Genomic DNA, 103,342 nt, shown 5'->3' on the forward strand with positions numbered 1-103,342 from the left:
GGTATGAGTTGTTATAGTTTTGACGACCCTCAAGTGGTCGGATGAGATAAATCTAGCCGTTGTCGGCGTACTTGGGAAACGCGGATGTGCTGAATGTGATAGACCTCATGTTTGTCATCGGGACAAGAGATCGGCTAACATCTGCTCGCTTTATCCCTTTTCCTCTGCGGAGTCATTACCTAAAATGAACAACCACACCTGCTGATATCTGGGCCCTATACCGAGCACGCCCGTGCCGTATGGGGATGCTTTGATTTCATTCAGGAGTGCTTATGGCTCATTTTGCGCAGTCCCCCTATTTCGTTTTACATCAATTAACCTGTCAGTTTGCCAATGGCGAAACCCTATTTGGCCCGCTTAATCTGGCCTCTTCGCAGGCGATTGACCCATCGTTTTTCCTGGTCGGCAGCGGGTTGGTACTTTCAGGCAATGTAAGCCCGCCTGAGGGGCCAAGCTGGAGAGTTTTTGGTATACTTAAGGTCATTTTGTGAGGTTTCGAGACAATGACTATGACTCCAGTGGCAACAGCAGCCGAGGTAATTTATTACAACGGCACTATCTTCACCGCAGATGCGGAAAATCGTGTTTGTAGTGCGTTGGCGATAGGGCAGGGATACATTCTTGCGGTAGGGACTGATGAGCAGGTGCTTGCGCTGGCGACACCCACCACCGAACGTATCGATCTGCACGGTAAAATGATGATGCCGGGCCTGATCGACAGCCATATGCACCCGTTTTGGGGTGGCAAGCAGCTCAAGGGTTGCAGCTTGCACTATGCAGCGCTGACGGCAGAGCAAACCTTGCAACATATTCAAGCGCATCTGGATAAGTATCCGGTTGGCGATGACGAATGGCTGACGGTACGTGCCTGGCAGCGTCAGGCGATGATACCGGTTGGCGCGGACATGAGCCGTAGTTTGCTGGACACCCTCAACACTCGCCGCCCGGTGGCGCTGTTCTCTAACGATTGCCACACGTTGGCGGCCAACAGCCGTGCGCTGGAGATGCTGGGCATTGATGAAAATACCCCGGTACCGCCAGACGGCAAGATCGCCCGTGATGCCAATGGTCAACTGACCGGGATCCTGGAAGATGCTCCGGCCATGCGCGCCTTTGACAGCATTCCTTCCGGCACGGCGGAACAGAACGTGCAGGTGGCGGCTCATGTGCAGCAGGTGCTGCATGCGCAAGGCGTGACCACGGTGATGGATACCCGCGTGTTTGCGGAGCAACTGGAGGCTTTTGCCGCATTACGCGATCGCGGTGAGCTGACCTTACGCGTGCTGGGGGCCAAAGAAGTCACGCCAGACAGCGTGCAGGGGCCGGAAGACGCTGCCCGTGCGGTGCAGGAAGTCGTCGACTTTGCCGAACGGTGGAGCAGCCAGCCTTGGACGCCGCAGGCCGGGATCTCCGTTGGTCATCTCAAGCTGTTCGTCGACGGTGTGTTACAGCCACCGACCATGACTGCGGCGCTGTTGGAGCCTTATCGTGAACATCATGGTGCAGCCAAGAGCGAGCGTTATGGCGATCTCTACTTCACCACGCCGGTGCTGAATGCGCTGATCGTCGAGTGCGGCCGCGCTGGCCTGCATCCGCATACCCATACGGTAGGCGATGGCGCAATTGAGCAGGTGCTGGATGCGGTTGAGCTGATGCGTGCGGCCTGCCCAGGCAAGGATATCCGCCCAGGGTTGGCCCATAACGAGCTGGTTGCGCCCCATCAGTATGCACGCTTTGCCTCTTTGGCTGCGACGGCGGTGCTTTCGTTCCAGTGGGCCGGTTTACCGGGCGTGCTGATCGATGAGGAACGCGAGATGTTGGGTGAGGCGCGTTTCCCTCATCTGGAGCCAGCGGCTCGCTTCCTGGATGCAGGTGCGCGGTTGGCTTATGGCAGTGACTGGCCGATCGATCGCCTGGATGAGTGGTATAACCTGCAGGTGGGTATGACCCGCCGCGCCTGGGATAGCGAAGGCAATCCAGCCGGGCCACGCCTGGACAACGATCGCGATCTGACCCTGATCGAGACGCTGCGTGCGGCCACCATCGATGCGGCCTACATGATCGCCAAAGAGCAGTACATTGGCTCGCTGGAAGTGGGCAAATTTGCCGATGCGATCGTCCTGCACCATAATCTGTTTGAGCAACCGGCAGAAAAAATGTACCAGACCCGCATTGAGCGGACGTTGGTTGGTGGGCAGATTAGCTACCAGTCCTGATCGCTAATCTGAACGAAAGCGGTAATTTTTTTACCGCTTTTCCTCATCCTGCATACAATAAATCAACGGGTTGTGCCTCAGTTCTTTACCTATTGCCGCCTGGTTTTCTGAAAGCGGATTGTTAGCTTCCCCGGCAGCCTAACTTATGCCAGAATCCGTCCCCTTGTTTTTACCGCAGCGAATCAAATAGCCTATTGGGATTGGCCCTAAATAGCGCTGAGCTGCGCCAGGAGATGATACGGTAATGCCGCAAAACATTCGGTTGCAACGAGTTCTTAAAACCCCCGCCCTGGTTGCGTTTGGCCTTGCCTATATGGTGCCACTGGGCGTGTTTACCACTTACGGTCAGGTTACCGTGTTAAGCCAGGGCCACTTACCCGTCGCTTATCTGGTTACCATCGTGACCATCCTGTTTACCGCCCTGAGCTATTGCCGGATGACCAACGCCATGCCGCTGGCAGGTTCGGCCTATTCCTACGTACAGCGTAGTTTTGGTGGTAAAACCGGTTTCCTGGTAGGTTGGGCGCAGATCCTCGATTATCTGTTCCTGCCGATGCTTAACTATCTGGTTTTAGGTATCTTCTTGCACGAGGCATTCCCGTCGATCCCTGCTTACGTGTTTATTCTTGGTTCCATCGCCAGCGTCAGCGCGTTGAATATTCTGGGCGTGCGCCTGCTTAGCTCGGTGAACTTCACGCTGATTGCCTTGCAGATGGTGTTTATCGTGCTGTTTATCGTGCTGGCGTTCAGCGAGGCCGATCTCAGCCCGGCCTCATTGATGAAGCCGCTGCTGGTGGATGCTGGTGATTTCTCTGGTCTGATCGCCGGGGCTGCGGTGCTGTGCCTGGCCTTCCTGGGTTTTGATGCCATTGCCACTATGGCTGAAGAGGCCGCCGACGCCAAACGCACGCTGCCGCGCGCGATCTTGATCACCGTGATCTGTGCTGGTGGCATCTTTGTTGCTGTTTCCTACGCCGCGCATCTGGCCTATCCCGACTGGCAGGCGCTGATCCCGCATCAGGACACCGCCAGTCTGATTATTTCGGAGCACGTGGGCGGCAAGTGGATGTACAACTTCTTTATGGCCACTTATCTCACCGGGGTGTATGCCTCTTCCATGTCCGCACAAACCGGTGTCTCACGTATTTTCTACGCCATGGGGCGTGAAGGTGTGCTGCCGCGCAAAGTGTTCTACCACCTCCATCCTCGTTTCCGCACCCCGTGGCGCGCGATTGTGTTTGTAGCCATCATTTCCCTGTTGGCGCTGTGGATGGATTTGAGCATGGTGGTGTCGATGATCAGCTTTGGCGCACTGGGGGCGTTCACCTTCGTTAACCTTAGCGTGATCAAACACTTCCTGATTAACCAAAAACGCCGTGGGCTGAACGCGATGTTCAAATACGGCCTGCTGCCGCTGATTGGCTTCGGCATGTCGGTGTGGCTGTGGGTCAACCTGGATCCCGAAGCGCTGAAAGTGGGCTTCACCTGGTTGTTTGCTGGCTTCCTTTATCTGCTTTGGCTGACCAAGGGGATGCGGCAGGATCCTCCGTCCACTCAGGATGATATCAACCATCTGCTGGATTGATGGATTAGCCCCTCACTCTAACCCATAGGGTTAGAGTGAGGGGCTTGTTTTAGGCTCCTTCCGGCAGAGAAATACACTCCAACAACACGTCAAACGCCGCCGCCATTTGTTCTTCTGGCACACAGGCAAAGCCCATTAGCAGGCCGCGCCGCGCGTTTGGCAGCATGTAATACCGTGACAACGCCCTTACCAGTACCCCACGTTCATTGGCCGCCGCAGCGATGGCGACATCGTCGGCATCATCCGGCAGGTTGAGCACCAGATGCAGCCCGGCGTTGCTGTTGAACTCGCTTAACGCCTGCTTACCCAGGTGCTGTTCAATCAATGCGGTGAGGAACCCACGGCGTTTGGCATACAGCAACCGCATACGGCGGATATGCGCTGTGTAGTGGCCTTCCTGAATAAACTGCGCCAGCGCCGCCTGGATGATCAGATGACCGCCACGATAAAGCTCGGCGTGAGCCGTCTTTAACTCGTCCATCAGTGGCTTAGGTAGCACCACATAGCCTAGCCGCAGGGCCGGATAGAGCGTTTTGCTGAAGGTGCCGATGTAGATCACCGGCGCATCGGCCTCCAGCCCTTGCAAGGCGGGGATCGGCTGGCCGGAGAAGCGGAATTCGCTGTCATAATCATCCTCCACGATCCAGCCGCCAGCCGCACGGGCCAAAGCTAGCAGCCGTTGCCGACGTGCCAGGCTCATCACCGATCCCAACGGGTATTGGTGCGAAGGGGTGACAAAAATCAGCCGTGGCAAGGCCGCTGGTTGTTCTGGTGGCACCATCCCAGCCTCGTCCACCGCCCAGGGGCAGATATTGACGCCGTTGATGCGCAGGATATTGCGGATCCCCCAATAGCCTGGCTCTTCGATCCAGGCGTCATCTCCCGGATTACACAGCATGCGAGTAACCAGATCGATCGCCTGATGAATGCCTTCGGTGATCAGGATTTGTTCCGGCGAACAGCGCACTGAACGTGAAACCCGTAGATAGTCCACCAGAGCATGTCGTAACTCTGGGCTACCGCCCTGGTTGCTGTAGGTTAAGCGTTGCGATGTCGGGCGGCGGCTGATGCGTGCCTGGAGTTTGCTGAAGATGTGATGCGGGAATGCATTCACGTCGGGGACGCCGGGGATAAAGGCTCCCCACTGTTTCGGACTGGCACTGGCGTGTTGCAGTAGCGTGGTGCCACGTTGTGACAGCTCGGCCCGACGTTGCTCACCGTTGCCGCTTATCGGCTGGCTGGCGGTGGATAAACAGCTGTCGGGTACCGTTTCTGCGACGAAGGTTCCACTTCCCTGGCGCGAAAACACATATCCTTCCGCCAGCAATTGTTCATAAACGGTTAAAACCGTATTACGTGAGAGACCCAGCTCGTGTGCCAGATCGCGTGACGCCAGCAGGCGACTGGAAGGGGGCAGGCTGCCGTCCAGAATACTGGTACGAATGGCATTGTATAACCGCTTGTGCAGTTTATCATCGGGCTGCTCGCCGAGGCGTTGCAACAGCAGGTCACCACTCAATGAGCGCAATTGGATCCCTCAATTAATCGTAACTGGCACTCGATTATAGGGCCACATCAGGTGTAAATAAACGCAATGTTTCACGTTTGTGAACAAAACCGATAACTGGTCCCGCCCGGAGAGAACAGCATGAAAAACGCAGAACTGAATCAACGTCGTCTGGCCGCTACCCCAAGAGGGATTGGCGTGATGTGTGGTTTTTACGCCGAGCGTGCAGAAAATGCCACCCTGTGGGATGTGGAAGGCAATGAGGTGATCGATTTTGCCTCGGGCATTGCCGTGTTGAATACTGGCCACCGTCATCCCAAGGTGATCGCCGCCATTGAAAAACAGCTCCAGGCGTTTACCCATACGGCCTACCAGATTGTTCCTTATGAAAGCTATATTTCGCTGGCAGAGCGTATCAACCAGCGCGCTCCAATCGAAGGCACCTGTAAAACCGCCTTCTTCACCACTGGCGCAGAAGCGGTAGAAAACGCGGTGAAGATCGCCCGCGCTTACACCGGGCGCCCTGGTTTGATCACCTTCGGCGGCGGATTCCATGGCCGTACCTATATGACCATGGCGCTGACGGGTAAAGTGGCCCCTTACAAGCTGGGCTTTGGCCCGTTCCCTGGCTCGGTGTTCCACGGCCAGTATCCGAATGCGCTGTATGGCGTCAGCACCGACGACGCCATGAACAGCCTGGAGCGCATCTTTAAGGCTGATATCGATCCCAAACAGGTTGCTGCAATCGTGCTGGAGCCGGTGCAGGGTGAAGGGGGCTTTAACGTGGCTCCGGCAGAATTCATGCAGGCGCTGCGTACGCTGTGCGACCAACACGGTATCCTGCTGATCGCCGATGAGGTACAGACCGGCTTTGCCCGTACCGGCAAGCTGTTTGCGATGGACCACTATGCGGTGAAACCGGATCTGATCACTATGGCGAAGAGCCTTGCTGGTGGTATGCCGTTGTCTGCCGTGGCGGGCCGTGCCGAAGTGATGGATGCCCCAGCCCCCGGTGGCCTTGGCGGTACCTACGCCGGTAACCCATTAGCCGTTGCTGCCGCGCTGGCGGTATTGGACGTGATTGAAGAAGAGCAGTTGTGCCAACGCTCCCAGCGTTTGGGGCAACATTTGGTAGAAGTGCTGCAACAGGCACGCAGCCACTGCCCGGCGATTGTGGATATCCGCGCGCTGGGTTCCATGGTGGCAGTAGAGTTCAACGACCCGGCAACGGGTAAACCGTCGCCGGAGTTTACCCGTCAGGTACAGCAAAAAGCCCAGGAAGAAGGACTGTTGCTACTCAGCTGTGGAGTGAACGGTAACGTGATCCGTTTCCTATACCCACTGACCATTCCTGATGCCCAGTTTAACCAGGCGCTGGCAATCCTTTCCCGCGCGCTGGCCCAATAAGGAGCAATAGCCATGAAACTGCAAAATCCCGATCTGCTACGTAGCCAATGCCTGATTAACGGCGAGTGGTGCGATGCACGCAGCGGCAAACGTGAAGCCGTGATCAACCCGGCCAACGGTGTGGAGCTGACAACGGTGCCTCTGGTGAGTGCAGAGGAAACTCAGCAGGCAATTAACGCCGCGCAGCAGGCACAAATCGGCTGGAAGCAACAGACCGCCAAGCAGCGCTCCGTATTATTGCTGGCCTGGGCCGATAAAATCATGGCGGCTCAGGAAGATCTGGCGCAACTGATGACCGCAGAGCAGGGGAAATCGCTGGCGGAAGCGCGTGGTGAAGTAGCCTATGCCGCCTCGTTTATTACCTGGTTCGCTGAAGAAGCCAAACGTGTTGATGGTGCCGTGTTACAGGCTCCCCAGGCTTCGCAACGTCTGGTGGTGGTGAAACAGCCGATCGGTGTCTGCGCGGCGATCACGCCGTGGAACTTCCCGGCGGCGATGATCACCCGTAAGGCTGCCCCTGCGCTGGCTGCAGGCTGCACGATGATCGTCAAACCGGCCGAGCAGACGCCTCTGACCGCATTGGCACTGGCCAAATTGGCGCAGGATGCCGGTATTCCCGCTGGCGTGCTGCAAGTGGTAACTGGCGAAGCGGCACAGGTGGGTAAAGTGCTGTGCGATAGCCCGGTAGTGCGCAAGCTGAGCTTTACCGGATCGACCGAAGTAGGGCGTATCCTGATGGCCCAATGTGCGCCAACCATTAAAAAGCTTTCGCTGGAACTGGGCGGCAACGCACCGGTGATCGTGTTTGACGATGCTAATCTGGACGTGGCGGTTGCCGGGATTATGGCTTCCAAATTCCGCAACAGCGGGCAGACCTGCGTTTGTGCCAACCGCATCTACGTACAGGACGGTATCTACGATCGCCTGGTGGATAAGCTGGTGGCCGCAGTTGAGCAACTGAAAGTCGGTGATGGTACACAGGAAGGGACGACGCAGGGGCCGCTGATCGATGAGGCAGCGATAGAGAAAGTGCAGAGCCACATTGATGATGCGCTGATCAAAGGGGCGCAGATCGCCACCGGTGGGCAGCCGCATGCGCTAGGCCGTACCTTCTTCCAACCGACGGTGGTTACCGGTGTGACCCAGCAGATGCGCTTTGCCAAAGAAGAAACCTTTGGCCCGGTTGCGCCGCTGTTCCGTTTCCATGACGAAGCGGAAGCCATCGCGATGGCTAACGATACCGAATTTGGTCTGGCTGCTTACCTGTTTACGCAAAACGCCGCCCGTCAATGGCGGGTGCCAGAGGCGTTGGAATACGGCATGGTGGGCATCAATACCGGTTTGATCTCCAACGAGGTGGCACCTTTCGGCGGTGTCAAACAGTCGGGGCTGGGGCGTGAAGGTTCTCGCTACGGCATTGAAGAGTATCTGGAACTCAAATATCTGTGTATTGACGTGAGCTGTTAATTCTCAAGACTTGAACGCTCCTTGGTGGCCTACGCTGGGGAGCGCTTCCTCCGAGCAAGAAGTGATGTTTCTCACCGTTGAGAACGGCGGCGTCGTGGCCGCCGGTTTTTTTAGCTTCGCATTTTCTCTGGTAACGCCAACCACGCCTGCACCGATGGGCGCTGCCACTGTTTTTGTGCATAGTGGCGAAGATTATCCGGTACTTGATCGCCATGCATTACCAGCCGGTTGAGCATCAGGGCCAGATCGGTATCGGCGATGCACCATTCGTGGAATAGATGATCCTGGCCATGGCTCAGCAACTTTTCCGCCGCAGTCAGCAGTTTTTTGGCTGCCCGTTGGGCATCCGCACTCAATGGGGCAAATTTGACCCCGCTGAAAATCACCTCGGTTGGGCGTTCGGCCCGCAGCGGCAACAAATCGCTACGCAACCATGCCTGGATCTCACGGGCTTTGGCGCGCTGTTTGATGTCACGTGGGTAGAGCGGATGAGCGGGGTGGAGTTCTTCCAAATATTCCTCAATGGCGGAAGACTCGGAAAGCTGGAAGCTGCCCATCACTAACGTCGGCACTCGCAGCGTTAACGACAGGCTACCATACGCTTGGCTTTGTTGTTCCCCCAGTGAGAGATCCACCGGCTTGACGGTAAACGGTATGCCTTTCTCCGTGAGGGCCACAAAGGTCGACATGGCATAGGGGCTGAAAAAGTCGCTATCAGTGTAGAGAACAGTGGCCGATGGGTTCATACGGATCCTTGGGGATGGGAAGGGTATCTGGGATCATTGGCGAACGGTGCAATAAAATCAAGGCGATGGCCGATGATTAATCGTAATGGCGTATTAGGCACTGTGATGGCGGCTGGCAATCAGGAGTCACTGACCAGGATTATCCCCAGCCGATCGATTAACCCAACGACCTGATGGCTATCCAATTGCACTCCCTCCAAATCCACTTGGCGGATATCCATCTCCCCCAGCTCTGCGCCGGTCAGATTGCAGTGGTTGAAGGTGGCGGCCCGCCAGTCAAACTGGTTGAACTCCCCGCCGGACAGATCGGAACCAATAAAGCTGGCACCGAGCACGTTAGCGCCACTCCAGCGGTTTTCCCACAGCTCACATTTTTCCAGCACCACCTTGGAGAAGTTGCTGTAGCTCAGATTGCTTTTGATGATGAAGGCGCTGCAAAAAAAGCTGCGCTGCGAAATCATATTCATAAAGCTTGCGCCACGAAAATCGGCCCCCTGTGCCTTGCATTCGCGGATCTCTAGGCCAAGCGCCTGGGTATTTCTGAAATCGGCCAGCGAGAGATCGCAGCTTTTAAAGCTGGCATCTTTCAACACCGCGCGGCTGAAGTTGCAGCCGAGCTGGGTCTCTTCGTCATAGAAAACGCAGCCGATAAACTGGGTATCGGTGAGATCGGTGCCGGAGAAATCACAGTTCAGAAACTTGCCGTTGGTGACGGTTTCACCACGGAATTGATCGTGGGTAATCTTGACGGATTGCAGTAGTAAGGGTTGCATGTTGTTACCTGTTTTTTTATACAGCTTATGGAGATACTACCTGAGGTTAACGGTGAAGGGAAATAGTGTCTAAAGCAGTCAGCTTGCTTGATGGCCTTGGGTTTTAAATAGGGTTCTGTGCTCTCTCCACCTTAACTCTTTCTTAAGCTTAAATCGCTACACTGCTCATTATCAGTCAAAGAGGCGCGATTATGAGTATGCATATCCAGGCACCGTACCAGCTGTTGTTTGCTGAGAACCATGAGCATAGGGCCTTATTACAGGCTTATATACAGCACGAATATGGTCGGCAGTTTAATGCGCTCATTCCTCACTTCCTGCCTTATCTGTTAGGCATGTACCGCGCTGACGGCGTTCTGGTTGGTGCCTGTGGTCTGAACCGTGCTGACAACGCGCCGCTGTACCTTGAGCGTTATCTGGATGCGCCGATTGAAGAGGTGGTTACCGCTCAGACGGGAACCATCTTGCCACGTAACCGCCTGGTTGAAATAGGAAACTTTGCCTGCTCTGAATCCGGAAATGCCCGGATCATGTTTGCGGCAATTTGCCGGCTACTCTACGAAAACCAACTCGACTATGTGTCATTTACCGGGACCAAAAAGTTGAGAAATATCTTCCACCGGTTGCACTTAACCCCTCTGGAGCTGGCCCCTGCCTTGCCGGATCGCATGGGTGAGGATGCCCAGGCCTGGGGAGAATATTATCAGGGGCAGCCCTGTGTCATGGTTGGCGATCTTAAACAAGGCCGCCAAATTCTGAGTGAAACCAGTTTATTGCTTTCATTGTTTGGCCCCATGCCGGATATCTTTCCGGTGCAAATGAGCGTGCAGCTATGATCCTTTTTGAGCGTATTGAACACATTGCGGCCACAGATGGCTCTCGCCCTGCGTTATGTGATAGTCAGCAGAGCATCAGCTACGCCGATTTATTGCGGCAAACCACCTCTCTGGCCGAGCAACTCAGTAATGAGAAAATATCGCGGCTGGCCCTGTTTTTGAATAATGGCCTGGAGTGGGCCAGGATCGATCTGGCTTGCCTGTTAGCCAATATTGTCATCATACCGGTACCCGTTTTTTTTAGTGCTGAACAACAAGACTGGTTGCTGGAAAGTAGCGGTGCCGATGCTTTGATTGGGCCTGCACGGCAAGGGTGGATTACGACCCCCTTCCTTGATTACCCTTTGCAACGTCGGCAGCCACTATCTGTTGCTGAACTGCCTGCCAATACGGCCAAGATCACCTATACATCAGGGACAACCGGGCATCCCAAAGGGGTATGTTTGAGTCAGGAGCACTTGATGCAAGTCAGCCTGGCGCTTGCCGAGCGGGTTGCTGCGGCAAACATACAGCAGCATCTGACATTGCTGCCACTGTCGACCTTGCTTGAAAATATTACCGGGCTGTATGTTCCGTTGCTCAGTGGCGCATGTAGCCGTATCCCCTCGCTGGCTGAAGTGGGATTGACAGGATCTAGCCAGTTCTCTGCTCAGATCCTTGCCCAAGCTATTACACAATGGCGGCCGCACAGTCTGGTATTGGTGCCTGAATTGCTGCGCCTATTCGTCATGTTGTGCACCCACAACCCAGGGTTGGCGGAGAGCCTGCGTTTTGTCGCCGTCGGTGGGGGAAAGGTTGCTGCGGATTTAGTGGTTAAATCGCATCAGTTGGGTTTGCCGGTTTTTGAAGGGTATGGCTTATCAGAATGCGGCTCGGTGGTTGCTCTCAATGCGCCAGGGCATGCATTGCCTGGCTCGGCGGGTGAACCGTTACCGCACTGCCAGATAACCATCGCGCCGGATGGGGAGATCTTGGTTTCTGGCGCGACAATGCTGGGATATCTGGGGGAACCAGCTGCAAGCTCCCCGGTGGCAACCGGCGATCTCGGTCATTTTGATGCCCAAGGCTTCCTTCATATCACCGGCCGCAAAAAGAATATTCAGATCACCGCCTTTGGCCGAAATTTTTCACCGGAATGGATCGAGGCGGAAGCTCAGCTTTTTCCGGCAATATCACGCATGGTCATCTTTGGTGATGGGTTACCCGCAAATGTTGCGCTGATCCAGGTGACACCCGGTTATGAAAGTAGCCTTGCCGATCAGCTATCTCAACTTAATGGACGGTTACCTGACTATGCACGGATCCATCATTATTTTTTGGCACAGTTAACGGTTGAAAACGGTTTATTAACCACTAATGGGCGCCCGAAAAGACAGCAGATTTTTTCCATCTATCACACACGTATTCATCAGTTAATCACGGGAGATATCCTATGAGTTTTTATCAATTGTTACAGCGAGAGACGGCGGTGGACAGAGAGAAGCTCCTTTCCGCCCCGGTCATAGAAGCTTGCCGCTGCGGAAATATTAACGCCGAAATGTATATCGCCTTTTTGACACAGGCTTTTTATCATGTCAGCCATACCGTGCCTTTATTGATGACTGCGGGTGGCCGGATGAACTCAGAATATGAATGGGTTCGCGGAGCCATTGCCGAATACATTGATGAAGAGTATGGCCATCAGGAATGGATATTAAATGATATCAGGACGTGTGGCGGGGATGCCGAAGCGGTTCGTCATGGCCAGCCGGTATTGGCAATCGAGTTGATGATTGCGTTCCTCTACGATCACGTCTCTCGCCTCAACCCTATGGGTATTTTCGGTATGGTGCATGTCCTTGAGGGCACCAGCGTCGCCATTGCTACTACCGTTGCCGAACAGCTTAAACAGGGCTTGGGATTACCGGAAAAAGCCATGAGTTATCTCAGCTCGCATGGTGAACTGGACAAAGAGCATCTGGCCTTTTTTGCATCATTAATGGACCAGGTGGAAAAAAGCGAGGATCGTGCCGCGATTATCCATACTGCTAAAGTGGTCTACCAACTTTATGGCGATATGCTGCGTGGCCTGATGGAGCCAGTGCAATGAGGCTCAACAACAGCCGTATTTTGCTTACCGGTGCCAGCGGTGGTATTGGTCAGGCACTGGCGCACGCCTTGGCAAAGCAGGGGGCTTGTCTGATATTACATGGGCGTAATGAAACGTCGCTCACCGCGCAGCTTAACACATTGCCCCACCCGGAAAATCATCAGGTTTGGATCGCCGATCTTGGCGATTTCACGCAATTGACAAAGCAAGTTGAGCTGCTTTGCCAACAACAGCATATTGATATCCTGATCAACAATGCCGGGGCCAATCATTTTGCCTGGCTTGAGGATCAAAGCGAGCAACAAATAATACAGCAGTTAGCCGTAAATATTCAGGCTCCAATATTACTGACCCGGGCTTTGCTGCCTTATATAGACCGACCCGGCATCATTATGAATATCGGTTCCAGCTTTGGCAGCATTGGTTATGCCGGATATAGCGTTTATTGCGCGAGCAAGTTTGCTTTGCGTGGCTTCAGTGAAGCCCTCGGCAGGGAACTTGCTGGTTCATCGATTAACGTGCTCTATTTTGCCCCCCGGGCGACACAAACCACGCTTAACTCTGCGGCGGTGAATGCCATGAATGCCGAATTAGGCACCAAAAGTGACAGTGCTGAATGGGTTGCTGATGAGGTGATTGTTGCTCTAAACAAACAGATAAAACGACGATGGCTGGGTTGGCCAGAGCGGTTCTTTGTCAAACTGAATGCACTGTTCCCCGCAGTGGTCGATAAAGCGCTGGCTAAACAGCGGCATATTATTGCCCGCCATGCCAAAGCTGCTCTTGAGAAGAAGGACTCACGATGAAAAAGTTATTGTTGGTGTTGACGCTCTTTGGTAGTACAACCGCTTTTGCCCAGAGTGATTTGGCCGATATTCAGAACCAATGGGCGGTTTGCCAGTATCAGGTTGCGGCGAAACAGAAAGAAAGCTGTCTGGAGCAACTCAGCGCCGTTGCGGATAAAGCCAGTTCAGCTAACGGTTCACGCGCAGACCTGTTGATCTGGTCTGCGATCATCAAGAGTAGCTGGGCCGGTGAGAAGGGGGGGCTGGGGGCTTTGGAACTGGCCAAAGAGGCGAAAATGAAGTTGGAACTGGCAATAAAGTTGGATGACAAGGCGCTGGATGGCTCCGCCTATACCAGTCTCGGTGCCCTCTATTATCAGGTTCCTGGCTGGCCGATTGGCTTTGGTGATGACAAGCAGGCTGAACGGTTGTTGAAACAGGCTTTACAGATTAATCCAACGGGTATCGATCCAAACTATTTCTACGGTGACTTTCTGATAGATCAAGGGCGTAAGGCACAGGGAAAACTTTATCTACAGAAAGCACTGGCGGCTCCGGCCCGCCCAGGCAGAGAATTAGCTGATAAAGGACGCCATCAGGACATTCAACAACGACTCGATAAACTTTGATACTACGGGTCAATAAAGGGAAACAAGATGCACCGAGAACGACACTGCATGGAAAAAATTGGCTGGCTGCTGTTCTCGGTGCTAATGACGGGATAATTTCTACCGCCAGTCTGCTGTTGGGCGTAGCGTCGGCTACGGGGTAAGTGTTAAGCCAATAGCACGATGTTTTTCTCTGAGTCGCAGTCTTCCTTTGCAACGTATAGTGAGAAGAAAACGCTTGCAGAGTAAGCGTTGATAAACCATCATTTGAAACGACGTTTCACTTCCTTGCTACAGGTCAACCTTGAACTTACACGGGCTACTGCGCCAGCGCGTTGCCAAGACGCATTGGTATGCCAAGCGAAAAAGCTATCGGGTGCTTTTTTGGCGCGAGATCACGCCTTTGGCGGTACCGATCTTTCTGGAAAACACCTGCGTACTGCTGATGGGGGTGCTCAGCACCTTCCTGGTGAGCTGGCTCGGCAAAGAGTCGATGGCAGGCGTTGGCTTGGCAGACAGTTTCAACATGGTCATCATGGCCTTTTTCGCGGCGGTGGATCTGGGTACCACGGTGGTGGTGGCTTTTAGCCTTGGCACCCTTGATCGCAAACGGGCGCGGGCGGCGGCACGTCAGTCACTGGTGTTAATGACCGTGTTGGCGCTGCTGCTGGCGATTGGGATCCATTTGGCCGGGGAGCAGATCATTAACGTGATCGCCGGTGAAGCCACGCCTGAAGTTAAAGTGCTGGCGCTCTCTTATCTGCAAACCACCGTCTGGAGCTACCCGGCAGCCGCCATCGCCCTGATTGGTAGCGGTGCCCTGCGTGGGGCTGGCAACACCAAGATCCCGCTGCTGATCAATGGCGGCATGAATATCCTCAATATCCTCATCAGCAGTACGCTGATTTATGGGGTATTTAGCTGGCAAGGGCTGGGTTTTGTTGGCGCGGGGCTAGGGTTGACCATTGCCCGCTATATTGGCGCGATAGCCATTATTGCTGTTCTGGCGGTGGGCTTTAATCCGGCGCTGCGTATTACGCTCAAAAGCTATTTTACGCCACTCAACAGCAGCATCCTGCGTGAGGTGTTGGGGATTGGTATTCCCGCCAGTATCGAATCGGTGCTGTTCAACGCTGGCAAACTGCTGACACAAATGTTTGTCGCCGGGATGGGGACCAACGTCATCGCTGGTAACTTTATCGCTTTCTCTATCGCGGCACTGATTAACCTGCCGGGGAATGCTTTGGGATCTGCTTCGACCATTATCGTCGGCAGGCGTCTGGGGAAAGGGCAAATTGCTCAGGCCGAACGGCAGATGAAGCACGTCTTTTGGCTGGCGACGATTGGTCTGACGGTGATTGCCTGGGGAACTGCTCCTTTTGCCGGGCTGTTTGCCTCATTTTATACCCAGGAAGACGATGTTAAAGAGGTGGTCAAAATCCTAATTTGGCTCAATGCTGCGTTTATGCCGATTTGGGCTGCATCCTGGGTGTTACCCGCTGGGTTGAAGGGCGCGCGTGATGTCCGGTTTGCCATGTGGGTGACGATGTTGGGCATGTGGGGCTGCCGGGTGGTCGCCGGTTATATCTTGGGCATCGTGCTGGGCATGGGCGTAGTGGGTGTCTGGCTGGGGATGTTCTTGGACTGGGCCGTTCGCGGAGTCTTCTTCTATTGGCGTATGGTCAGCGGGCGCTGGCTATGGAAATATCCACGGCTCAGAAAAAACCAGCCTGAATCAGCCGAAGAACAGCCGCCAAGCTAACGGTATTTTATTAGCCTGAGGCCGGGTTGGCAGTATCAATCCATTGTCGGCGGTTGTGTTTTGGTGTAAGACTGATGCCACGATAAATGATCTAAAGGTGCACCATGGAAGGATTGATATTTATCGCTGGTTTAGCGTTGTTCCTGTGCCTGGTGGTATTACCCATTTCAGTGGTGGTATCGCTCGGCCGTGGCAACCGCAACCAGCGGGAAATTGCCCAACTGACGCTGACCATCACCCAGTTGCAAAAACAGGTGGATGATCTCCGCTTCGAGGAAACCGGGAGATTGCGGCCAACGCCAACGCCCGTTTCTCAGGCGCAACCTGTGGCTGCGAAGACAACGCATGACTTTGCGGCGCACGCGGCACAACAGTCTGCCGTTAAACCCACAGCTGACATGGCCGTTACCCCTCCGGTTATATCACCATGGGAGTCAGCAGCTCCAAAACCATCTGCACCAGTAACAACCCTTCCTCACCCACCTATTGCTGATAAACCCGCCATTGATAAACCCGCCATTGATAAACCGCAGCAACCGAAAAACGACCTGCTCAGCGGGCTGGTGGGCTGGTTTATGCAAGGCAACCCGTTGGCGAAGCTGGGAGTCTTGCTGCTGTTCTTAGGCTTGGCCTACCTGATGAAATACACCGTTGAACGCGACATGTTGCCTATTGAGTTCAGGTTAATGGGCGCGGCGGTGGCGAGCGGCGTTTTACTGTGGTTTGGCTGGCGTCTGCGTGTTAAGCAAACGATGTATGCCCTGATCCTGCAAGGGGGCGCGGTTGGCGCGCTCTATATCACCGTATTTGGTGCCTTCCGGCTTTATCAACTGCTGCCACATATGCTGGCATTTGGCCTGATGTTGGTGATCTGCGCTGCCAGCGTAGGCTTGGCCGTATTGCAACGCGCCCTCAGCCTGGCGATGCTTGCCAGCATTGGCGGCTATCTTTCACCGTTGCTGCTATCCAGCGGTGGTGGCAGTTACGTCGCGTTATTCTCCTATTACCTGCTGCTCTCGCTGGGCATTTTGGCGATCAGCGTCTGGCAGCCGTGGCGGCCACTTAACCTGTTGGGCTTTGTTTTTTCCTTTGGCGTCGCCGGGCTTTGGGGAGTAAACAATTACCTGCCGGAATACTACCTGGGCTGCCAGCTGTTTCTGATTGCCAATATCGTGATTTTTGGCGTGCTATGCCTGGCTTTGACTCTACGCGCACAGTTGCCTGGTGAGAAGATTATCGATGGCGCGCTGCTGTTTGGCCCGCCGTTAATCGGTTTTGGCATACAGTATCTGATCGTTCGCCAGTGGGAGTTTGGCCCGGCGTTCTCGGCGCTGGGCTTCGGTTTGGCTTACCTGTTACTGGCCTGGGCCGCATTGAAGCGTTATCCATCTCTGGGCCGAATGTTGGCGGTTTCTGGTTTGGCGCTGGGCGGGGTGTTCACTACGCTGGCGATCCCATTGGCACTGTCCGCTGAGTGGACATCCATGGCTTGGGCGCTGGAAGGGGTGGGTATTCTGTGGCTTGGTCGTGAGCAAAAGCAAATCCGCATGAGCCTCAGTGGTTCTGGTCTATTGGTGCTGGCCTTGGCTTCTGCCTTGGTCGCGTTTGGCGCGGGCATGACTACGCTTTCCTTCACGCTTGTGTTCGCCGTATTGGCATTAACCTGGCTCGTGGCAGCATTCCTCTGGCGCGATCTGGGGGCCGATGTCGCCTTCAATCAGGTTGTCAGCCTTTCCTTCCTGGTTGGCGGGATCCTGCTCTGGTTGGTCTGCCTACTCGGTTTTGTCGGGCGATTGCTGCTTAGCTATGGCTACGGGGCTTTCCTGGCGTTGGCCTTGTTGACGCTATCCGTGTTGCTGTGGCGTTGGTTGGCACAAAGGCTGGTCTGGCGCGAACTGCGTTATAGCATTTGGCTGCTGTGGCCAGGCATGTTGGCCATGCTGATGTTCCAACTGGTCGGCCTGGATTCATTATTGTCCTTTGGTTGGCCGAATCTGGTCTGGCTGCTGGCCTCGCCTGTGGCGTACTGGTTGCTGAAGCGCGAAGCGGGCACCTTGCCGATACTGCGCCTGCAGCAAGGATTACACCTGTCGCTGTTCTGGATGGTGGTGTTCGCGCTGGGTTATGAAGTCTTTTGGCGCACGATGCGCTTGCCGTGGGGCATGGATGAGTGGCGGCTGGGCCTGCAAATGGGCTTTATCTCCCTGATCATTCTGGCTACACATGGTGCGCTGCGCAAAAGGTGCTGGCCGTTTGCCGAACACCGCCAGCTATATGGTGCGATTGCCTTGGCCCCATTGGCGGCGTTGGCTCTGCTGCTCTTACTTGTAGGCAACGTGTTTGATGGGGTCAGTTTAGGCTGGCGTTATTTGCCATTGTTGAACCCGTTGGAAGAGGGCGCTGGTTTTGCACTCTTGGCGTTGGTGACTCTGGGGCTGTTTGTCCGGCGGGAATACCCGCAATTTGCCGCATTGCTGAAACAGGCGCTGCCGCTGTTTACTATCGCGGTGCTGTTCTGGTGGGGCAATGGGGCGGTCCTGCGTGCGCTGGCCTATTACGCCGATATTGCCTGGCGGGCCGATTCGCTATGGGGCTCCCGCCTGGTGCAGACCACCTTCGCTTTGCTGTGGATGCTGATAGCGTTGATTGTCATGGTGCTATCAACCCGCCGTGGACAACGTGAGGTCTGGTTTGGCGGTGCGGCGTTGCTTGGTATCGTCATTGTTAAATTGATGCTGGTTGATAGCGCTCGAGGCGGTGGATTGGCTCGCGCCATCTCGTTTATCGGCGTGGCGATACTGGTACTGATCGTGGGGTATTTTTCCCCATTGCCACCCAAAGCGGTGCGCAGTAAGGAGCCAAATGTGGCAAGCGAACGAGGGAATGCATGAAAGTAAAACTGAATAACTGGTTGCTGCTGGGGTCGCTTTGTCTGGCTGGTGCAGCTAATGCGGAGCCGATGGCTGAAAAACCACAAGATTTCGCCTATGGCATATCGCTAACCACTGAAGGCCGCGCGCCGTTTTTCCGTATTGAACTGCCAGAGGCGGTGTATACCGAAAGCGTATGGCCTGATATGCGCGATGTGCGGGTGTTCAACTATCAGGGGCAGGCCGTTCCCTTTGCCCTGACCGCGAACGTCACCACTCAGGAAAATAGCCAGACTTTCCCTCTGCGCCTGTTCCCGATGAAGGGCAAAAGGGTCACCGATCAGGAACAACAGATCATTTCGCTTAAATCCGCTGGTGGTGTCGAAGTCACCATGCCACTGTATAACGACAAGCCAATGGGAAGTACCTATCTGCTGGAGGTCCCACGGCATGAGGGTGGCTATCCCCATTTAACTCAGTTGAAACTGGCTTGGGAGCGTCTACCCGAGAACTGGCAGACCCGCGTTAACGTCTTCTATAGCAGCGATCTCAAAGACTGGTCGCGTAGCGCTGTAGATGTGCCGTTGATGGATCTGCTTTCCGGCAGTGACCGGTTGCTGTTGGATACCATTGATTTGGAGGGCTATGACAACCCTCGCTATCTGTTACTGGTGTTCAAAGAAACTAAAGACGTTCCTAATTTGAAGATCCAGTCTGCGCAGGGGATTGTCACCTCCAGCCACACCGAGCAGCAAAGGATTAACCTGCCGCTCGAACAGAAAGCCATTTCCGCCAGTGAAGCTGAATATACCTGGTCGAAACCTCAGCCGTTGGACAACATCAGTATCCGCCCAACGCAAGGTAATACGGTATTACCGCTGGAGATAGAATATCGGGGGGCCGCGAGCGAAGGCTGGCTCCCGCTGGCTAAACAGGTGGTTTATTCGATTAACGGGCGTACAGCGGAAGCAATCCCGCTGAAAGGTTTGCTGGTGCAAGGCCTTCGCCTGAAGGGCATCAACCAGCAATGGGGCGATTCGCTGCCAGAGGTCAAGGCGGAACGCGATAGGCAGACCCTGATTTTCAATGCCCAGGGGACCTCGCCATTCTTGCTGACGTGGGGAAATAAAGCGGCCCGGCCTCAGGCGATCCCTCTCGACGGTCTGATCCCGGCAGAGCTGCGTAAAGCGGTGGATGCCGATGCGTTGCCAGAAGCCGGGTTGCAATCTCAAGTGACTCTGGGCGGCACCGAGCGTTTGAGCGCGGTGGATGCCACAGAAGAGGCCAGCATGTGGAAGAAAGGTTTGCTCTGGCTCCTGCTTGTTTTGGGCGCGGGGGGATTGGTGGTGCTGGCGCTGAAACTGTGGAAAGAGGTTCAGCAGAAGCCGCAATAGGGCGGGTGATTGTTGGCCGGTGGGATGGAAACAAGGGGTGGTGCGGTTGGCGTTGCCCCTTGATCGTTCTATGGGCAGTAAAGGTACGCTATAACTAATTGAATGCCTCTAAAGCGACTGCGGACCCTATAGGCTATCAAGTCCCAGTAGATAATATTGTCTATCGCTGAGATTAATAGCCTGAATATATTGTTATGTTATCAATGCAAGATAATACTTGCGATTTCTTAATTACTTAAAATAATGGTAGCGAAAGTAGATTGTTATTCCATTTACCATCAGCATAAGTTCTGAGGTACTTTGGGCCATTTGTAGGTGTGACAACACCAATGTATCTGGATGTGGCGCAGGGCGGCAACATATCTTGACTTTCCGCTGGAGAAAATATTCCTGAGTAATATCCGCCGAACGGCTCATTGTTTAGGTGCAGATATGTTCATCAATTTTCACACGCTGCAGGAGAGTGTTGAATTCCATGACGGTGATAAAGTGCTGATGGTTTCCACAGGGGTGGGTGGGGTATTTGGCGCTGCGTTATTTCAATATTAATGCATTATTTTATGAGGGCATGACAATGACTGGTGAAATCAACCAGGTGGCCACTTACGGGCTAACCATACTGACGATTTTAAAATTATTTACGCTGGCATGGTTATTGAGTGAGGTAATTATTATCACATTGTTATTTACCGTTAGAACTCGAAAAGTAATGCGGATTTCGTTTCCCGGTAGCGTCAATGTTGATAACGCTAGCCGAACGGGATCGTTAATCGTATTATCTCTCTTTTCACTGCTTGCTGCGGCAGGACTGGCGCTGTGCCTGATAGTGGGGCAGTGGTTACTGACATTATTCACTTCGATTGATGTCAGTTTTTATCTGTAAGCATTTTATTTTCAGTGACGTCACTGATATTTAAATTAATTTAAGGGTAAGTTATGACTCAGAGCCACAACGACACATCATTAAGCCTTTCCCGGCAAATGGCTGAAAAATTTATTATTGAGAATGACTGTCTGACCATTGGTGGTATTCCAATTTCCCGTCTGGCACAACAGATTGGACAAACGCCTTTTTTTGCCTATTCTCGTGAGCTTATTGACCGTCAGGTGAATTTATTAAGAACTCATACTCCAGAGAAAATCAGTATTCACTATGCTATTAAAGCAAATCCGTTTGTTCCCGTCATTCATCACCTGTCGCGACTGGTAGAAGGGTTTGATGTGGCCTCAGCGAATGAAATGGCGCTGGCATTAAACAGTGGTGTTTCGCCGGAAGATATCAGTTTTGCCGGACCAGGGAAGACGGTGGAAGAGCTGCAACGCGCTGTGGCAGCACAGGTATTACTGAATGTCGAATCAGTCACCGAGTTGCATCGGATTAAAGCTATTGCAGCGGAATATGGTATCGCAGCGCGTGTCTCACTCCGTATCAATCCTGATTACAACCTCAATTCGTCCGGTATGAAAATGGGCGGTGGGCCGCGCCAGTTTGGCATGGATGTGTCCTGTGTGCAGGAAGCTATGATGGTGATCCGTGACAATTCTGAACAACTGCATTTCGAAGGATTTCAGATCTTCCCCGGTTCACAAAACTTACGGGCTGATTTCCTGATCGAAGCACAGAGTAAGGCGTTGGATCTGGTGATTGAGCTGGCGAAAATCGCACCTGGCCCAGTACGCCGTTTTAATCTCGGTGGTGGATTTGGAGTGCCTTACTTCCAGGGGGATAAAGAGCTGGATGTGGCATCCGTAGGCGAAGCCATGCATGTCTTGGTTGCTAAAGCAGAACAGTATCTGCCGGAGGCGGAAATCATTCTGGAACTAGGGCGTTTTCTCGTTGCCCCAGGGGGTATCTATGTAGCGAAAATTATTGACCGCAAGGTCTCGCATGGCGTGACCTATCTGGTCGCTGATGGTGGCATGAACCATCATCTTGCCGCTTCGGGCAACATAGGCCAGCTTATCCGCCGCAACTATCCTGCTGTCATAGGTAACAAAGTACAGGGGCAACAGCGCGAAGTAGCCAACGTGGTCGGCCCACTATGCACACCGCTGGATATTCTGTTGAATCAGGGGGATGTCGCTGTAGCAGAGCCGGGGGATTATATTGTCATTTTCCAGTCCGGAGCTTACGGTCTGACCGCCAGCCCGAACGGTTTTCTCAGCCAGAAAAGCGCGGCAGAAGTGTTAGTCTGAATCAGGACAAATTTGATTGAATAAAAGGTGATGATTTCAATGAGTAAGTTACTCAGCGGTGTACTTCAGTTTATTCGCCATATCGCACTATATACCCTCTGTTCGGGCTGTCTGGTTTCTGCATGGGCCCAACCCGCTGATGAAGCGGGTTTCCGGCGGTTAGTAGTGATAGATCCTGTTGCGCGGAAGCCAATGGAAGCAGTCTATTTCTACCCTAGCAACATGGTGGGCAATACGCTGAGCAGGTTTGGCCCCTACCATGTTTCAGCACGCAATGCAGTGAAAATTGAGCCGGGACGCTATCCGCTGATAGTAATTTCGCATGGCAACGCGGGCAGTCTGTGGAGTCACCATGATCTGGCAACCTCACTTGCACGTCAGGGTAATATCGTGATCACCCTCAGTCATCCCGGTGATAATTACAAGGATCAGTCAGGCGCGGGCGCTGCCAGCACCATATACGGTCGCCCCCTGCAAATATCTGCCACCATCACGGCAGCGCTGAATAACCCGGATCTTAGCCAGCATATTGACGCTGACAAAATTGCTTTTATCGGCTTCTCATCTGGTGGCGAAACTGGATTACTGCTGGCTGGCGGCAGGATTGATCCGTCGCGCTACGTCATTTACTGCGAAAATCATCAGGTAGAAGCCATGTGCTTGGCAAAGGGGCATATCAAAAACGACAGGCCCGCTCTAGCACCTCAATCAGATCCACGCATTAAAGCGTGGGTGCTGATGGCACCGGTGAGCGCGCCTTTCTCTCCTGAGTCCCTTAAAATGCTCACTAAACCGACGCTAATCTTCACCGGTGACAAAGATGAAGAGCTTTCCTGGCAGCAGAATGCTGGCGAGCTGGCGAGCACACTGCCTTCAAAACCGCAGCTGAGAGTTATTCCGGGTGCTGGCCATTTTGTCTTCCTTGCTCCCTGCTCATCTGAACTGCGGGCAGCTACGCCGGCACTGTGCGTGGATTCTGCAGGTGTTGATCGAACGGCTGTGCACAGCATGATAGGTGAGGATATCTCCCATTTTCTTAACGGAGTCTGGCAGGACAATGGAGCTTAAGAATGTATCGTTCAGGCTGACGTACACCTTTTGGGCTGGCGAAAGATGTCGGCTGGCAGTACTAATGACAGAGTGAGAATGGGCCGATCGTTACGCTGTGAAGCTGAACGAAAGTGTGAACGGGTTTTACATACTGTGTAGCGGAATTGATACCGGGTTTGACAGTGACGGCAGGCTACGTATCCACTGAAGGCCCGCATCACCGGCAACCAGCCAGATACGGGTGGGATCACCAGGACCTCCCTGGTTGCTGGAGAAACAGCTCTGGTGACGGATTTTCCAGCGTCATTTTACCGTAGCGGTGTTTAACACAGCAGGTAGCATCGCTGGTGATGTTGAAGATCCCACTATTGCCGGAAGGCGGCGTGATACCCGACCTTCATTATTCCAGAGCCGTAGCCATTTGAAGATAACATTGTCGTTGATGCCGTTTTCACGGGCAATCTGAGCGAGGCAGGCACCGCGGGAAGCAAGTTCAACCATACGTAGCTTGAAGTCGTTCGAATAATTTTTACGGGGTTCTTTTCGCCAGGATTGAGATTCCATACTCAGACGCCCGTCTGTAACAGGTGGACGTCTAAGTTACCAGTACGGGCTTAATGGCTACATAAGGTCCTGGGGTGATGCTTACCTTTAAACGGCGTCAGCTCGAAACATTATGATCGTTATGATTACCTGACAGAAAAGCGCAGGGCGCTAGAGGTCTGGGGGGATCGGGTCAATAACTATCAAAGAGAGCAGGAAAACAACGTTGTGAACTTGTTTGGGCGGAGGTAAGTGCTTGTCAAAATATGAGCTGAATTCAGCAGAAGAGCGGTATCAGCCTGGCTCTGGAGATTTAGTACTGGCTAATAAGCTGGGGATCATTGATGAAGAGGAAATGGAGGCGCTGGAATCGGGCCTACTGCTGATGCTTTATGAACAGTTATTTATCGAAGGCCAGCCGCCTGCTGCGCTGGCTTTTGAACAGATCAGCGGCTGGCATCGTCAATGGCTGGGGAATGTGTACGACTGGGCGGGGAGGTTGCGTAATGCCAACTTAACTAAGGACGGCTTTCAGTTTGCCGCTGCCGACAGGATTCCACTTCTTCTCGATGGCTTCGAGAAGAAGTTTCTCTCCAGGTCTGGTGAACTGAAATCCTTGGCTCGCCTGGAGTTGGTCAGTTATCTGGCTGAATGCCACGTGGAGTTTATTTTGATCCACCCATTCAGAGAAGGTAACGGGCGTCTGTCGAGGCTACTTTGCGATGTGCTGTCGGTTATGGCGGGGAAGGGCTTACTGGATTACAGCTTATGGGATAAGCACAAGGCATTTTACTTCAAGGCAATACAGGCAGGCGTATCAGGTAACTACAGCCCTATGATGCAACTGATAAGCGATATCTTGCCAGATTAACGGGCGAGGCCAACGGCCTTAGCTTGTGCCTGATTTTGTTTGAGTTGCTGCTCAATTTTTTGTACAGAAACACCGGTTTCTATCGCGGTTGAGCTGGCGACGGCACGGTAGATTTGAGTTTTAGTGATGTGGCTATGTGCTGTTTTATTTGTCATGCTGAAAGCCTCGTGGTTTAAGCATTGATTCTAGTTCGGATAGAGGCGGCCTGCAACAAGGCTCTCGTCAATTGTGGTTCGTTGATATTCTGGCTTGATGAGTCGGTCATCCAGGCCTGGTACAACGAGCCAAAAACGTCTTCACAAGGGTGTCCACAACGTTATTCTACGTTAGTTATTTCCATCGTACTGATGCACAAACGCGTCTTTCGCCTCACGCTACGTGCCGCTCAGGGATTCATTGATTCCATTTTTACGTTAATGAAGCTCCCGCTTCGTTGCTCGGATTATTCCTGCGTCAGCAGGTGAGCCAAGTCCGTGAGCATCCCTTTCAAGAACCTCACGCGCGGTGAAATTGCCCATCTGGTTATCGATTCCACCGGCTTAAAAGTCTTCGGTGAAGGCGAGTGGAAGGTGAAGAAGCACGGTCAGGAAAAGCGCGGCGTCTGGCGAAAACTGCACCTGGCTGTAGACGCCGATACTCACGAGGTTAGCGGCTGGGAAAACTACCTTGATTGCGGGTGTCCTAAAAATTCTGCTGCCATTTTGCTGCCACTGACTTGTTGATACAAAAAAGCCACCTCGCGAGAAGTGGCTTAATCATATGATTTTAAAGCTAAAATTTGGTGGCCCCTACTGGACTTGAACCAGTGACCAAGCGATTATGAGTCGCCTGCTCTAACCAACTGAGCTAAGGGGCCAGGCGGCGTGATTATACGGTAATCATGGGACGCAGGTCTACACTCATCAAACCATATGATGTTTTTATGCACAGTTCTAGCCTGTTGTAATTGCAGGTAGATTTTGCGATAACCGCTGTTAATCCCTTTTAACGGACTTGTGATACTCATGGAACTCTTGGCGCCAAACCTACAGGTGGTGTTCTGCGGCATCAATCCTGGCCTTTCCTCTGCCCATCAGGGCTATCCCTTTGCCAATGGCAGCAACCGTTTCTGGAAGGTGATCCATCAGGCGGGCTTTACTGATCGTCAGTTGGCGCCGGAACAGTGGCAACAGCTGCAAGATAACGGTTGTGGGATCACCGCTCTGGTCGCGCGTCCAACGGTGGCTGCCAGCGAACTTTCACGTGATGAACTGCGCGGTGGTGGAGAGGTGTTAAAAGAAAAAATTCTACGTTACCAGCCCCGTGCTTTGGCGATCTTGGGGAAACAGGCCTTCAGCAGTGCGTTTGGCGTGCGTAATACCGCCTGGGGACGTCAGGAGATGATGCTGGGTAAAACTGAGGTTTGGGTATTGCCTAATCCCAGCGGATTGAATCGTGCCACGCTGGAGCAGCTTACCGAGAGTTACCGCGAGCTATTCCTGGCGTTAAAATAAGGCATAAAAAAACCCCGGCGAGCCGGGGTTCTTACGAGGTCGTTAAACCTTAGTCATCCAGGAAGCTACGCAGCACTTCTGAACGGCTTGGGTGGCGCAGTTTACGCAACGCTTTGGCTTCGATCTGACGAATACGCTCACGGGTAACGTCGAACTGTTTGCCCACTTCTTCCAGCGTGTGGTCAGTGTTCATATCGATACCGAAACGCATACGCAGCACCTTCGCTTCACGTGCGGTCAGGCCCGCCAGAACGTCGTGCGTGGCAGAACGCAGGCTTTCAGAAGTGGCAGAATCCAGTGGTAGCTCGAGGGTGGTATCCTCGATGAAATCGCCCAGATGTGAATCTTCATCATCACCAATCGGCGTTTCCATGGAGATCGGCTCTTTGGCGATCTTCAACACCTTACGGATTTTGTCTTCTGGCATCAGCATACGCTCAGCCAGCTCTTCCGGCGTTGGCTCACGGCCCATCTCTTGCAGCATCTGGCGCGAAATACGGTTGAGCTTATTGATAGTCTCAATCATATGCACCGGAATACGGATGGTACGTGCCTGGTCGGCGATAGAGCGGGTGATAGCCTGACGGATCCACCAGGTGGCGTAAGTTGAGAACTTGTAGCCACGACGGTATTCAAACTTGTCTACCGCTTTCATCAAGCCGATGTTGCCTTCCTGGATCAGATCCAGGAACTGCAGGCCACGGTTGGTGTATTTCTTGGCGATAGAGATAACCAGACGCAAGTTGGCTTCAACCATCTCTTTCTTCGCGCGACGGGCTTTCGCTTCACCGATTGACATACGACGGTTGATGTCTTTCACCTGCTCGATGGTCAGGCCGGTTTCTTCTTCGATCTGACGCAGTTTTTGCAGGCTGCGCTGAACATCTTCATTCACATCTTTCAGCTTCTCTGACCATGGTTTACCCATTGCCAGCGCCGCTGCGAACCAGGAGTCGCTGGTTTCGTTGCCGGCGAACAGGGTGACGAAGTTTTTCTTCGGCATTTTGCACTGCTCAACGCACAGCTTCATGATGATACGTTCTTGCGTACGAACGCGATCCATCATGGTACGCATGCTGTTGACCAGGAAGTCGAACTGTTTTGGCACCAGGCGGAACTGCTTGAACACTTCAGACAGCTTCAAGATCTCTTCTGCTGCGCTGGCGTGGCTACGGCCGTTCTTTTTGATAACCAGACGAGTCACTTCGTACTGATCGCGCAGATCGGTAAACTTCTGGCGCGCCAGTTCCGGATCGATGCTGTTGTCGTCTTCAGCTTCGTCTTCTTCGTCTTCGTCTTTCTCGTCGTCGTCCTGCTCTTCGGTGGTTAATTCAGAACCGATGTGCGTAGCGGTAGGGGCGATGTCCTCTTCCGCGTTAGGATCGACGAAGCCGGTGATCAGATCGGACAGGCGTGCTTCGCCAGCCTCGACACGATCATACTGCTCCAGCAGATAGGTGATGGCCTCAGGGTACTCGGCAACCGAGCACTGCACCTGGTTGATGCCGTCTTCGATACGCTTGGCGATGTCGATTTCGCCTTCACGCGTCAGCAACTCAACGGTACCCATTTCGCGCATGTACATGCGCACCGGGTCAGTAGTGCGCCCGATTTCAGATTCTACGCTGGACAGCACCTGAGCGGCAGCTTCTTCCGCATCTTCGTCTGTGCTGTTGGTGTTTTCAGCCAGCAGCAGGTCATCGGCGTCCGGTGCTTCTTCCATCACCTGGATGCCCATGTCGTTAATCATCTGGATGATGTCTTCGATCTGATCGGAGTCGACGATATCTTCCGGCAGATGGTCATTGACCTCAGCATAGGTCAGATAGCCTTGCTCCTTACCACGTTGGACAAGAAGTTTAAGCTGTGACTGCGGGTTTTGCTCCATAAGACGGTATCCACACTTCAGAGTATTTGGGTTGGTGTCGGTCGGCGAAACCGCCAACAATAGCATTTGGGGCGTTTTTGTTGTTGCCGCGGCCCACTGTGGCGGCATATTGCAGGGCTCTGCCCTCGCATTTATCGGCACTTAAGCCGTTTGGTATTCAGTTTTTCTTTCCAGCTCTCGAGTCATTGATCATACGAACTTCCTCTCGTTCTGAAGGGGTTAAACCCTGTGTCCGGGAGAGTGCCAATAACTCTTCTAGCCGTTGTTCGAGTACTGAGTCGAACATATGATTCAAAGAGTCCAGAAACGTTTTTTCTGCAATCTCATTATCTGATATATCGTTCCAAGCAGACAAAGTTTCAAGGTTAGAGCTGAACTTTGTGTCTCGGTATTCCTCGAGGATCTGGCCTGTTGTTAATCCAGGCTGAGCCAGGCAAAGGTTTACTAGCTCTGTAAACAGTTGTAACCCTGGTAATTTTACCTGTTGTAACCCATCTAGCGAAGGTACAAGGGTCGCTAAATGCGGATTTTGCACTAGTAACCCTATCAGTATACGCATAGTTGTGCGTTTTAGCTGAGGTGGCTGATAAGGATTCGCATTTTCAGCCTGTTTACTCAGTAGCTTCTCTAGTTGGAATTCGTCTGGTATGCCTAATTTTTTGCCAAGTTCTTGACGCAAATATAGGCGCAATGCTTCACCCGGCACCTGAGTGATCAGCGGTAGTGCCAAAGTACTCAGTTTGGCACGGCCATCCGGGCTGCTCAGGTCGACCTGTGGCATCAACGTTTCGAACAGGAAAGTGGAAAGCGGCTGCGCCTGCTCCATTCGCTGTTCGAAGGCGTCTTTGCCTTCTTTACGGACTAGAGTGTCCGGGTCTTCGCCGTCTGGCAAAAACATAAACCGCAACTGACGTCCATCGTTCAGATAGGGCAGTGCGGTTTCCAACGCGCGCCAGGCAGCTTCACGGCCAGCTCTGTCGCCGTCGTAACAGCAGACAACGTTATCGGTGGCGCGGAACAGCAACTGAATATGTTCAGCCGTTGTCGAGGTTCCGAGTGAGGCAACGGCATAATCAATGCCATATTGCGCTAACGCCACCACGTCCATATAGCCTTCGACCACCAGCAAACGTTGCGGATTGGCGTGGCTCTGCTGTGCTTCATACAGGCCGTACAACTGACGGCCCTTGTGGAATACTTCGGTTTCCGGCGAGTTCAGGTACTTGGGCATACCGTCGCCCAGTACGCGTCCACCAAAGGCGATTACCCGCCCGCGTTTGTCGCGGATGGGGAACATCACCCGTTCGCGGAAGCGATCGTAAGTGCGCCCTTGATCGTTAGTCACCAACATTCCGGCATCGTTCAGTGCTGTCCGGCTGTCGGTATCACGCCCGAAACGCTTTAACGCATTATCCCAACCGGCAGGTGCAAAGCCGATGGCAAAATGGCGGATAACGTCGTCACTTAATCCGCGCTGTTGCAGGTAGTTACGCGCCTGCGTACCGTTGGATTGATGCAGTGACTGTTGATAGAACGCACTAAGCTGTTCCATCAGTTGATATAGGCTTTGACGCTGATGGCGTTCGATTGGCGTCGGTCCGGTGCCTGCCTCGTAAGGCACTTCCAGCCCGTGCATGGTGGCCAGTTCCTCGATGGTTTCGACAAACTCGAGTCTGTCGTAATTCATCAGGAAGTCGACGGCGTTACCGTGCGCTCCACAACCAAAACAGTGATAAAACTGTTTGTCGCCATTAACGGTGAATGAAGGCGTTTTTTCGTGGTGGAACGGACAGCACGCGTGATAGTTCTTGCCCTGCTTTTTAAGCTTTACCCGGGCGTCGATCAGATCGACGATGTCGGTGCGAGCCAGCAAGTCATTGATAAATACACGCGGAATTCGTCCAGCCATAAGCCCCTGTTACGATTGCCTATAAACGAGAACAAGCCGCGCATTCCTTTCGGAAAGCACGGCCTTCGTATGCAACTACTCGGTCTGCGTGTTCTTGAAAAAGAAAAAAATCACGCGGTGGGGTTACCCCCGAAGGATTAATACAGACGAGTGCGGCGTGCGTTTTCGCGAGCCAGTTTCTTCGCGTGGCGTTTTACTGCAGAAGCTTTAGCGCGTTTACGTTCGGTAGTCGGTTTTTCATAGAACTCACGACGACGAACTTCAGCTAAAACACCCGCTTTTTCGCAGGAACGCTTGAAACGACGCAGTGCAACGTCAAATGGCTCGTTTTCACGTACTTTAATTACCGGCATGTGCCTCTCACCTCAATAGAATTCGGTTTGCTGCTGGCCAAGCGCCAGCCTTTTCAAAATGGTGCGGAATTTTACTCCAATGGATGCTGCTTTGTAAAGCACCATAGCAAATTGAAACACGCCGCGTTCCGGCAAACTCGCGCAATTATGCATCGGCCGCAGATTATAGACTAATCAGAAAAAATTGCTCGTTTTTAATCACCCGGTAGGCAACCTTGTGAATCATCAACATAGCGCACCATGGCGGCCAGGGTGCTGCAGGCAGGCGGTAAATGGCGTTGATTGTGATAAACTGGCGGCCGCACGTGAATGATGGGAAATGTAATGCGCGTATTGGGTATAGAAACGTCCTGCGATGAGACCGGTATTGCAGTGTATGACGATCAAGCCGGTTTGTTAGCCAATCAACTCTACAGCCAGGTGAAACTTCATGCCGATTACGGTGGCGTGGTGCCGGAGCTGGCTTCCCGCGATCACGTGCGCAAGACCGTACCGCTGATCCAGGCCGCACTGAAAGAGGCGAACCTGAAGCCTACCGATATTGACGGCGTGGCGTATACCGCCGGGCCGGGTTTGGTGGGGGCCTTGCTGGTCGGGGCAACCATTGGCCGCGCGTTGGCGTTTGCCTGGGGCGTGCCTGCGGTGCCGGTGCATCATATGGAAGGCCACTTGCTGGCACCGATGCTGGAAGATAACCCTCCGGCGTTTCCGTTTGTGGCGCTGCTGGTGTCTGGCGGCCATACCCAACTGATCAGCGTGACCGGGATCGGTGAATATACCTTGTTGGGAGAGTCGGTTGACGACGCTGCTGGTGAAGCGTTCGACAAAACCGCCAAGCTGTTAGGGCTGGATTATCCGGGTGGGCCGATGCTGTCGAAAATGGCGCAACAGGGCACTGAAGGGCGTTTTACCTTCCCACGCCCAATGACTGATCGCCCAGGGCTAGATTTCAGTTTCTCCGGTCTGAAGACTTTTGCCGCCAACACCATCCGCTCTAACGGCAACGACGATCAAACCCGTGCCGACATCGCCCGTGCTTTTGAAGATGCGGTGGTGGATACGCTGGCGATCAAATGCAAACGCGCGCTGGAGCAGACCGGGTTTAAACGCCTGGTGATGGCCGGTGGTGTCAGCGCCAACCGCACGTTGCGCAGCAAGCTGGCGGAACTAATGAAAAAACGCGGTGGCGAAGTGTTCTATGCCCGCCCAGAATTCTGCACCGACAATGGGGCGATGATCGCCTATGCCGGGATGGTTCGGCTGAAAAACGGGGGTAACCCGGAGTTGGGCGTTACCGTACGCCCACGTTGGCCGTTGGCAGAACTGCCTGCGGTGTAAAAGCCAAGGGCCGGAATTCCGGCCCTTCAATCATTCTTCTTTGTGCTCTTCCGGCTCTAAAACACCGTCTTTCTTCTTGCGAAACTTACCCCAGATCTTCCCTTCCTGGCCGCGCCACAGGCGCTGGATATTGTCGTGATGGCGCATCAGGATCAGGCAGGAGAGCATCGCCACCGGGAAGGTAAACTGCGGTTTGAACCACCAGACGTAGAACGGCGCAATCAGCGCGCTGACGATTGCCCCGAGCGAAGAATAGCCGCTCAGCAGCACGGTTAACAGCCAGGTGCCGGTCATCAGGCCGGTGAGATCCCAGCCGATCGGCGCAATGGCACCGAACGCCGTCGCCACGCCCTTGCCCCCACGGAAGTGGAAGAACACCGGGTAGATATGCCCAAGACAGGCGGCGATCGCCGTCAGGCCCAGATACAACGGTGGAACGTTGAACGCATAGGCCAACCAGACTGGCAGCATCCCTTTTAGAATATCGAACACCAACACCGTAGCCGCCGCCAGGCGGCCACCGATACGCAGGACGTTGGTCGCCCCTGGATTTCCCGATCCATGTTCACGCGGATCCGGTAGCCTGGCGATCCGGCAAACCAGGATCGCGCTGGAAATTGAGCCACACAGATACGCGAAGATAATCATGCCAAGCGCGGTAGCACTCATAGCGCGGTTCCGTTTAATAATGGTCGTTTTACTCGCAACATCTATGGATAATACGCATATTCCGTCGGAAGTGGTATCCGGCAAGGCCAAAAACTGAGAATGACGTGATGGATATCGTATTTATTGAAGAGCTTACCGTGATCACCACCATTGGCGTTTATGATTGGGAACAAACCATTCAACAAAAGCTGGTGTTCGATATCGAAATGGCCTGGGACAACCGCCAGGCGGCCGCCAGCGATGATGTGAATGATTGCCTGAGCTATGCCGATATCAGCGATGCGGTCATTCAGCATGTGCAGCACAATCGTTTTGCGTTGGTGGAGCGTGTGGCAGAGGAGGTTTCCGAAATTTTGCTACGGCGCTTTAAATCTCCCTGGGTCCGTATTAAGGTCAGCAAGCCGGGTGCAGTCGCGCACGCCAGCCGGGTTGGGGTGATCATCGAACGCGGCCAGCGCCCAGCCTGACAAGTTGTCACCTTTATGCAACTAAAGACCGATATGCTGGTCTGTAACTAGAATTGTTTAAGCGGCAAGGTATTGAACATTGCCGCTTTTTTGTGCTTGTACCTTTAATAGCGTTAATTTTGAAATGGGGTAGTGGTCTGATGGCGGACATGCATTCATTGTTTGTGGCATTCGTGCTTGGGGTAGTTGAAGGGCTGACAGAGTTCCTGCCAGTTTCTTCGACTGGGCACATGATTATCGTTGGTGAGTTACTGGGGTTTACCGGCGATAAGGCGAAAACCTTCGAAGTTATTATTCAACTGGGTTCGATCCTGGCGGTAGTAGTGGTGTTCTGGCGCCGTTTGTTTGGCCTGATCGGCATTCACTTTGGCGGCAAACCGGTACCCCATGAAGGGCACACGGCAGGGCGGCTGAAGCTAGGCCATATCCTGCTGGCGATGATCCCGGCGGTTGTCCTGGGGCTGATCTTCCACGATGTGATCAAATCCCTGTTTGAACCGAGAAACGTGATGTATGCCTTGGTCGTTGGGGGGCTGTTGCTGTTGGCCGCCGAATGGCTGAAACCGAAAAAGCCGCGCGCGGTCGGGCTGGATGATATTACCTATCGGCAGGCATTTTTGATCGGTTGCTTCCAGTGTCTGGCGCTGTGGCCTGGTTTTTCTCGTTCCGGCTCTACCATTTCGGGCGGTATGCTGGTTGGCGTGAGCCGCTATGCGGCCTCTGAATTCTCTTTCATTCTGGCGGTGCCGATGATGCTCGGGGCCAGCGGCCTGGATCTGTACAAGAGCCTGCACTTCCTGACGCTCAGTGACCTGCCGATGTTTGCCGTCGGTTTCGCTACCGCGTTTGTGGTAGCGCTAATCGCCATCAAGACCTTCCTGCAGCTGATCAAGCGTATCTCGTTTGTGCCGTTTGCCATCTACCGCTTTGTCGTTGCGGCGGCGGTGTACATGGTCTTTATGTAATCTCACCATCTGGCCCGAACGTTTTTCATTTTCAATAGAATAGTGGGCTCTGCCCACTGAGAGTGCTGACAAACCTTCTACCGGGCTTACAACGGGGCGCTGCAATGCTGCGCCCGTTTAACTTAAGGCTGAGGCTCCTGCTGTTTCTTCCATTCTGCCAAGGCCTGCTGGCGGCGGCGTTTGACCTCGTCGCGGATCGCCAGCCCTTGCAGGCCACTTTCCACCACCTCTTTGACCGAAACCGCGTTGGCGACCTGATAGGCCTGACGCAGGTAATCGCCCTGAGGATAAGGGTTGTTTTCAAAACCGGTACGCCCACGGGCATCAGCTTCGCTGGTAAGGATCATCTGCTCTAGCCGCTGCGGTTTACGCCACACATCGATGGCATCAAACAGTTTTAACAGCGTTTCTGGCCGCAGTTTGTTGACCGTGTGGATCAGATCGTGATACTCCGCCACCAGCTTTGCCAGTTCACGTACTGGATTAGGCACTCGCAGCCGTTGGCAAAGTTTCTCAACCAGCCTGACGCCCGCAGGGCCATGGCCATAGTGATGCGGCCAGAGTTCTTGCGGCGTGATGCCTTTACCGAGATCGTGGCACAGCGCCGAGAAACGGATATCCACCTCGGGGCTGAGCTGTGTGGCAATCGCCAGCGTCATCAGCGTGTGTACGCCGGTATCAATTTCCGGGTGCCACTTCTCTGGTGCCGGCACGCCAAATAGGGCGTCGATTTCTGGGAACAAAACTTTCAACGCTCCGCAGTCGCGTAGTACCTGGAAATACACCTGTGGGCTCTGGCTCTGTAACGCCTTCTCGGTCTCTTTCCACACGCGTTCCGCCGTCAGGGAGGCCAGTTCACCACTCTCGGCCATCTGCTTCATCAGCGCGCTGGTTTCTGGGGCGACGGTAAAGCCCAAGGAAGCAAAGCGGGCAGCAAAACGCGCCACGCGTAACACTCGCAGCGGATCTTCGCCAAAAGCGTCGGAGACATGGCGCAACAGGCGGGCATCGAGATCGGCCTTGCCGTTATACGGGTCAACCAATTCACCATCATCACCCCGTGCCATGGCGTTGATGGTGAGATCGCGTCGTAGCAGATCTTCTTCCAGCGTCACGTCCGGTGCGGCGTAGCAGGTAAACCCGGTGTAACCCTGACCGGATTTGCGTTCGGTGCGGGCCAGCGCATATTCCTCATGAGTTTGCGGATTGAGGAATACCGGGAAGTCTTTGCCCACCTGCTGATAGCCAAGAGCCAACAGATCGGCAGGCGTTGCGCCGACCACCACCCAGTCGTGATCAAACACCGGTAAGTTGAGCAGGGTGTCACGGACGGCACCGCCGACCAGGTAAGTTTTCACGGTTTAACTCCTAAATGCGGTATACCCGTCGTCTTTCAAGCTGCAGCGTTGTTACCTGCGCTTGTCCACCCCAGTCACTTACAAAAGTAAGCTCCTGGGGATGAACAAGCTTGTCGTCTAGCTGTGCCGTACAGGGATGTACAAATGCCGCGAGCGCATGGACGCGCAAGAGCGGCCAACTTGAAATCCATAGGGTATATAGGTGGTTCGTTTGATCAGATTACATCAATTGGGCGGAGGATGCGCCAGGCAATAAAAAAGCGCCCGTAGGCGCTTAAACTGGCGGAACAGAACTCAGTTCATCCAGCGATTATTCTTACGGCGTGGGATCAGGTGTGGCAACACCAGACCGAGCAGCAAACCAACGCCGGCAACGCCGCCGCCGTACATGAACCATTGCAGAATAATGGTGCGCTGTTTGTCGTCAAGTTGCAGATTCACCGCATTCACCTTCTTCTGCGCCACAACCAGCTGATTTTTCAGATCCTGGTTTTCTTGCTGCAGGCCGCTGATGGTGCTGTCGCTGGCGGCTACCTTCTGCTGCATTTCGGCGGTGCGCTGGTTCCAGCTATTATCAATATTGGCCAGTTTGTCGGTCAGGGTTTTCACCTGTTGCTCCAGCTCTGGCACCTGGGTGCGCAGGCTTGGCGTCTGGCTAAGCTGATTCAGCGGGATCCAGACGCTGCGTCCTTTGGAATCGCGGATCTGGCCGTAGCTGGTGCTGTCATTGACGCTCAACAACGTGACTTCTTCACCAGCATTCAAGGTGCCGACGATACGGTATTGGTTACCTGGGCCGCTATGGACATAAGTATTTAATTCATCGGAGATATAGCGTTTATCTTCGGCATGTGCGCCCCAAGTGATGCTAAAACTTAGCACGGCAAGGCAAATCAGGCGTAATTTCTGCATTATGTCATCGTTTCTGCGTGGATTTATGGAACGATAGTAGAGTGTTCAGTCTGACGGCGCAACGCCAAAACCGGAATGGGAACTATCTTACTATGGTAAATCCCCTCAGTTGCGCAGCTTTCTATAACCTAACAGGTTTTTTCTGCAGTTGGCAGAGTCAAGTCAGGGGGAATCGCGGTAAGATACTCTCACTGTGCGTCGTCGGGCTGAGTGCGGCCGGCAGACTCCGCCGCCGTGAAGACTCACGCGAATGCCTAACCTATTGGTGTAAAAGAATTATGAGCGTTGAAATAGAACTGAAGTTTATTGTTTCCCCCGCGGCGATTGCCACCCTTCCGGAGCGGATTGCCGCCTGGCCCAATCAGCATTCTGCGCCACAGAAGCTGACCAATATCTACTATGAAACTGCCGACAACTTCCTGCGCAACCATGATATGGGCCTGCGTATTCGCGGTTTTGACGATAGCTATGAGATGACCATCAAAACCGCCGGTTCGGTGGTGGGTGGGCTGCACCAGCGGCCGGAATATAACGTCGCCATCGCCAAGCCCGTGCTGGCGCTAAAAAAATTCCCGGCGGATATCTGGCCGGAGGGCTGTAAATTGGCTCCGCTGCAAAAGGCGTTGCAGCCGCTGTTCCGCACCGACTTTGTGCGTGAAAAGTGGGTGGTCACTTACGGTGCAAGCGAGATTGAGATTGGCTTCGACCAGGGCGAAGTGCGTGCGGGTGAACTGGCCGAACCGTTATGCGAGCTGGAGCTGGAGCTGAAAAGCGGTGAGACTGCTGATTTGCTGGCATTGGCAGCCGCGTTAGCGGAACAAGGTGGTTTACGCCAGGGCAGCCTCAGCAAAGCGGCTCGGGGCTATCATCTGGCGCAGGGCAATGCCGAGCGTGAGCTACGTCCATTAAGTGTGCTGAAGCCGGCACCTAAATCCACGGTAGAACAGGGCATGGTGGCTGCTTTCGAGCTGGCGCTGAGCCATTGGCAGTATCACGAAGAGCTGTGGCTGCGTGGCGACAAGCAGGCACGTCGCGCGGTGATGGAAGCGATCGGTCTGATCCGCCAGGCGTTGGTGATCTTTGGCGGATTGGTTCCGCGCAAGGCAAGCACCGATCTGCGCGCTCGGCTGACGGCTTTGGAACCTTTGCTGGTGGATAAAACCACCCAGCCGCAGGAGCTGTGCTACGGCACGGAGTATCTGCAATGTAAGTTGGCACTCACATCGTGGTTGATCACCGGCGCATGGCGACCGTTTATCGATACCAAATCGCAGGCTAAGCTGGATGGTTCATTCAAGCGTTTTAGCGATATCATGCTGGGCCGTAGCGCTTCAGAACTGAAAGAAGCCTTTACGCGCACCCTGAATGAAGATGAATATCAAGAGCAGCTGCCACGCCTGACGCGCCAGGTGCTGGCGTTTATCCTGCTTTCTGGTGCCTATCCGGATAGCGAAACCGGGCCGTATATCGATAGCTGGCGTGAGCTGCAATCAGCCATTGCCGAGCGTCGACAGGGTTGGTATGAAGCCAGCCGCAAACAGGCATTATCCCATGCGCCATTCTGGTTAAACGGCGCGGTTCGTTAACTCCAGCGGGCCTGCCGGGCTGCAGGCCACAGAACGGGTCATTCATTATGTTGCCACTCTCTGCTGCGTTACAGCTTCAGGCACAGAACATCGTGCAGCGATTTCAGGAAACTCAGGGCGCGGAGTCGATGCTCAGCACCGTAGAACAAAGCGTTCTGGCGTCGAGTGATTTTGTCAGCGACATGTTGCTCGGCCATCCTGAATGGCTGGTAACGTTACGCCAGCAACCGCCGCTGGCCGATGAGTGGCAGCACTATGCCGCCTGGTTGCAGGATGAGCTTGAAGAGGTGCAGGACGAAGCGCAGCTAATGCGCGTATTGCGTCTGTTCCGTCGTGAGAGTCTGGTGCGTATTGCCTGGGCGCAGGCTCAGCAATTATGTACCACGCAAGAAACGCTACAACAGCTGAGTGTCCTGGCAGAAACGCTGATCGTCAGCGCCCGTGACTGGCTCTATCAAACCTGTTGCCGCGAGTGGGGTACGCCTTGCAATACCGATGGCGTGCCGCAGCCATTGCTGATCCTGGGGATGGGCAAACTCGGCGGCGGTGAACTGAATTTCTCCTCTGATATCGATCTGATCTTTGCCTATCCGGAAAACGGTCATACTCAGGGCGGGCGGCGTGAGTTGGATAACGCCCAATTCTTTACCCGTCTGGGGCAACGGCTGATCAAAGCGTTGGATCAGCAAACCATTGACGGCTTTGTCTACCGTGTCGATATGCGTCTGCGGCCATTTGGTGATAGCGGCCCGCTGGTGATGAGCTTTGCTGCGCTGGAGGATTATTACCAGGAGCAGGGGCGCGATTGGGAACGCTACGCGATGGTCAAGGCGCGCCTGATGGGGGGGCATGAAGATGCCTACAGCCAAGAGCTGCGCAAGACGCTGCGGCCATTCGTGTTCCGTCGCTATATCGATTTCAGCGTGATCCAGTCGCTGCGTAATATGAAAGGCATGATTGCCCGCGAGGTGCGGCGGCGGGGGCTGAAGGACAACATCAAGCTGGGTGCCGGTGGTATCCGCGAAATCGAATTTATCACTCAGGTCTTCCAACTGATCCGTGGCGGGCGTGAGCCTAGCTTGCAGGGGCGCTCATTGCTGCCGACGTTGCAGGCGGTTGGCGAACTGGGGTTGCTGACCGCGCAGCAGGTCGCTGAGCTGAGTAATGGCTATCTGTTCCTGCGGCGGCTGGAGAATCTGTTGCAGGCGATTGCCGACCAGCAGACGCAAACCTTGCCGCAGGACGAGTTGGATCAGGCGCGTCTGGCCTGGGGAATGGATCAGCCAGACTGGCCGTCGTTGATGACGGTGCTGGAAGAGCATATGCGCCAGGTCCGTGCGGTATTTGATGACCTGATCGGCGACGATAGCCCTGACGTAGGTGAAGATCCCAACTACCAGCATTATCACAGCCTGTGGCAGGATGCGCTGGACGAGAACGAGTTAGCGCCACTGACGCCCCATCTGGGCGAAGAGGCGCGGCGGCAAATGTTGCGTTCTATCGCCGACTTCCGCCACGACGTGGACAAACGCACCATTGGCCCGCGTGGCCGTGACGTGCTGGATCAACTGATGCCACGCTTGCTGGCAGAAGTGTGTTCGCGCGCTGATGCGGCCACGGCTCTGGCGCGTCTGACCCAGCTGTTGCTGAGCATCGTGACCCGAACTACCTACCTTGAGCTGCTGGTGGAATACCATGCCGCTCTCAGCCACCTGATCCGCCTTTGTGCCGCATCACCGATGGTGGCCAGCCAACTGGCGCGTTATCCGCTGTTGCTCGATGAGCTGTTGGATCCGGCCACGCTGTACCAACCGGTGGCCCCGGATGCCTATCGTAGCGAACTGCGCCAATACCGCCTGCGGGTGCCGGAAGACGATGAAGAGCAGCAGTTGGAAGCGTTGCGGCAGTTCAAACAGGCACAACACTTGCGCATTGCCGCTGCGGATATCGCCGAGGCGCTGCCGGTGATGAAAGTGAGCGATCACTTAACCTATCTGGCCGAGGCGATCATTGATGCGGTGGTGCAGCAGGCGTGGAAAGACATGGTCGCGCGCTACGGCCAGCCGACCCATCTGCATGAACGGGAGGGGTTAGGGTTCGCGGTGATCGGTTACGGTAAGCTGGGGGGCTGGGAGCTGGGCTACAGCTCGGATCTCGACCTGGTGTTCCTGCTGGATTGCCCACCAGATGTCATGACGGATGGCGATCGCTGCATCGATGGCCGCCAGTTCTATCTGCGCCTGGCACAGAGGGTGATGCATCTGTTCAGCACCCGCACCTCTTCCGGCATTCTCTATGAGGTGGATGCCCGTCTGCGTCCTTCTGGTGCTGCCGGGATGTTGGTCAGCACCGTCGAAGCCTTTGCCGATTATCAGCGTAACGAAGCCTGGACCTGGGAGCATCAGGCTCTGGTGCGTGCGCGCATTGTGTATGGCGATCCGGCGCTGCATCAGCAGTTCGATGCGATCCGCCGCGAAATTTTGTGCAAACCGCGTGAAGTGAACAAGCTGCAGCAGGAGGTGCGTGAAATGCGTGAGAAAATGCGCAACCATCTGGGCAGCAAACAGCGCGATCTGTTTGATATCAAAGCGGACGAAGGTGGGATCACCGATATCGAATTTATCGCCCAATATCTGGTCTTAGGTTATGCCGGAGGCGAACCGCGCTTGACGCGTTGGTCGGATAACGTGCGTATCTTTGAGCTGATGGCCAATTACGACATCATGCCGGAAGACGAAGCCAGGGCATTAACTCAGGCCTATGTCACCATGCGTGATGAGATCCACCACCTGGCGTTGCAGGAACACTCCAGCAAGGTTAGCAGCGAGCTGTTTGCTGCCGAGCGTGAGCAGGTGCGTATCAGCTGGAGCAAATGGCTGGGCTGAGGGAGACGTATCGTTTGCCGAAGCATTGCGCTGGTAGGCAGTTTTTACGGGTATTGCAGGCTATTATGCTAATATCTGCCGAATTTATTTTTATGACTTGTTTGGAGTTATCGGATGAAAGTGACACTACCTGATTTTCGCCGCGCCGGTGTGTTGGTGGTTGGTGACGTCATGTTGGATCGTTATTGGTATGGGCCGACCAGCCGTATTTCACCGGAAGCGCCGGTGCCGGTAGTCAAGGTTGAGACCATCGAAGAGCGTCCCGGTGGTGCGGCTAACGTCGCGATGAACATCGCCTCGCTGGGTGCCAATTCGCGCCTGGTGGGCCTGACGGGGATCGACGACGCGGCGCGTGCGCTGAGTGCCAAGCTCAATGAAGTCAATGTGCGCTGCGACTTTGTCTCGGTGCCTACACACCCGACCATCACCAAGCTACGCGTACTTTCCCGTAACCAACAGCTGATCCGCCTGGACTTCGAGGAAGGTTTCTCCAACGTCGATCCGCAGCCGATCATGGAGCGTATCCAGCAGGCATTACCGCAGATTGGCGCACTGGTGCTGTCGGATTACGCCAAGGGCGCGTTGAGCAAGGTGCAGGGCATGATCGCACTGGCGCGTGCTGCGAAGGTTCCGGTACTGATCGACCCGAAAGGCACCGATTTTGAACGTTACCGTGGTGCCACGCTGCTGACCCCAAACCTGTCCGAATTTGAGGCCGTGGTCGGTCACTGTGAAAGTGAAGAGGAACTGGTTAAGCGTGGGATGAAGCTGGTGGTGGACTTTGAACTGTCTGCACTGCTGATTACTCGTTCCGAGCAGGGGATGACGCTGCTGCAGCCGGGCCGTGAGCCGCTGCATCTGCCAACTCAGGCGCAGGAAGTGTTCGACGTGACCGGGGCCGGTGATACGGTGATCGGTGTACTGGCTGCCGCCTTGGCTGCGGGTAATACGCTGGAAGAGTCCTGCTTCCTGGCCAACGCCGCCGCCGGTGTGGTGGTAGGTAAGTTGGGCACCTCGACCGTCTCGCCAGTTGAACTGGAAAACGCCATTCGTGGCCGCGCCGAAACCGGCTTTGGTGTAATGACAGAAGCCGAGCTGAAAAAAGCGGTAGCGCAGGCGCGCCAACGCGGTGAGAAAGTGGTGATGACCAACGGCATCTTCGACATTCTGCACGCAGGCCATGTCTCGTACCTGGCGAATGCGCGCAAATTGGGCGACCGTCTGATCGTTGCAGTGAACAGCGATGCGTCAACCAAACGGCTGAAAGGGGAAACCCGCCCGGTTAACCTGTTGGAAAACCGTATGGTGGTATTGGGCGCGTTGGGAGCCGTGGATTGGGTAGTGCCGTTTGAAGAAGATACGCCGCAGCGCCTGATCGCCGAAGTTCTGCCGGATCTGCTGGTGAAGGGCGGTGACTACCAACCGCATGAGATTGCCGGCAGTGCCGAAGTCTGGGCCAACGGTGGCGATGTGCGGGTACTGAACTTTGAGGATGGGTTATCCACCACCAACATCATCAAGGCTATCAAGGATGGTCGTGGTTAACTTTATCTGTATATCTATACCCTATGGATTTCAAGTTGGCCGCTCTTGCGCGTCCATGCGCTCGCGGCATTTGTACATCCCTGTACGGCACAGCTAGGCGACAAGCTTACCCATCCTCAGGAGCTTACTTTTGTAAGTGACTGGGGTGGGTAAGCGCAGGTAACAACGCTGCAGCTTGAAAGACGACGGGTAAACAGGGTGGTTTGCAGTGAGTGGACTAAAGCAGGAGCTGAGTTTAGCGCAGGGCGTTGGGTTATTGTCCACTTCACTGCTGGGTACCGGGGTCTTTGCCGTTCCGGCATTGGCGGCGCAGGTGGCGGGAGGCGATAGCCTGTGGGCCTGGCCAATACTGATTGTGCTGGTGTTCCCAATCGCCATCGCTTTTGCGGCTTTGGGCCGTCATTTCCCCAGTGCCGGTGGTGCCGCGCATTTTGTCGGCCTGGCCTTTGGGCCACGCATGGCAAAGGTAACCGCTTGGCTGTTCCTCTCTGTGATCCCCGTGGGCTTGCCCGCCGCATTACAAATCGCCGCAGGGTTCTGGCAGGCTACCTTTGGTTGGGATGCCAACGGCCTGTTGCTGGTGCAAATTGTCACGCTGGTGGTGATTTGGCTGCTTGGCACACGCAGCGCTGGTTCCAGTGCCAATATTCAGACCTTGATTGCCATTCTGGTGATAGCTCTGGTTGGAGCGATCTGGTGGCAAGGCGGCATTACTCCTTCCCATATCCCATGGCCAGCGGTCAGCGATATTTCTCCTCCTAATATGTTCCACGCGTTGGCGGTGATGTTCTGGTGCTTTGTCGGGCTGGAGGCATTTGCTCATCTGGCGACCGAGTTTCGCCATCCAGAGCGGGACTTTCCACGTGCGTTAATGCTTGGGCTGTTGGTGGCGGGGGCGGTCTATTGGGGCTGTACCGTAGCGGTGCTGCACTTCCATGCTTACGGCGAAAATCAGGCGGCGGCCGCTTCGCTACCGGGGATCGTGGTGCAACTGTTTGGCGAACATGCGCTGTGGATTGCCTGCATCATCGGCTATCTGGCCTGTTTTGCCAGCGTGAATATCTACACCCAGAGCTTTGCCCGCCTGGTCTGGTCTCAGGCCCAGGAAAAGCCCGCGAGCGGGCTGGCTAAACTCTCTGCGGGTCAGGTGCCGGTCAATGCATTGAGCGCGGTGGTAGGTTGCTGTCTGCTGTTCACTTTGCTGATCTATACCCTGAAGCTGCCGCTAGATACGCTGCTGGTGTATGCCAATGGCATTTTCGTGCTGGTTTATCTGCTGTGTATGTTGGCGGGCTGGCGGATCTTACAGGGGCGCTCGCGGTTGATGGCGATCGTTGGCTCCGCGTTGTGTTTGTTATTGTTGGTGATTATCGGCTGGAAAAGCCTATATGCGCTGGCGATGTTGGTACTGATCTGGCTGGTGTTGCCGCGTAAAGCGCAGACGGTGGTCTCTAAGCACTAAGGGCGCACTGGTGCGCCCCTTACAACAACTTATTCGTCTGCTGGCTTGGTTGCTGGCGCGGTGTTCAGCTTGCCTTCCAGTTCGGTCAGACGTTGTTCCAGCAATGCCAGCTTCTCACGGGTGCGCAGCAGGACCTGAGTCTGCACGTCAAATTCTTCGCGGTTAACCAGATCCAGGCGGGTCAACTGCGCTTGCAGCACCTGACGGATTTTTTTCTCAACGTCTTCCCCGAATTCACGTACGCCTTTAGGCATCGACTCTTGGACCTGGCGTGCGATCTGTTCAATTTTTTTCGGGTCAATCATGGCGTTTCCCTTTCTGATATTTGGTGGCTGGATTTAGGCTGTGTCCCTCAATTGCACGTGAGCGCCGCTGGAGGTCATTTGGACGCGTGGCAAGGCACGAGCCGTGCAGTTTGGTGGTCCCAAATAAGCGGGGAGAAACGCAGATACGCGTTCAAATGACCCCAGCCCGAAGGGGCGCGCCCCAAAAGCCTGTACTCTGCGTTGTCGGGTTTGAGCTTAGACCCACTAGGCCCTGCACCCTTCGCCTTGATTACGGGCTTTTGTGTCTGCGACGGCGCCACGGTCAATTGAGGGACACAGCCTTAGTGTAATGCGAGTTGCTCGCCGGATAAACCATTACCGTGTTTGCTGCGCGATCCCTTATTACCTGACCGGATGGCTTGAAACACTAAAGCGATGGGGTTATAGTCGATATGCTTATTCTCAGGGCGGGGTGCAAGTCCCCACCGGCGGTAAATCACCATTCACGGTGAAAGCCCGCGAGCGCTCAACCTATCTCTCAGGAGTGGGTTAGAGGTCAGCAGATCCGGTGTAATTCCGGGGCCGACGGTTATAGTCCGGATGGGAGAGAGTAACGACACCTGTCGGGCGTATGCCCTGCTTGCGTTATTTTTTTGGCTATTGGCATAGCCACTCCTCAAGATCGCCCTGGTTCTGGTAATCCATAATTTTAATGAGGTTTTTTACCATGAATCAGACTCTACTTTCAGATTTCGGCACGCCGGTAGAACGCGTTGAACGCGCTCTTGATGCACTGCGCAACGGGCGCGGTGTGATGGTGCTTGATGATGAAAACCGTGAAAACGAAGGTGACATGATCTTCGCCGCAGAAACTATGACCGTTGAGCAGATGGCGCTGACCATTCGCCACGGCAGCGGCATTGTTTGCCTGTGTATCACCGAAGATCGTCGCCAGCAGCTTGAGCTGCCGATGATGGTCGCCAACAACTCCAGCCAGTTCCAGACCGCCTTTACCGTGACGATTGAAGCGGCGCAGGGCGTGACTACCGGCGTATCGGCAGGCGATCGCCTGACGACCATCCGTGCGGCCATTGCAGACGGTGCCAAGCCGAGCGATTTGAACCGCCCTGGCCACGTGTTCCCGCTGCGTGCTCAACCTGGTGGCGTATTGAACCGCCGTGGTCACACCGAAGCGACCATCGATCTGGTCTCAATGGCCGGTTTCAAACCCGCTGGCGTACTGTGCGAGCTGACTAACGATGATGGCAGCATGGCACATGCGCCGGAAGTGATCACCTTTGCCAAGCAGCATGACATGGTGGTGCTGACTATCGAAGATCTGGTGGCCTATCGCCAGTCGCACGAAAAGAAAGCCAGCTGAGTCGCTGACTGAAATGAAAAGCCGCTGATGAAGCGGCTTTTTTGTGCTTAAAATTGTTTAACCGATGCCGCCGCTTTGTAGCAACGTCAGGCTAAATCCCATCACCGCCATGCCGCACAGCACGCCGTAGCTTGGATTATTGTGTGGGTCGATCTCTTTGGCCAATGGCATTAATTCATCTACCGACAGCGCCACCATAATTCCGGCCACCGCAGCCATAATCGATGCCATCACCACCGGTGAAACCATCGGGCCGAGTACCAGGAAGGCCAGTACGCCACCCAGAATTTCTGCCATTCCGGAAATACCAGACCACAGCAGCGCTTTGGTTTTAGAGCCAGTTGCCGCATACACTGGCCCAGCGACCGCCAAGCCTTCAGGAATATTGTGGATGGCAACAGCCAGCGCAATGCCCATCCCCAGTTCCAGATCGGCGCTGGCGGTGACAAAGGTGGCAATCCCTTCTGGGAAGTTGTGCAGGCTGATGCCGAGCGTCAGCAGCATGGCGGTGCGTTTCAGGTTATGGGGCTTGATGGGCTTTTGCACCAGGTCTTGCGGGTGCTGGTGTGGCAGCATGCGATCCAGCGCAAAGTAACCTAACAGCCCGAACATAAACATGCCGTAGCCAAGCATTGGCGACATGCCGACAGTATGCAGCGCAGCTGGCAGCATTTCCATCAATGAAATTAACAGCATAATCCCTGCGGCAAAGCCGAGCGCAAACGCCAGCAGGCGGTTGGAGGGCTTCTGGCCAATAATGCCGAGCAGGGCACCGACAAAGGTAGCGCCTCCGGCTAACAAGGTCAGGATCAGCGGTACAGACATGCATTCTCCTTGTATGCTAATAAAAATACCCGTCGTCTTTCAAGCAGCAGCGTTGTTACCTGCGCTTACCCACCCCAGTCACTTACAATAGTAAGCTTCTGGGGATGGGTAAGCTTGTCGCCTAGCTGCAGCTTGAAATCCATAGGGTATGGCTTTGTGGATACTAACAGAGCCAAGGCATAAATCGAGTGGATTTGGCTGATGGTTTCAATCGTTCCAGCCATTCAAATTTCTTGAAGATCACCATCAGGGTTATCCGGCTGCCTTGGTAAGGCAAACAGCGTAATGTAGTCAGCAGAACACTTATCACGCTAACCAAGGATGTTTTATGACCACCTCTCGTATGCCTGCACTCTTTCTTGGTCACGGAAGCCCGATGAACGTGCTGGAAGATAACCGCTATACCCAGGTCTGGCGTGCGTTGGGTGAGCAATTGCCACGGCCAAAGGCGATCGTTGCTGTGTCTGCCCACTGGTACACTCGTGGGACGGCAGTGACGGCGATGGAACATCCAAAAACTATTCACGATTTTGGCGGTTTCCCGCAGGCGCTGTTTGATACGCAGTATCCGGCACCGGGCTCACCAGAGCTGGCGGCAGAGTTGCAAAGTTTGCTGGCCCCGGTTCAGGTGATTGCCGATACCAGCGAATGGGGTTTGGATCACGGTAGTTGGGGCGTGTTGATCAAGATGTACCCGCAAGCCGACATTCCGGTGGTGCAACTGAGCATCGATGGGACTCAGCCAGCGGAATACCATTTTGAGCTGGGTCGTAAACTGGCGGCGCTGCGTGATCGGGGCATTATGATCGTGGCCAGCGGTAACGTGGTGCATAACCTGCGCATGGTGAAATGGCTGGGTGACACCAGCCCGTATCCTTGGGCGGAGTCATTCAACCAGTACGTACGTGATCACCTGGATTATCAAGGCGAGCATCACCCGCTGGTGAATTTTATGCAGCACGAAGGTGCGGCATTGTCGAATCCGACGCCGGAGCATTACCTGCCATTGCTGTATGTCCTGGGTGGCTGGGATGGTAAAGAGCCAATCTCGGTGCCGATCGATGGGATTGAAATGGCCGCGCTGAGTATGCTTTCGGTGCAGATTGGTTGAATAAAAAAGGCGCGAAAGTTTCGCGCCTTTAGTGATTTCTGGTTTAACCGTTAGCCAAGAATAATATGCGGATAAAAGCGCGACAGATCCTGGGTGATCAACTCGCGATCTTCACGTAGACCGATGCCGCAAGGCTGATCGTTGACCAGCCAGCTGCCGATCAGCGTATAGCTGCCTTCAAACTGCGGCAACTGATGGAACTGCTGCACAATCATGCCTTCTTCACCGTATGGCCCATCTACGCGCGCCACTTCCTGACCGTTCTGGACGATCTGGATGTTGGCACCCTCGCGTGAGAACAGTGGCTTGGTGACGTAATGATCCATCTGCGGATGATCGTCCTCAGCAAAGTAGGCTGGTAGCAGGTTTGGATGATCCGGGAACATTTCCCACAACAGCGGCAGTAGGGCCTTGTTGGAGATAATGCTCTTCCAGGCCGGTTCTAGCCAGCGTACGCCAGCGTCTTCCAGCTTGGTGGAGAACATCTCGCGCAGCATAAATTCCCACGGATAGAGCTTGAACAGGTTACTGATGACCTGATTTTGCAGATCGGTAAACTGGCCTTTCTCACCCAGGCCAATCTCTTCCATAAACAGGAATTCGGTCGGCAGGCCCGCTTCCAGCGCGCAATCTTGCAGATACTGCACCGTACCGCGATCTTCTTCGCTGTCTTGGCAGCAGGCCAGATGCAGCAGGCCAAAGCCGTGATTGGCTTGCAGATCGGCGAAACGCTCAATCAGCTTTTCTTGCAGGCTGTTGTACTGGTCAGAAGCGGGATCCAACTTGCCGGCGTTGATCTGATCTTCCAGCCACAGCCATTGGAAGAACGCAGCCTCATACAGTGAGGTTGGCGTATCGGCGTTGTTTTCCAACAGCTTGGGCGGATTAATACCGTCATAGGCCAGATCGAGGCGTGAATACAGCGAAGGCTGATTAGTGCGCCAGGAGCTACGGACGAATTCCCAGGTGTGCTTGGGGATACAGAATTTGGCCATCAGCTGATCGCTGTTGACCACCTTATCTACCACCTTCAGGCACATCTGATGCAGTTCGGCGGTGGCATCTTCAATCTCTTCGATCTGAGCCAACGTGAATTGGTAATAGGCATCTTCACACCAGTAGGGTTCGCCGTACATGGTGTGGAATGCGAAACCAAATTCGGTGGCTTTTTCGCGCCAGTCTGGGCGCTCGCTAATCGCAACGCGTTTCATGCATTAACCGCCCATGCTGCGTGAGCTGGAAGTGGCACTGCTGCGCTGCATGCTGGTCTGTTTGGCCACGGATTCACCGAAGCCACCACGGGTAACGGTATTGGTCACTGCAGGTTTGGGTGCCATTGCGGTTTTTGGTACCGTCATGGAGCGGCCGCCTGCGGTTGCCGGGCCATAGCTTTTACCGCTGGCGTCAACAAACTTGCCGTTTGCCGGGCTGGCAGCGTTTTTAGAACTAAACAGCGGTTGCTGAGCGTAGCCCCCGCCACCCATCATGCGGCCCATCATGTAACCTGCCATTAACGGCATCCACATGCTGCCACTGCTTTGCGATTCTGCGGCCATGCCAGCCTGTGCTGGAGCCTGAGTACATTGCGCTTCACCGAATTCGGCTACGCAGTCTTCACGAGTGGCGTATTTAGGCGCGGTTTTTTCCGCTTCTTTCAGTGCATTGTTATACGCGGTGGTGCACTGCTCGCTCATTGACGGGTTGGAGGTTGAACAGTCGTCGGCATTTTTATACAGAGAAACCGTCTCATCCGCCTGTTCGCAGCCGGCCAGCATAAACACTGCGCTGATCGCCAAAGCCACGGGTGCAACACGGTAGCTGCACCAGGATTTGCGGAAGGTGTCTTTGTTGATGTTTTTGGTCCGTTTCATCGATATTTATCCCATCATGCGGGCTGTATTCGCCCTTGCCCAGTAGTGGTCGATAGGATAGGGGAAAGATGCTCAAAATTAAAGCTGAAACGCCCACAGAGTCCACTCTTTACGCACTTATACGTTACGGTGTGCGCCAGTTCGCTTTACGGCGCATAACCGTATCAAATGCGTTCCATAATGGAACGTTTTGCCTGACACCATGTTCCATTATGGAACGTTTTTTTCCTTACTCGCCAACCGGCCAGCAGGTCGTATAGTCAGCAACAGAACAACGCGTCGACATCACCATCTGAAATCTGAACGTTACTTGGTTAACGTCCCTACAAGGAGTCAGTTATGTTGAGAATCATCCAATCCCCGAGCAAATACATCCAGGGAGCCAATGCATTGGCCTCTGTTGGCGAATATGCTAAAGCCCTTGCCGATCATTACTTTGTGATCGCCGACGACTTCGTCATGAAGCTGGCGGGCGACACTGTGATGGGTAGCCTGCATCAGCACGGGGTGAAGTATCACGTTTGTACGTTTAATGGCGAATGTTGCCACAAGGAAATCGACCGCCTTGGCCAGGAACTGAAAAGCCACGGTTGCAAAGGGGTGATCGGTATCGGCGGTGGTAAAACGCTGGATACCGCCAAGGCGATTGCCTATTACCAGCATGTGCCGGTGGTGTTGATGCCAACCATTGCTTCAACGGATGCGCCGACCAGCGCGTTGTCGGTGATCTACAGCGAAAGCGGTGAGTTTGAAGAATACCTGATCTACCCCGCCAATCCGAATATGGTGGTGATGGACAGCGCCATCATCGCCAAAGCGCCGGTACGCCTGCTGGTGGCGGGTATGGGCGACGCGCTTTCCACCTATTTTGAAGCTCAGGCCTGTTTCGATGCCCAGGCCACCAGCATGGCGGGCGGCAAATCTACGCTAGCGGCGCTCAATCTGGCGCGTCTGTGCTATGAAACGCTGTTGGCCGAAGGGGTTAAAGCCAAGCTGGCGGCGGAGTCTGGTGTGGTTACCGAAGCGGTGGAGCGCATTATCGAAGCCAACACCTATCTGAGCGGGGTTGGCTTTGAAAGCAGCGGCTTGGCGGCGGCACACGCCATCCACAACGGTTTTACCGTGCTGGAGGAGTGTCATCACCTGTATCACGGGGAAAAAGTGGCGTTCGGCACTCTGTCGCAGCTGGTGCTGCAAAACAGCCCAATGGCACAGATTGAAACGGTGTTGAACTTCTGCCAGCAGGTTGGGTTGCCGATCACCCTGGCGCAAATGGGCATCACCGGTGAACTGGCGGAGAAAATCAGCAAGGTGGCAGAGGCCAGCTGCGCCCCAGGTGAAACCATTCACAACATGCCGTTTAGCGTGACGCCGGAAAGCGTACTGGCGGCTATTCTGACGGCAGACAAACTGGGCAGCACCTGGTTGCAACGCGCATAAATCATCGGGCGCGGTTAACGCGCCCGCTGTTCCCTACAGAGGAATTAACCGTGAAAAAGCTAATCAATCAGGTCGATTCGGTACTTAACGAACAGTTACTCGGCATGGCTGCCGCTCACCCGGAGCTACAGGTGCATCAGGATCCGGTGTTTGTGACCCGCACGGCGGGGCCGATCCCAGGCAAAGTGGCGATCCTGTCTGGCGGTGGTAGCGGCCATGAGCCGATGCACTGCGGCTTCGTGGGCGAGGGAATGCTGGACGGAGCTTGCCCAGGGGAGATTTTCACCTCGCCAACGCCGGATAAAATGTATGACTGCGGCCAGGCCATTGACGGTGGTGCAGGGGTGTTGCTGATCATCAAGAACTACACCGGTGACATCCTCAACTTTGAAACGGCGACCGAATTGTTGCATGACAGCGGCGTGCCAGTGGCAACGGTGCTGGTGGATGATGACGTAGCGGTGAAAGACAGCCTATTTACCGCTGGCCGACGTGGGGTTGCCAACACGGTGTTGATGGAGAAACTGCTCGGCGCGGCAGCGGTACGGGGTGACGATCTGGACGCGCTGGTCACGTTGGGGCACAAAATCAATAACCAAGGCCACTCACTGGGGATCGCTCTGGGCGCTTGCACCGTGCCTGCGGCAGGTAAACCGTCGTTTACTTTGGCGGATAACGAGATGGAGTTTGGCGTTGGCATCCACGGCGAACCGGGGATCGAACGGCGGACGTTCACCACCCTTGATAATACGGTGGATGACATGTTCCATACCCTGATCGATCACGGTGATTACCAGCGCTCGATCCGCGTTTGGGATCGTCAGCAGGGGGAATGGCGTGAAGAGAGCCAGAGCAAACGAGCGTTGACGCAGGGCGATCGGGTGATTGCGCTGGTCAATAACCTGGGGGCTACGCCGCTTTCCGAACTGTACGGGGTTTACCACCGTTTGGCGCAGCGTTGCGCCGTGGCCGGGATCGTGATCGAACGTAACCTGGTGGGATCATACTGCACCGCATTGGATATGCAGGGGATTTCCATCACCTTGCTGCAAGTGGATGACGAACTGTTATCGCTGTGGGATGCGCCGGTGAACACGCCAGCGCTGCGCTGGGGCTGAGGAGGGATCATGACATTAAGCAAACAGCAGGTTGTTGAGTGGTTGATGCGTTGTGGTGAGGTCTTTACCCGCGAACGTGATTTCTTGACTCAGTTGGATAGCGATATCGGCGATGGCGACCACGGTCTGAATATGAACCGAGGCTTTAGTAAGGTGGTGGAAAAGTTGCCCTCTGTGGCGGACAAGGACATCGGCTTTATTCTCAAGAACACCGGTATGACGCTGCTCTCCAGCGTTGGCGGTGCCAGTGGTCCGCTGTTCGGCACCTTCTTTATCCGTGCGGCTCAGGCGGCCAACGCCAAGCAGAGCCTGGATCTGGCGGAGTTGAAGCAAGTGATCCAGGAAGGCGCGGAAGGCGTAGCGATGCGCGGCAAGGCAGAGCCGGGCGATAAAACCATGTGTGATGTCTGGGGGCCGGTCGTTGCAAGCCTGGGCGAGTCGTTACAGCAGCAGCTCAGCGTGACTCAGGCGCTACAACAGGCCGCCGTTCGAGCGGAGCAGGCCGCACAGTCCACCATCGTCATGCAGGCCCGTAAAGGGCGTGCCAGCTATTTGGGCGAACGCAGCATCGGCCATCAGGATCCGGGCGCAACCTCCGTTATGCTGATGATAAAAACGCTGGCCCAGGTGGTCGAGGAGGCAGGATGATCAACATCGTCGTGGTTTCGCACAGTGCGCAACTGGCGCAGGGTGTTGAGCAACTCGCCCGCCAGATGATGCGCGGGGAGGGTTGCAAACTGGTGCTGGCGGCAGGGGTCGATGATGAGTTACACCCGATCGGCACCGATGCGGTGAAAGTGATGGAAGCGATCGAGTCCGTGGCGGACGGAGAGGGGATCGTGGTGCTGATGGATCTCGGTAGCGCATTATTGAGTGCGGAAACCGCGCTTGAGTTGCTCGATCCAGAGGTGGCGGCCAAGGTGGTGCTGTGTGCGGCACCGCTGGTGGAGGGCACGCTGGCTGCGGTCGTAGCGGCTAACGCGGGCGGTAGCCTGGAGCAGGTGCTGGCAGAGGCGCAAGGGGCCTTGCAGGCCAAGCAGGCACAGCTTGGTGAGGAGATACCCGCCAGCAAGCCACTGAATTTACCGTTGAGTCAGGGAAAAAGCCTGAGTTGGGCGGTACAGAATCCACACGGGTTGCACGCTCGCCCGGCGGCGCGTCTGGCAGAGGTTCTGGCTCCTTTTGCAGCGGAACTGGTGCTGGAAAAGCATGGCCAATGTGCCAACCCGCGCAGCCTGAATCAGCTGGCTTTGTTGCAGGTTCGCCACGGTGACACTATCCGCCTGATTGCCGATGGCGCACAGGCCGATGAGGCGCTGGCGGCTTTTAAGGCGTTGGCTGAGCAGCATTTTGGTGAAACCGTATCTGAGCAGCAACTGCCTTCGCTGCACGGTATCCCCGTGGAGGAAAGCGTCAGCAGTGGCCCGATATTCCAGGTGTCGAGCTTCTGGCCGCAAACGGAAGAACGCCAGTTAGGGGGCGATGACGTGCTCAATGAACAGCAGCGCCTGCGTATCGCGTTGCAACAGACGTTAGACGATCTGAATAAGCTGGCGGATCGCACTGGCAACCTGATCGGCAAACCGCAGGCGGCGATCTTCGGGGCGCACAGCATGTTGTTAGACGATCCCGATCTGCAACAGGCCGCCTTTACCCGTATAGCCCAACAGCAGTGCAGCGCGGAATTGGCGTGGCGGCAGGAGCTGGAGCAGATAGCCGCCGATTATCGGGCGCTGGATGATGAGTATTTGCAGGCGCGGGAACTGGATGTGCGTGACATGCTGCGCCGTACGCTGAGCCATTTGGCACAGCAGCCTATCCCGGCGATCGTGCTCAATGAGCCAGCGATCCTGGTGATGGATGAACTGATGCCTTCCGACGTCGTGATGCTCGATCGGCGTATGGTACTCGGTATTTGCCTGAGCGGTGGCAACGCCTTGTCACACACCGCGATCCTGGCCAAAGCGATGGGGATCCCGATGGTGGTCGGCATGAGCGAATGTGTGAGCAAGACCCGTAACGGTCAGAAAGCGATGCTGGATGCAGCGCGCGGTACCTTACAGCTCAGCCATTAACCCCGCAGCTTGAACTGGCTGATATCGATATTCAACTGTTTGACTTTACGCCACAGAGTGGTGCGGCTGATGCCCAGCAGCTGCGCCATTTCGTTAAGCTGCCCGTGGCTGACGTTGGCCACGCGGATAATCGCCTGCCGTTCCATTTCCGCCAGCGTCAGCAGTGGCATGGCTGGTTGAGAGTCGCTTTCCACTAGCGGCTGATGGCTGAGCAAATGAGCGGGTAGGTCGGCCAGTTGAATATGGTGGCCGTGGCAAATCATCGCGGCGCGCTCTATCACCCCTTTCAGTTCCAGATCGTTACCCGGCCACAGGTATAGACCAAGCTGAGTCATCACTTCATCATCCACCCGGAAGCGGCACTGGAAGTGTTGCTCCAGGGCGCGCAGATGGTGGTGGACCAGCAAAGGGATATCACTGAGGCGCTGGCGTAGCGGCGGGATTTGGATCTCGAAGGCCTGCAGGCTATAAAACAGCTGGCGGCGGAAACGGTTCTGTTGCACCAACAGCGGCAGGTTGGCGGCGCTGGTAGCGATCACCCGTACGTTTACCGGGATCACGCGGCTGGAATCCATACGCATCACCACGCCGGTTTTTAGCACCTGCAACAGGGCGGACTGCATGGCCAGCGGCAGGTATTCGATCTGCTCAAGATGCAGCGTGCCGCCATTGGCCAGTTCAAACTTGCTGAACTGGCCAGCTTGTTCTTCGTTGGCATCACTGCCCAACAGCTCCTTCAGCCCCTGTGCCTCAGGCAGCAACTGGCAATTCAAGGCGATATAAGGCCCGGCGGCACGCTCACTGGTATTATGGATGGCCTGGCTGACCAGCTCTTTTCCCACCCCTTCCTCACCGCACAGCAAAATCGGGTGATGGCCTTTCGCCGCCTGCTGGCCATAGCGGATCAGGCGACGCATTTCTTGTGTGCCCGAGGGCATTTGCTCGAAGGTGTGGCTGACTCGGCCGATCTGGCTGCTGACGTATTGATGCAGCCTTTCCAAAGGGTGCAACAAGGCGATAAAACTACAGTGCTCACCGTCCAGGATCGGTTTGAGGGTGAGCAATGCGGCGATAAACTGGCCCTGGCTTTCAAAGGTGACTTCCACATGCTGTAACGGCTGGCGTTGGCTGATGGCGCGGTTAAGCAATGCCGGTAACGTCAGCAACTGTGCCAGCGGTTTGCCCTGGCTCTGCTGTTCGTGCAGTTTGAGCATAGCGGAGGCGCGCGGGTTGATATATTGCAGATAGCCCCGGTGATCCCAGGCCATGACGCCGTCGTCTACGCTGTCCAGTAGCCCGTTGAGCTGATTAAGATGGCGGTTGGATTCGGCCAGCAGGCCGTCGGCGCTCAGGGCATTGCCGATCTCCCGGGCGATCGCCAGGATCAATGAGAGATCGCCCGCATTGCAATCGGCCAGTTGGCAACCCAAAGCCAACATACCGCGCTGACGGCCGCTATTGTCATGCACCGGTGCGGCACAGAATGACCAGCCATGCAGCGCCTGGCGCACGTGTTCATCGCTATGGATCTGTACCGGATGGCCCTCAGATGCGGCCAGGGAAGGGGCATTGGTGCCGATATCGCCTTCCGTCCAATAAGCGCCAGGGGCAAAACCCAGTTCGAGCAGCTGCTCGCCAGTCGTCTTGTCGCCGCATTGCCACAGCGTGCAGCCGCTTTCGTCGAGGATCAGCAATACGCAGTGGCGCAGTTCCATATATTCCCAGGCATCTTCCAACGCCGCTTGGCCGAGCGTAATGAAATCATCCTTACGCTGGCAGATCGAGTCGAAGGTGGTGCCGAGGGCGCGATGTGGAGCTTTCCACACGGCGGGTTGCATCAGATGGCTGCAGCGGAGCCAGGAGGCATAAATGGCCGGGGAGGGGCGCAGCTGTGGCGGTAACGCGCCTTCGGTGATCAACCGTTGCCAGAGTGAAGCGTTCTCCATCAGATCCCGTTCAGCAGATAAACCCAAAATAGGGCGCTAATCATAACATTAACCTCTTTAGAGAGGCTGTGAGGCGATGGGCAGAAGCGGGATTATGGGATAAAAAAACGGAGCGCGGCAAATGCCGGGCCCCGTTATTCTGTAGCTCAACGCTGTCGCAGGTTATCTGCTGGCGGTGCTGGAACCGTCAACATAGGCATCTTGCGCCGCTGTTGGTGGAGCAACCACGTCTGGCGCGGTGGAAATTGGCTTGCCGAGTGACCCGTTCAGCATCATCAGATCGTTTTCGTTCAGCGTGCCGAGCGCCGATTTGATGTTCAACTGGTTGATCAGGTAAGAATAACGCGCATTGGAAAGCTGTTGCTTGGCGTTATACAGCGTAGTTGTCGCATCCAACACGTCGACGATGGTACGGGTACCCACTTCATAACCGGCTTCGGTTGCATCCAAAGAACTCTGGGCAGAAACCACCGCTTGTTTATAAGCGTTGATGCTGCTGATGGACGCAGAAACGTTGTTGAAGGAGGAACGCACGGTTTGCACCACGCTGCGGTGGGCGCTTTCCAACTGCTCGCTGGCACCGACGAAGTTGTACTGCGCCTGTTCTACCTGCGAGTTAGTTACGCCGCCGTTGTACAGTGGCACGCTAACGCTGATGCCGACCTGGTTCTGGCCATTAATCGAATCGTTGCCACTAGTCCCAGTGTTAGCTCTGGAACCACTGTATTTGGAATTGGTGATCCCGGTAGAAGCATTTAAATCAACCGTTGGCATATAGCCGGTTTGCGCCGATTTGATCTGCTCACGGGCCAGATCCTGGCTCAGGCGGGCAGACAGCAGGCTCAGGTTGCGGCTTTCCGCTTCCTTCAACAGGCTGTTGACGGCATCCGGGCGCTTGGTGCTGAACTTGTTGGTATCCAACGAGGCCAGTTCCGGGTAGAAGGTGCCAGTGATTTGGCGTAACACTTCTACTGCGTTATCCAGGTTGTTACGGGCGGTCACTTCGTTAGCCAGCACGGTATCGTAGTTGGCACGGGCGTTCTGCACGTCGGTAATGGCAACCAGGCCAACGTTAAAACGTTGGGTGGTCTGATCCAAGGTACGGTAAACCGCTTGTTTATTCGCCTGGGTGTAGGACAGGGCATCGATCGCCTGTAGTACGTTGAAATAGGCGGTAGCCGTATCCAGGATCAATTTCTGGGATGAAGTCTGGAAAGTGACATCGGTAATACCGGCGGCCTTTTCCTGCAGCGTCAGCGCGCGCCATTTGGACATATCAAAGATGGTCTGGGTCAGCGCCAGCGAGCCTTGGGTGGTGTTGCTGTCAAGCCCATTGGCATCGCGGAAGCCGTTGTTATAGGTATAACCAGCAGATAGGCCAAGCTGTGGCAGCAACGGACTGCGCGCTTCGTTGATTTTTTCAAACGCCGCATCACGGTCAGCAGCGGTTTTACGCAGATCCGGGTTACTTTCCCTGGCCTGTTTGTAAACCTGCAACAGGTTCTCTGCCTGGCTCATGGTGCTGAAGCCAGCGAGGCTCAGACCAATAAGAAGGGGGAGCAGTTTCTTCATTTGCATTCCTTGTTGTGCAGCAATATTGCTATGTTAGCGCTGACGATAGACGAATAGTTGCCAATTCTAGCAGAGTCTGCCGAGCGCTGAGGGTGGCTTAATGTGCCATCTCACAGAACTTTTACCTTGGTGTACGCTACGTTTACTGACACTGGGCTATTTGCATCGGCGCTACCTGATATCATGGTTCACAATCTAACACAAAGCGGGTGAAGATAATCCCGCCGTTTCTGTCATCAAATCCCTTTATTTTGTCGGCATAATTACACAGGAGAATCCGTAGATGAACCGCTCGCAACCTTCACCCGTTACTTTCGACAAAAATGATGTAGAAATTATTGCACGAGAGACGCGATACCGTGGTTTTTTTTCACTCGACTTATATCGCTTTCGCCATCGTTTGTTCAACGGTGAGATGAGCGGTGAGGTCACTCGCGAAGTTTTTGAGCGCGGCCATGCGGCGGTGTTGCTACCCTATGATCCCATCAGGGACGAAGTAGTGCTGGTTGAACAACTGCGGATCCCGGCCATCGATAGCTCAGCTTCACCTTGGCTGCTGGAAATGGTTGCGGGTATGATCGAAACGGGAGAAAGCGTTGAGGACGTATGCCGCCGCGAAGCATTGGAAGAGGCAGGGGTGGTGGTCGGGCGCTGCAAGCCGGTGCTGAGCTATCTGGCCAGCCCTGGTGGCACCAGCGAACGCCTGTCTATTATGGTCGGCGAGGTTGACGCCCTGACGGCCGAAGGGATCCACGGATTGCCCGAAGAGCATGAAGATATCCGTGTCCACGTGGTCAGCCGCGAACAGGCTTATCGCTGGGTTGAAGAAGGCGCGATTGATAATGCCGCATCAGTGATTGCATTGCAGTGGCTGGCGTTGCACCATGAATCGCTTAAAGCAGAATGGGCCAACTAAATGCAAAAGCGCTATACCCCTGACTTCCCCGAAATGATGAGATTGTGTGAAACCAACTTCGCGCAATTGCGGCGTTTGATGCCGCGAAACGACGAAGTCGATGAAACCGTCACTTATCAGGTGAATGGCGCCCATTATCGTCTGACTATAGTTGAATCAACCCGTTACACCACGCTGGTGCAGATTGAGCAGACTGCGCCGGCGGTCAGCTACTGGAGCCTGCCTGCGATGACGGTGAGGCTGTACCACGACGCGATGGTTGCGGAAGTGTGTTCAAGTCAGCAGATCTATCGGTTTAAAGCGCGTTATGATTATCCGAACAAAAAGTTGCATCAACGCGACGAAAAGCATCAAATTAACCAGTTTCTTGCTGATTGGTTGCGCTATTGTTTAGCGCATGGAGCAATGGCGGTTCCGGTTTGTTAGGCAGAATGAGATAACAAAGGACACCATTTGGAAAGCCTGTTTAGACTGCCCGTGGCGAGTGGGGCCAAGGTCAGGATCTTACAAATAACAGATACCCACCTGTTTGCTGGCAAGAGTGAGACCTTGCTCGGCATTAATACCTATGCCAGCTATCACGCGGTGCTGGATGCGGTGATCGCGCAGCAGCGTGAGTGTGACCTGATCGTGGCGACTGGCGATCTGGCGCAGGATCATTCCCAGGCGGCATACCGGCACTTTGCCGATGGCATCACCCGTTTGCCTGCTCCTTGTGTCTGGCTGCCGGGGAACCACGATTTTCAGCCTGCAATGGTAGATGCGCTGGCCGCAGCCGGTATCTCGCCTTCCAAGCAGGTGCTGCTGGGGGACAACTGGCAGGTGCTGTTGCTGGATAGCCAGGTATTTGGCGTGCCGCACGGCGAGCTGAGCGAATATCAGCTGGAGTGGATGGAGCGTTGCCTGGAGGCTCACCCCGAGCGTTACACGCTGCTGTTACTGCATCACCATCCGTTGCCTTCCGGCTGTACCTGGCTCGATCAGCACAGTTTGCGCAACCCGCATACGCTGGCAGCCATGCTGTGGCGCTACCCGAAAGTGAACACCCTGCTGTGCGGGCATATTCATCAGGAACTGGATCTGGGTTGGCACGGGCGCCGGCTGTTGGCTACGCCGTCCACCTGCGTGCAATTCAAGCCGCATTGCACCAATTTTACTATCGACGACGTTTCCCCTGGTTGGCGCTATCTCGACCTGTTGCCGGATGGCCGGGTGGAAACCCAGGTATTCCGGCTGGAAAACGATGACTTCCGCCCCGACATGGATTCGGACGGCTACTGATGCCTTCAACCTTACTTTACCTGCACGGTTTTAACAGCTCGCCGCTTTCGGCCAAGGCCACGGCTTTCAAAGCCTGGCTGGCGGAACATCACCCCCATATCGACATGCTGGTACCGCAGTTACCGCCCTACCCGGCGGAGGCGGCGGAAATGCTGGAAGACATTGTGATGGCGCGAGCTGGTCAGACTATGGGCGTCGTAGGCTCCTCGTTGGGAGGTTATTATGCCACCTGGTTATCGCAGTGTTTTGCGTTGCCAGCGGTAGTGGTAAACCCGGCGGTGAAGCCGTATGAGCTGCTGATCGACTATCTGGGGCGCAACGAGAACCCCTACACCGGGCAGCAATATGTGTTAGAGTCACGCCACGTTTATGATCTGAAAGTGATGCAGGTCGATCCCTTGGAGTCGCCGGATTTAATCTGGTTGCTACAGCAAACGGGCGATGAAATTCTCGATTACGGCCAGGCAGTGGCTTATTACACCGCCTGCAGGCAAACGGTGGAGTCGGGTGGAAACCACGCTTTCGTTGGTTTCGAGCACTACTTCCCCCAGATTGTGGATTTTTTAGGGCTATGACGCCGCGGCAACTTCAGCTATCACAGATATACTGAACAGGCAGTGGGCGATTTCGGCACCTTCCCTCAACCACGAAAAAATAATCAACGATGACTCAATCCAGCTATAACGCTGATGCCATTGAAGTACTCAGCGGTCTAGAACCAGTGCGCCGTCGTCCCGGTATGTATACCGACACGACGCGTCCGAACCACCTCGGCCAAGAGGTGATAGATAACAGCGTCGATGAAGCGTTGGCGGGCCATGCCAAGCGTATCGACGTGATTTTGCACGCCGATCAGTCACTGGAAGTGATCGACGACGGCCGCGGCATGCCAGTGGATATCCACCCAGAAGAAGGCGTACCGGCGGTTGAGTTGATCATGTGTCGTCTGCATGCGGGCGGTAAATTCTCCAACAAGAACTACCAGTTCTCTGGCGGCCTGCACGGCGTGGGGATTTCGGTGGTTAACGCCCTGTCCAAACGGGTGGAAGTCAACGTTAAGCGCGACGGTAACGTCTATAGCATCGCTTTTGAGAACGGCGACAAGGTGCAGGAATTGGCGGTGACCGGTAGCTGCGGCAAACGCAACACCGGCACCAGCATTCACTTCTGGCCTGACGAGCAGTTCTTCGACAGCCCGCGCTTCTCGGTTTCTCGCCTGTCGCACCTGCTGAAAGCCAAAGCGGTGCTGTGCCCCGGCGTTGAAATCTACTTTATCGACAAGCTGAACAATACCGAGCAGCGCTGGTGTTACCAGGATGGCCTGACTGACTACCTGATGGAAGCGGTGAACGGCCTGATCACCCTGCCTGAAAAGGCGTTTGTCGGCAATTTTGCCGGTGACACCGAAGCGGTGGACTGGGCGTTGCTGTGGCTGCCGGAGGGCGGGGAACTGCTGACGGAAAGCTACGTCAACCTGATCCCCACCATGCAAGGCGGGACACATGTCAACGGCCTGCGCCAAGGGCTGCTGGATGCGATGCGCGAGTTCTGTGAGTTTCGCAATATCCTGCCGCGCGGCGTGAAGCTGTCTGCGGAAGATATCTGGGATCGCTGTGCCTACGTGCTGTCGGTGAAAATGCAGGATCCGCAATTCGCGGGCCAGACCAAAGAGCGGCTGTCTTCCCGCCAGTGCGCGGCGTTTGTTTCCGGCGTGGTGAAAGATGCCTTCAGCCTGTGGCTGAATCAGAACGTCCAGGCGGCCGAGCAACTGGCCGAACTGGCGATCTCCAGCGCTCAACGTCGTCTGCGTGCGGCGAAGAAGGTGGTGCGTAAGAAGCTGACTAGCGGGCCTGCGTTACCGGGCAAGCTGGCGGACTGCACCTCGCAGGATCTGAGCATGACCGAACTGTTCCTGGTGGAAGGGGACTCGGCGGGCGGCTCGGCCAAGCAGGCGCGCGATCGCGAATATCAGGCGATCATGCCGCTGAAGGGCAAGATCCTCAACACCTGGGAAGTGTCCTCAGACGAAGTGTTGGCCTCGCAGGAAGTCCATGATATCTCTGTGGCGATCGGCATCGATCCCGACAGCGACGATCTCAGCCAACTGCGCTACGGCAAAATCTGTATCCTGGCGGATGCGGACTCCGATGGCCTGCACATCGCCACGCTGCTGTGTGCGCTGTTTGTCCGTCATTTCCGTTCGCTGGTGAAGGGCGGCCATGTGCACGTTGCGATGCCACCGCTATACCGTATCGACCTGGGCAAAGAAGTCTATTACGCCCTCGACGAGGAAGAGAAAGCCGGCGTGCTCGAGCAGTTGAAGCGTAAAAAGGGCAAGCCGAACGTACAGCGCTTTAAAGGGCTGGGTGAGATGAACCCGCTGCAACTGCGTGAAACGACGCTCGATCCCAACACTCGCCGTTTGGTGCAGTTGACCATCGATGACGAGAATACCGATCAGACCATGGCCATTATGGACATGCTGTTGGCGAAGAAGCGTTCGGAAGACCGTCGCAACTGGCTGCAAGACAAGGGCGATACCGCCGAGCTTTCCGTCTGATGCCTGTGGGGCCGCAATCGCGGCCCCAAGTTTTTACACTGTGCCATCCCAGGCGCACTGCGTGCTGCGCCCGATAACCCAGGGCGGAATGCATGAAAATCACCCTCGAAGAACTCTTGGCTTATACCTCCGTGGTCGACAGCGGTTCGATCACCGCCGCCGCCGAGCAGCTTGGCCAAACCACCTCTGGCATCAGTCGGGCGCTGAGTCGTCTGGAAAAAAAACTCGATACCACCTTACTGCGCCGCACTACACGTCGTCTGGAATTGACCGAGGAGGGGCGGAGCTTTTTGGCCCATGCGCGGGAAATTATCAACTCGGTGGAACATGCCGAGGAGCAGATGGCGCTGCGCCGTCTGAACCCGGCGGGCAGGCTGCGGGTCAATGCTGCTGCGCCCTTTATGGAACATGTGATCGTGCCGTTGGTCGCTGGTTTCCGCCAACGTTTCCCACAGATTGAACTGGAGTTGAACACCGATAACCTGATTATCGATCTGCTGGAGAAGCGCACCGATATCGCCATTCGTATTGGTGCATTGCGTGATTCCACCATCCACGCACGCCTGCTGGGGGCCAGCCGGTTACGCATCCTCGCCAGCCCGGACTACATTGCCCGCTTTGGGGAGCCGCAGAGCGTTGAAGAGTTGAATCACCATAGCCTGCTGGGCTTTACGCAACCCGAATCACTCAATCTGTGGCCGCTGCGCCATTGGCAGGCGGAGCACTTTGCCATTACCCCAACGTTGTCGGCGTCCAGCGGCGAAACGCTGCGGCAACTGGCGCTACGCGGTGAAGGGATTGCCCAATTGGCCGATTTTATGACGCGGGAAGATCTGCGGCAAGGGCGTCTGGTTCAGCTGCTGGCGGCGGAAACGCTGGATGTCCGCCAGCCGATCAACGCGGTGTATTATCGCAATGCCCAGTTGGCCGCACGGATCACCTGTTTTCTGGACTATGTCAGCGTGCATATCACCGATGCACAGATGTGAGTCAGGCGTTATCTAGCACGTAAATAGTCGTGTCCAGCACGCTGTCCTTGATGGTTTCACGGTGCTTGAGCATGTGATCCATCTGCAGGTGCTGTTCCAGATGCGCCTGGCTCTGCCACTTCTCCAACATAAAGATCGAATCCGGCGAACGCTTCTGCCAAGGTGCCGGGGTATCGGCGTCAATCATTGGCTGATAGCCGCCACAGCCTTCTTCCGCCAACACCGCTGGCAACAGCTTTTCAATCGCTTTTAAGACGCTTTCACGATGACCCGGTCTGGTTCTGATTTCTGCAATTACGGTGATCATTACGGCCTCACTGGTTAACGGTATGATTTATAAAACCCATCACAGTTAAGCAAACACTTCGCCCAGATGTGCGCGCAAACGTGCGATATCGCTGGCGATATCCGGCTGTTTGATGACGTCATTACAAATGAAGGTCGGCAGTGCTTCCATCCCCAGAAACTGGTTGGCCTTGTGGAAGTGCAGGTAAACGCCGTCCACGCCCACGCCATGGAAGAACTGGTCGGGATCGGTAAAGGCTTCCAGCGGGGCATTCCAGGTCAGGCTCAGCATGTAGGTCTTACCCTGGATCAGCCCGCCGGAACCGTATTTTTTGCTGGCATCGGAACGGGTGCGGCCATCGCTGGCATACAGGCTACCGTGGCCTGCGGTGAACACTTCGTCGAGGTATTTTTTAAGGATCCAGGGCTCGCCCATCCACCAGCCTGGCATCTGGTAAATCACCGTATCGGCCCATAGGTATTTCTGCACTTCGGCTTCGATATCATAGCCGTCATCGACTACGGTGACCTGTACATCGTGCTTGGCATCGCGCAGAAAACTTTCTGCTACGTCGCTCAGGGTCTGGTTTAGCTCACCGTTGGAGTGGCCGAATTGCTTCTTGGCGTTAATAATCAGGATATTGCTCATGGATACAGGATTCCTGTCAGAGTGTAGAATGTGATGGCCGTAAGCCATATCGCTGAAACGGAGTGTAATCCTTCCTGAAACAGGGGGAAATGCGATCTGGCGCACAACAGTGTTGACTGCGAGTCAATAAAGGCGACGGCTGATGGCAGAATTTCGCATAAACTGGGAAGATCGCCAGCATCAATGGCCGATCCATGCAGCATCTGTGACAGCCACCCTACAGATGAGTTACTATCGCGGGCAGAATCGACCCTTTGTCGTCTGAGGATATCTGAGTAATGAGCGAACTGACTCATGACGGTGTTGAGCGTCTATCGCTGCACACATTCACTGAAAACGCCTATCTGAACTATTCCATGTACGTCATCATGGATCGGGCGCTGCCGTATATCGGCGATGGTTTAAAGCCGGTACAGCGCCGCATTATCTATGCCATGTCGGAGCTGGGGCTTAGCAACAACGCCAAATTCAAAAAATCTGCCCGTACCGTCGGTGACGTATTGGGTAAGTATCATCCGCATGGCGATAGCGCCTGTTATGAAGCTATGGTGCTGATGGCGCAGCCGTTCTCTTACCGCTACCCGCTGGTAGATGGCCAAGGGAACTGGGGGGCACCGGATGACCCTAAATCTTTCGCCGCGATGCGTTATACCGAATCGCGCCTGTCGAAATACGCCGAAGTGCTGCTGGGCGAGTTGGGCCAGGGCACCACGGACTGGGTGCCCAACTTTGACGGCACCATGCAAGAACCGAAGATGCTGCCTGCACGCCTGCCGAACATCCTGCTCAACGGGACAACCGGTATCGCGGTAGGGATGGCAACGGATATTCCACCGCATAACGTGCGTGAAATTGCCGCCGCTGCGGTAGCCCTGATCGACAAACCAGGTTCTTCGCTCGACGACCTGCTGGAGTTTGTGCAGGGGCCGGACTTCCCGACGGAAGCGGAAATTATTACCCCACGCGAAGAGATCCGCAAAATTTACCAGAATGGCCGTGGTTCGGTACGCATGCGTGCCATCTGGAAGAAAGAAGACGGTAGCGCGGTGATCACCGCCTTACCGCACCAGGTTTCCGGTGCCAAAGTGCTGGAGCAAATCGCCAGCCAGATGCGTGCTAAAAAGCTGCCGATGGTGGAAGACCTGCGCGATGAATCTGACCACGAGAACCCGACCCGTCTGGTGATTGTGCCGCGCTCGAACCGTATCGATCTGGATCAGGTGATGAACCACCTGTTTGCCACCACCGATCTGGAGCGCAGCTACCGCATCAACATGAACATGATCGGTCTGGACAACCGCCCGCAGGTCAAAGGGCTGGTGGAGATCCTTTCCGAATGGCTGGTCTTCCGTCGTGATACGGTGCGCCGCCGCCTGAATTACCGCCTGGAAAAAGTGCTCAAACGGCTCCATATCCTGGAAGGTTTGCTGGTTGCGTTCCTCAATATCGACGAAGTGATCCACATCATTCGCAGCGAAGATGAGCCGAAGCCGGTGTTGATGCAGCGGTTTGGCCTCTCGGATACCCAGGCCGAAGCGATCCTCGAGCTGAAGCTGCGCCATTTGGCCAAGCTGGAAGAAGTGAAGATCCGCGGCGAGCAGGATGAGCTGGCAAAAGAGCGCGATCATCTGCAAGCGTTGCTGGCTTCCGAGCGCAAGCTGAACAACCTGATCAAGAAAGAAATCCAGGCCGATGCACAGGCTTATGGCGACGATCGTCGCTCACCGTTGACCGAACGTGAAGAAGCCAAAGCCATGAGCGAGCACGATTTTGTGCCTTCAGAACCGGTGACGATTGTGCTGTCACAAATGGGCTGGGTGCGTAGCGCCAAGGGCCACGATATCGATCCGAGCGGCCTGAGCTACAAGGCCGGGGATAGCTTCCTTGCCGCCGCGCGCGGCAAAACTAACCAGCCGGCGGTGTTCATCGACTCGACTGGCCGCAGCTATGCGCTCGATCCGCTGACGTTGCCTTCGGCACGTGGCCAGGGTGAACCGTTAACCGGTAAGTTGACGCCACCGCCAGGTGCCACCATCGAGCAGGTGCTGATGGCTGCGGACGATCAGAAACTGCTGATGGCTTCCGATGCTGGCTACGGCTTCGTGTGTACCTTCAACGATCTGGTCGCACGCAACCGCGCCGGTAAGGTGATGATCACCCTGCCGGACAATGCCAAGGCACTGCCGCCGATGGAAATCCACGGCAGCGACGATATGCTGCTGTCTATCAGCACCGCTGGCCGTATGCTGATGTTCCCGGTTGCCGATCTGCCACAGCTGTCGAAGGGTAAGGGCAACAAGATTATCTCGATACCGTCGGCGCAGGCTGCCAGTGGGGAAGATAAACTGGCCTGGCTGTTCGTACTGCCGCCGCAGACCTCGATCACCCTGCACGTAGGTAAACGCAAGCTGAAACTGCGCCCGGAAGATCTGCAGAAATTCCGTGCCGAGCGTGGCCGTAAGGGCACGTTGTTGCCACGTGGCCTGCAGCGTATCGATCGGGTTGAGGTGGATATGCCAGAGCGCGAATCGTTGGGCGACAGCGAAGAGTGAGTCGGAGATTTACACTGAATGGGCGCAATAAAGTGCGCCCGTTTGCATGTTGCATCCGTAAAGACTTTTTATCCTGAAGTATTTTTTAAGTTAGTTAATTTTTCCGGCTATAAATTTATTGTGCCGATTGCTGGCTGGCAGGAAAATAGAGAACTTAGAAGCGCCGTGCGTTTTTCTGCCTGCGCTCCTCATACAAAAAGAAATCTTCCTGGCTGTTCAATGGCTGGGTTGGCAGTGTGCTAATGAGGTTGTTATGTTATTGATATTACGTGCGATAATCGTCACGCTCTATTGCCTGTTGGTGAGCTTTTTCGGTTCGCTTTACTGCTTGTTCAGCCCGCGTAACCCCCGCCATGTAGCGACCTTTGGTCATCTGTTTGGCCGCCTGTCGACAGTGCTCGGCATCAAGGTTGAGCTCCGTAAGCCTGCTAGCGCGGACAATAACGGCAAATGTATTTACATTGCCAACCATCAGAACAACTACGATATGGTAACGGTCTCTAATGCGGTACAGCCACGCACCGTGACCGTGGGCAAAAAAAGCCTGGTGTGGATCCCGTTTTTCGGCCCGCTTTACTGGTTGACCGGTAACCTGCTGATCGACCGGAATAATCGCGCCAAAGCCCATGGCACCATTGCTCAGGTGGTGGATGCTTTCAATAAACAGGATATCTCGATCTGGATGTTCCCGGAAGGAACTCGCAGCCGTGGCCGTGGTTTACTGCCGTTTAAAACCGGTGCGTTCCACGCGGCGATCGCGGCCGGTGTACCGATTGTGCCGATCTGTGTTTCCTCTACCGACAAGGTCAAGCTGAATCGTTGGAATAACGGCCATGTGATTGTGGAGATGCTGGAACCGGTCGATGCTAGTCATTACAGTAAAGAACAGGTGCGTGAGTTGGCGGCCCATTGCCGCGAGCTGATGAAGGTGAAGATTGACCAGTTGGATGCGGAAGTTGCCAAGTTAGACGCTGGCAAAAAATAATAGAACGCAGTTAGCTATTTTCATACGGCCTCATGCCGTTTATGCCCCGCTTCAGCGGGGCTTTGCACACTGTTCAGCTTTGTTTTCATGGAGAAGATATGTCACTCAGTCGACGTCAGTTTATTCAGGCATCGGGCTTGGCGCTATGTGCGGGAACCGTGCCGCTGAGGGCCGAAGCGAGCGGGATGCCAACTCCGTTACCGGTCCCGCCACTGCTGGAATCCCGTCGTGGCCAGCCGCTGTTTTTAACCCTGCAACGTGCCCATTGGGCCTTTATGGACAACCGCAAAGCGTCTGTTTGGGGCGTCAACGGCATGTATCTGGGGCCGACGGTGCGGGTCTACAACGGCGACGACGTCAAACTGATTTACAGCAACCGCTTGGCCGAGCCGGTATCGATGACCATCAGCGGGTTGCAGGCCCCCGGCACCCTGATGGGGGGCGCACCACGCATGATGTCACCCAACGTTGACTGGTCGCCAGTTATTCCCGTTCGTCAGGCGGCGGCCACCTGCTGGTATCATGCCAACACGCCGAACCGTATGGCTCCGCACGTCTACAACGGCCTGGCTGGCTTATGGCTGGTCGAAGATGAAATCAGTAAAAACCTGCCGCTGCCAAACCATTACGGCGTCGATGATTTCCCGCTGATCATTCAGGACAAGCGCCTGGATAACTTCGGTACGCCGGAATACGATCCTCCGTCGCAGGGGGGCTTTATTGGCGATACGCTGTTGGTCAACGGCGTGCAGAACCCGTTTATCGAAGTCTCCCGTGGCTGGGTACGTCTGCGCCTGTTGAACGCCTCAAACTCACGGCGCTATTCGTTGCAGCTGAGCGATGGGCGGCCGATCAACGTGATCGCCAGCGATCAGGGATTCCTGCCTGCGCCGGTCGCGGTACAGCAACTTTCCCTGGCTCCAGGTGAGCGCCGCGAAGTGCTGATCGATATGTCGCAGGGGGCTGAAGTGACCCTCACCGCCGGTGAAGCGGCAGGGATCATGGATCGTCTGCGCGGCCTGTTTGAACCTTCCAGCATGCTGGTTTCCACCCAGGTACTGACGTTGAAACCGACGGGCCTGCTGCCTCTGGTCACCGACAATCTGCCGATGCGCCTGCTGGCGGATCAACTGCTGGATGGTAACGTCAGCCGTTCGCGTGAATTCCGTCTGGGGGACAAGATGGCCGGCATCAACGGGGCCATCTGGGATATGAACCGTATCGATGTACAAACGATGCAGGGCACCTGGGAGCGTTGGACCATTCATGCCGATACGCCGCAGGCGTTCCACATTCAGGGCGTGCAGTTCCTGGTGAAACGCGTCAATGGTGCGCAGCCGATGGCGGAAGATCGCGGCTGGAAGGATACCGTCTGGGTCGACGGTGACGTGGAGCTGCTGGTGTACTTCAACCAGGTTTCCTCGGAGCACTTCCCGTTCCTGTTCTACAGCCAGACGCTGGAAATGGCCGATCGCGGATCGACCGGCCAGTTTGTGGTTCAGGCTTCCGCTTAAACCGCCCCGGGCGTTCGCAGCATTTTCAGGAACGCCTTCACCACGGGGGTGGCACTTTCGGCGTGGTAGATCGCATATAGATCCGCCGAAGGGGCCGCCTGCAACGGGCAGAAACGCACGCCGGGCCACGGTATGCGCCCGTAACTGTCCGGCAGTAACGTGATGCCAAAGCCTTCCGCCACCAGCGCCATCAAGGTTTGCGGTTCATTGACCTGATGGACAATGTCCGGCGCAAAGCCATGTTGCAGACACAGGTTGTGCAGATACAGCCCCAGGCTGGCCTCGTTGGGCGGCAGCACGATAAATTTGTCATGCTGCAGGGCTTGTAGTTGGATTTCTTCCCCCGTTGCCAGCGGATGCCCTATCGGTAGCACCACCGAGATCTTCTCCCGTGCCAACAGCTGGCAGGTCAGCCCCGGCAGCGCCTGTTGTTTTGCCTCGCGCCAGACTCCGATATCTATATGCCGCTTCTGCAATGAGACAATCTGCTGGCTGGGGGTTTGCTCATTCAACGTCCAGGTGACTTTCTCTTCCTGCCCGGTAAAGCGCTTCAGTGCCGGGATCAAACCGCCCCAGACCGAGGTGCCTACCATGCCAATCACCATATGGCCGGCCTCGCCACGGCCCAGTTGCTGCACCTGATTGAGTGCATTGCCCGCCTGATCCAGCAACGTTTCGACGTTATGGAACAGCGTGCGGCCAGCCTGTGTCAGCGCCATGGAGCGGGTGGTGCGTTTGAACAGCTCCACCCCCAGCTGGTTTTCCAGCTCTTTGATATGTTTGCTGAGCGGAGGTTGGGACATGTTCAGCCGCTGTGCGGCCTGGGTAAAGTTCATTTCCTCCGCCACGACGCGGAAATAGTGCAGCAGGCGAAAGTTGATCCGGCTAGGGTCGGGTAGTGGCTTTTTCATGGTTTTTCGGGCCTCCCGATGCAGGGTATTTATAGGTAAACGGAATAAATCAACGGGCAACAATGTATTGGCCGCCACCCGCTGTCGCTCTCTACTATGGGGATTAACCCCCTACAGAAGAGAATACTATGTTTAATCAAGATGATGCTTTTGCTTGTGCCGACGTTCTGCGCTCCAGATTACCAGGCTTTCAACCCCGTGCCGCATTGATCCTGGGTTCGGGGCTGGGGGCGCTGGCAGACGTAATGACCGACGCTGTAACCATCGACTATACCGAACTACCGGGTTTCCCGGTGAGCGGCGTGGTTGGCCACGCAGGGCAACTCGTGGCGGGCTGGTTGGAAGGTGTGCCAGTGCTGTGCATGAAAGGGCGTGGCCATTTTTATGAGGGCCGTGGTATGCAGGTGATGACCACCGCCGTGCGCACCTTCAAACTGCTGGGTTGTGAATTCCTGCTGGCGACCAATGCTGCTGGCTCACTGCGTAAATCGGTCGCTCCGGGTAGCCTGGTGGCGCTGACCGACCACATCAACTTCATGCCGGAATCCCCGCTGGTGGGGGCCAACGACGAGCGTTTTGGTCCACGCTTCTTCAGCCTGGCTAACGCCTACGATCGTGACCTGCGTGCGCAACTGGCGGCGGTAGCGGCCAAGGCTGGTATTCCACTGGCCGAAGGGGTGTTTGCCGCCTACACCGGCCCGAACTTTGAAACCCCGGCCGAGATCCGCATGATGCAGACGCTGGGCTGCGATGTCGTGGGGATGTCGATCGTGCCCGAAGTGCTTTCAGCCCGGCACTGCGGCCTGAAAGTGCTGGTGGTCTCGGCGATGACCAACTATGCCGAAGGGTTATCCGATACGCCACTTTCCCACGAACAAACGCTGAGCTGCGCCGCGCTGGCGGCAGACGACTTTATGCGCCTGATCCGTGAGTTCTTCAAAACGCTGTAATCCTTATTTCCATCCGACTACCCCGCGGCAAGCCCTACCTTGTCGCGTAAATCACAACAATAGGTGATGGTAATGGCAATAAAAACACGATTGAAAGTGATGATTTTTCTCCAGTTCTTTATCTGGGGCGCCTGGTTGGTGACGTTAGGTTCCTACATGATCAACACCCTGCACTTCAGCGGGGCGCAGGTGGGCATGGTGTACAGTTCGAAGGGGATCGCCGCGCTGATCATGCCAAGCCTGGCCGGGATCATCGCCGATCGCTGGATCAAGGCCAACCATCTGTATGGCCTGTGTCATCTGTTGGGGGCAGGGGCGTTGTACTATGCCGCACAGGTCGATCAGCCGATGGTGATGTTCTGGGTCATGCTGTTCAACGCGATGGTCTATATGCCCACCATGGCGCTTTCCAACGCCATTTCTTACTTCTGTCTGGAAAAGCACGGTTTTGATACGGTCAAGGATTTCCCGCCGGTGCGGGTTTATGGCACCGTGGGCTTTATTCTGGCGATGTGGCTAATCAGCTTTAGCCGCATTGAATTGAGCAATATGCAACTGTATCTGGCTTCTGCGGTATCGCTGTTACTGGCGGTCTACTCCCTGACGCTGCCAAATTGCCCGACCAACAAGGTGAAACGCTCGCAAAGCTGGGTCAGCATGTTGGGGCTGGATGCGTTTGTGCTGTTCAAACAAAAGCGCATGGCGGTGTTCTTCCTGTTTGCCATGTTGCTGGGGGCGGCACTGCAGATCACTAATACCTTCGGCAATCCGTTCCTGCACGATTTCTCCCTTAACCCGCTGTATCAGGACAGTCTCAGCGTGCGCTATCCTTCGGTGCTGCTATCCCTGTCGCAAATCTCTGAGGTGTTTTTCATCCTCACCATCCCGTTCTTCTTACGTAGATACGGCATTAAGCAGGTGATGCTGATCAGCATGGCGGCCTGGACGTTGCGTTTCCTGTTCCTGGCCTACGGTACGCCTGCCGGGTTCGGCTTCCTGCTGCTCCTGCTTTCGATGATCGTTTACGGCTGCGCGTTTGATTTCTTCAATATTTCCGGCGCCATCTTTGTGGAGAAAGAAACCGACCACCGCATTCGTGCCAGCGCTCAGGGGCTGTTTATGACCATGGTTAACGGTGCGGGAGCTTACGTTGGAGCCATCGCCAGCGGTGAGGTCGTGGACTTCTTCACCCATAACGGGGTGAAAGATTGGCAGAGTATCTGGCTGGTGTTTGCTGCCTATACGCTGGTGTTGGGGGTGATTTTTGCCCTGTCTTTCAACTACCAACATCGGCCGGAAGAGATGAAGGGCGAGCTGCAGAAGGCGTAGGGGCGCCGCATGCAGCGCCCCCTCCATGTTAGAGGGCCGGATGAATACTGCTCAGGGATTTACCTGACAGCACGCAGGCTGCGACGCGGTTGGCCAGGTCGACGGCCTGTGGCAGTGACCAACCAGCGGAAAGCCCAGCCAGCAAACCTGCGTTGTGAGCATCACTTGTCTCAGGAGCATCGCCCTGCACGGATTGCGGGGCGTTATGGCCATCGCAAATCCAGGTGACATAGCGATCCAGGCGACAGATAAGCGTAATATTATGTGCTGTAGCATAGTGCTGCGCGGCAATGACAGGGTCGCCTTCACCACACAGGCTCGCCACTTCACTTCGATTTAGGGTAAGCAAGGTATGGCTGTCGCTGATCATGGCGAAAAACTCTTCACTCAACAGGCCGACAAGGGGGCCGGGCGTAAGAAGCCGCCACTGATCGAACGGCATTCGCGTCAGCCATTCGCATAAGGCATCACCAGATTCGCCTGCCATTTGGTCGCCATGGACATAAACCACCGTTTCTGGCTCCAGCGGCAGGGTAGCCAACTGTGCCTTATTCCATTGCGACTCACAGCCAACCACGCTAGCAACGGTACGTTCACCATTGGGTTCGACCAGAGTCTGGCACCAGCCGTTGTCCATTAAGCCGTGACGTAATAGTACCGGCAGCCCCAACTGCTGCATGGCTGCTTCTATGGCTGCTCCCCATTCGCCGTTACCAACCGGTATGCCGTTGATCACCGGAACATTCAACTGGCGTAACGTTCGCGCGACATTGAATGCAGCACCGCTAATTCGCCGTTCACTATTTCCAGTATCGGGTTGCGCGAGAACCACCTCTCCCACGGCACCGCCTACCACCAGGATAGGTTTTACTGCAACAAACTCATTCATTAATGCTCTCCGTTCGACGGCGCACTTTAACATAAACAGGCCGCAAATGGCTGCCCAGGCCGCTCGGTGAAACACAGAGTGTCAAATAGCGGCGGTTTGCGAGAAATAACCATGCTCTTTTGGCGGCGAGTGCGTATAATCGCCGCCCGGCGATAAATTAACCTGCACAAGAGCACCCGAATGAGCACTACCAGCCTGATCCAACCCGAACGTGAATTGTTCTCTTACGAGCCTTATTGGGCCGAATGTTTTGGCCCCGCGCCGTTTTTACCGATGTCGCGTGAGGAGATGGACCAATTAGGCTGGGATAGCTGCGATGTGATTGTGATCAGCGGGGACGCTTACGTTGATCACCCAAGCTTTGGCATGGCGATTGTGGGCCGCATGCTGGAGGCTCAGGGCTTCCGCGTGGGGATCATTGCCCAGCCGGACTGGAGCAACAAAGAAGACTTTATGCGTTTGGGCAAACCGAACCTGTTCTTCGGCGTGACAGCAGGCAATATGGACTCGATGATCAACCGCTATACCGCCGATCGTAAGCTGCGTCATGATGATGCTTACACTGCCGGTAACGTGGGTGGCAAACGCCCGGATCGCGCCACGTTGGTCTATAGCCAACGTTGTAGGGAAGCCTATAAAGATGTGCCGGTCATCTTGGGTGGTATCGAAGCCAGCCTACGCCGCATTGCCCATTATGATTACTGGTCGGATACCGTGCGCCGCTCGGTGCTGGTGGATTCCAAGGCCGATATGCTGATCTACGGCAACGGTGAACGCCCGCTGGTAGAGTTGGCGCATCGCCTGGCGGCGGGTGAAAAAATTCAGGATATCCACGATATCCGTAACACCGCAGTGATGCGTAAAGGGGCCGTGCCGGGCTGGAGTGGGGTGGATTCTACCCGTCTGGACAAGCCGGGCCGTATTGAGCCGATCCCTAATCCTTACGGTGAAGATTTACCCTGTGCCGATGGCAGCACGCCAGAGCCAGAGGCCAAGCCCGTCAGCGTGCGTGCCGCCAAGCCCAAGCCGTGGGAAAAAACCTACGTGCTGCTGCCTTCCTTCGAGAAGGTAAAGGCGGACAAGGTGCTGTATGCCCATACTTCGCGCATCCTGCACCATGAAACCAACCCTGGCTGCGCCCGTGCGTTGATGCAAAAACATGGTGACCGCTACGTGTGGATCAACCCACCGGCGATCCCGCTGACCACACCGGAAATGGACAGCGTGTTTGCCCTGCCGTACCAGCGTGTGCCGCACCCATCCTATGGCGAAGATCGCATCCCGGCCTACGATATGATCCGCTTCTCGGTGAATATTATGCGCGGCTGCTACGGCGGTTGTTCGTTCTGTTCGATCACCGAGCATGAAGGGCGCATCATCCAGAGCCGTTCGGAAGACTCGATCGTGCGTGAAATCGAAGAGATCCGCGACAAGGTGCCGGGCTTTACCGGGGTGATCTCCGATCTGGGTGGCCCAACGGCCAACATGTATATGTTGCGCTGTACCAACCCGCGTGCCGAGCAAACCTGTCGCCGCGCCTCCTGCGTGTATCCGGAAATCTGTACCTATATGGATACCAACCATGAGCCAACCATCAAGCTCTATCGCCGCGCCCGTGAGCTGGAAGGGATCAAGAAGATCCTGATCGCCTCCGGGGTGCGCTACGATCTGGCGGTTGAAGATCCGCGCTATATCAAGGAACTGGCGACCCATCACGTGGGCGGCTATCTGAAGATCGCGCCAGAGCATACCGAAACCGGGCCATTGTCCAAGATGATGAAGCCGGGGATGGGCAGTTACGATCGCTTCAAGCAGTTGTTCGATCAGTATTCCAAGCAGGCGGGCAAAGAGCAGTATCTGATCCCTTATTTCATCTCCTCGCATCCGGGCACCCGCGATGAGGACATGGTGAATCTGGCCCTGTGGCTGAAGAAAAACCGTTTCCGTCTCGATCAGGTACAGAACTTCTACCCATCGCCGATGGCGAACTCCACCACCATGTATTACAGCGGCAAGAACCCGTTGGGCAAGGTGGGGTATAAGAGCGAAGACGTGTTTATTCCGAAGGGCGATCGCCAGCGCCGCCTGCATAAGGCATTGTTGCGCTATCACGATCCGCTCAACTGGCCGCTGATCCGTACGGCGTTGGAAGAAATGGGGATGAAGCACCTTATTGGTGGCCGTCGCGAATGCCTGGTGCCGGCACCGAGCATCGACGAACAGCGCGAGGCTAAACGCCTACAGCGTCATACCCGCCCTGCGTTGACCAAGCACACGGACATTACCCGCCAGCGCACACCGTCCAACAAGCCACCGCGCAAGCCTATCCGCAACGGTAAGGCCTGATAGAACAGGGAGCCCAAGTGGCTCCCTTTTTTATCCCCTAGAGGGGATATTCCATAAATTATCCCTTTCAGGGAAGACTCTGTGGAGCTAGCTATTGCCAGGCTACAAACTGTTATACGCCGCCTCGACCTTCAGCATATAACGCGGTGCCTGCGGTGAGGGGTGGTACTGGCGCACATGCCAGTGAAAGGCCTCGGGTGACAGGTTGTTGATCATGCTGATGGCTTTTTTGCGATCGCTGGAGAAGGTACGTAGCAAGGCTCCTGCGCCGTTGGCATAGGCCACTTCAGTGGCATAGCGGCGGGTCACCGGATCGTCAATCCACTTCAGTTGCTGCTGTTGCAGTGCACCGATATAGGCCGCGCCCAGATCGATATTGGTTTCTGGATCCAACAGATCGTCATTATCCGGGCAGCCGCGTTTGCCTTTAAAGCGGTAGGCATCACAACCGGCGGTATTTGCCTTGAGTTGCATCAGGCCGATGGCGTTGGATGGGCTGACGGCCTTCGGGTTGAAGCCAGACTCTACCTGAATAATGGCGGCGATCAGTTTTTCATCGACATCATACTCGTCGGCCGCGTCTTCGATTTCATCGTCATAGGCATGAGGATCGTGGCTGGTGCGCTGGTGCTTACTGGAACAGCCCGCCAATACCAACAGTATTAACAACATGGCTAGGCGCGGCAAAGATGAGAAAGAGAGGGTCATGAAACTCCAAGCTGCTGTGATCGGATTGCTGCGCCATATCATAGCGCCAGCGCCAGATAATATCTTGGGTTAAAAGCCAATTAACGCGAGAAGCTACCAACAATAAAGCAACGGGGCCGGCAGTGCGGCCCCGACAAACTTACAGTGAATCTGGATCCGGCCCCAGGCGGTTGCCGATATCTAGCCTGGTGATTTCGTTCAGTTCATCCTTATCCAGTTTGAAATCAAACACCTCAAAGTTTTCGCGAATGCGTGCCGGCGTAACCGATTTTGGGATCACGATCAGGCCGCTGTCCAGATGCCAGCGCACGACGATCTGTGCAGGTGTCTTGTCGTACTTCTCCGCCAGCTTTTTGATCAGGGGTTGATCGAAGACGCCTTCGCCCCCTTGCGCCAATGGGCTCCAGGATTCGGTGGCGATGTGATGAGTCGCGTTCCAGGCGCGCAACTGGCGCTGTTGCAACAGCGGGTGCAATTCGATCTGGTTGATCACCGGCGCGATGCTGGTTTCATCCAGCAGGCGCTGCAGATGTGGCGTGTGGAAGTTACAGACGCCGATGCTTTTCACCAGCCCTTGCTCACGTAGTTTGATCAAACCGCGCCAGGCTTCGACATACTGATCCTGTGCCGGTTTCGGCCAGTGGATTAGGTAGAGATCGACGTAATCCAGCTTCAGCTTTTTCAGACTGGTTTCCAGCGCCGCCTGCGGATCGCTCTGATCGTCGTTCCACAGCTTGGTGGTGATAAACAGCTCTTTACGTGGGATCGCGGTGGCTTGCAGCGCGGCACCCACCCCTTCCTCATTTTTGTAGATCGCGGCGGTATCGATGGCGCGATAGCCGACCTCTAGCGCCTTGGTGACGGCCTGCTTGGTTTCTTCAATGCTGGCTTGCCATACGCCGAGACCCAACTGCGGCATCAGATTGCCATCGTGGAGTTTGATGATGGGTTGCATGCGCTATCTCCTTATGACTGCTTTCAGGCCAAGGCCTGTTTACATGATTTTTAGTTCGCAACCTCAGCACTTGCCGAGTTTGCGATCTCAAGCGTGCATATCCAGTACGATACGGTAACGGGCTTTGCCCGCTTCCAGATGCGTGATGGCATCGTTGACCTTGCTCAGTGGGAAATGCTCCACCTGCGGTTCTATGCCATGCCGGGCGCAGAACGCCAGCATGTCAGCAAGGCGTGAAGGGGCACCGGTAGGCGAAGCGGAAAGCTCGGCCTGTTTGCTGATAAACGAGAATACCTGAACCGGCACTGGGTCGGGGATCGCCCCAACGAAGTGCAGGCGGCCTTTTGGAGCCAGGGTGCCGATAAAGGCGTCCCAATCCAGGGAGGCGCTGGCGGTGACCAGAATAAAGTCGAGCTGATTGGCGATGGCCTGCAACGCGGCGCTGTCATTGCTGGCCACTACGCGGTGAGCACCTAACGAAAGCGCTTCGTCCCGTTTGCTATTGGACGAGGTGAATGCGGTGACTTCACAGCCCCAGGCATGCATAAAGCGGATCGCCATGTGGCCCAGGCCGCCGATACCGACCACACCAACGCGCTGTGTTGGGCGGACATCGTATTGCAATAGTGGGTTGAACACCGTGATCCCGCCGCAGAACAGCGGCCCAGCGCTGGTCACGTCAACGCCTTCCGGCAGCGGGATCGCCCAGGCCCAGTGGCTGCGGATGCGATCGGCAAAACCGCCGTGGCGTCCAATAATGGTGGGTTGTACCTCATGACACAGGTGCTGATCGCCGGACATACAGGGGTGGCAGTGCATACAACTGCCACGATTCCAGCCAACGCCTACCACCTGGCCAATCTTCAACCCTTTGTTCTGTGCATGGGCACCCAGCTTGGTGACTTTGCCCACCACCTCATGGCCGGGCACGAACGGGTAGTGGGTCATGCCCCATTCGTTATTCAGCATGGATAAGTCGGAGTGGCAGACGCCGCAGTAATCGATGGCAACTTCAATCTCATCGTCGCCTAACGCACCAGCGTCGAAGGTAAAAGGTTCAAGTGGCTGTCCCTTGCCGGGCGCGGCCCAGGCACGAATGTTATTGTCAGATACGGGGCTGGATTGGTTCGCCATAAAATTCTCCCATGAGTTAACGAGACGATGTTATGCGATGCGATCGAAAGCGCGAGTGAGGCGCAGAACCGTGCCCGATGATCGGTCGGGCACGGTAAGTAGAATCTAAAGCCTAGCAGGAAACTGTGATGTTGCGATGAAATCGTGTGCCAGCAATTAGCGTGCCGCTTGATAAATGCGTTGGCTGACTTCCAGCGTAATGTCCTGATGCTCGCCCAATGCGGTCATGCCGTGCTGATGCAATTTGTCGATCAGGGCAGGGATGGAGCTACCGTCGAGCTGATAATCAGACAGACGGGTTGGCACGCCCATTTGTTCAAAGAAGGCACGGGTGGCGGCAATCGCGCCATCGATACGGCTTTCTTCGGAACCGTCATGCAGACCCCAGACGCGATCGGCGTATTGCAGCAGCTTTTCGCGTTTCTGGGCTTTTTTCTCTACCAACAAGGCAGGCAGGACGATGGCGAGGGTTTGTGCGTGATCCAGGCCGTGCATGGCGGTCAGTTCATGGCCAAGCATATGCGTTGCCCAGTCTTGCGGTACGCCGGCACCGATCAGGCCGTTCAGCGCCATGGTGGCACTCCACATCACGTTGGCTCGTACTGCATAGTTTTCCGGTTCGGCCAGCGCACGCGGGCCATCTTCCAGCAGCGTTAACAGCAGGCCTTCGGCAAAGCGATCCTGCACCTTGGCATCGACCGGGTAAGTCAGGTATTGCTCAATGGTGTGGACAAAGGCGTCGACTACGCCGTTGGCGATTTGGCGCGGTGGCAGTGAATAAGTCACAACCGGATCCAGTACGGCGAACAGAGGTTGCACCAGCGGGGAGAAGAAGTGCTGTTTGTCGCCGCTGCTCTTACGGGTGATCACCGCGCCGCTGTTGGATTCGGAGCCGGTCGCTGGCAAGGTCAGTACGCAACCCATCGGTACTGCGCTGACGATCTCGCTGCCCACGGTTTTCAGGATATGCCAAGGATCGCGATCGGCCTGGTAGTCGGCCGCTGCCGCGATGAATTTGGTGCCATCAACCACCGAGCCGCCGCCGACCGCTAGCAGGAAGTCGATCTTTTCTGCTCGCACGACTTCCACTGCTTTCATCAGGGTTTCATAGGTTGGGTTCGGCTCGATACCGGAGAACTCCTGCACGTTGCGGCCAGCCAGCGCGGCATAGACCTGATCCAGCACGCCGTTGTTCTTCACGCTACCACCGCCGTAGGTGATCAGGATGCGGGCGTCCGCCGGGATTTGTTTGCCTAATTCGGCAATCTGGTCTTTACCGAACAGGATTTTGGTTGGGGTATGGAGGATGAAATTATGCATGTTCGTATTCTCTTTTGTAGACCTGTCGTCTTTCAAGCTGCAGCTTGAAATCCATAGGGTATAGGTATAAAGGAAGCGCCAGCGGCGCAAAATAACTGGAGTGTATTGTCGGTAACCAGGCCCGATTGCACAATGCACATTCCTGCCGGTGTCTTGCCTATTTCTACAATATACTGTAGAAAATGCATCTTTATGGTTATTATCCGTGTCGAATTGTTCAGACGGCTAGAGAGGCTTGCTGATGGAGAACGTTGAACTACGCAGTCGTATGGCGCGCCAGGCGATGCGCTTTGCCGCCGCCAAAGGCTATAGCCCAACACCCGTACCTATGGTGAAGGTGCTGTATTCCGACGAATATTGCCCGCGTCAGCCGGTGATGTATGAGCCAGGGATCGTCATCATCTTTCAGGGCCACAAGGTGGGCTACTGTGGCAGCAAGGTGTTTCAGTACGATCCGCGCAATTACCTGCTGATGACAGTATCGCTGCCGTTTGAGTGTGAAACCTTTGCCAGCCCGGAACAGCCGCTGGTGGGACTGGCGGTCAATATCGACACCCAGATGCTACAGGATCTGTTGATCGATATCGGGGATGACGACTACCTGATGCAGCCCAGAGGGGAAAGCAGTGGCGTAAACCTGTCAGTGCTTAGCGATGAAATGCTGTGCGCCACTGAACGCCTGCTGGATGTGATGGAGAAACCGCTGGACGCTCGGGTACTGGGGCCACAGATCGTGCGCGAGCTGCTTTATTATGTGCTGTGCGGCAGCTGCGGCGTTTCGTTGCAAGAGTTGGTTAACCGGCATACCCATTTCAGCCAGATCGCCAAGGCATTACGGCGGATCGAAAACCAGTATGCCGAGAACCTCAACGTCGAGCAGTTGGCGTATGAGGTGAACATGAGCGTGTCGGCGTTTCACCATAACTTCAAGGCGGTGACCAACACCTCGCCGCTGCAGTATGTGAAGTCGTATCGTCTGCACAAGGCGCGTTTGCTGATGGTACATGATGGCCTGAAGGCCAGCACGGCGGCGATCCGCGTGGGCTACGAGAGTGCTTCGCAGTTCAGCCGCGAGTTTAAGCGGCTGTTTGGCATTACGCCGAGCGATGAAATCGCCCGGCTGCGGGACAATAGCGCCATAATGCAGGGTTAACGCGTCAGTACGATTTTGCCGAACGGGTCGCGATCGAGGTGATCGAGCGCTGCGGGTAGCTGATCGAAACGGTAATGCTGGTTGATGTGTGAAGCCTTGCTGGAAGGACGATTTAGCCGCGCCACCCGATTCAGGAGGCGCGTTTTTTGCGCCAAACGACCAGCATCACGCCCAGCAGTCCAGCGACCAACAGCACCATCGGCAGGATCATCAGCCCGGCCATCACCTGATCTTCGTGGCGTTTAACCAGCGGGATTTGGCTAAAGGCATAGCCTAGCGTAACCACCGAGCCGACCCACAGCAAGCCACTGAGCCAGTTAAAGATTTGAAAACGGGTACTATTGAGGCCAGAGATACCGGCCATGGTAGGTAACAGGGTGCGTACAAACGCCAGGAAACGGCCAATCAGCAGAGCGACCAGGCCGTGGCGGTTAAACAGCATGTGCGCGCGTTGATGGTATTGCGCCGGCAGCTGTAGCAACCAGCCTTTTACCACTGAGGTATGGCCGAGCCATCGCCCTTGCAGATAGCTGAGCCAACAGCCAAGGCTGGCGGCGACCGTCAGAATAATCAGCGTGGGGATAAAGCTCATCACGCCTTTGGCGATCAAGGCACCGGCCAACAGCAGTAAGCTATCTCCGGGCAGGAAGGAAGCGGGCAACAACCCGTTTTCCAAAAACAAGGTGGTAAAAAGGACGGTATAAACCACCCAAATCACGCTGGGATCGGCAAGTGCAGTAAAGTCTTGCGTCCACAGTGCGTGAACAATCTCTCTTAATACATCCATTTTTTATCCTGGGGGTGCCTGGGCTGACTTTCTATAGGCTACCGTGTTGTTATAGCCATGCTCGCGAGTAAGATGAGGCCGCACACTGGCGGTCAGACCCTGGAGCACGGGTATAGTGTACCGCTATTAGCTTAAGCGAACAGTAAACAGAGCGTAGAAAATGTGGCAAAGGCTGTAAAACTCGGAAAAGTACGGGCGTCCAATAGACGTTTTTCCGCAGTAGTGATGGCGTGAGCTATTCACCCGATTATGTCCTGCAGGGGGTAAAAAGCAGCGGTTTGAGTGATGATTTTGTTAGCATTGTGGGTAGGCTATGTTATGCCAAATGATGCGCAAACCCTGATAGTGACAAGGGGTGTATCATTTTTCCCCGCCGATGCGTTATTGAGTAAATAATAATGATAACTACTATCAATCCCTGATTGGTTTGATATGATCGCACGCTGAATTCTTCCTTAAATGTTGAAATGGGTGGAGGCACAGCGTGAAAACGGCTGGCAAAATGACAAATCTAAGTGCTCAGGGCGCAGGCCGTGGGCAATGGGGCGCATTGGGGCGCAGTGTGATCGCCTCACTGGTATTGGTGGTGGGGTTGGCGGGCAACGCTCAGGCGGCACCGGCCACTGCACCAGCAGTTACGCAAAGCGTTGCTGCGGCAACGACACCAGCAGCCCCAGAAGCGGTAACCCCAGTGGCGGGCACCCCCGAAAATATCACCCCGGCTAATCCTGAACCGACCATCCAACCGCCAGAAACGCGTGGCATGGACCTCTCCGTTTGGGGCATGTATCAGCATGCCGATATCGTGGTGAAAATCGTGATGATTGGCCTGGTGCTGGCGTCTATCGTCACTTGGACCATTCTGTTTGCCAAAGGTAGCGAGCTGGTTCGTTCCAAGCGCCGTCTGCGCCGTGAGCAGTTGGCGCTGGCCGATGTGCGTTCGCTGGACGATGCCTCCGAACTGGCGCAAAGCTTCTCGTCAGAGAGCATCAGCGCGGTACTGCTGCAAGATGCGCAGAACGAACTGGAATTGTCGGCGGCCTCCAACGACAACAACGGCATTAAAGAGCGTACCGGATTCCGTCTGGAACGCCGCGTAGCGGCCTACGGGCGTCAACTGGGGCGTGGTAATGGCTTCCTGGCCACCATTGGTGCCATTTCACCGTTTGTCGGCCTGTTCGGTACCGTATGGGGCATCATGAACAGCTTTATCGGCATTGCCCATTCGCAAACCACCAACCTGGCGGTCGTTGCCCCGGGTATTGCGGAAGCTCTGCTGGCCACCGCACTCGGTCTGGTTGCCGCTATCCCGGCGGTGGTGATTTACAACATCTTTGCTCGCGTTATCGGCGGCCACCGTGCTCAGGTCGGCGATGTGGCGGCGCAGGTGCTGCTGCTGTTGGGCCGCGATCTGGATCTGGCAGCCTCGGCCGATGCCAAACGTTCGCAGCATGCGCACCAGCTGCGGGTGGGGTGAGTTATGGCGATGCGCTTAAATGAAGATCTGGACGACAGCGGCGAACTGCATGAAATCAACGTGACGCCGTTTATCGACGTCATGCTGGTGCTGTTGATCATCTTTATGGTGGCTGCGCCGCTGGCAACGGTAGATATTCGTGTCGATCTGCCCGCCTCTTCCGCTAAACCGCAGCCGCGTCCGGAAAAACCGGTGTTCCTGTCGGTGAAGGCAGACAAGCAGCTGTACGTGGGTGATGAGCCGGTGACGGCGGAACAGCTGACAGCAGTGCTGGATCAACGCACGCAGTCGAATAAAGAAACCACCATCTTCTTCCAGGCGGACAAGACCGTAGATTATGAAACGCTGATGAGCGTGATGGATACGCTACGCAAAGCCGGCTACCTGAAAGTTGGGCTGGTGGGGATGGAAGGCGTGGCCAAGTAATCTGATACTCAGCTATTTCCTCTTCTTCGGGTTGTCGAACTCGAGGAAGAGGGCGCGATGACCTGCTTACTCCGCGAAATCTGCACCACAACCCACCCCGAATTCCAACGATACTGCACGGGCTATTTAGCCACGTGCATGTGCTGCAGCACGAGTGATTTGCTCATCGGAAGGGCGCACGCCGGTATACAACACAAACTGCTCCAAAGCCTGTAAAGCGATCACTTCGGCACCGGTAACCACTTGCAAACCCTGCTCACGGGCATTGCGGATCAACGGGGTTTCTGCCGGTAAAGCCACCACGTCGAAGGCGATCTTCGCAGCCTTGATAGTGGCCGGTTCAAATGACAACTGCTCGGCTTCGCTACCGCCCGCCATGCCGATTGGCGTGACGTTAATCACCATCTCCACCTGCAAATCGCCCACTTCTGGTTGCCACTGATAACCATACTGTGCTGCCAGTGCCTGGCCCGCCTGTGGATTGCGTGCAATGATATAACCGTTCTTGAACCCAGCATCGCGCAGGGCGGCGGTCACCGCTTTGGCCATACCGCCGCTGCCACGCAGGGCAAACGAGGTGGTCGGGGATATCTGGTATTTCGCCAGCAGTTTGGCGATGGCGATATAGTCGGTGTTATAGGCCCGCAGGAAGCCGTCGTCATTAACGATGGTATTAACCGATTCAATTGCCGTGGCCGACGCATCCAGCTCATCAAGGAACGGAATACAGCTTTCCTTGAACGGCATGGAAACCGCACAGCCGCGAATACCCAAAGCGCGTACGCCGCCAACCGCTGCCTGAATATCTTTGGTGGTGAACGCCTTGTAGATGAAGTTCAGGCCCAGTTCCTGATACAGATAGTTGTGGAAACGGGTACCGAAATTGCCTGGCCGACCGGCCAGTGACATACACAGCTGCGTATCTTTGTTGATTTCACGACTCATTGGGCGCCCTCATTGAAATAAATCTCCCCGCAGTTTGGCCAGCATTCCGCAGGGATAATCGGTTCAGCTTACGCTAAATGACGATAAATTCAACAAAGCCCCAGTCCTGCATAATTAATCCCTCATTGCTGTTTTTTGGCAAGGGGAGGCCGTAAACGATGACTGTCGTTTAGCCAAGGCCAACCCGCGATTAACGAAAACTATTCACTTTGTGCTAATAATTTTTCCGCTGTTTCCTTGGTCGTTACCAGGCAATTAATATAACCACCGTTAATGGCACCCAGAATGCCGGATAATTTTTCATAGGAGTGGGCAACGCCGATAGCGTATGGTGCTCGTTTGATTTTATCCAGTGTGATATTCATGGTTTTATCGGAGAAATAGGTTTTCACCTCATTACCGGTCGCATCATAAAAGCGTGAGCAAATATCTCCGGCGACCAGGGCAGTATTAAAATGCTCCATTGCCTCATTGCCATAAAAAGCACGCCAGGTAGAGTGACCGGTAATATTGGGGGAGCCGATACCGAAAACGGCAATATCCAACTGGTTCCAATAGGCCGAAATAGTGCGGTAATGTTGCGATTCCATGATGCCATCGCGGATCATTTTTTGCTCTAAGATGGCTGGGAAATCAATTAACTGTGATTCGGCGCGCATCTTCACTGCCGCGCTGTAAACCAGGGTATTGACGTGATAGCGGCTTTCCAGTTTGCCGGAAGGGCCACCGACCATTGGCACACAGGTAACGGTTCTTTTACCGCAGTCTTCGGCCATTTGGTCCACCACGGCGGCCAGGGCGCTTCCCCAGGAAAAGCCAATCACATCGCCGTCTTTGATAATGCCGTTGAGAAACTCGGCGCACTGCTGTCCCATGCTATTGAGCTGCGCCTGCAAGGGTTGCTGGCTATCGATGGGGGAAACGATAGCCTCTTTCAATCCGAAGCGCTGTTTCAGCCGCTGCTCCAGCAGCAGACTTTCGTTAAATTGATAGTTAATGGCAATGGTGACAATGCCTTGCGAGTCTTTTGATACGTGTGCGCAGGGTCAGGTTGTTGCGCTCAATGCGCTGAGTGAAAATTTTACCGGCCAGATACTCTTCTCTGGCATAGCTACCCCAGTTACCGCTGGTTATCATGCCGATACTGAACGGAGTCAGTAGTGCAAGTAGCTCCCGGAAGGTCTCATCGGTTCGGGGACCGAAAGTGTAGGCCAGAACACCGCCGTTTTTGGTGTTATATGCGTACTACAGCCAGTGCTGTTGAGCCTTGCTGCCGACGAAACCCCATTGCTCATTGAGCTAGCAGATGAGCGCCACATCAGCATGAGCAGCGGGAGACGACGTTATCCTGTGTGCCAGCAGTATGGACAATGAGCTGGGCTTTGAGCGGCTGATGGGAAGAGAATACAAGGTGGTGGTACGTAAGGGGCACTCGTGTGAGAACGCCCGCATGCTCAAGGAGCTGCAACATTGTGATTGGGCTGGCAGCTACTACCGTCTGCTACATGAACTGTTTGGTGATATGGCGCCGGCGATCAGCGTCACCTGTGAGACCTTTATGGTTTGCACCAGTCTGGTGGCGCAGAGTGACTTTGTCAGCATTCTGTCTGTCGATGTGATCTCCGATCCTATCCTGGGCCGCCATCTGGTGGCGCTGGAATTGGATAAAGCTTTACCGTATGCCACTTGCTACCTGATCCAACGAAAGGATACGACGCTCACGCCGATGGGCGCCTACCTGGCCCGTCTGTTCAGGCAGCATTGCCGCTAGTGGCCTATTCGTGGCGCCGTTACCGGCGGATGCAGATGATCAGTGGATTGGAAAATCCTTTAAGAATAATGGCATCTCTATTTAGCGCCCTGATCTTGGAGTAAAACTCAATACCCGGAGTTTGCGGTAACACTCTGTGCTGCCATAGCTCCTCTGGCGTGTTATCCACGGGGTGGCTCTCCGTACGGGTAAAGACCATTTTTTCCACGTTATCCAGCTCGGACGGGGAGACGGTAAAGAAGGTCGTCCTTCTCAGGACATAGCTATGCCCCTGATTCTTGACCGAGCCGGAAAATTTTACACTCCCATGATGCTGCGCAGTAAATATGATGTCGACATGGGTGTTAACCTCAACGCTGTCACCTTCACGGACATTGAGGTGTTCGAATAACTGGGCATCACAATGGAACGGCCTGTAGGAGGCAAATTGATATACATAAAAAAGCATGGTGCTCAGGCATATTAGCAGCAGCAAGGCTACGACGAACTTTTTCATGGTGTTACTCTACTATCTTGTAATTTAAACAATTTTTATACCTGGTGGTGTCAAGTTTACTGCAGGCGGCGAGTAGCCGAACTCTGAGGCGTTCGTTGTTAGGGTGTGCTTCGGCATAAAAAATATCCAGGTCTTCCTGCGAGCAGTCTATCCCTTCTTCTGTCATCTCCCTGATTATTTTAGCCGTAAAATCTCCATTTGGCTTGTTGTCGTTCAAGTCATAGATACTGCACTTTCCATAGGTCGTCAGGAGTTTAACACTCTCTTTTTTGGTGTGTATTAATGTGGTCATGCCGATCAGCGTGCTTAATAACAGTAACAGGGCCAGCACGAAAGAGAGCATGCGGTGTTTTTTTAGCGACAGATAGAGTGAGCCACGATCCTTTGGCTTGTCGATTTCTGCTGTCGTGCCGCCAGGGTTAACAGTTAACCCTTCATTAATAGTGGTTTTATTATCGCTTGGGGCCTGCTGGGTGATGATGTTTTGTATCGGATGGATCTCTGCGTCCAATCTAAACCCGACACGGGGCACGGTGAAGATAATATCCTTATTAATCGCAAGGTTGCTGAACGCCTTTCTTAGCTCACTTATGTGATTGTTAAGACTGGCATTGGATGGTGAAAAGCCATAGTCCTCCCACACCTTTTTAAGGATGTCATCACGAAGCAGATTGATTCTGTTGTTGTTAATCAACTCACTTAACAGTCTGGTGGCCGGTTTTGATAATTCAATAGATTGCTGAGGATCGTTTTTTAAGATTAATAATCTATTGTCAGGATCAAAGGTCACTGTGAGATTTATTATATATTTCATGGCGATAGTCGAGCTTCCTTGATGTTGATGTCTGTCTGTCCGGACGTATTATTTAATGAGAATAGTCTTAATCAATGGGTTTCGGGTAGGTATTTAGTTAGAAAACACCCGTAGAGTCAACCCTTGTCTGAACTATTTTTTTATTCAAAATAACTACCTGAATTGTAACTAGTATTACCTACTTACCAGATTGTTTTATTTTGCTTGCTTTGGGGTTAAAATTCAAATAAACAATAATTAATAGGATTTAATTCTAATTAATATGGATTATTTGGATTATTTTGCTTTTTTTGGGGTCGGGCGATAGCATGATTTTGCCGTCAAAAACCGGATCGCCAGGCGACCAGGCGACAGAGCAAGGAGCGACAAGGAGAGCTGCTTATCGCTCATAAAGGAATAAAATGAAACCACACATCGTTATTGCCATTCAGGATACCAACCGCTTTTTTGCCTTGGGAATCCAACATATTTTGCAGGCCTATTTTCAGGCAAAAGGCTGCACAGTGGATTTTGTGCCGCTTTCCTCAGAGAAGACGATCGACCTGATGATTTGTGCCAAATCCCACAACGGGCCGATGCTGGCCAATCGCTTATGGGAACAAAAAGTGGGCAGGCTATTTGGGACGATTGTCGTACGGGAAAGCGTCATTGAGGACATAAGACTAGAAAAGCCTGAGCACAATGGCCCAAGTTTATTAGGCCGCAGGGAAAAGGCTGAGGCGGTAGTGCATTTGCTAGAGCAGATGTTTAATCGCGCGTGCTTTCAGCATTTGCAGGCAGTAAAGGAAGGAACGTGCTTTCAGCATTTGCAGGCAGTGAAGGACGGAGCGTGTATCAGCCTGAGGCTGACCCCGCGTGAGCGGGATATTTTGCAGGGGATCAGCAGGGAACTCACGCCCAGGCAAATCGCCAATAACCTGTCACTTAGCGTCAAGACCGTCAGCACCCATAAACTCACTGCGATGCGCAAACTAGGTTTCAAACGTAATAGCGAATTATATTTCTGGTTACGGCAGGGAAGGCTGGATCTGGAAAATAGTGCGTTATAGACAAAATAGCGGGGCCCGCATGGCAGACCCCGGAGACTGTAGATATTCCTTAAACGACTCACGATGTAGAAAGCTTCAGGATACTTTTCGCAGGTGGGCTAGGCCATCAAGGCAATGGCTTTACCCAGCACCCTTGTCGCCACACAGGTGGCAGTAATCCATCGTGTCGATCACCGCCAGCAAGCCCCGCGTGGCGCAACAGGAAACTTCCCTGACGATGAGCGAAGATATTCTGCTGCCGGTGCAGGTCAATCAGCACGGCACCTTACTGGCCATCGAGCTATTATGCGAAACCGTATCTGATGGCATTCAGCCCTCGGTTTGGTGGCCGCCAAGCTAAGGCGCTACCCGGCTAACGCCTAATCATCCCGGTTTATTTTCGCCGTCTTGTTTTTCCTCAATGCTTACGACACTATCTCAGGCAAAATTCACTCGGGACGAGAGTGAACACTGGATATAAGTAAGGACATCGATGAAAAAACTCATATTAGCCGCGGTGGTCTCTGCCATCTCCGGTACCAGTCAGTTCGCACTGGCCTCTTCCGATGAAACCGGCTGTGGTTGGAGCGACTATTGCTCAATGAGCGGTGTGCCTTATCTGGCTGCCGATAATGATACTCGCGTCAATCTGCTGATGTTGGCGGCGGGGATGCACAATTTGCCCGTGACGCTGTCGTCATTACCGCAGGATATTAGCCGTAACAGGGGATACACGTTTGGCGTGTTCCCTGGTGCAGCAGCGCCTGCAACCGATCAGGCTACCGCACCAGCTCAAACCGCCGTGCCACAGGAAAATCCTCTCAATGCGCAGGCGTTAAGCTTAGGTATTAAACCCTCGGGCTTAACCGGCGTTACCGAAGAAAATGAAGGCCGCTGGGTGTCCAATAATTCAGATTCACTCAGCCAATTCTTCCAGGCCCTGCTGGCCGATCGGCAGTTAGATCAGGCCGAACGCGATTTACTGGCGTTGCGCCGGGCCAAAATTTACCGGAGTGAGGCGCAGCTGGAGCAATTTTTACCGCTGATGGCCAACTATGCTGAAGGTTCTCATGCGGCGGCGTTCAGAGATTACCTCACCAGTGCGGAGCTGTTTTATCAGGGGCAGTTTGCCGATGCGGATAGCGGGTTCCAACGGTTAAAAGAGTCGGATCAACACTGGGTGGCCGAAACCGCTGCTTATATGCTGTTCCGCGTCGCCTTGAACCAGATCACTGAAAATGCCACGGATCAGTACGGTATGTTCGACCCGCAGCGGGCCAATAAAGAGGCGGGTGCCCTGGCATTGCAACGCGCACAGGCCTATCTGGCCGCTTATCCCCAAGGCGAATATGTGGATTCCGTACAGGGATTACAGCGTCGGGTGAATTGGTATCTGTCTGATTGGCCACGTCTGGCGCAACTGTATGAAACCGAGATCGCCGCAGCCACCGATATCAATACGCTCAGTGCGATGATCGATGAAGGGGATCAAATCCTGCTGAGCCGCAATATTGCTTATAACAGCGAAGATAAGCCCTTTGTCAGCAATGCTGATGCCCCGTTGCTGACCTTTACCCAGACCATGAAGTGGCTGCGTCAATATAACCTTGATAACCAGTCGATGCCGAAAGTGACCGATGAGATGCTGCAGGGGTACAAACCGATGTTTGTTGCCGCCAATCAGTTGCCGCTCTGGGAATATATGCATAATGCCTGGCTGTTCTATCAGCAAAAGGATTATGCCGCGGTAGCCAAGGCGATCCAGCCTGCTGCACAGCTGACAGCGAACGACCTTATCGCATTCAGCCAGCAAATCCTTTACGGCAATGCTCTGGTGATGCAGGGAAATTGGCAGGGTGCCGAGGCTCATTGGCGTCATCTGCTCAGCCTGAAACTTAATCCTTACCAACAACAGTATGTGCAGTTGATGTTGGCCACCGCCTTGGTGCAGGAAAATAAAGCTGCGGCTATTTTTGCCCCAAACAGCCCAATCAATAACCTGCGTTACCGCTCAGTGGTGCTCAAAAGCCTGGCCAACAAAGCGTTGCTACAACAGCAGGCCGCTGGTGCGCCTAACGATGAAGAAAAGACCATCGCTCTGCATACCGTGCTGTTTAAGGATTTGATGGTAGGCGACTATCAGGGGTTTATTGATGACAGCCAGCTGAAAAAAAATATCAAGCAGACGCCTGACCCGCAGGTATTTGGCGATGTAGCACTCAGCGTGTTCGATTGGGATGGTGGTCAGACCGAGCCTGGCTATTTCTGCGCTTCTTTAGCGGCTAACGTTGCTGTATTGGCGAAGAACAAGGCCGATCCGCACGCCATGAACTGCGTGGCAGAGTTCTTGCGTACCACCTTTGCCGATATTAATACCGAAGCGGAAATGGGGGCCAATGAAGGGTTGGATGACCTAGCCAGAACCGAACTTTATAAAGATAAAGCACACGGCAGATTAAAATATTATCAGCAAGTGATCGCCGATCCCAAGGCCGAGCCGGAAGATAAAACCTATGCGCTCTACCGTGCGGTGATGTGTTTCTCTCCTTCTGGCTACAACAGATGCGATCGGCAGGAGATCTCGCAAAAAACTCGCCAGCGTTGGTTTAACCTGTTGAAGAGTCAGTATAAAGGTAACCAGTGGGAACAGAAGCTCAAATACTATTGGTGATGCGGTTATTGCTGCTGCTGTGGTTGCCTGTTTCCGCAACCGCAGTGGCGGATAACGAAGCTGGCCAATATGTGAATGCGCATGATTACCGCGCATTCTGGCTTTGGTCCGGCGTCTGGCCGCAGCCTGCGTTGCAACGGGCCGATCTGCTCTATCTCCATCAGGGTGAAATCGTGAATGGCCGTCAGGGCGCTCGTTTCCTGAAGTTGGGGCTACCGCTGAGTAAGCTTCAGGCTCCCGCCGTCTGGATCACCGTACGTGTCGCAACTCTGGACATGTCCGATGAGGTATTGGCTGCAGCGTTACGTTTACCAGGCCGTTGGGCTGCGACAGGCAACCGGGTGGTGGGGCTACAGATCGACTTTGACGCGGCAACCTATCAACTGGATAAGTACGCGGAGTTTCTCAATAAGCTGCGCGGTCGATTACCCAAAGAATACGCTTTGGGAGTTACTGGCCTGCTCGATTGGGCAAAGACCGGCAACGTCAGCCAGTTAAACGCGTTGCCAATCGATGAGTTGGTGATCCAAACCTATCAGGGGCGGCGCACGGTCACGGAGTATGAACGCTATCTCCCCGCGCTGCTTAAGCTACAAATCCCCTTCAAAATCGGCCTGGTGCAGCAGGGTGACTGGAACTCCGAATGGCAACGGCGGTTAGCCGCCTCGCCTTACTATCGCGGCGAAGTGGTTTTTTTGTTGAATACCACTCTATAGTCGTCTGTGTTGATATTATTCATCACTAAAGCAAATACTATATAGCTTGGTAAATATGTAGGTGCGCTGCATGCTGCGCACCTACATATCTCGTTCCTGCCTTTAATCCTGCCACTAAACACTGACTAAACAGCCGAGGATTTTACCCGTGTTTAGTAATGCTAGAGCGCTGGGCTTGATAGCTTTCACAAAAGCATCACGCAACCGCAGCGAGGCAGGTAAAGTCGCTTGATTGAATAATATCTCCGCTATAAATTGATCTGCATCGTTTCACTAAAACGATACAGATAATGCCAGGTTGTATATTTAATACATTGATTATGAATTGATTTAATGGATTTTCGTTCATAAAAACATCGATTGGCGCTAGCACCGGAGGAGAGCGAAAACATGGCAAATATTCGTGATGTCGCCCATCTCGCCGGTGTTTCCGTGAGCAGCGTTTCCAACGTGTTAAACGGTCGAGTCGATCAGATGCGCCCGGAAACCCGGCAGCGGATCGAACGGGTGATGCGTGAATTGAACTATCAGCCCAACAGGGTGGCACAGCAGTTGAAAACCGGGCATGCCCGGATGATTGGTCTGCTGGTCCCCTCGATCGTCAACCCCAGCTTTTCTGCCCTGGTTCGCGAGGTCGACCTGGCGGCTAAAGAGCACCGCTACCGGGTGTTGCTGGGCAATACCTATCGGCAAGAAGACGAAGAGCGTACCTTTATCGAGGATATGTTCGCCCATGGGGTGCGCGGCATTATCGTCGCGGCGAGTGATACTCGTAAGACCCATTTCGCACAGGCTGCCGAAATGGGAATGATGATTGTCAACTACGATAACCGGATGACGGGGAGCCTCACCGCTGACGCCCGGTTATTCGACAGCGTCTCAATGGATAACGTAGAGGCCGGGCGGCTGGCGGCTCAGCATCTGATCGAAAGGGGTTGTCGCAATATCGTTTTTGCCACCGAGGCCAGTTTGACCATGAGCCGCAGCCATAAGATTGAAGGGTTCCTGACGGTGGTGCGGAATTATCGGTTGCCCGCTCAGCAGCGGGTGATAGAGGGTAAAGCCTGTGGTGAGTATGGCGATACCGAGATGACCGAGCTGGGTTTTGCCCTGGCCACTCAGGTGCTTGCACTTTCTCCGCTCCCGGATGGTGTGGTGGCTATCAACGATGCTTTGGGCATTGGCCTACTAGCGGGGTTGCGGGAAGCGGGGGTGGCGGTGCCTGGTGAGATCTCGGTGGTGGGTATCGACAATATTCCGCTCTCGGGGCTGGTCTGGCCCGCGCTGACCTCCGTCATGCCACCGCTTGCCGAGATGGCCCAGGTGATGGTAGGCCGCTTATTGCAGCGCATAGGAGACCCTGCATTGGCCCCTGAAGAGTTTATTTTCCCGCCTGTATTAGTCAGGCGTCAGTCGGTAATAACCATCACGCCATAACGCGTATAGAGTAACGAGAACGATTAAATAGCATTATTTATTTTCAGGTAAATACACCTGCACCCATCAGGCAAGCCTGTAGCAGATTATTATTCCGATTAACGACATTGGAAGTATTCTATTATGCAAAAAAGAACGCCTCATGAAATTGAACGCAGTGCCATTAGAAAAATGACGCTGAATATTGTCCCGTTAATGATCTTATTATACTTTCTGGCATTTCTGGATCGTAATAATATGGCCTATGCGGCTATTGCTCTGGAAGATAGCCTGGGGTTAACCGCCTCGGCTTTTGGCTTTGCTTCCGGGATATTCTTTATCGGCTATTTTATGTTTGAAATTCCCAGCAATGCGGGAACCATCAAGTTTGGCCCGCGTATCTGGTTTGCCAGGATCCTCATTACCTGGGGAATCTTTGCCGTGTTGATGGGTTTTGTCCGTACGCCGATGGAGCTGTATATCTGTCGGTTTATGCTGGGCGTCTGTGAAGCGGGTTTTTTCCCCTCGGTGGTCTATTACTTTACTGTGTTTTTCCCGGCGAAGTACCGCACCAAGATCCTCGGTATGTTTATTATCGTCCAGCCGTTATCAAACGCTATCGGCTCACCGATTTCCGGGCTGATCCTTAACATCGAGCATGGTTGGTTTGGTCTGGAACCGTGGCAGTGGCTATTTATCCTCGAAGGTATTCCACCAGTGATTATTGGCCTATTTATCCCTTTTATTATCAAGAACTCACCGAAAGACGTGGGCTATCTTGATGTGGAAGAAAAAGCCTGGCTAATGGACAACACCACCCGTAGCAAATCGGGTTCTCAGGTCAAACTGTTTGATTTCGTACAGGGCATAAAAAATAAAAAGTATCTGTTATACGCCATGTTGAATTTTGGCATGGTGTGTGGGATCTACGGCTTTGGGATGTGGCTACCCTCCATCATCACTGCCATTTCCGGCGATGATATTTTCCGCGTGAGCCTGATTGCTTTGATTCCTTATGGCCTGGCCGCCTTGCTGGTTTATCCGTGGAGCCTATGGGCCAGTAAAACCAAAAAAATCGGCGTGTTTGCCGGCATCAGTATGATTGTCGCCGCCTTTGGCCTGATTGGTGCCGTGGTGTTCTTTAACTACAACGTGTTTGTCGCGCTGATGTTCCTGAGCATCGCTTCTATTGGTATCTATACCTCGGTTCCTTCATTCCTTTCCATGCCTGCCAATATCTCTACCGGTGCGGCAGCGGCGGCTGGACTGGCGGTGGTGAGCTGTATCGGCAATATCGGTGGTTTTGTCGCGCCTTACGTTGTCGGGTTATTAAAGGATGTCACTAACAGTAATACTCCGGGGCTGGTTTTCCTGTCGCTGTGTTTATTGGTTACCGGATTGATCTGCATTTTTTACTGCGCCAAACAGCGTGAAGGCGTTATTCGCTCATAACCGACTTTATCTACAGATAATCGAGAGGAAATAAAATGGGAAACCTATCAGGTAAAAAAGTCTTTATTACTGGTGCCGAGCAAGGGATTGGCAAAGCTACCGCAGAGCAGCTGATTAACGCCGGGTGTGACATCTACATCCACTATTTCAGCGGCGAAGAGGGGCCAAAGGAACTGGCTGAGTTAGCCCATTCACGCGGACAACGGGCTGTCTATGGTTATGCAGATTTAACCGACACCGCAGATACCCAGCGATGCGTCGCTGCTGCTGCCGAGTTTTTGGGGGGAATAGATATACTGATCAATAACGTGGGCGGTATCATCGCCCGTAAATGGCTCGACGAGATCGACCGTCAATTCTGGCAAACGGTGATTGATGTCAATATGACGACCATGCTTAACGTAACGCAAAGCGCGCTACCTTACTTAAAAAGCGCCAAGGATGGGGCCAGTATCGTTAATTTGGCTTCCCTCGCTGGCCGTTCCGGCGGGCATTCTGGTTCGCTGGTTTACTCCACCACCAAAGGAGCAGTATTAACCTGGACCCGTTCCCTGGCGGCGGAACTGGGAGAACATGGCATCAGGGTCAACGCCGTTGCGCCGGGGCTTATTCTAGGTACGCGTTTCCATAACCAGCATACCAGCAAAGAATCTGCCGATGAAACCATCCACGGCATTCCCCTTGGCCGCGCGGGGAACCCGGAAGATGTCGCTCGGGTAATTAAATTCCTCGCCTCGGAATATGACGGCTTCGTCTCTGGTGCCACCATCGATATTAACGGCGGCATTTACCGCATGTGAACCTACCCAGGCAGGCACAACCTGCCTGTCTTCCTTGTTGGAAAACAACATGATCAAAGCCGATATTATTCATCCGCAACTGTTGGGCGCCTTGGCGCTGTGCGGGCACAAGACCCAGATCCTCATCACCGATGGAAACTACTCGTTCGTTACCAACTCGTCGAAAGACGCCACCATTGTTTACCTGAACCTGGCCCCCGGTATGATCGCCAGCAGTGTGATATTAGCAAAGGTGTTAAAGCACATTAACGTGGAGCACGCCTCGATGATGGCTTGGCCGCAAGACTTTACCAACACCATTGCTGCCGAATACCAGCAACTGCTGCCCGACGGTTGCCCCATCGATTATCTCAGCCGCGAGGCTTTCTACACTGCGGCAAAATCACAGGAGACATTACTGGTTATCGCTAGCGGTGAGATGCGGCGCTTTGCTAACCTGCTGCTGACCGTGGCGCCGGTTGTCATGGCCGATTGAACGTGGGCTATCTTTGCGGGAGGAGCATCTGTTGGCTACTGACAAAAACTGTCAACAGTACAGGTTACTCTTGGTTTTTGCGGGCAGGAAAATCCTGGAGAATTGCTCCCCATTACTGACAAGGAAACTCCGATGATACGTGCTATTACTCTCCTTACTGAAAATTTTTCCGATTGGGAAACCGCTTTGATCAACTCGACGGGGCGCGGCTATTACGGTTTTGACTGCCGTTTTGCCACTCCTGGTGGCGTCCAAGTCACCTCTTCAGGTGGTATGCTGGTTTCCCCTCATCTGGCGATAGAAGCCATTCAGCCTGATGAAGTCGATCTGCTGATTGTCTGCGGGGGCACTATCTGGCAAACCACACAGGCGCCGGATATCAGCGTCTTGGTTGCTGCGGCTTATCAAAGTAATGCCATCGTCGCGGGGATTTGTGATGGTACTCGCGTATTAGCATTGGCGGGCGTGCTTGATGCTGTCCGCCATACTTCTAATTCGGCAGAAAATCTGCTGAGCCTGAACTATGGTGGTGCGCAATACTATCAAGATGTGCCTTATGCCGTCGCCGATCGGCGAGTTATCACGGCACCTGGTACTGCGCCGGTCAGTTTTATGGCCGCAATCCTGCGTACTTTGGGATTGGGGGATGAAAACCTCAATGCCTACCTTGCGATGCATGCCGCAGAGCATCGCAAGCCAGATTAATCCACGGTTATAAATACCTTCCGAGAGCCGTCTCATGTGGAGATCGGTTCTCTCTGGCCGAGGGGGTCTGGCTGTTTGTGCGCAGAGGGAGGTCTTTTCTCTGCCGCCCCACTAATTGTGCCGGAGAGATGAGGCTGGTTTCTGCTGGCAACGCGGGTTGCAGTTAAAAATCCAGCAACATAGGAAGCGTATAGGGTCAGTAATCTCTCTTCTACCTGAATAAACATATTAAACAGGCAAAGATAATGACAGCGCTAACTCAGTAGATTTATTTGACTATCTCGAGATTAAAGTTGACTCGGATCGCATTTTTATAGATTATTTTTATGTACAGAGATGTTGTTGCATAAAAATCTTTTAATAACAATTAATTTCGTTATTTATTAGTGGATTTTATTATATTTTGATTGGTGTTAAAAGCTTTTATAGTTAATTTATAAGAATATACTACTGTTTAATTTTTAATTAAATCGTATTAATGCTTATGATTTCAAGGTTGGATTAGGCTTTAAGAGTATCGTTATTGTTAACTCTACAAAATTATTCATACACTCACGCCATGGAGTCTATTTGGCCTGTGTGGTGGATGGTATTGAAAGCAGGCCAGGGTTAATTACGGATGTTGTTATGGCAAGAACCGGATTACGTTTTACGCTGAGTGTTATAGGGCTGCCAGATGATACCTTTGTGGTGGCAGGCTTTACCTTGCAAGAGCAGTATTCCAGCCTGTTTCAATTAGAACTGGAATTAGCCAGCGCCAACCCCGCCGTGGAGTTTGGCAAGGTGCTGGATAGCGACGTCACGCTGACGGTATGGCGCGATGAAGAAGTACAGCGTACCGTCAGCGGTATTGTTGTTTCCATGGAGCAAGGGGATACCGGACGTCACCAGACCCGCTATAGCCTTTCGGTTCGCCCTGCACTGTGGCGCGCGACTCTGGAACGTAATTCGCGCATTTTTCAGCAGCAGGATTTACCGGCTATTTTAGAAACGCTCCTGAAAAAGAATGGTATTCAAAACTATACGTTTTCGTTGCGTTATGCCCGCAGCCCACGAGAGTTTTGTGTGCAATATCAGGAAGATGATGTTGCCTTTATTCAGCGGATGACGGCAGAAGAGGGGGTGTTTTACTTCTTTGAACATCATGGCAATCAGCATACGTTGGTGTTTTCTGACGACTGCGCAGTGCTTAACGAGGGGCCAGAATTACCCTATCATCCGCAGAGTGATGATGAGCCCGGCATCCATACGCTGCGGCGCCGTGAAAGCCTACGCCCCTCCGACGTCTTACTCAAAGATTACACCTTCAAAAATCCCGACTGGCGCGCCGAATACGACGATTATGGACGCGGCACGCAGCATCAAGCCCGGCGCTACCTGCATTATGATTATCCGGGGCGCTATAAGAACGGGGTGGGCAAGCAATTTTCCCGCTGGCGGATGGAGGCATTACGCAATGACGCCTACCAGGGGGAAGGGGCATCGAATTGTGCCGGGTTGGAGCTAGGTACCGACTTTACGTTGACCCAGCATCCCCATGAGGCAATGAATACCCGCTGGCAAATCACTGGCGTTAGCTGTACAGGGCGACAGCCCCAAGCGTTGGAAGAGGCGACTGGTGAGCGGGGGACGACGCTGGTTAATCAGTTTACCTTTATTCCCCGTGAGCAAACCTGGCGCCCTCTGGTTCTGGATAAACCCCGGATTGACGGTGCGCAGATTGCCATTGTCACGGGGCCGCCTGGGGAGGAGATCTATTGTGATGAGCATGGTCGCATCCGGGTGCGTTTCCTGTGGGATAGGTCAGGTAGAATTGATGACACGAGTTCATGCTGGATACGGGTGTCGCACCCCTGGGCGGGGCAAGGCTGGGGCAGCTTGGCGATCCCGCGCATTGGCCACGAAGTGATTATCGAGTTTTTAAACGGCGACCCCGATCAACCCGTGGTTATCGGGCGGACTTATCATGCCACTAATACTCCGCAGGGTAAATTGCCGGGGTCAAAAACCCAGATGTCGATCCGCTCAAAAACCCATAAGGGCGATGGGTTTAATGAACTGCGCTTTGATGATGCTAAGGATAACGAAGAAGTCTTTGTTCATGCGCAGAAGGATATGAATACCAAAATCCTCAATGATAAAACGGTTGATATAGAACACGATAGTCGCCACCATATAAAGAATGATAGTCATTTACGGGTTGATAATGAATACAAGGTATATGCGGGTAACGATTTATCCATTTCAACCAACGCCAAACTGCATATCAAAACTGGCGACGGTATTTTCTGTCAGGCAAAAAATGAAATTCATATCAAGTCCGATATGAAGTTAGTGATTGACGCAGGTAGTGAAATTACTTTGCAAGCTGCAGGGCATTTTATAAAAATTGATGCAGGTGGTATTAGTAGTAGCCCTGCATTGAGTCTAGGTTCAGGTAGTCCAGGAAAAGGTAGTGGTTGGGCAGGTAAATATCCTGATGCTCTGCAAAGAAAGGCAGAGGAAATACCGTTGTCGTCAGTACCCACTGATGTTAAAACGCCTGATGGTGGATTATGTATTACATGCCTAATGGGGGCAACTTTACAAGGTACACCTTTATTGATTAGGGGAGAGGAATGACTCCATTTATTCAATCAAAACTGGCAAAATTACAAGCTCAATATCATGATATAAAACTTTACGCAGTGGTGGATGGTTTGCAATACGAACGTCACTTGGGAGATGAAATTAGTTATCAGGATGGGGTGTCTCCATTATTTCGCCAGCCTGAAGATGCTAAAATTGCCTTTGCAGGCCCTTGGGTTTTTGAATTATCTAAGTTAAGTAAAGATGTTATCGATGAGCTTATTACTTTGGAAAAAAGCAAACCCTCGTTGTCATGGGTTTTTAGTCAGTTGGATATGTTTAGTTTGACCAATAATTTAGTGGATCTTCTTAATGTTCAGTTGCCAGGTGAGCGTTTTGCTTTATTTAGATTTTATGATCCAAGGGTGTTGATACAGCTTAAGGAAATACTGACAAAAGAGCAGTTGGCTCATTTTATGGATAATATTTACGATTGGACCTTCTATCATGATGACCATTATCATTCGGTTGTATGATGAGATAAGTAATACTTATTTTACATGAAGTATTGATAGTTAAAATAGGGATTAGGTTGGGTGAATGTATTGATTTTCTGAATGGTAATAAGAGTATTGGCGATTTTTCTAAAGTAAATAATATTGAAAATAGACGCTGTAGAGCAGACGTCCATCCAGTGGCCATTGAGGGAGGGATCCGTGAGTGCGAAACCGGTTATTTTGAACGGCGATACTACCACACATGGTGGAACAGTTATCGTTACTGGTGGTCATTCAACTTGGGAAAATATTAAAATTGCCCATGTTGGTGATGATGTTTTTTGCCCTTTATGCAAAGGTATGTTTGAAATTATAGACAGTGGTAGCGCCACTATCATAAATGGAAATAAAATCGCTACAGCAGGTATGATCACCTCCTGTGGGGCAATACTTATTCCATCACAGCATCAATTTAATGCGATATAAAATCAACAAATAAACATAGTTTGTGTGATAAGATTTAGTGAAGACCAAATTGGTAACTTGAGAAAATAAATCACATCAAGTCTATGAGTCAAATTAGGGCATCATTATAACTACCAAGGAGTTAGGTGCATGGTTATCCAATTCACTGATGAACAATTTGAATGCTTCAGGAAATATACTGTTGAAAACTATGTGTTAGAACTTTCCATGAAGATTGATAGTGCTTTTCCATACCTTAAGAAAACGTTAGGTGATGAGTGTTTTAAACAAGCGATATCCGGGGGGGTTATTAAAGCTGAAAAAATAGGATTCTCAGAACGGGGTCCAGTTCAGTTATATGTTAGTCTGTTGATTGTATTTGGTTCAGGTTTTGAAACTGATCCACAATATGCCTGGTTCTCCAAGGTTATGGATGAAAATAAATCTTTGCCACAGTTAGAACAAGCGGATTTTTTATTTGAAAAGGTTAGGTGTTATCTTGATGAAATAGGTGGTGAAAGTGAACGGCATCTTCTAAATTGTGCCAGTAAACTGCTGCATCTTGATTTTGAGAAGGTAAATATCCGTCATGAAAATTATATTAATGATATTCATGAGTTACTTATTAAACTCCATCCCCAGAAATACTTAAGCACACCTAAAGATGACATTACGATATTAATTCAGCAGGGTATTATAAAAGCCAATAATATTTATGGTTTTGACAATACTAATCATGTTGCATTGATTGTATTGTTTATGTTCTTTATGGGTCACCAATTCGATCAAGATCCATTTTATCAATGGATTGACCAAAGCAAGTTTTTGCAATACCGGCACAATAGCCAGTTGCTCGCCAATAAGTTTGAAAGTAGAGCTAAAATTTGGCTACAGGCCGCCCTTCAAAATCATGCTAATCGACTTAATACACAAATTTAAGGACGAGTATGTGTAACGAACTTTTATCACCGAGAGATGATGCCGAACCTTCTAAAAATGTAGGTGATTTTGTAGCTTCTTGTGATCTTTATTTAATGGATGTTATCACTAAAAAGTTACTCCCAAATAGACACTATCGCATTATTAACCCGATTTCCGGTAAGGCCATACTAGGGACGTCTAGTAGTGATGGTAAAATACAAAAAAAATTCAAGTACGCACATGTTGAAATATTGCCTGTAAATGATAAAAAATACGAAGATGATGCTATAATTGCTTCAGCGAGTAAGTTAATAAATCAGACGCTTTGGCGGTATATAGAGGTTGGAGATAACTTGGTCATTAACTCTCCCGGCTCATTGAATACATCAGCCCCATTGCCAATTATGAATGGCGTGAATACGATTTACATGGATTGGTTGCGTGATAAAATGGGTGCTGATCCTTGGCCTGAGCATAACAGTGCCACAATGCCTCCATACCAATATAGTATAAATGGCATGAGGAATAATGGAATTAGTATTACTGAGGCAGATATTAATTCTGTTGAATTTACTGGTTCTCCTAGTGTTCCAAAGAGGGCTGTATTAATTGGTGTTAATGATCTGATGGGGGGCTTCAAGTCTAAAGGTAAGGGGTATGCCTACCTGAACTCGCTTGAAATGTCCACTTTACCATCCGATATGAATATTTCGAGTTGCTTTATGCACCACATTAATAGTGGGAATTTGCCAAGTCATTATTTTTATGTTTTAGGTCATGGTAATACTACTGTATTAGCAGGGTATGATGATTCTGGGTCAGAAGTTAGATATTATAATGATAACAGGAGCTTAAGAGCATTGCTCATGAAGATGGAAAGTAATGGTTACTCTTCTGATAAAACAGTTATATTTTTAGCTTGCCATTTGGGGAATGGTGTTGGCTCCTTCGCTGAGAAATTCAGCCAAATAAAAGGCGTGGGGACGGTATATGCTTTTACTGGATTTGGTTGGTTTGGCGGTACTCGCCCATTTTGGTGTGCTGGAGGATATACTGTCAATTATAAAAAAATTAATGCGGCGGGAACTGAGGTTAACCGTGAGCGTTTAATACCTACAGACAAAGTGAACGGGCATTGGCGTATTTTTAATACCGCTACTGCGGCAATTAAATCCTAATAGGGATGTTCTCATGATAAAAAAGAACACTTTTATTACTTTACTATTAAGTTGTATTTTAATACCTTTTTATGGGTATAATGCCAGTCAACCATTTAATAACATAGGAGCGCACATGACAACCAATGACAACGAGTACTGGACTATTGACTATGCTTTAGGCTTGCTCGATAAAATGGCAAATCGCTCTTATGGTCTAGAGGATCCTGACCTTTTTGAACTATTAGTGGTGCAAAAAGATAAAGGGGATCCCAATGCATTATATGCATATGCCTATTTACTAGAGTCTTACAATACAGTTAATGAAAGGGTTGGTTTAACAGTAGAACAAGCCTCAGATAAAGTATTTGAGATTTATTGGAAATTATCAGATAAAGACCATCCACAGGCCTGTGATAGAATATTAAATTATAATAATGATACCCTATTGGCTAAAACTAAGCTGATGGAGGCTGAACTCTTTATTAAGCAGCAACACTGTATTCAGGTAGCCCTAAAAAATCACTTAAACCATTATGATATGTATGCAGATATTCTGATGTTTGGATTTGATAAGGATGACTCTTTCGATTTATTATTGCAAGATGTAAATAATAAAAGTCACCCTCACTTAACTCAACAGGCTATTGATCTTTATAAACAGTGTGCAACATCAAAAACGCAAGGTTATCAGTACTGTACAGCGCGCATGGCTGAAGCCTACGAACAAGGGATTGGTGTTGAAAGAAATAGTGATAAAGCGGCGGCCTGGTCTAAAATATTGACAGAGATTATGTCGAATGGAAGTTTTAAACCTTTTAAGTATGTCTATGAAATTAACAATAGATTCTCACAAGATCTAATAATTCAACAATCTGAACAGTTTCAGAAACTTTATCAAGAGTTACAGAAAATACTATTAAAAAAACAATAGTACTTGAGACTGCTGACAACCCCTCACAGGGCTTATAACGTAAGGGCGCTGCATGCGCGCCCGTTTTATAATCAATGGATTAGCTAGGGACGAGCAGTTTGACCGGGCTTTGTTGAATAAATCGAACTTCTGACTGCAATCAGGATCAGATCACCACATTCCTGATCCTGGAGCACTTTGATCTTACCCAGCAATAGTGGACACGGCGCTAAGTGAGTAAACTCTTAACCAGAGGTAGCTCACATGACAAAATCA

The 103,342-nt window shown here is 53.7% G+C and carries 94 protein-coding genes, 1 tRNA gene, 7 pseudogenes and 1 riboswitch; of the genes and pseudogenes, 68 read left to right on the forward strand and 34 right to left on the reverse strand.

Going from position 1 to position 103,342, the window contains the following annotated elements; genetic code table 11:
- The first annotated feature begins 272 nt into the window (after window positions 1-272).
- From KAJ71_RS09905 to KAJ71_RS09915, 3 genes are all read left to right on the forward strand, one after another.
- Window positions 273-491, forward strand: coding sequence for a hypothetical protein (locus KAJ71_RS09905; RefSeq protein ID WP_248945645.1), 219 nt, complete (start codon window positions 273-275; stop codon window positions 489-491).
- An 18-nt stretch (window positions 492-509) separates the two neighbouring features.
- Window positions 510-2,216: an amidohydrolase gene (locus KAJ71_RS09910; protein WP_248945642.1), complete on the forward strand. Its 1,707-nt coding sequence runs from the start codon at window positions 510-512 to the stop codon at window positions 2,214-2,216.
- A 244-nt stretch (window positions 2,217-2,460) separates the two neighbouring features.
- Window positions 2,461-3,801, forward strand: coding sequence for an APC family permease (locus KAJ71_RS09915; protein ID WP_248945555.1), 1,341 nt, complete (start codon window positions 2,461-2,463; stop codon window positions 3,799-3,801).
- A gap of 49 nt (window positions 3,802-3,850) precedes the next feature.
- Here KAJ71_RS09915 and pdxR read toward each other — a convergent pair whose 3' ends face one another.
- Window positions 3,851-5,329: a MocR-like pyridoxine biosynthesis transcription factor PdxR gene (gene pdxR / locus KAJ71_RS09920; RefSeq protein ID WP_248945556.1), complete on the reverse strand. Its 1,479-nt coding sequence runs from the start codon at window positions 5,327-5,329 to the stop codon at window positions 3,851-3,853.
- A 120-nt stretch (window positions 5,330-5,449) separates the two neighbouring features.
- On the opposite strand from pdxR, the gene KAJ71_RS09925 reads away from it, so the two are divergent.
- Both KAJ71_RS09925 and KAJ71_RS09930 read left to right on the forward strand, forming a co-directional pair.
- Window positions 5,450-6,715, forward strand: a complete 1,266-nt coding sequence (locus tag KAJ71_RS09925) for a 4-aminobutyrate--2-oxoglutarate transaminase (RefSeq protein ID WP_248945557.1) — start codon at window positions 5,450-5,452, stop codon at window positions 6,713-6,715.
- 12 nt (window positions 6,716-6,727) lie between these two features.
- On the forward strand, window positions 6,728-8,182 hold the full coding sequence (locus KAJ71_RS09930; protein WP_248945558.1) for an NAD-dependent succinate-semialdehyde dehydrogenase: 1,455 nt from the start codon (window positions 6,728-6,730) through the stop codon (window positions 8,180-8,182).
- Between the two features lie 110 nt (window positions 8,183-8,292).
- Here the strand turns inward: KAJ71_RS09930 and yfcF are convergent, their stop codons facing one another.
- Both yfcF and KAJ71_RS09940 read right to left on the reverse strand, forming a co-directional pair.
- Window positions 8,293-8,928: a glutathione transferase gene (gene yfcF / locus KAJ71_RS09935; protein ID WP_248945559.1), complete on the reverse strand. Its 636-nt coding sequence runs from the start codon at window positions 8,926-8,928 to the stop codon at window positions 8,293-8,295.
- A gap of 119 nt (window positions 8,929-9,047) precedes the next feature.
- Window positions 9,048-9,701 (reverse strand): Qnr family pentapeptide repeat protein, encoded by a 654-nt coding sequence (locus KAJ71_RS09940; protein ID WP_248945560.1) that lies wholly within the window; start codon window positions 9,699-9,701, stop codon window positions 9,048-9,050.
- Between the two features lie 191 nt (window positions 9,702-9,892).
- Between KAJ71_RS09940 and KAJ71_RS09945 the strand changes: the two genes are divergently transcribed.
- From KAJ71_RS09945 to KAJ71_RS09985, 9 genes and pseudogenes are all read left to right on the forward strand, one after another.
- On the forward strand, window positions 9,893-10,537 hold the full coding sequence (locus tag KAJ71_RS09945) for a thermostable hemolysin (protein WP_248945561.1): 645 nt from the start codon (window positions 9,893-9,895) through the stop codon (window positions 10,535-10,537).
- Window positions 10,534-11,973 (forward strand): AMP-dependent synthetase/ligase, encoded by a 1,440-nt coding sequence (locus KAJ71_RS09950; RefSeq protein ID WP_248945562.1) that lies wholly within the window; start codon window positions 10,534-10,536, stop codon window positions 11,971-11,973. Before KAJ71_RS09945 ends, KAJ71_RS09950 begins: the two co-directional genes overlap by 4 nt.
- Window positions 11,970-12,626, forward strand: coding sequence for an iron-containing redox enzyme family protein (locus KAJ71_RS09955; protein ID WP_248945563.1), 657 nt, complete (start codon window positions 11,970-11,972; stop codon window positions 12,624-12,626). Before KAJ71_RS09950 ends, KAJ71_RS09955 begins: the two co-directional genes overlap by 4 nt.
- Window positions 12,623-13,432, forward strand: coding sequence for an SDR family oxidoreductase (locus tag KAJ71_RS09960; RefSeq protein WP_248945564.1), 810 nt, complete (start codon window positions 12,623-12,625; stop codon window positions 13,430-13,432). The genes KAJ71_RS09955 and KAJ71_RS09960 overlap by 4 nt, the downstream gene beginning before the upstream one ends.
- Window positions 13,429-14,040: a tetratricopeptide repeat protein gene (locus KAJ71_RS09965; protein ID WP_248945565.1), complete on the forward strand. Its 612-nt coding sequence runs from the start codon at window positions 13,429-13,431 to the stop codon at window positions 14,038-14,040. The genes KAJ71_RS09960 and KAJ71_RS09965 overlap by 4 nt, the downstream gene beginning before the upstream one ends.
- 27 nt (window positions 14,041-14,067) lie before the next feature.
- A pseudogene (locus KAJ71_RS09970) lies at window positions 14,068-14,174 on the forward strand (VIT1/CCC1 transporter family protein); the annotation flags it as partial.
- Between the two features lie 149 nt (window positions 14,175-14,323).
- The gene (locus KAJ71_RS09975) at window positions 14,324-15,781 is read left to right on the forward strand and encodes an EmmdR/YeeO family multidrug/toxin efflux MATE transporter (RefSeq protein ID WP_248945566.1); all 1,458 of its coding nucleotides are present in this window, start codon (window positions 14,324-14,326) and stop codon (window positions 15,779-15,781) included.
- A 104-nt stretch (window positions 15,782-15,885) separates the two neighbouring features.
- The gene (locus KAJ71_RS09980; protein WP_248945567.1) at window positions 15,886-18,672 is read left to right on the forward strand and encodes a DUF2339 domain-containing protein; all 2,787 of its coding nucleotides are present in this window, start codon (window positions 15,886-15,888) and stop codon (window positions 18,670-18,672) included.
- Window positions 18,669-20,045: a DUF3999 family protein gene (locus KAJ71_RS09985; protein WP_248945568.1), complete on the forward strand. Its 1,377-nt coding sequence runs from the start codon at window positions 18,669-18,671 to the stop codon at window positions 20,043-20,045. The genes KAJ71_RS09980 and KAJ71_RS09985 overlap by 4 nt, the downstream gene beginning before the upstream one ends.
- 235 nt (window positions 20,046-20,280) lie before the next feature.
- Here the strand turns inward: KAJ71_RS09985 and KAJ71_RS23635 are convergent, their stop codons facing one another.
- The gene (locus tag KAJ71_RS23635; RefSeq protein WP_375540731.1) at window positions 20,281-20,406 is read right to left on the reverse strand and encodes a DUF3892 domain-containing protein; all 126 of its coding nucleotides are present in this window, start codon (window positions 20,404-20,406) and stop codon (window positions 20,281-20,283) included.
- Between KAJ71_RS23635 and KAJ71_RS09990 the strand changes: the two genes are divergently transcribed.
- The 4 genes from KAJ71_RS09990 to KAJ71_RS10005 are packed head-to-tail and all read left to right on the forward strand — an operon-like array spanning window position 20,385 to window position 23,309.
- Window positions 20,385-20,594, forward strand: a complete 210-nt coding sequence (locus KAJ71_RS09990; protein ID WP_248945569.1) for a 3-oxoacyl-[acyl-carrier-protein] synthase III C-terminal domain-containing protein — start codon at window positions 20,385-20,387, stop codon at window positions 20,592-20,594. The two genes, KAJ71_RS23635 and KAJ71_RS09990, sit on opposite strands and share 22 nt — an antisense overlap.
- Window positions 20,569-20,928 (forward strand): hypothetical protein, encoded by a 360-nt coding sequence (locus KAJ71_RS09995; RefSeq protein WP_248945646.1) that lies wholly within the window; start codon window positions 20,569-20,571, stop codon window positions 20,926-20,928. Before KAJ71_RS09990 ends, KAJ71_RS09995 begins: the two co-directional genes overlap by 26 nt.
- Before the next feature lie 53 nt (window positions 20,929-20,981).
- Window positions 20,982-22,241, forward strand: coding sequence for a pyridoxal-dependent decarboxylase, exosortase A system-associated (locus KAJ71_RS10000; protein WP_248945570.1), 1,260 nt, complete (start codon window positions 20,982-20,984; stop codon window positions 22,239-22,241).
- A gap of 39 nt (window positions 22,242-22,280) precedes the next feature.
- The gene (locus tag KAJ71_RS10005) at window positions 22,281-23,309 is read left to right on the forward strand and encodes an alpha/beta hydrolase family protein (protein WP_248945571.1); all 1,029 of its coding nucleotides are present in this window, start codon (window positions 22,281-22,283) and stop codon (window positions 23,307-23,309) included.
- A gap of 229 nt (window positions 23,310-23,538) precedes the next feature.
- Here KAJ71_RS10005 and KAJ71_RS10010 read toward each other — a convergent pair.
- A pseudogene (locus tag KAJ71_RS10010) lies at window positions 23,539-23,855 on the reverse strand (transposase).
- Window positions 23,856-23,942: 87 nt separating this feature from the next.
- On the opposite strand from KAJ71_RS10010, the pseudogene KAJ71_RS10015 reads away from it, so the two are divergent.
- Together KAJ71_RS10015 and KAJ71_RS10020 are read left to right on the forward strand one after the other, a co-directional pair.
- Window positions 23,943-24,086, forward strand: a pseudogene (locus KAJ71_RS10015) (tyrosine-type recombinase/integrase); the annotation flags it as partial.
- A 4-nt stretch (window positions 24,087-24,090) separates the two neighbouring features.
- Window positions 24,091-24,705 carry a Fic/DOC family protein gene (locus tag KAJ71_RS10020; protein WP_248945572.1) on the forward strand — a complete coding sequence of 205 codons (615 nt, stop codon included), beginning with the start codon at window positions 24,091-24,093 and terminating at the stop codon, window positions 24,703-24,705.
- Here the strand turns inward: KAJ71_RS10020 and KAJ71_RS10025 are convergent.
- Window positions 24,702-24,860 carry a hypothetical protein gene (locus KAJ71_RS10025; RefSeq protein WP_248945573.1) on the reverse strand — a complete coding sequence of 53 codons (159 nt, stop codon included), beginning with the start codon at window positions 24,858-24,860 and terminating at the stop codon, window positions 24,702-24,704. The two genes, KAJ71_RS10020 and KAJ71_RS10025, sit on opposite strands and share 4 nt — an antisense overlap.
- A 24-nt stretch (window positions 24,861-24,884) precedes the next feature.
- On the opposite strand from KAJ71_RS10025, the pseudogene KAJ71_RS10030 reads away from it, so the two are divergent.
- Window positions 24,885-25,352, forward strand: a pseudogene (locus tag KAJ71_RS10030) (IS5 family transposase); the annotation flags it as partial.
- A gap of 132 nt (window positions 25,353-25,484) precedes the next feature.
- Here the strand turns inward: KAJ71_RS10030 and KAJ71_RS10035 are convergent.
- Window positions 25,485-25,561: transfer RNA gene (locus tag KAJ71_RS10035), tRNA-Ile, on the reverse strand.
- 148 nt (window positions 25,562-25,709) lie between these two features.
- On the opposite strand from KAJ71_RS10035, the gene mug reads away from it, so the two are divergent.
- A complete protein-coding gene (gene mug / locus KAJ71_RS10040) occupies window positions 25,710-26,198 on the forward strand; it encodes a G/U mismatch-specific DNA glycosylase (RefSeq protein ID WP_248945574.1) in 489 nt (162 codons plus the stop codon).
- Window positions 26,199-26,247: 49 nt separating this feature from the next.
- Here the strand turns inward: mug and rpoD are convergent, their stop codons facing one another.
- The 3 genes from rpoD to rpsU form a co-directional block, all read right to left on the reverse strand.
- Entirely contained in the window at window positions 26,248-28,086 is a 1,839-nt protein-coding gene (gene rpoD / locus KAJ71_RS10045) for an RNA polymerase sigma factor RpoD (protein ID WP_248945575.1), read from the reverse strand.
- A 157-nt stretch (window positions 28,087-28,243) separates the two neighbouring features.
- Window positions 28,244-29,995 carry a DNA primase gene (dnaG, locus tag KAJ71_RS10050; protein WP_248945576.1) on the reverse strand — a complete coding sequence of 584 codons (1,752 nt, stop codon included), beginning with the start codon at window positions 29,993-29,995 and terminating at the stop codon, window positions 28,244-28,246.
- 137 nt (window positions 29,996-30,132) lie between these two features.
- Entirely contained in the window at window positions 30,133-30,348 is a 216-nt protein-coding gene (rpsU, locus tag KAJ71_RS10055; RefSeq protein ID WP_001144069.1) for a 30S ribosomal protein S21, read from the reverse strand.
- A 324-nt stretch (window positions 30,349-30,672) separates the two neighbouring features.
- On the opposite strand from rpsU, the gene tsaD reads away from it, so the two are divergent.
- A complete protein-coding gene (tsaD, locus tag KAJ71_RS10060) occupies window positions 30,673-31,686 on the forward strand; it encodes a tRNA (adenosine(37)-N6)-threonylcarbamoyltransferase complex transferase subunit TsaD (protein ID WP_248945643.1) in 1,014 nt (337 codons plus the stop codon).
- Between the two features lie 30 nt (window positions 31,687-31,716).
- On the opposite strand, the gene plsY is transcribed toward tsaD, so the two are convergent.
- Complete coding sequence (plsY, locus tag KAJ71_RS10065) at window positions 31,717-32,355, reverse strand: glycerol-3-phosphate 1-O-acyltransferase PlsY (protein ID WP_248945577.1); 639 nt, start codon at window positions 32,353-32,355, stop codon at window positions 31,717-31,719.
- A gap of 107 nt (window positions 32,356-32,462) precedes the next feature.
- On the opposite strand from plsY, the gene folB reads away from it, so the two are divergent.
- Both folB and bacA read left to right on the forward strand, forming a co-directional pair.
- Window positions 32,463-32,822 carry a bifunctional dihydroneopterin aldolase/7,8-dihydroneopterin epimerase gene (gene folB / locus KAJ71_RS10070; RefSeq protein WP_248945578.1) on the forward strand — a complete coding sequence of 120 codons (360 nt, stop codon included), beginning with the start codon at window positions 32,463-32,465 and terminating at the stop codon, window positions 32,820-32,822.
- A gap of 140 nt (window positions 32,823-32,962) precedes the next feature.
- A complete protein-coding gene (gene bacA / locus KAJ71_RS10075) occupies window positions 32,963-33,787 on the forward strand; it encodes an undecaprenyl-diphosphate phosphatase (RefSeq protein WP_248945579.1) in 825 nt (274 codons plus the stop codon).
- Between the two features lie 122 nt (window positions 33,788-33,909).
- Here the strand turns inward: bacA and KAJ71_RS10080 are convergent, their stop codons facing one another.
- Together KAJ71_RS10080 and KAJ71_RS10085 are read right to left on the reverse strand one after the other, a co-directional pair.
- Window positions 33,910-35,145 carry a multifunctional CCA addition/repair protein gene (locus tag KAJ71_RS10080; RefSeq protein ID WP_248945580.1) on the reverse strand — a complete coding sequence of 412 codons (1,236 nt, stop codon included), beginning with the start codon at window positions 35,143-35,145 and terminating at the stop codon, window positions 33,910-33,912.
- Between the two features lie 294 nt (window positions 35,146-35,439).
- Window positions 35,440-36,057: a TIGR04211 family SH3 domain-containing protein gene (locus tag KAJ71_RS10085; RefSeq protein WP_248945581.1), complete on the reverse strand. Its 618-nt coding sequence runs from the start codon at window positions 36,055-36,057 to the stop codon at window positions 35,440-35,442.
- Window positions 36,058-36,335: 278 nt separating this feature from the next.
- Here KAJ71_RS10085 and KAJ71_RS10090 point away from each other — a divergent pair, with 278 nt between their 5' ends.
- The 4 genes from KAJ71_RS10090 (at window position 36,336) to yjeH (ending at window position 43,535) form a co-directional block, all read left to right on the forward strand.
- Entirely contained in the window at window positions 36,336-37,643 is a 1,308-nt protein-coding gene (locus tag KAJ71_RS10090) for a CYTH domain-containing protein (protein ID WP_248945582.1), read from the forward strand.
- Window positions 37,644-37,690: 47 nt separating this feature from the next.
- Window positions 37,691-40,528: a bifunctional [glutamate--ammonia ligase]-adenylyl-L-tyrosine phosphorylase/[glutamate--ammonia-ligase] adenylyltransferase gene (glnE, locus tag KAJ71_RS10095; RefSeq protein WP_248945583.1), complete on the forward strand. Its 2,838-nt coding sequence runs from the start codon at window positions 37,691-37,693 to the stop codon at window positions 40,526-40,528.
- A gap of 114 nt (window positions 40,529-40,642) precedes the next feature.
- The gene (gene hldE, locus KAJ71_RS10100) at window positions 40,643-42,073 is read left to right on the forward strand and encodes a bifunctional D-glycero-beta-D-manno-heptose-7-phosphate kinase/D-glycero-beta-D-manno-heptose 1-phosphate adenylyltransferase HldE (protein WP_248945584.1); all 1,431 of its coding nucleotides are present in this window, start codon (window positions 40,643-40,645) and stop codon (window positions 42,071-42,073) included.
- Window positions 42,074-42,281: 208 nt separating this feature from the next.
- On the forward strand, window positions 42,282-43,535 hold the full coding sequence (yjeH, locus tag KAJ71_RS10105) for an L-methionine/branched-chain amino acid transporter (protein WP_248945585.1): 1,254 nt from the start codon (window positions 42,282-42,284) through the stop codon (window positions 43,533-43,535).
- Window positions 43,536-43,564: 29 nt separating this feature from the next.
- Here yjeH and ubiK read toward each other — a convergent pair whose 3' ends face one another.
- Entirely contained in the window at window positions 43,565-43,840 is a 276-nt protein-coding gene (gene ubiK / locus KAJ71_RS10110) for a ubiquinone biosynthesis accessory factor UbiK (RefSeq protein WP_248945586.1), read from the reverse strand.
- A gap of 415 nt (window positions 43,841-44,255) precedes the next feature.
- A riboswitch (FMN riboswitch) is annotated at window positions 44,256-44,417 on the forward strand.
- A 111-nt stretch (window positions 44,418-44,528) separates the two neighbouring features.
- Here ubiK and ribB point away from each other — a divergent pair.
- Window positions 44,529-45,182 carry a 3,4-dihydroxy-2-butanone-4-phosphate synthase gene (ribB, locus tag KAJ71_RS10115; RefSeq protein WP_248945587.1) on the forward strand — a complete coding sequence of 218 codons (654 nt, stop codon included), beginning with the start codon at window positions 44,529-44,531 and terminating at the stop codon, window positions 45,180-45,182.
- Between the two features lie 57 nt (window positions 45,183-45,239).
- Here the strand turns inward: ribB and zupT are convergent, their stop codons facing one another.
- The gene (zupT, locus tag KAJ71_RS10120) at window positions 45,240-46,007 is read right to left on the reverse strand and encodes a zinc transporter ZupT (RefSeq protein ID WP_248945588.1); all 768 of its coding nucleotides are present in this window, start codon (window positions 46,005-46,007) and stop codon (window positions 45,240-45,242) included.
- 328 nt (window positions 46,008-46,335) lie between these two features.
- Between zupT and ygiD the strand changes: the two genes are divergently transcribed.
- Window positions 46,336-47,118 (forward strand): 4,5-DOPA-extradiol-dioxygenase, encoded by a 783-nt coding sequence (gene ygiD / locus KAJ71_RS10125; RefSeq protein WP_248945589.1) that lies wholly within the window; start codon window positions 46,336-46,338, stop codon window positions 47,116-47,118.
- Window positions 47,119-47,168: 50 nt separating this feature from the next.
- On the opposite strand, the gene KAJ71_RS10130 is transcribed toward ygiD, so the two are convergent.
- A complete protein-coding gene (locus KAJ71_RS10130) occupies window positions 47,169-48,329 on the reverse strand; it encodes a glutathionylspermidine synthase family protein (protein ID WP_248945590.1) in 1,161 nt (386 codons plus the stop codon).
- Window positions 48,330-48,332: 3 nt separating this feature from the next.
- Window positions 48,333-48,989: a DUF1190 family protein gene (locus KAJ71_RS10135; RefSeq protein WP_248945591.1), complete on the reverse strand. Its 657-nt coding sequence runs from the start codon at window positions 48,987-48,989 to the stop codon at window positions 48,333-48,335.
- Between the two features lie 339 nt (window positions 48,990-49,328).
- Here KAJ71_RS10135 and KAJ71_RS10140 point away from each other — a divergent pair, with 339 nt between their 5' ends.
- The 4 genes from KAJ71_RS10140 to dhaM are packed head-to-tail and all read left to right on the forward strand — an operon-like array spanning window position 49,329 to window position 53,622.
- On the forward strand, window positions 49,329-50,429 hold the full coding sequence (locus tag KAJ71_RS10140; RefSeq protein ID WP_248945592.1) for a glycerol dehydrogenase: 1,101 nt from the start codon (window positions 49,329-49,331) through the stop codon (window positions 50,427-50,429).
- 50 nt (window positions 50,430-50,479) lie between these two features.
- Entirely contained in the window at window positions 50,480-51,547 is a 1,068-nt protein-coding gene (gene dhaK / locus KAJ71_RS10145; RefSeq protein WP_248945593.1) for a dihydroxyacetone kinase subunit DhaK, read from the forward strand.
- 9 nt (window positions 51,548-51,556) lie between these two features.
- Complete coding sequence (dhaL, locus tag KAJ71_RS10150) at window positions 51,557-52,195, forward strand: dihydroxyacetone kinase subunit DhaL (protein ID WP_248945594.1); 639 nt, start codon at window positions 51,557-51,559, stop codon at window positions 52,193-52,195.
- Entirely contained in the window at window positions 52,192-53,622 is a 1,431-nt protein-coding gene (gene dhaM / locus KAJ71_RS10155; protein WP_248945595.1) for a dihydroxyacetone kinase phosphoryl donor subunit DhaM, read from the forward strand. The genes dhaL and dhaM overlap by 4 nt, the downstream gene beginning before the upstream one ends.
- Here dhaM and dhaR read toward each other — a convergent pair.
- Both dhaR and tolC read right to left on the reverse strand, forming a co-directional pair.
- The gene (dhaR, locus tag KAJ71_RS10160) at window positions 53,619-55,568 is read right to left on the reverse strand and encodes a dihydroxyacetone kinase operon transcriptional regulator DhaR (RefSeq protein ID WP_248945596.1); all 1,950 of its coding nucleotides are present in this window, start codon (window positions 55,566-55,568) and stop codon (window positions 53,619-53,621) included. The two genes, dhaM and dhaR, sit on opposite strands and share 4 nt — an antisense overlap.
- Window positions 55,569-55,730: 162 nt before the next feature.
- Window positions 55,731-57,140, reverse strand: a complete 1,410-nt coding sequence (gene tolC, locus KAJ71_RS10165; protein WP_248945597.1) for an outer membrane channel protein TolC — start codon at window positions 57,138-57,140, stop codon at window positions 55,731-55,733.
- Between the two features lie 283 nt (window positions 57,141-57,423).
- Here tolC and nudF point away from each other — a divergent pair, with 283 nt between their 5' ends.
- The 6 genes from nudF (at window position 57,424) to KAJ71_RS10195 (ending at window position 62,886) form a co-directional block, all read left to right on the forward strand.
- Window positions 57,424-58,056 (forward strand): ADP-ribose diphosphatase, encoded by a 633-nt coding sequence (gene nudF, locus KAJ71_RS10170; RefSeq protein WP_021806860.1) that lies wholly within the window; start codon window positions 57,424-57,426, stop codon window positions 58,054-58,056.
- On the forward strand, window positions 58,057-58,482 hold the full coding sequence (locus KAJ71_RS10175; RefSeq protein WP_248945598.1) for a DUF1249 family protein: 426 nt from the start codon (window positions 58,057-58,059) through the stop codon (window positions 58,480-58,482).
- A 27-nt stretch (window positions 58,483-58,509) separates the two neighbouring features.
- Window positions 58,510-59,337, forward strand: coding sequence for a 3',5'-cyclic-AMP phosphodiesterase (gene cpdA, locus KAJ71_RS10180; protein ID WP_248945599.1), 828 nt, complete (start codon window positions 58,510-58,512; stop codon window positions 59,335-59,337).
- Entirely contained in the window at window positions 59,337-59,912 is a 576-nt protein-coding gene (gene yqiA / locus KAJ71_RS10185) for an esterase YqiA (RefSeq protein WP_248945600.1), read from the forward strand. The genes cpdA and yqiA overlap by 1 nt, the downstream gene beginning before the upstream one ends.
- A gap of 89 nt (window positions 59,913-60,001) precedes the next feature.
- Complete coding sequence (gene parE, locus KAJ71_RS10190; protein ID WP_248945601.1) at window positions 60,002-61,897, forward strand: DNA topoisomerase IV subunit B; 1,896 nt, start codon at window positions 60,002-60,004, stop codon at window positions 61,895-61,897.
- Window positions 61,898-61,989: 92 nt separating this feature from the next.
- Window positions 61,990-62,886 carry a LysR family transcriptional regulator gene (locus tag KAJ71_RS10195; RefSeq protein ID WP_248945602.1) on the forward strand — a complete coding sequence of 299 codons (897 nt, stop codon included), beginning with the start codon at window positions 61,990-61,992 and terminating at the stop codon, window positions 62,884-62,886.
- Window position 62,887: 1 nt separating this feature from the next.
- Here the strand turns inward: KAJ71_RS10195 and KAJ71_RS10200 are convergent, their stop codons facing one another.
- Entirely contained in the window at window positions 62,888-63,193 is a 306-nt protein-coding gene (locus KAJ71_RS10200) for a putative quinol monooxygenase (RefSeq protein WP_248945603.1), read from the reverse strand.
- A gap of 45 nt (window positions 63,194-63,238) precedes the next feature.
- Window positions 63,239-63,820, reverse strand: a complete 582-nt coding sequence (locus KAJ71_RS10205) for an NAD(P)H-dependent oxidoreductase (RefSeq protein ID WP_021179520.1) — start codon at window positions 63,818-63,820, stop codon at window positions 63,239-63,241.
- Between the two features lie 142 nt (window positions 63,821-63,962).
- Here KAJ71_RS10205 and KAJ71_RS23435 point away from each other — a divergent pair, with 142 nt between their 5' ends.
- The 5 genes from KAJ71_RS23435 to ftsP all read left to right on the forward strand — a co-directional run bounded on the left by KAJ71_RS23435 (window position 63,963) and on the right by ftsP (window position 68,871).
- Entirely contained in the window at window positions 63,963-64,085 is a 123-nt protein-coding gene (locus tag KAJ71_RS23435) for a hypothetical protein (protein WP_283106710.1), read from the forward strand.
- A gap of 13 nt (window positions 64,086-64,098) precedes the next feature.
- Window positions 64,099-66,372 (forward strand): DNA topoisomerase IV subunit A, encoded by a 2,274-nt coding sequence (gene parC, locus KAJ71_RS10210; protein WP_248945604.1) that lies wholly within the window; start codon window positions 64,099-64,101, stop codon window positions 66,370-66,372.
- An 18-nt stretch (window positions 66,373-66,390) separates the two neighbouring features.
- On the forward strand, window positions 66,391-66,615 hold the full coding sequence (locus KAJ71_RS10215; protein WP_248945605.1) for a hypothetical protein: 225 nt from the start codon (window positions 66,391-66,393) through the stop codon (window positions 66,613-66,615).
- 10 nt (window positions 66,616-66,625) lie between these two features.
- Window positions 66,626-67,357: a 1-acylglycerol-3-phosphate O-acyltransferase gene (locus KAJ71_RS10220; protein ID WP_248945606.1), complete on the forward strand. Its 732-nt coding sequence runs from the start codon at window positions 66,626-66,628 to the stop codon at window positions 67,355-67,357.
- A 98-nt stretch (window positions 67,358-67,455) separates the two neighbouring features.
- Entirely contained in the window at window positions 67,456-68,871 is a 1,416-nt protein-coding gene (gene ftsP / locus KAJ71_RS10225) for a cell division protein FtsP (protein ID WP_248945607.1), read from the forward strand.
- On the opposite strand, the gene KAJ71_RS10230 is transcribed toward ftsP, so the two are convergent.
- Entirely contained in the window at window positions 68,868-69,782 is a 915-nt protein-coding gene (locus KAJ71_RS10230; RefSeq protein ID WP_248945608.1) for a LysR family transcriptional regulator, read from the reverse strand. The two genes, ftsP and KAJ71_RS10230, sit on opposite strands and share 4 nt — an antisense overlap.
- Before the next feature lie 128 nt (window positions 69,783-69,910).
- Between KAJ71_RS10230 and xapA the strand changes: the two genes are divergently transcribed.
- Window positions 69,911-70,732 (forward strand): xanthosine phosphorylase, encoded by an 822-nt coding sequence (xapA, locus tag KAJ71_RS10235; protein ID WP_248945609.1) that lies wholly within the window; start codon window positions 69,911-69,913, stop codon window positions 70,730-70,732.
- Between the two features lie 72 nt (window positions 70,733-70,804).
- Window positions 70,805-72,061, forward strand: a complete 1,257-nt coding sequence (locus KAJ71_RS10240) for a nucleoside permease (protein ID WP_248945610.1) — start codon at window positions 70,805-70,807, stop codon at window positions 72,059-72,061.
- Window positions 72,062-72,089: 28 nt separating this feature from the next.
- On the opposite strand, the gene KAJ71_RS10245 is transcribed toward KAJ71_RS10240, so the two are convergent.
- Window positions 72,090-72,950 (reverse strand): PfkB family carbohydrate kinase, encoded by an 861-nt coding sequence (locus tag KAJ71_RS10245; protein WP_248945611.1) that lies wholly within the window; start codon window positions 72,948-72,950, stop codon window positions 72,090-72,092.
- A gap of 180 nt (window positions 72,951-73,130) precedes the next feature.
- Between KAJ71_RS10245 and KAJ71_RS10250 the strand changes: the two genes are divergently transcribed.
- Window positions 73,131-75,296 carry a YgiQ family radical SAM protein gene (locus KAJ71_RS10250; protein WP_248945612.1) on the forward strand — a complete coding sequence of 722 codons (2,166 nt, stop codon included), beginning with the start codon at window positions 73,131-73,133 and terminating at the stop codon, window positions 75,294-75,296.
- Window positions 75,297-75,398: 102 nt separating this feature from the next.
- Here the strand turns inward: KAJ71_RS10250 and KAJ71_RS10255 are convergent, their stop codons facing one another.
- The 4 genes from KAJ71_RS10255 to yqhD all read right to left on the reverse strand — a co-directional run bounded on the left by KAJ71_RS10255 (window position 75,399) and on the right by yqhD (window position 79,413).
- Window positions 75,399-76,004 (reverse strand): transglycosylase SLT domain-containing protein, encoded by a 606-nt coding sequence (locus KAJ71_RS10255; protein WP_248945613.1) that lies wholly within the window; start codon window positions 76,002-76,004, stop codon window positions 75,399-75,401.
- 139 nt (window positions 76,005-76,143) lie between these two features.
- On the reverse strand, window positions 76,144-76,959 hold the full coding sequence (dkgA, locus tag KAJ71_RS10260; RefSeq protein WP_248945614.1) for a 2,5-didehydrogluconate reductase DkgA: 816 nt from the start codon (window positions 76,957-76,959) through the stop codon (window positions 76,144-76,146).
- An 87-nt stretch (window positions 76,960-77,046) separates the two neighbouring features.
- Window positions 77,047-78,093, reverse strand: coding sequence for an NADPH-dependent aldehyde reductase Ahr (gene ahr / locus KAJ71_RS10265; RefSeq protein WP_248945615.1), 1,047 nt, complete (start codon window positions 78,091-78,093; stop codon window positions 77,047-77,049).
- A gap of 156 nt (window positions 78,094-78,249) precedes the next feature.
- On the reverse strand, window positions 78,250-79,413 hold the full coding sequence (gene yqhD / locus KAJ71_RS10270; protein ID WP_248945616.1) for an alcohol dehydrogenase: 1,164 nt from the start codon (window positions 79,411-79,413) through the stop codon (window positions 78,250-78,252).
- A gap of 268 nt (window positions 79,414-79,681) precedes the next feature.
- On the opposite strand from yqhD, the gene KAJ71_RS10275 reads away from it, so the two are divergent.
- Window positions 79,682-80,566, forward strand: coding sequence for an AraC family transcriptional regulator (locus KAJ71_RS10275; protein WP_248945644.1), 885 nt, complete (start codon window positions 79,682-79,684; stop codon window positions 80,564-80,566).
- Here the strand turns inward: KAJ71_RS10275 and KAJ71_RS23440 are convergent.
- Together KAJ71_RS23440 and KAJ71_RS10280 are read right to left on the reverse strand one after the other, a co-directional pair.
- A complete protein-coding gene (locus KAJ71_RS23440) occupies window positions 80,563-80,691 on the reverse strand; it encodes a hypothetical protein (protein WP_283106720.1) in 129 nt (42 codons plus the stop codon). The two genes, KAJ71_RS10275 and KAJ71_RS23440, sit on opposite strands and share 4 nt — an antisense overlap.
- Before the next feature lie 5 nt (window positions 80,692-80,696).
- Window positions 80,697-81,353: a DedA family protein gene (locus KAJ71_RS10280; protein ID WP_248945617.1), complete on the reverse strand. Its 657-nt coding sequence runs from the start codon at window positions 81,351-81,353 to the stop codon at window positions 80,697-80,699.
- Window positions 81,354-81,837: 484 nt separating this feature from the next.
- Between KAJ71_RS10280 and exbB the strand changes: the two genes are divergently transcribed.
- Entirely contained in the window at window positions 81,838-82,830 is a 993-nt protein-coding gene (exbB, locus tag KAJ71_RS10285) for a tol-pal system-associated acyl-CoA thioesterase (protein ID WP_248945618.1), read from the forward strand.
- A 3-nt stretch (window positions 82,831-82,833) separates the two neighbouring features.
- A complete protein-coding gene (gene exbD / locus KAJ71_RS10290) occupies window positions 82,834-83,256 on the forward strand; it encodes a TonB system transport protein ExbD (RefSeq protein WP_248945619.1) in 423 nt (140 codons plus the stop codon).
- 126 nt (window positions 83,257-83,382) lie between these two features.
- Here exbD and KAJ71_RS10295 read toward each other — a convergent pair whose 3' ends face one another.
- The 3 genes and pseudogenes from KAJ71_RS10295 to KAJ71_RS10305 all read right to left on the reverse strand — a co-directional run.
- The gene (locus KAJ71_RS10295) at window positions 83,383-84,201 is read right to left on the reverse strand and encodes a shikimate 5-dehydrogenase (RefSeq protein ID WP_248945620.1); all 819 of its coding nucleotides are present in this window, start codon (window positions 84,199-84,201) and stop codon (window positions 83,383-83,385) included.
- A gap of 200 nt (window positions 84,202-84,401) precedes the next feature.
- Window positions 84,402-85,220, reverse strand: a pseudogene (locus KAJ71_RS10300) (sugar-binding transcriptional regulator); the annotation flags it as partial.
- Window positions 85,216-85,557, reverse strand: a pseudogene (locus tag KAJ71_RS10305) (IS1 family transposase); the annotation flags it as partial. The pseudogenes KAJ71_RS10305 and KAJ71_RS10300, both read right to left, overlap by 5 nt.
- 1 nt (window position 85,558) lies before the next feature.
- Here KAJ71_RS10305 and KAJ71_RS10310 point away from each other — a divergent pair.
- Window positions 85,559-85,972, forward strand: a pseudogene (locus KAJ71_RS10310) (LysR substrate-binding domain-containing protein); the annotation flags it as partial.
- A gap of 19 nt (window positions 85,973-85,991) precedes the next feature.
- On the opposite strand, the gene KAJ71_RS10315 reads toward KAJ71_RS10310, so the two are convergent.
- On the reverse strand, window positions 85,992-86,468 hold the full coding sequence (locus KAJ71_RS10315; protein WP_248945622.1) for a FidL-like protein: 477 nt from the start codon (window positions 86,466-86,468) through the stop codon (window positions 85,992-85,994).
- Between the two features lie 4 nt (window positions 86,469-86,472).
- Window positions 86,473-87,282, reverse strand: coding sequence for a winged helix-turn-helix domain-containing protein (locus KAJ71_RS10320; protein WP_248945623.1), 810 nt, complete (start codon window positions 87,280-87,282; stop codon window positions 86,473-86,475).
- 401 nt (window positions 87,283-87,683) lie between these two features.
- On the opposite strand from KAJ71_RS10320, the gene KAJ71_RS10325 reads away from it, so the two are divergent.
- The 15 genes from KAJ71_RS10325 (at window position 87,684) to KAJ71_RS10395 (ending at window position 103,087) form a co-directional block, all read left to right on the forward strand.
- Window positions 87,684-88,331 carry a response regulator transcription factor gene (locus KAJ71_RS10325; RefSeq protein ID WP_248945624.1) on the forward strand — a complete coding sequence of 216 codons (648 nt, stop codon included), beginning with the start codon at window positions 87,684-87,686 and terminating at the stop codon, window positions 88,329-88,331.
- A 163-nt stretch (window positions 88,332-88,494) separates the two neighbouring features.
- Window positions 88,495-88,671: a hypothetical protein gene (locus KAJ71_RS10330; RefSeq protein ID WP_248945625.1), complete on the forward strand. Its 177-nt coding sequence runs from the start codon at window positions 88,495-88,497 to the stop codon at window positions 88,669-88,671.
- 132 nt (window positions 88,672-88,803) lie between these two features.
- Window positions 88,804-90,981, forward strand: a complete 2,178-nt coding sequence (locus KAJ71_RS10335; protein WP_248945626.1) for a PA5441 family protein — start codon at window positions 88,804-88,806, stop codon at window positions 90,979-90,981.
- Window positions 90,951-91,697: a DUF3142 domain-containing protein gene (locus tag KAJ71_RS10340; protein WP_248945627.1), complete on the forward strand. Its 747-nt coding sequence runs from the start codon at window positions 90,951-90,953 to the stop codon at window positions 91,695-91,697. Before KAJ71_RS10335 ends, KAJ71_RS10340 begins: the two co-directional genes overlap by 31 nt.
- A 390-nt stretch (window positions 91,698-92,087) precedes the next feature.
- A complete protein-coding gene (locus KAJ71_RS10345; RefSeq protein WP_248945628.1) occupies window positions 92,088-93,134 on the forward strand; it encodes a LacI family DNA-binding transcriptional regulator in 1,047 nt (348 codons plus the stop codon).
- Window positions 93,135-93,257: 123 nt separating this feature from the next.
- The gene (locus KAJ71_RS10350; protein ID WP_248945629.1) at window positions 93,258-94,565 is read left to right on the forward strand and encodes an MFS transporter; all 1,308 of its coding nucleotides are present in this window, start codon (window positions 93,258-93,260) and stop codon (window positions 94,563-94,565) included.
- 35 nt (window positions 94,566-94,600) lie between these two features.
- Window positions 94,601-95,365: an SDR family NAD(P)-dependent oxidoreductase gene (locus KAJ71_RS10355; RefSeq protein WP_248945630.1), complete on the forward strand. Its 765-nt coding sequence runs from the start codon at window positions 94,601-94,603 to the stop codon at window positions 95,363-95,365.
- 49 nt (window positions 95,366-95,414) lie between these two features.
- Window positions 95,415-95,840 carry an RbsD/FucU domain-containing protein gene (locus KAJ71_RS10360; RefSeq protein ID WP_248945631.1) on the forward strand — a complete coding sequence of 142 codons (426 nt, stop codon included), beginning with the start codon at window positions 95,415-95,417 and terminating at the stop codon, window positions 95,838-95,840.
- Window positions 95,841-95,972: 132 nt separating this feature from the next.
- Window positions 95,973-96,545, forward strand: a complete 573-nt coding sequence (locus KAJ71_RS10365) for a type 1 glutamine amidotransferase family protein (protein WP_248945632.1) — start codon at window positions 95,973-95,975, stop codon at window positions 96,543-96,545.
- Between the two features lie 627 nt (window positions 96,546-97,172).
- Window positions 97,173-99,167, forward strand: a complete 1,995-nt coding sequence (locus tag KAJ71_RS10370) for a type VI secretion system Vgr family protein (protein ID WP_248945633.1) — start codon at window positions 97,173-97,175, stop codon at window positions 99,165-99,167.
- A complete protein-coding gene (locus KAJ71_RS10375) occupies window positions 99,164-99,649 on the forward strand; it encodes a DUF4123 domain-containing protein (RefSeq protein ID WP_248945634.1) in 486 nt (161 codons plus the stop codon). Before KAJ71_RS10370 ends, KAJ71_RS10375 begins: the two co-directional genes overlap by 4 nt.
- A 180-nt stretch (window positions 99,650-99,829) precedes the next feature.
- Entirely contained in the window at window positions 99,830-100,096 is a 267-nt protein-coding gene (locus KAJ71_RS10380; RefSeq protein WP_248945635.1) for a PAAR domain-containing protein, read from the forward strand.
- A gap of 129 nt (window positions 100,097-100,225) precedes the next feature.
- Complete coding sequence (locus KAJ71_RS10385) at window positions 100,226-101,014, forward strand: hypothetical protein (protein ID WP_248945636.1); 789 nt, start codon at window positions 100,226-100,228, stop codon at window positions 101,012-101,014.
- Window positions 101,015-101,022: 8 nt separating this feature from the next.
- Complete coding sequence (locus KAJ71_RS10390; protein ID WP_248945637.1) at window positions 101,023-102,174, forward strand: DUF8616 domain-containing protein; 1,152 nt, start codon at window positions 101,023-101,025, stop codon at window positions 102,172-102,174.
- A gap of 115 nt (window positions 102,175-102,289) precedes the next feature.
- Complete coding sequence (locus tag KAJ71_RS10395; protein WP_248945638.1) at window positions 102,290-103,087, forward strand: SEL1-like repeat protein; 798 nt, start codon at window positions 102,290-102,292, stop codon at window positions 103,085-103,087.
- Window positions 103,088-103,342 lie beyond the last annotated feature (255 nt).

The organism is Serratia silvae (assembly GCF_023282985.1).
Taxonomy (GTDB): domain Bacteria; phylum Pseudomonadota; class Gammaproteobacteria; order Enterobacterales; family Enterobacteriaceae; genus Chania; species Chania silvae.

Bases quoted from the DNA above. Each gene is read 5' to 3' on its own strand.
- KAJ71_RS09945 (WP_248945561.1), top strand. From the start codon at position 9,893: ATGAGTATGCATATCCAGGCACCGTACCAGCTGTTGTTTGCTGAGAAC.
- tolC (WP_248945597.1), bottom strand. From the start codon at position 57,140: ATGAAGAAACTGCTCCCCCTTCTTATTGGTCTGAGCCTCGCTGGCTTC.
- dnaG (WP_248945576.1), bottom strand. From the start codon at position 29,995: ATGGCTGGACGAATTCCGCGTGTATTTATCAATGACTTGCTGGCTCGC.
- ftsP (WP_248945607.1), top strand. From the start codon at position 67,456: ATGTCACTCAGTCGACGTCAGTTTATTCAGGCATCGGGCTTGGCGCTA.
- KAJ71_RS10195 (WP_248945602.1), top strand. From the start codon at position 61,990: ATGAAAATCACCCTCGAAGAACTCTTGGCTTATACCTCCGTGGTCGAC.
- KAJ71_RS10390 (WP_248945637.1), top strand. From the start codon at position 101,023: ATGTGTAACGAACTTTTATCACCGAGAGATGATGCCGAACCTTCTAAA.
- KAJ71_RS09985 (WP_248945568.1), top strand. From the start codon at position 18,669: ATGAAAGTAAAACTGAATAACTGGTTGCTGCTGGGGTCGCTTTGTCTG.
- KAJ71_RS09905 (WP_248945645.1), top strand. From the start codon at position 273: ATGGCTCATTTTGCGCAGTCCCCCTATTTCGTTTTACATCAATTAACC.
- KAJ71_RS09925 (WP_248945557.1), top strand. From the start codon at position 5,450: ATGAAAAACGCAGAACTGAATCAACGTCGTCTGGCCGCTACCCCAAGA.
- KAJ71_RS10025 (WP_248945573.1), bottom strand. From the start codon at position 24,860: ATGACAAATAAAACAGCACATAGCCACATCACTAAAACTCAAATCTAC.
- KAJ71_RS10085 (WP_248945581.1), bottom strand. From the start codon at position 36,057: ATGCAGAAATTACGCCTGATTTGCCTTGCCGTGCTAAGTTTTAGCATC.
- KAJ71_RS10175 (WP_248945598.1), top strand. From the start codon at position 58,057: ATGCAAAAGCGCTATACCCCTGACTTCCCCGAAATGATGAGATTGTGT.
- yqiA (WP_248945600.1), top strand. From the start codon at position 59,337: ATGCCTTCAACCTTACTTTACCTGCACGGTTTTAACAGCTCGCCGCTT.
- KAJ71_RS09960 (WP_248945564.1), top strand. From the start codon at position 12,623: ATGAGGCTCAACAACAGCCGTATTTTGCTTACCGGTGCCAGCGGTGGT.
- dhaR (WP_248945596.1), bottom strand. From the start codon at position 55,568: ATGGAGAACGCTTCACTCTGGCAACGGTTGATCACCGAAGGCGCGTTA.
- xapA (WP_248945609.1), top strand. From the start codon at position 69,911: ATGTTTAATCAAGATGATGCTTTTGCTTGTGCCGACGTTCTGCGCTCC.
- rpoD (WP_248945575.1), bottom strand. From the start codon at position 28,086: ATGGAGCAAAACCCGCAGTCACAGCTTAAACTTCTTGTCCAACGTGGT.
- KAJ71_RS10355 (WP_248945630.1), top strand. From the start codon at position 94,601: ATGGGAAACCTATCAGGTAAAAAAGTCTTTATTACTGGTGCCGAGCAA.
- ubiK (WP_248945586.1), bottom strand. From the start codon at position 43,840: ATGATTGACCCGAAAAAAATTGAACAGATCGCACGCCAGGTCCAAGAG.
- ahr (WP_248945615.1), bottom strand. From the start codon at position 78,093: ATGGCGAACCAATCCAGCCCCGTATCTGACAATAACATTCGTGCCTGG.
- KAJ71_RS10395 (WP_248945638.1), top strand. From the start codon at position 102,290: ATGACAACCAATGACAACGAGTACTGGACTATTGACTATGCTTTAGGC.
- exbD (WP_248945619.1), top strand. From the start codon at position 82,834: ATGGCGATGCGCTTAAATGAAGATCTGGACGACAGCGGCGAACTGCAT.
- KAJ71_RS10295 (WP_248945620.1), bottom strand. From the start codon at position 84,201: ATGAGTCGTGAAATCAACAAAGATACGCAGCTGTGTATGTCACTGGCC.
- glnE (WP_248945583.1), top strand. From the start codon at position 37,691: ATGTTGCCACTCTCTGCTGCGTTACAGCTTCAGGCACAGAACATCGTG.
- KAJ71_RS23435 (WP_283106710.1), top strand. From the start codon at position 63,963: ATGGCAGAATTTCGCATAAACTGGGAAGATCGCCAGCATCAATGGCCG.
- KAJ71_RS09980 (WP_248945567.1), top strand. From the start codon at position 15,886: ATGGAAGGATTGATATTTATCGCTGGTTTAGCGTTGTTCCTGTGCCTG.
- KAJ71_RS10255 (WP_248945613.1), bottom strand. From the start codon at position 76,004: ATGACCCTCTCTTTCTCATCTTTGCCGCGCCTAGCCATGTTGTTAATA.
- KAJ71_RS10385 (WP_248945636.1), top strand. From the start codon at position 100,226: ATGGTTATCCAATTCACTGATGAACAATTTGAATGCTTCAGGAAATAT.
- parE (WP_248945601.1), top strand. From the start codon at position 60,002: ATGACTCAATCCAGCTATAACGCTGATGCCATTGAAGTACTCAGCGGT.
- bacA (WP_248945579.1), top strand. From the start codon at position 32,963: ATGGCGGACATGCATTCATTGTTTGTGGCATTCGTGCTTGGGGTAGTT.
- KAJ71_RS10200 (WP_248945603.1), bottom strand. From the start codon at position 63,193: ATGATCACCGTAATTGCAGAAATCAGAACCAGACCGGGTCATCGTGAA.
- KAJ71_RS10360 (WP_248945631.1), top strand. From the start codon at position 95,415: ATGATCAAAGCCGATATTATTCATCCGCAACTGTTGGGCGCCTTGGCG.
- plsY (WP_248945577.1), bottom strand. From the start codon at position 32,355: ATGAGTGCTACCGCGCTTGGCATGATTATCTTCGCGTATCTGTGTGGC.
- rpsU (WP_001144069.1), bottom strand. From the start codon at position 30,348: ATGCCGGTAATTAAAGTACGTGAAAACGAGCCATTTGACGTTGCACTG.
- folB (WP_248945578.1), top strand. From the start codon at position 32,463: ATGGATATCGTATTTATTGAAGAGCTTACCGTGATCACCACCATTGGC.
- KAJ71_RS10090 (WP_248945582.1), top strand. From the start codon at position 36,336: ATGAGCGTTGAAATAGAACTGAAGTTTATTGTTTCCCCCGCGGCGATT.
- KAJ71_RS10320 (WP_248945623.1), bottom strand. From the start codon at position 87,282: ATGAAATATATAATAAATCTCACAGTGACCTTTGATCCTGACAATAGA.
- KAJ71_RS10005 (WP_248945571.1), top strand. From the start codon at position 22,281: ATGAGTAAGTTACTCAGCGGTGTACTTCAGTTTATTCGCCATATCGCA.
- KAJ71_RS09930 (WP_248945558.1), top strand. From the start codon at position 6,728: ATGAAACTGCAAAATCCCGATCTGCTACGTAGCCAATGCCTGATTAAC.
- KAJ71_RS10345 (WP_248945628.1), top strand. From the start codon at position 92,088: ATGGCAAATATTCGTGATGTCGCCCATCTCGCCGGTGTTTCCGTGAGC.
- nudF (WP_021806860.1), top strand. From the start codon at position 57,424: ATGAACCGCTCGCAACCTTCACCCGTTACTTTCGACAAAAATGATGTA.
- KAJ71_RS10250 (WP_248945612.1), top strand. From the start codon at position 73,131: ATGAGCACTACCAGCCTGATCCAACCCGAACGTGAATTGTTCTCTTAC.
- mug (WP_248945574.1), top strand. From the start codon at position 25,710: ATGGAACTCTTGGCGCCAAACCTACAGGTGGTGTTCTGCGGCATCAAT.
- KAJ71_RS23635 (WP_375540731.1), bottom strand. From the start codon at position 20,406: ATGTTGCCGCCCTGCGCCACATCCAGATACATTGGTGTTGTCACACCT.
- KAJ71_RS10280 (WP_248945617.1), bottom strand. From the start codon at position 81,353: ATGGATGTATTAAGAGAGATTGTTCACGCACTGTGGACGCAAGACTTT.
- KAJ71_RS10205 (WP_021179520.1), bottom strand. From the start codon at position 63,820: ATGAGCAATATCCTGATTATTAACGCCAAGAAGCAATTCGGCCACTCC.
- dhaL (WP_248945594.1), top strand. From the start codon at position 51,557: ATGACATTAAGCAAACAGCAGGTTGTTGAGTGGTTGATGCGTTGTGGT.
- KAJ71_RS10315 (WP_248945622.1), bottom strand. From the start codon at position 86,468: ATGAAAAAGTTCGTCGTAGCCTTGCTGCTGCTAATATGCCTGAGCACC.
- KAJ71_RS10000 (WP_248945570.1), top strand. From the start codon at position 20,982: ATGACTCAGAGCCACAACGACACATCATTAAGCCTTTCCCGGCAAATG.
- KAJ71_RS10240 (WP_248945610.1), top strand. From the start codon at position 70,805: ATGGCAATAAAAACACGATTGAAAGTGATGATTTTTCTCCAGTTCTTT.
- KAJ71_RS09955 (WP_248945563.1), top strand. From the start codon at position 11,970: ATGAGTTTTTATCAATTGTTACAGCGAGAGACGGCGGTGGACAGAGAG.
- KAJ71_RS10140 (WP_248945592.1), top strand. From the start codon at position 49,329: ATGTTGAGAATCATCCAATCCCCGAGCAAATACATCCAGGGAGCCAAT.
- zupT (WP_248945588.1), bottom strand. From the start codon at position 46,007: ATGTCTGTACCGCTGATCCTGACCTTGTTAGCCGGAGGCGCTACCTTT.
- KAJ71_RS10350 (WP_248945629.1), top strand. From the start codon at position 93,258: ATGCAAAAAAGAACGCCTCATGAAATTGAACGCAGTGCCATTAGAAAA.
- KAJ71_RS10370 (WP_248945633.1), top strand. From the start codon at position 97,173: ATGGCAAGAACCGGATTACGTTTTACGCTGAGTGTTATAGGGCTGCCA.
- KAJ71_RS10220 (WP_248945606.1), top strand. From the start codon at position 66,626: ATGTTATTGATATTACGTGCGATAATCGTCACGCTCTATTGCCTGTTG.
- KAJ71_RS10325 (WP_248945624.1), top strand. From the start codon at position 87,684: ATGAAACCACACATCGTTATTGCCATTCAGGATACCAACCGCTTTTTT.
- KAJ71_RS09910 (WP_248945642.1), top strand. From the start codon at position 510: ATGACTCCAGTGGCAACAGCAGCCGAGGTAATTTATTACAACGGCACT.
- ygiD (WP_248945589.1), top strand. From the start codon at position 46,336: ATGACCACCTCTCGTATGCCTGCACTCTTTCTTGGTCACGGAAGCCCG.
- KAJ71_RS09915 (WP_248945555.1), top strand. From the start codon at position 2,461: ATGCCGCAAAACATTCGGTTGCAACGAGTTCTTAAAACCCCCGCCCTG.
- dkgA (WP_248945614.1), bottom strand. From the start codon at position 76,959: ATGCAACCCATCATCAAACTCCACGATGGCAATCTGATGCCGCAGTTG.
- KAJ71_RS09990 (WP_248945569.1), top strand. From the start codon at position 20,385: ATGTGGCGCAGGGCGGCAACATATCTTGACTTTCCGCTGGAGAAAATA.
- yfcF (WP_248945559.1), bottom strand. From the start codon at position 8,928: ATGAACCCATCGGCCACTGTTCTCTACACTGATAGCGACTTTTTCAGC.
- tsaD (WP_248945643.1), top strand. From the start codon at position 30,673: ATGCGCGTATTGGGTATAGAAACGTCCTGCGATGAGACCGGTATTGCA.
- yqhD (WP_248945616.1), bottom strand. From the start codon at position 79,413: ATGCATAATTTCATCCTCCATACCCCAACCAAAATCCTGTTCGGTAAA.
- KAJ71_RS10365 (WP_248945632.1), top strand. From the start codon at position 95,973: ATGATACGTGCTATTACTCTCCTTACTGAAAATTTTTCCGATTGGGAA.
- KAJ71_RS09940 (WP_248945560.1), bottom strand. From the start codon at position 9,701: ATGCAACCCTTACTACTGCAATCCGTCAAGATTACCCACGATCAATTC.
- KAJ71_RS10335 (WP_248945626.1), top strand. From the start codon at position 88,804: ATGAAAAAACTCATATTAGCCGCGGTGGTCTCTGCCATCTCCGGTACC.
- KAJ71_RS10215 (WP_248945605.1), top strand. From the start codon at position 66,391: ATGGGCGCAATAAAGTGCGCCCGTTTGCATGTTGCATCCGTAAAGACT.
- KAJ71_RS10135 (WP_248945591.1), bottom strand. From the start codon at position 48,989: ATGAAACGGACCAAAAACATCAACAAAGACACCTTCCGCAAATCCTGG.
- ribB (WP_248945587.1), top strand. From the start codon at position 44,529: ATGAATCAGACTCTACTTTCAGATTTCGGCACGCCGGTAGAACGCGTT.
- KAJ71_RS09965 (WP_248945565.1), top strand. From the start codon at position 13,429: ATGAAAAAGTTATTGTTGGTGTTGACGCTCTTTGGTAGTACAACCGCT.
- KAJ71_RS10375 (WP_248945634.1), top strand. From the start codon at position 99,164: ATGACTCCATTTATTCAATCAAAACTGGCAAAATTACAAGCTCAATAT.
- dhaM (WP_248945595.1), top strand. From the start codon at position 52,192: ATGATCAACATCGTCGTGGTTTCGCACAGTGCGCAACTGGCGCAGGGT.
- KAJ71_RS09950 (WP_248945562.1), top strand. From the start codon at position 10,534: ATGATCCTTTTTGAGCGTATTGAACACATTGCGGCCACAGATGGCTCT.
- parC (WP_248945604.1), top strand. From the start codon at position 64,099: ATGAGCGAACTGACTCATGACGGTGTTGAGCGTCTATCGCTGCACACA.
- KAJ71_RS10245 (WP_248945611.1), bottom strand. From the start codon at position 72,950: ATGAATGAGTTTGTTGCAGTAAAACCTATCCTGGTGGTAGGCGGTGCC.
- KAJ71_RS10275 (WP_248945644.1), top strand. From the start codon at position 79,682: ATGGCGCGCCAGGCGATGCGCTTTGCCGCCGCCAAAGGCTATAGCCCA.
- KAJ71_RS10130 (WP_248945590.1), bottom strand. From the start codon at position 48,329: ATGAAACGCGTTGCGATTAGCGAGCGCCCAGACTGGCGCGAAAAAGCC.
- hldE (WP_248945584.1), top strand. From the start codon at position 40,643: ATGAAAGTGACACTACCTGATTTTCGCCGCGCCGGTGTGTTGGTGGTT.
- KAJ71_RS10230 (WP_248945608.1), bottom strand. From the start codon at position 69,782: ATGAAAAAGCCACTACCCGACCCTAGCCGGATCAACTTTCGCCTGCTG.